Source organism: Chitinophagales bacterium (assembly GCA_019638515.1).
Lineage (GTDB): Bacteria > Bacteroidota > Bacteroidia > Chitinophagales > LD1 > UBA7692.
The window spans coordinates 403,701-519,043 of sequence record JAHBTS010000002.1 but is presented as its reverse complement, the minus strand read 5'-3'; the positions used below and the strand labels follow the sequence as shown (position 1 = coordinate 519,043).

Below are 115,343 nucleotides of genomic sequence, written 5' to 3'. Positions count from 1 at the left end.
AAGCGCTCTAAAGGCAACAAAATCGTACATGCGGCTCATGTCAATCCCATAGCAATCGGGATAGCGGATTTGCGGTGCCGAAGAAACAATGATTATTTTTTTGGGATGAAGCCTATCTAAAATAGAGAGAATACTTTTTTGTAAGGTAGTTCCGCGAACGATGGAATCGTCCACCATCACCAGCGTGTCGGTTTGGGGTACAACACTGCCATAAGTAATATCGTAAACGTGGCTTACCATTTCATCGCGGCTGGCATCATCGGTAATAAAGGTGCGCATTTTTACATCCTTTACTGCTATTTTTTCAACGCGTGGGCGAAGTGCAACTAACTTAGAAAGTTCTGCCAACGGCATGTTAGGGTTGGTGGCAATTTTTTCAGTTTTAAATTGATTGAGGTAAGTTTCCGCACCTTTCAATAAACCGTAAAATGCTACTTCTGCCGTGTTGGGGATAAAGGAGAAAACGGTGTTTTCAAAATCGTAGTTTACGGCTTTTAAAACGGTATCGGTAAGTTTTTCGCCTAATCGTTTTCTTTCGTTATAGATTTCAAAATCGGAACCTCTGCTAAAATATATACGTTCAAAACTACAACTTTTACGTTCGCCTGCTTCTACAATTTGGTGAAGTTTTACTTTTCCATCTTTCTCAATAATAACGGCTCCTCCGGGAGGCACTTCTTTAATGCTTTCGTAGTGAACATTAAAAGTGGTTTGGATAGCAGGGCGTTCGCTGGCCACAACCACTACTTCTTCATCGTGGTAATAATAGGCAGGTCTTATGCCGTTGGGGTCGCGTAGCACAAAGGCATCGCCATGCCCCAGCATTCCTGCCATTGCGTAGCCGCCATCAAAATCTTTAGCACTGCGCTGCAGTATTTTGGCTAGGTTTAGGTCTTGGGTAATAAAGTTGGTAATTTCTCTGTTGGTGTAGCCTTGTTGGTTGTAGCGATCAAAAATTTCTTGTACTTCGGTATCTAAGAAATGACCAATTTTTTCCATTACCGTAATGGTGTCGCTGCGTTCGCGTGGGTGCTGTCCTAGTTCAATTAGGTTATTGAAAAGTGCATCTACATTGGTCATGTTAAAGTTGCCTGCCAATACCAAATTACGGGTTATCCAATTGTTTTCGCGAATAAAAGGATGGCAGAAACTGTCGTTGTTTTTTCCGTATGTGCCGTAGCGTAAATGCCCTAAGAGCAACTCGCCAACGTAAGGTATGTTTTCTTTATTCCAAGCAGCTTCGGCAGTTGGGTTTTCAAGAGGTTTTCTTCCTGTAGGGAATGAAGAAAAAACCCTGTCGAAAATATCTACAATAGGTTGTGTTTTGGTGGAGCGAACACGGTTGAAAAATTGTATTCCGGGTGGAGGGTCAAGTTTAATTACACCAACGCCAGCTCCATCTTGCCCGCGGTTGTGTTGTTTCTCCATAAGCAGGTACAGTTTGTTTAAACCGTAAGCTATGGTGCGGTATTTTTCAATGTAATAATCGAGAGGTTTTAATAACCGAATGAGTGCTATGCCGCACTCGTGCTTAATTGAATCGCTCATACAGCTGCGCAAAGGTACGAAATAACCTATGAATAAAAATGCTTGTTTACAAAATGTGCGAAAGTGCTTACTGTGTTATATTTTAATTAGTGTTGAAAGACTGATGTGAGCGGCACTGTGTCTATACTTTTTTGTACACATCCTTAAAGAACTGGAGTTGGCCTTGTTTGTTTACATCAGCAGTCATGTAAAAAAGGAGTACCGGGTATTTGCGGATAAGTTTAAACTCTCGTGGCTTTTCAGTTTTTAAACATTCGTTTAAGTATGTGGTGTTTACTGTGTCGCCCAGTAGTAAGTTTGCCAGCAAAAAAGGTTTTTCTATCCGCACACAGCCGTGGCTTAAATGGCGTTCGTTTTTGGAGAATAAATCGCGCCTGTTGGTGTCGTGCAGGTATATGCTGAAAGGGCTGTTTAGATCAAATTTCATTACACCTAAGGAGTTGTCGCAGCCGGTACCTTGCCTAAAAGTATAGGGTAGGTTTTTAGGTGAAATGGTTGCCCAGTTTATTTCAGCAGGGTTTACTTCTCTTCCTTTTTTATCTAATACGGTAAAGTTGTTTTTTTCAAGGTAGGAGATGTCTTTTTTTACTTTGGGTAAAATTTCTTTAGAGGCAATATTGTATGTTGGAACCCAGTAAGGGTAAGTAATAATTTTAGAAATATAGGAAGTGAAAACAGGCGTGCGGGTTTGTTCTTTTCCAACAATTACGCGCATGTTGGTTTCGGTAGCAGAATCGCGCTGAATAATGCGCAGTGTAGCTGCCGGAATATTGATGAGTATGAATGATTTTTCTGCTATTCGCCCTGTCCATCGCCAGCAGTTAAGGCTTTGTTTAAGTTGCTGTACACGCACGGTTAATGGCACATTAAGGGCTGCTATTGTTTTTTTATCTAAAATTCCGGTAGTGTCTATACCTATTGCTTTTTGAAATTGTTTTAGTGCTGTGGCAAAGGTATGGTTACTAAGTATAGTGTCTGTAGTTGCAAAGGAGAAAATGGCATGCAATTTTTCTTGAGCAAGGATTGGGTTTTCGCTATGGCACTGCATAGTATCTAAAGTTGGATTTTGCTGCAAGGATGTAAGCAAGTGGTTGTAATGTTTTTTCAAGGTAAGGTATTCGGGAATTTGCGGCTCCAATGTATCTAGTACTTTATGCCATTGCTTGGTTGCCAGCACTTGTTGCAGTGCATTGGTAATTCGGCCGCTGTCTATGTTTTGGGTAATGCCGTTGTACTCCAATCCGGGAATATCTTTACCGTAAGCTGCATCGTGCAAAAAAGATATGGCAGCATCTGCAAATACTATTTCGGATTGCAGCAAGTTTTCTTCGTAGCTGTAATTGGCGTTGTTGAGTTGTGCATCGAAATTTTTTAGATATTTTTCGTGATAATCTTGAGCATTTAGCCCTAAGCTGTCTGCATATCGTAGCATCTCCAACAGCATTCTTTTTTCGGTGTTTGCTTTTTCTGCGGCTTCGGCAATGGTGGCTCGTTGGTATTTTTCGTAGTATAGTTTAAGGAGTTCTGCTTGCTTTACTCGGTGTGTATCGTTGTTGCGTGTAAGCTCTTTTCCGGAAAGTGTATTTAAGAGTTTCAATGCTTTTTCTGCATAGGTTTCATTAAACATGAATTTTGTGGCGCCCCAAATGCCACATGCAAAAACTGTTAGGAGTAGAAAATATTTTAAGTATTTAGGCACGGTAGTTTTTATTTGCAGCAAATTAAAAATAAAAGAACATATAAGCGTGGTGCAGTAGCACAGTGCGTATAGTTTGCAACTAATGTAGCAGTATGAAATTAGATATTCTTGCAATTGGCGTTCACCCCGATGATGTGGAACTGGGATGCGGAGGCACTGTGCTTGCTCAAATTGCACAAGGCAGCAGCGTGGGTATTGTGGATTTAACGCAAGGCGAATTAGGAACGCGCGGTACTGCTGCCACTCGAAAAGCAGAGGCTGCGGCTGCGGCTGAAATTTTGGGCGTTTCTATCCGCGAAAATTTGGGTTTTGAAGATGGTTTTTTCACGCACGATAAGGCACATGTTTTGGAAGTAGTTAGGGTGCTACGTAAGTATAAGCCGGAAGTAGTGCTTATGAATGCTGCATACGATCGCCACCCCGACCACGGAAGAAGTGCTGAGTTGGTGCGCGATGCGGTATTTCTTTCGGGTTTACCTAAAATAGAAACTAACTTGGATGGAAAATTACAGCAGGCGCATAGACCCGCAGCGGTGTATAGTTACATTCAGGCATTGCATGCCGAGCCAGATTTTGTAGTGGATATTTCTTCTGTGTTTGAACAAAAAATGAAAGCGGTTTTAGCATACAAAACTCAGTTTTTTAATCCTTCGGAATCTGGTGATGCTACGTTTATTTCTTCTCCCGAATTTTTAGAATTTGTAAAGGCGCGTGCTTCGCACTTTGGTGTGCCTGCTGGCGTAAAATATGCCGAGGGTTTTACTGTTTATAGAACACCATTGGTAAAAAACATACAGCATTTGCACTAACCCTGTGTGTTAGTTTACCACATACAAGCGTTTGGTAAGCGATTTTGTTTTGTTGCCGTTGGTTACTAAAAGTGACACTTTTGTTTCGCCCGTGTCGCGAAAAGTGTAGCTCACATATTCATCGTAAGCTATGCTATCGTTTGGGAATGTCCAAAAGTATTCTTGCGCTTTATCGGAACAAGTGGCATTAAAGTAAACTGTTTTGTTTACCGGAATGCTGTCTTCATTTTCTGAAACTATAAAGCAAGGAAAGGGCGTTTTACCACAAGATGCGGTAAACAGCAAAAACAGAATAAGGAGTGCAGGGGCTGTTTTCACAGCGTATGTATTTTAAATTATTGAGCTTTTCGAGGAGCAGAAACCTTTTTAGCTGCCGGTGCCGGTTTGGGAGCTACGGCTTTGGTAGTTTTTTCTACTTTAGGTTTAGCTTCTTTTTTAGGCTTGGCAACAGCGTCTTTTGCTGCCGATTTTTTTGTAGGCTTTTCTTCTGCTGTTGCTTCTTCGGTAGTTGCAGCAACTGTTTCGGCTTCTTCTTTAATTAGTTCTTCAACTAAATTTTTTGCATTTAGGATTTCGTACCATTTCAGCAATTTTTTCATATCGCTTACATATACTTTTTCCTTATCGTAATCGGGAATTATTTTTTCGATATAAGCCTTAATGGCTGCATCGTCTTTAGCAGCAGGCGGGTTGCCGGCTTCTTGTTTTTTCATTTCGGTTAATACGGCTTTTAATGTAATACCATCACCGGTGGTGTACATGGTAACATTATCAAGCGTAGTAAAGAGGTGTTTTCTTCCCGAAACAAAAGTGGTTTTATCGTCCACCAATGAAGTTACTACCAATCCGTCATTTCTTTTTCCGGATACTTTATATAATCCCGGAAGGCCTGTAATAGCTACTATTTCTGCTAATGTCATCTTACTTTTAAGTTTTAAAAGGATTGCGAAGGTATGAATTTAAGTGAACCTTAAAAACTTACTGCCACTATCTGTGCTAAAAACTAAGTGTAGCAAGCGCTTTTAGTTTTGTATTCAGGAGATTTTATACTACTGCGAAGCAAATTGTACAATTGCCCAAAGTGCTGTTGCCGATATGGTAATCCACAAAAAAACTCCTTGTATAATTGGTTGTATGCCTACCGATTTTAGCATAGATGTAGATAAGCCGGAGCCAATAAGAAATAAAGTGAGCGTTAATCCTGCTTTTGAAACATGAACAATATATGGCGCAAGGCTGGCAAGCATTGGTATGTATGTATTGGCAATAATGGCAAGGATAAAAAATCCGATAAAGTAGGGGATCGTAATTTTGGCATCGGCACTTTTAAAAAAGAAGGCGCTTAGGAGCGTTAAGGGAATAATCCATAAGGCGCGTGCTAGTTTTACAGTAGTTGCTATTTGCAGTGCTTCGTTCCCATACTTGGCGGCTGCGCCTACTACAGAGCTGGTATCGTGTATGGCAATGGCACACCAAAGCCCAAAATCTGATTGCGATAAATGAAGGTATTTTCCAATTGGGGGAAATAAAAACAAGGCAATAGAGTTTAGAATAAAAACAGTACCGAGTGAAATGCTTACTTGTTTTTCGTTGGCCTTTAATACAGGCGTAAGTGCAGCAATGGCGCTACCTCCACAAATTGCCGTACCTGCCGAAATAAGAAAAGATGTTACTCGATCTAGTTTAAGTGCTTTGCCCACCAGCCAACCCAAAAGGAGGGTTGCTGCAATAGAGATAACTGTAAACACTATACCTTCTTTTCCTGCTTTCAAAGCGCTTTGCACATTTATTCCAAATCCTAAGCCCACAATAGAAAACTGCAACAAAAGGTTTATTGACTTTTTGTTGTACTCTTTGAATGGATGTTCGATGAGTTGTGCTACCACAATGCCCATGATCAATGCAATAGGTGGCGAAATAAGAGGCGTAAGGCAAAGTGCTGCCGGAATAAGGAATATAATGGTTTCTTTAGTTGGTGTTTTCATTGTGTATTTAGTTTCCGTGCGTAGTGTTTAAAGTTAATGCTGCAAATTTACATCCTATTTTTGTAAAGTAATCTAACACAATAGGCAATGCGATTTTTAAGCGAGGGAATGCTTTTACACTATCGTGAAAAACAACAATAGAGCCTGGTTCTGTATGTTTAATCACCAGCTGCGCCACGGCTTCTCCATCTATGTTTTCATTGAAATCGTAACTTAAAACATCCCAAAGAATGAGTTGGTGTGTTTTGCCAACTTCACGTATTTGCGATGGAGTAATTCTGCCGTATGGAGGTCTAAACATTCTCTGCTCATTAAGCAACGGCTGATGGTGGTTGAGCAATGCTTCACAGGCTTCAATCTCTTGTTTATATACTTCGGCAGTTGCTTTCCAACCGTTTAAATGGTGCATGGTGTGGTTAGCAATTACATGCTTTTTTGAAAGTATCTTTTCAATAATTTCCGGGTGCTGCTGCACATTTTTTCCAATACAAAAGAAAGTGCCTTGGGCATTGTATTGTTGCAATTGCTGTAATACAAATTCGGTTACATCGGGCGTGGGTCCATCATCAAATGTAAGGAAAATGGTATCGGGCGTATTGCGCCTCCAAACGCATTCCGGGAATAGTTGCATCACAAAGTCAGGCATTTTAGCGCCTTGTGGAAAAATATCCATGCTTACGGCCTCAAAAAAAATCAATAAAGCTAAAATGGAACATAACATTAAATTCGCAACCCGTTTTTAAAATTATGAGCGATAAAAAAATAAGAGTGCGTTTTGCACCAAGTCCTACAGGACCGTTACACATTGGCGGAGTACGCACAGCGTTGTTTAATTATTTGCTGGCAAAGCAGCAAGGTGGCGATTTTATTCTACGTATAGAAGATACCGACCAAAACCGTTTTGTGCCGGGTGCAGAAGCTTATATTATTGAAGCATTGAAGTGGTGTGGTATTGAACCCAACGAGGGTTTAGGTTTTGGCGATGGCGATTTTGCACCTTATCGCCAAAGCGAGCGTAAAAACTTATATAAGGAATTTGCAGAAAAATTATTGGCATCGGGCGATGCTTATTATGCTTTCGATACGCCCGAGGAGTTGGAGCAAATGCGTGTGAATATGCAGGCTCAGGGCGTTCCCAACCCATCGTATAATGCAGTGTCTAGGCAGTATATGAAAAATTCAACATCGCTGAGCGAAGATGAAGTGAAGGCGCGTTTGGCAGCTGCCGAACCTTATGTGGTTCGCTTTAAAATGCCACGCAACGAAGAGGTGAAGTTTTATGATGAAGTACGTGGCTGGGTTTCTTTTAATACTTCGCAGTTAGACGATAAAGTGCTGTTTAAAAGCGATGGCATGCCCACCTATCACCTTGCCAATGTAGCCGATGATTACATGATGAAAATTACACACGTTATACGTGGCGAAGAATGGTTAAGCTCCGCGCCACTGCACGTGTTGCTGTATCGCGCCCTGGGCATTGAAACATCTATGCCTAAGTTTGCGCATTTATCGTTGATTTTAAAGCCCGATGGCAATGGAAAATTAAGTAAACGCGATGGCGATCGTTTGGGATTCCCTTCGTTTCCATTGAGCTGGACAGATCCCGAAACAGGAAACCTTTCGGTAGGCTACCGCGAGCGTGGATTTTTTCCCGAAGCTGTTATGAATTTCTTGGCATTGTTGGGTTGGAATCCGGGCAATAACCAAGAAATGATGACGCGTGAAGAGTTAATTGCAGCCTTTAGCTTAGAGAAAGTGCATAAAGCCGGAGCACGTTTCGATTTTGAAAAAGCAAAATGGTTCAACCAGCAATATCTGAAGTCTAAAACCAATGCCGAACTTGCTACTGCCATTCGTTACGAAGTAGAAGCAAAGGGCTACAATTTTAACTTGGGATATGTAGAAACCTTTTGTGGCTTAATGAAAGAGCGTGCTACATTTTTATCGGATTTATTAGAAATGGGCTATTATTTCTTTGAAGAAGTAAAAACCTACGATACCGATAATGTAAAGAAACGTTGGAGCAGCGAAAAGAAGGCATTGCTGCAAGAACTGGTTAAGCAATTACAATCGTTAGGCGATTTTTCTGCCGTTGCCATAGAGGCACACTTTAAAAACTTTATTGCCGAAAAGCAAGTGAAAATTGGTGAAGTAATGCCATTGTTGCGCATTGCCTTGGCAGGAACCATGCAAGGTCCTCCGGTATTTGATATCATGCAGCTTTTTGGAAAAGAAAAAGCATTGAGCCGTATTTCAAAGGCTGCCGACTTATTCGACTCTTTTTAGCGCATACTGGCTATTCACTCGTTTAATGAATTGAAACTGTTCTATGAATATCATTTTGTTTGAAACCACTGCACAGCATCAGCGTTTTCTTCCGTTTACATTTACAAGACCTGTTGCCGATTTGCGAGTGGGCATTCTTACTATTAGAGAAAAGTGGGAAAAATACTTTCTACAAAAAGTTTCTGTGCTTACCGAACACTATTTGCAAGCAGTATTTCCTCCTGTGTTTAATAAAGAGAATGTACTAGTGAATGCTGCACTTTTACCATCGCTGTTGCTGCGTGAAATGATAGAAAAACTTCCTATGGAAAGCGTGTTGAAGGCAGGCAACCAAGTATTAGCTTTTAAAACTCAAAGAAGTGATGTTACCACACAAAATGTACTTGATATTGCAATGACATTGCCTTCGGTTGAGTTTACGTTCGAAACTATGTTGCTGCAAAACCGATGGGATATTTTTAAACTGAATGGAGCCGCTATCGAGGCAGATTTCGATTTAATTACATTCGGCAGGAAAAGTGCCAAACTCAGCAAGACCAATACCGTAATTGGCGATGAATCGCGTATCTTTATTGAAGAAGGTGCCACGGTAGAAGCAACTATTTTCAATACTAAAGCTGGCGCTGTTTATATTGGAAGAGATGCTGAAGTAATGGAGGGTTGCATGGTACGTGCTCCCTTTGCCTTGTGCGAGCATGCCGTTCTTAAAATGGGCGCTAAAATATATGGCGCCACAACCTTAGGCCCACACTGCAAAGTTGGAGGCGAAGTAAACAACAGTGTTTTCTTTGCTTACAGCAATAAAGCACACGATGGTTTTGTGGGCAATAGCGTAATAGGTGAGTGGTGCAATTTAGGTGCCGATACCAATAACAGTAATTTGAAAAATAACTATGCGGAAGTAGATGTGTGGAGCTACGAGGAAGAAAAAAATATTAAAACAGGGCTACAGTTTTGTGGCTTGCTAATGGGCGACCACAGCAAAAGCGGTATCAATACCATGTTTAATACAGGTACTACGGTTGGCGTTTGTGCCAATGTGTTTGGTAGCGATTTTCCACCTAAGTTTATTCCATCTTTTACATGGGGAGGCGCACAGTGGTTGCGCACTTTTACCTTCGATAAAAGTTTAGATGCCATACAGCGAATGATGGAAAGAAGAAACATTACATTAAGCGAAGCAGAAGTAGCAGTTCTTAAATATGTTTTTGATTACGATGCTAAATGGAGAAAGTAATATGAAGTATGTACTGATGGCACTTTGTGGAATATTGTTTGCAACTGGTTACGGACAGTACGCTCCAAGTGCGGGCACTGCAGGCTCTTCGGCTATACATAAAGACAGTGTTGTTTTTGTAAGCTGGGCAACACATTGCAACATTGTGCGAGGATGGCAAAATATTGCCGACACTACTTTAGGTCGTACTACAGTAGGCGATTCGCTTGCTCCGGTTGGTAAAGCGGGCGAAAATGGAGTACTGAGCTTAGGCGATGGAGGCTATGCAGTTTGCACATTTGCTTCACCTATTAAAAATGATGCAGGTTTCGATTTTGCAGTATTTGAAAATTCGTTTGATGATAGCTTTTTGGAGTTGGCATTTGTGGAGGTAAGCAGCGATGGTGTAAACTTTTTCCGTTTCCCGGCTCACTCTTTAACCGATACTGCAACGCAAACAGCCTCTTTTGGATTAACCGATGCAAAATTGCTTAATAACTTAGCAGGAAAGTACAGGGCAAACTTTGGTACACCTTTTGATTTGGAAGAAATGACCGGAATACCAGGTTTGGATATAACGCATATTACACATGTGAAAATAATAGACGTAGTAGGCAGCATAGATAATGCGTATGCTACGCGCGATACTGCAGGAAATAAAGTGAACGACCCGTTTCCAACACCATTTCCGAGTGGCGGTTTCGATTTAGATGCTGTGGGCGTTATTCATCAGCAGCCCACTGTTTCAATTCGAGAAGTTGGAGTGGTAGCAGCTGTGTTTCCAAATCCTGTAAAACGTGGAAGTACTTTATTTATACAAGGCGAATTTCCGGCAAAGGTAAGTTTGTTTTCAACCGAAGGAAACATGGTAGCTGTAGGAAATACATCTTATATTGCAATACCTGAAACGCTTGCTGCGGGTTGTTATTTTGTTCATCTATTTTATGAAACCGAGATGCAGGTTAGGCGCATAATGGTAGAGTAATTTTATGCAGATACTAAGTTCAAAACCTTCTAAGCTATTTATTGTTTTAAGTGCATTTTTTATTACCAATGCAATTGTAGCAGAGTTTATTGGGGTAAAAATTTTCTCCTTGCACCAAACGCTTGGAATGAGCGCGCCAGAGTTCAATTTTTTTGGAGAAAAAATAGTTGGGTTAGATCTTACTTGCGGAGTATTGTTATGGCCGTTTGTGTTTGTAATGACCGATATTATCAATGAATACTTTGGGAAAAAGGGCGTTCGTTTTCTTTCATTTTTAGGTGCCGGGATGATTGCCTATTCGTATTTAATGATAAATGGCGCTATGGAAACCACTCCCGCTTCGTGGTGGGTTTTTAATTCTTCTTTTGGCAATAGCTTAAATTACGAAGATGCCTACGATGCGGTATTTGGGCAGGGCAATAGTATTATTGTGGGTTCGCTGTTAGCGTTTATTATTTCGCAAGTGGTGGATGTGGCAATTTTTCATAAAGTGAAGCAACTAACGGGTGAGAAACATATCTGGCTTCGAGCCACAGGTTCCACGCTGGTATCGCAATTGATAGATTCTTTTGTGGTGCTTTTTTATGCATTTTATGTTACGCGAATTGGTACCGAACAGCAATGGAGCATTCAATTGGTTTTGGCTGTGTGCACGGTAAATTACCTATATAAATTTGTAATGGCAATTGTACTTACACCGCTTATTTATTTGGGGCATACACTTATAGAAAAGTACTTGGGGCACGAGGTGGCAGTTCAATTAAAAACCGAAGCAGCTAATGCGTAAAACATGCCAATAGCAAAATAAATCTATACAACTCTTGACAAATCAAGAGCATAGACCTATTTTGCACCCTGTAACGATATGTTACGATAAGAAAAAAGAAAAGTTTCAAAAACATCCATAAAAATTACAAGTCATGAAAAAGCACTACGAATTCACAATGATTTTTTCGTTATTGTTCCTTCTTTCGGTGGGAGCGGTTGCCGAGCCTCTTAATGGAGAATATACCATCGGTGAAGGTGGCAATTTTAAAAATATGAATGAGGCTGTACGCAGTTTGCAAGAAAATGGCGTTTCTGGTCCGGTATGGATTGCAATCGAAAAAGGAAAGTATAAAGAGAAAGTAAATATTGGTGCCATTAAAGGAACCAATCCTATGAATATTGTAACTTTCGAGTCTAAAACGGGAAATAATTCCGATGTGGTGTTTGAAACGCCAACCGAAGGAGCAGAATACATTATAGGATTAAAAGACGCCTCTTTCCTTTCTTTCGAAAATCTTTCTTTTGAAAACAATGCTTCTACTTACGGAAATGTAGTGCGCATTGATGGCAATGCTTCTAACGTTAGTTTTAAGAGTTGTATTTTAAGTGGTGTGGAAGGTGCCAGAACCGGAGCCAACAATGCAATAGTTTATTGCACACCGCAGGGCAAAAAAGATTACCTTACTTTTGACGATACAGAGTTTGATAATGGAAGTTTCGGATTGTATAAAAAGTCGGATGCTACTGCTATTAGAACACTAATCTCCGGTTGTTTGTTTCATAACCAACACGAAGCAGGTATTGTGTTAGAAAATGAAGATGCTCCTATACTTACAGATAATGCAGTAAGTTCTTTTACAAAGTATGAAGATTACAAAGCTGTGGCACTCAATAAGTGTAATAACAATACAGTTATTACAAATAATATTATCAATGCCACCAATGGTAAATACGGAGTTTACTTAAACGATTGTATGGGTTTAGAAAACAATTATGCCAACATCAATGGCAATTCAATTTCTGTAGGAGGTGCAGGCGCTATTTATGGAGTAGCATTAAATGGCAATACCGATAACCAGCTTATAAACTTTAACCGAATAAAATTAACCATAGATAGCAAGCAAGCTGCTAACCAAGCATACTACTTCAATAAATCTGAAGGTAAAAATGTAAACCTTACCAATAATTTATTCTACGATTTAAACACAGGTGGTTACACCATACTCGGCAATACTTACAAAGATTTCTTTAACCAATTACCGGAGCAGAGTGGGTTTTTATCTGTATCGGCAAATGGAATAACCATAGAAAAAGTAGTTCCAATTAAATAACAACTATCTAAACTTTTTTCAGACTTGTTCAGACTAAGGCGGTTCCAAAAGAGCCGTCTTTTTTTTATTATTTAGCTGCCATCAGTTAGCGAAACTGTTGTATTATTGCGCGCAAAATTCAAGATATGAGCATAATTACAGCTATTCACGCACGCCAAATTTTAGATTCCAGAGGAAACCCAACTGTAGAGGCCGATGTAATAACCTCTAATGGTTCGCTCGGTAGAGCAGCCGTGCCAAGTGGTGCATCTACGGGAAAGCACGAAGCCGTGGAATTGCGCGATGGTAAAAAGAATACTTACCTCGGCAAAGGCGTATTGAAGGCAGTTCAAAATATAAATACAGTTATTGCAAAAGAATTAAACGGCTTTAATGTATTTGAGCAAAATGCAATTGATAGAGTATTGCAGTTGTTAGATGGCACGCCCAACAAAAGTAAGTTGGGAGCCAATGCAATTTTGGCAGTTAGTTTAGCAGCTTCCAAAGCTGCTGCCGATGAGTTGGGCATTCCGCTTTACCGCTATGTGGGTGGTGTAAGCGCACACACGCTGCCAATTCCAATGATGAATATCTTAAACGGTGGAGCACATGCCGATAACAAAATAGATTTTCAAGAATTCATGGTAATGCCCGTAGGTGCCGATACTTTTAGCGAAGCACTGCAAATGGGCGTAGAAATTTTTCACCATTTAAAATCGGTTCTTAAAAAGAAAGGATATAGCACTAACGTAGGCGATGAAGGTGGTTTTGCTCCCGATATTGCCAGCAACGAAGCTGCCATTGAAATAGTGCTTATGGCAATTGAGGCGGCAGGTTACAAACCGGGCGAAAATGTATTTATTGCCATGGATGCTGCCAGCACCGAATTTTATGATGAAAAGAGCAAACTATACCACTTTAAGAAAAGTACAGGAAAGAAATTGAAGAGCGAAGAAATGGTAGAGTATTGGGCGCAATGGTGCAAAAAATATCCTATTATTTCTATTGAAGATGGCATGGCCGAAGACGATTGGAAAGGCTGGGCCTTACTAACCGAAAAGTTAGGAAACAAAGTGCAGTTGGTGGGCGATGATTTATTTGTTACCAACTCTATTCGCTTGCAGCAAGGAATAGATAAGCAAACTGCCAATTCTATTTTAGTAAAAGTAAACCAAATAGGCTCACTGAGCGAAACTGTAGAAACTGTAGCTTTGGCAACCCGCCATTCTTATACCTCGGTAATGAGCCATCGCAGTGGCGAAACTGAAGATACTACCATTGCCGACTTAGCAGTGGCCTTAAATTGCGGGCAAATAAAAACCGGTTCGGCATCCAGAACCGATAGAATAGCCAAATATAACCAACTAATTCGTATCGAAGAAGAGTTGGGACCAATGGCGTACTATCCGGGAAAAAAGTTTAAATTCCTTAGAAAGTAGTTTATACAGGCTTGTATTGCCCAACGGCTTTTAAGTAGCCTATAATATGTGTAATTACCGTTTTTATTTTTTCTTCCGGTAAGAAAAGGTAATAGTGCGTGCGTAGTTCGCTAATTACATAGCTCTTAAACTCTTCTTCTTTAATTACTTTTCCTAAGGAATCGTTCCATTTAAAAATAAAAGTGTCGAGTATAAGGTAGGCTTCGTGTTCGGCAATATGAAAGTCTATGTATTTATATACATACTTTACTGTTTCGTAATAATCGGGAGCTTTTCCTTTGTTGGGTTCCCATTTGTCTAACGAACTTGCCATATGGCTAAAGTAGCAGAGTTTAATAAATAACACAAGCGTTATTTAACAGGCGTTGGTACAATTTTTAAAAATGTATTCACTTTAGTGCATACTTGAAACTCGTAGCGTTGTTTATATGGTAGCGCTTTCATTGGGCATAAAAAAAGCAGCTGTTTAGGCTGCTTTAAATACTGTTTGAAATTTATTTACACGGCTTTTCTGTGCCCTACCCACACAAAACGTTTATTTACATATTCAGGATTGGTAAATGAAGCGTTGCCGGCAGGGTTGCCTCCGGTAACGTGAAAATCGCTGAATGTTGCGTGTTGGTTTACAAAGATACCTCCGGTGAGGTTAAAACTTACAGGGGCAAAAACACTTTCCATTTCGTCTTCTATGCGGGCTGCTACACTTGGATCGGTAGTATATGCAGCACAAGTAATTGCTCCGTGTTTGGCTGCCATTTCTTTTGCCAAGTGAAGACTTTCTTCTGTGTTTTGTGTTTTAACTATTAGCACAATTGGACCAAATAGTTCATTTTCAAAAACACCAAAATCTTTGGCATTGGTTTCTAATACTATTGGGCTGCAAGTGCGAGCATTTGGGAATTCTGCATTGGCAACTGCCGATGGTTCAACCAAAACTGTGGCAATATCTTTTACGCTTTCAACACGTTTTAGAGTAACCTCATTTTGTACAGCACCCAAGGTGCCGGCTCCCATTTGCGGATGTGCTGCCAAGCCGCTAATGGATCCGGTAAGTGTTTTCACGGTTTCATCGTAGCTCAATGTTCCTTCGGCTGTTTTTATGCCTGTGGCAGGAATAAAAAAGTTTTGCGGAGCGGTACACATTTGCCCGGAATACAACGAAACTGCAAACGATAAGTTTTGTGCTACAGCTTTTATATCGGCAACAGAGTCTAAAATCACAGAATTAACACCTGCTTTTTCGGTAAAAGTGGTTTTCCCAGGAAGGCTTTCTATATAAGCTCCAAATGCAGAACCTCCGGTGTAGTCAATTACTTTTACGAGCGGGTGCTCGGCTAGTTTTTTGGTAATAAGGTTGCTGCTGCTATCTACAGCCAGTTGGCAGATATTTACGTCTAAATCTTTTGCTTTTAATGCTGCCTGAATTTCTGCAACCACTACAGCAATTGGATACACACTTTTAGGATGTGGTTTCACAATAGCCGTGTTTCCGGTAATAAGCGAGGCAAATAAGCCCGGAACACTATTCCAAGTTGGGAAAGTAGAGCAGCCAATTACCAATGAAATACCTTTTGGTACAGGGCGATATGTTTTTTCTAATGTAATGGTGGTTTTGCCTGCAGGTTTTGCCCATGTTATATTGCTTGGAAAGCGTGTAATTTCTTGGTAGCCCAATGCTAGCGCTTCTAATGCACGATCGTTGGCGTGCGGACCGCTGGCTTGGAAACTCATAATAAAAGATTGTCCTGTGGTGTGTTGGGTAGCAAATGCAATTTCAAAAAAGCGGTTTTTAATTCTCTCTAATGCATCTACCAACACTTCTGCGCGGTCATCGGCACTCAGTTTACGCCATTGCTCAAAGGCCCTGCCGGAGCGAACAACTAAAGTATCGGTATCAAATGCAGGGTATGTAACACCAAGTGCTTCCATTGTAAATGGCGACACTTCTTCTCCAATCCATTCGGTAGCATTGGTTTGCAGTAGTCCTTCAAATTTTTGGTTGCGTTGTGCATCAAAAGCCACCTGTCCTTTTGCAGGAGCTTCTTCGCCATAGGCTTTGGGATGTTCCGGATATTGCGCAAAAAAAGTTCTTGCATGAATTGCCTTAATGGCATTTGAAATAATTTCTGAGTAAGCTGAACTAAGTGCCATGATTATGCTGTTTTTGTTTTGTTGGGCGAAGAAAGTAAAAAATGTGGCTCCATAAATTTTTGTTAGAGGGCAGGGGTGGTGTTTTAACCTTGTTTTAAACCTATTATATTTGTTATTAAACAAAACAAACTATCAAGTAATATGAAAAAAATCTTTACGCTCTTTTTGTCGCTTGGTGCGGCATTGGCAGTATCTGCACAAACACAAATTCCTAATAGCGGATTTGATAATTGGAGTGGAACGCCTAGTGCACCTACCGGTTGGGAAACTTGGGAGACCATTTCAGGGGGCGCTGTTTCAGGCTTTGCTGTAAAAGATACCACACCGGGTAATTTTGTAGATGGAACTGCATCGCTTAAATTAACTACTGATTCGGCTCTGGTGCAGCAGACTAAAGTATTGTTGGCCGGCAGTGCTTCTTACTTTGGCACATTTACCGGATTGCCCGATACACTAAAGTTTGCATATAAATATGCTCCGGGTACTAATGATAGCGCTGTAATTAACATAAATACTTACCGTTACGATGCAGGAACCTCTAAGTATGTTGATTATTTAGATGGAGCAGTATTGCTTGCTTCTACGAATAATAATTGGTACTCAATTTTTGTACCGTTGCAGTATGCCGGCAATTTGAGCGGTACACCCGATAGTATTGATATTGTTTTAAGCAGCAGTAAGGGGCTTCAAAATAATGGTACCAAAGGCTCGGTGGCACATTTTGATAACTTGCGTTTTGTGTATGCTACCACAGTAGGTATTCAAGAAGCAGCATTATCGTATGCAGGTTTAAAGTTTTTTCCCAATCCTGCAACTACTCAAATTACATTCGATGGAAGTGTAAGTTTGGTGGGGCATGAGTTGAAGGTAATTTCATTAGATGGAAGAACGGTACTTTCTTCAGAAATGTATTCTAACTCGGTAGATGTAAGTTCTTTGAACAACGGCTACTATATTTTTGAAGTAAATAAAGCAGGAAACAACATGCTGAAAGGAAAGTTCAACATCAGTAAATAGCATATTGCTTTTATTCAATAAAAAAAAAGAGGCTGTTTCAAAAATGCAGCCTCTTTTTTTATTGAATATTTAAGCATTTTAGTTACTCTTTGCCTCCAGTACCTTTAAACTGGTCTTCGGTATAGCGAAACAATATATTAAAAGTTGTAAGCGAACCATAAATACGGGTAATGTATTGTTGTAGCTCTACCTTTTCTTCATCGGTTAGTTTTTTGTGGGCATTTATCTGTTGCTCCATTACGCGAAGGCGATCGCGTACCATTACAATTTTATGAAAAAACGTTTCTATTGAAATTTCTTTTGCCTGCAAGTCGCTACTGCCTGGTTGCAGAATTACATTGCCTCCCATCCATTTATTTCCCAATATTACTTTTTCTTCGGCACCGTATTTATCTTCCAATACTTCTGCTACTGCATTTTTTAAATCGCTTAGCGTAATAGGAGGTGTATCAGACTCTATCTTTTCTAAAGTAATAATGCCGTCAAAATCGCGGGCAATACCACGTGTGGAGCCTTCTTCTAAAAAGTAAACGGTATAGTATTCGGCATCTAAATTTACTACTACGCCTTTGCCATATTTAGGGTGTTGAATTCTTGAACCAATTCCGAGATTATTATCCATTATTTTGTGATTTATTTTGCGATGTTAGTAAATGAAGCTAAATTATGCGAGCAGTAATTCAACGAGTAAGGCATGCAAGTGTGCGAATTGAAGGACACCTTTCCGGTGAAATTGAAACAGGTTTTTTGGTGCTGGCAGGATTTGAACCAGAGGATTCTTTGAATGATATACAATGGATGAGTAAAAAAATAGCAGCGCTTAGAGTGTTTAATGATGAGGCGGGCTTGATGAATTTAAGCGTAAAAGATATTGGTGGAGGTATATTGGTTGTAAGTCAATTTACACTATTTGCCTCCTATAAAAAAGGCAATCGCCCATCGTTTATTGGAGCTGCCAAGCCCGATATTGCTGTTCCGCTTTACGAAAGTTTTGTAGCACAGCTGGCTGCCGAAATTGGTAAACCAATAGCCACCGGAGTTTTTGGTGCAGCCATGAAAGTTGAATTACTAAACGATGGTCCTGTAACTATTGTAATGGATAGTAAACAACCTGAGTAAAAGGAGTGGAGCTGGCGGGAATCGAACCCGCGTCCGGCTAAGGCAGCGATAGACCCTCTACATGCTTAGTTACTTATTGTTTTTCGTGCTTACGGCAGGTTAAGTAATCCCACCAACCGAAGCCTTACATCCGTTAATACGGTGGCTTTGTAAGTGGATGAAACTTACAAAGGCGGCACCGAGTTTTGATTGCCAGCGCGCTGTGTACGGTGCCTCAAGCGCGGGGCAAATGGTGCTTAATCTCTAAGATTAGGCAGCCATGGCGTAAGATTGTTCGCCATATAAAAAGAATCTGCAAGTGGATTATCGAGCTACTTACATGCTCGGCATGCCGGTGTACCGATACGGCTTCCCGTCAATTCCAATCAGCCCCATTGAAGATGTGTTGAAGCATCTTCTTTCAAAGAACAAGGCAAAGATAGCTAAATACAGCAATGCTTGCTGCAATAAAGTTTAAACAACTTGCCCTAAAAAGGAAAGGTCGCCCCTTGCGGGAACGACCAATCTTGAACCTATGAAAACACGAACTCTTTAATTCGTTTTTTATTTTACTTGAGCAACAATTGCTTTGAATGCTTCTGGATTGTTGAGTGCTAAATCGGCTAATACTTTTCTGTTTAACTCAATTCCTTTCTCTGCAAGTTTAGCAATGAATTTTGAATAAGACAAGCCCTCCTCGCGAACAGCGGCATTTATACGCGCAATCCACAATGAACGGTAGTCTCTTTTCTTACGTTTTCTGCCGATGTATGAGTAAACACCTGCTTTTTCAACGGCATTCTTTGCTACTGTATAAACTTTGCTACGCGATAGGAAGTATCCTTTCGCTTTTTGCATCACTTTTTTCCTGCGTGCACGGCTTGCAACCGAATTAACTGAACGTGGCATTTCTTACTTTTTAAATGTTTTCAATTTGGATTACGACATTACCAGCATGTCTTTTACTCTTGGCATGTCGCTTGGGTGCACCACACCATCTATATTAAGACCGTCTTTTCTACTTTTGCTTTTATGGCCAAGTAAGTGACGCTTAAAGGCTTTTTTGTGCTTTATTTTTCCTGAACCAGTAACTTTAAAGCGCTTTTTTGCTCCTGAATTTGTTTTAACCTTAGGCATTTCTATGAAATTTGGGACGGCAAAAATAACATTATTGCTTAAACACACAATAGTTACTCTTAAAATGTTTTCGATTTATGTAAAATAGCCGAAGAGTGTTGGCTTTAGATTATTTTTTCAGAGGTATAAAGGTAATGGTCATTTGGTTTTTGGGGCTGAGCGATTGGAGTATAAGCTGCGTGCTATCGGCAGATAAAATATTGAAAAATTTATTGGCTATGGCTGTATCGCTGGTACAATTGAGCCAAAGCGTATCGTTGGAAATGGTATAGTTGCCGAGTTCACTTTTTCCGAAAATTTGGCTTTTGTATTGATTTGCAGCTAAAAATTCCATAAAGGAACCTTGCAGCCAGGTATTTTCTACATAAACTCCATTTACTTTCATGCTTGCAGTTGCCCATTTGCCCGATAGTTGCTTTTTGGAGGAATTGCCGGAGCAGGCGGAGAGTAAGAGTGTTGCTGCTAATAGCCAGTATGCTTGCCTCACTTTTTACGGATAAATTGGAGTGTGAGTGTTTGTGCCTGTAATGTAGTTTTTAAAGATAGCGAGTCGCTGGTAAGTTGCACCACTTGGTAGTGCTGTTCTCCATCATTATCGGTGTGGGTAAGTGCTGTTCCTGCTTCATTTAGTTTCCACTTGCCTGTTTCATCTTTAATAGAATGCGAATGATAAGTGTTATCGGCATGGTATTCTAAGCTAAAAGATTGGCGGAGGGAGGCTATGTTGGCCTCTATGAGTGGTTTATTTTCCGGTGAAATTTCTTGTTGGTATAAAATATTGTTGAATTGCCAATTACCAACTAAGAGTTGTTGGGGTGTATGGTTTTTACATGCCATTAGCAGCAAAATGCAGCCTATAATAAACGAGGTGTATTTCATAAGGTTGGCGAAGGTAAAATAAAAAGGGCTGCATTGCTGCAACCCTTTTTTAAAGTTTGTGAAACCACAATTATTTAGCTACAAAGAATTTGGTTTTGCCTACTACGGCACCTTGTTCGTTTTGTAAGTTTACAAAGTAAGTTCCAACGCTAAGAGTAGTAACATCAATAGATGTTTTACCGTTGAATACTGAAGATGTAACTTTTCTTCCGCTGATATCAGAAACGGTTAATGTTCCGTTGTGGATATCGGCAGCAACATTAAGTGCGCTGTTTGTTGGGTTTGGATATGCCAATACATTTACCATGTTGAAATCGGCAATAGCACTTGGATCGTTTACGCGGATTCTTAAAACACCATTAGCTGTTTTTCCGGTAGTAGAAACCAATTCATAAAATACGGTATCGAAACCAACGTAGTTGTTTAGTGGCGTGTAAGTAATGTTGTTGCCTGATTTTGCAGCAGAACCGTGAGCGGTAGTAGTGCTGATGGTACCTAAAGAAAGTGTAGCACCGCTGTTGCAATCTTCATCGTTAGCCAACACATCTACGGTAACAGCTGTGTTTTTGTTGGTAACAGTATCGTCTTGTGCAGCAATTGGGTTTACTACATAGTTGCCGGGAGCAACACTGTAAGAAACACTATCTAACAAAAGTTCGCTTCCTACAGGAATGGTAGAACCTCCGCCTAAAGAGCTAAATAAGCTTTGCAGTTCAAATAAGTTGCTAGAAGAGAAAGCATAAGTTAAGCTATCTGGCACTTCGCAAGAAGAATACACAAACGGTACGCTAAATCTTTGGTAGCCATTAGTAGTATCTTTTACAAATTGTGCTGCTGTAGCTACTACTTCTGTACCTTTTCTCAATACAGCCAATAAAAGAGCTGAATCGCCTAAAGCAGGAGTGTAGTTGGCGTACACAGAGAAGCTGTCTAATCTTCCGGCAACAGGAATACCGCTTCCTGGTAAACTAGTTGGTGAAAATCCACCAGAACCCATAAGATTTGCTACACTAATTTTAAACTCACCGCTAATAATAAATCCAGGAATGGCAGTTTGTATGCCAATTAAAGGAATAGTAATGTTTTGAGTAGTAATTTTAACGGCACTGCTTCCAGCAAAGGCGTTGTTTGATTTTGTAACCATAATTACACCACCTGCTCCGGGTGCAAAAGTATCTGCTCCTGTAATGTAGTTTACAGAAGTCCAATCAATTGGGTCTTCAAAGCTAAAAGTGTCGTTCAATACAATTTGTTGGTTAATGTTTAGAATGGAAGTATCTATTTTCCAATTCTCAAAGCCGCCATTTGGCACAGTTTGTGCTCCGGCAGTTGCTACCAATCCTCCAAGCATGCTGCCGAGTAGAAATTTTTTCATGTCTTTCGTTGCGTTTTTTTATTTGTGAATGAGATGTGCGAAAATAACAATCTCCATTACTTTTTAATTTTTTCTTTGTTAAAAGGTATTTCTAAAGAGATAGATTTTTAGAAAAAAGATATTGCCGATTAAAAAGTGCCTAAGTGGTTTTACATTCGCACCTTAAAATTCAGATATGAGCGGTACTACCACAGGACAAATGTTTACGCATAGCTATTTAAGGAAAACCAAGCCGGTTCATCACTTTTTGCTGGCGCTTGCGTTTGGTGTAGTGGGTATGGCTGCGGCAAAATTGGTATTTGCTTCGCAGTCCGGTATTGGGTTTATGGGCTGCTTTGGATTGTTGTTTTATGCCATGTTTAACCCGTGGCTGGTGCTGTTGATGGCAGATATGAAACGCTATTTTTTAGTATCTCTTTTTTATTACAGTGTACTTGCATTAGTAATGTTTGGAACTGTTTATTTACTCACCGGAGAAAGTATTTTAAACGATTGGGGTTTAAAGATAACCCTTATTTCTTCTACATTTTTCTACTTTGTGGCTTTTGGTATGATGTGGCTTACCAAAACAATATTAGACGATGATGGCATGTTGTAATTTCCACTTCAGTTCAATTTCTAAACGGATTAAAGTCGTCTTTGTACAATAGAATGGTACTTACGCACACTATTGTTTTTTTTAACTTAAAACAAAAGGCTTTCTTTTTCATTTTAGCGGCATGAGAACGGGAATACCAGATACCAACAAACCTCGTGTGGTAATAATTGGCTGCGGCTTTGGCGGTCTGCAATTAGCAAAAGCACTTAATAATAAAGATGTACAAGTTGTAATGATTGATAAGAACAATTATCATTCCTTTCAACCATTGCTATATCAAGTTTCAACCGCGGGATTAGAGGCAGATTCTATTGCATATCCTATTCGTAAGATTTTTAAGGGGCAGAAGAACTTTCATTTTCGTTGGTGCGAGGTAAAAAGAATAATGCCTGAGCAAAACGAAATTGAAACTTCGGTAGGTAATTTGAATTACGATTATTTAGTAATTGGCACAGGAACCACCACTAATTTTTTTGGAATTGAAGGTTTGGCAGAAAAGGCAATGCCCATGAAGACCGTTACCGAAGCACTCAATTTACGCAGCTTAATTCTTCAAAATTTTGAAAAAGCGCTGCTTACTACCAATATAAAAGAACAGGAAGCGCTCATGACTTTTGTAATTGTGGGCGGAGGCCCCACCGGAGTGGAATTGGCGGGTGCATTGTGCGAGTTAAAACACCATGTGTTGCCAGCAGATTATCCGGAACTCGATTTGCGAAAAATGCGCGTAATGCTGGTGGAAAGTGGAAAGGAAATTTTGCAGAGTATGCTGCCTGCAAACCAACAAAAATCGTTAGATTATTTAAAAAAATTGGGAGCAGAAGTTTGGTTAGATACACGGGTTACTAAATACGATGGTAATCTGGTGCAAACCGCCAGCGGAAAAGAAATTTATACTGCCAATTTAATTTGGAGCGCTGGCGTAAAAGGGCAAACCATAGAAGGGCTTCCAAGCGAGGTTGTAGCCAGAGGGCGTTTTATTTGCAATGAGTTTAACCAAGTAAAAGGCACTGAAAATATTTTTGCCATTGGTGATGTTGCGTTGCTGCAACACGAAACTTTGTATCCAAACGGGCATCCGCAAGTAGCTCCCGTTGCCATGCAGCAAGGGCAGTTGCTGGCAAAAAACATTATACATAAAATTGAAGGAAAGCAATTGAAGCCGTTTACTTATTTCGATAAAGGAAGTATGGCCACCATTGGCAGAAATAAAGCAGTGGTGCAAATTCAAAACATGAAGTTTGCAGGTTTCTTTGGTTGGTTGGTATGGATGGGTTTGCACCTGCTTATGCTGGTTGGCTTTCGCAATAAAATAGTGGTACTTATCAACTGGATTTGGAACTATATCAACTACGATAGAAATATACGATTGATTATTCGCCCCTACGAGCGAAAGTAATTATCCCCGCACTTTAAAAGCCGTGGCAGCATTGCAGCCTCCAAAGCCCGAGGCGGTTTTTATGGCAATTGTTTTTTGCGAAACTGTGAGGTTGGTATTAATGTTTACTTCCACGCTTGTTCCCGTTTCGCTAAAGTTTTTAGAAGGAAGAATACAATTATTTAAAAGAGCATGATACGAAAGAATAGATTCTGCAACGCCAGCAGCGCCAAGCGTGTGCCCCAAAATGGCTTTTAAACTGTTGGTAGGAATGTGTTGTATATGGCACAAGCCAAATGCCTTTGCTTCCATTTCATCGTTAAAAAGCGTGCCTGTACCGTGTGCATTTACAAAAGAAATATTGCTCGTGTTAATATTGTTTTCGCTTATAGTATTTTGAATAGCAAAGGCCAACTCTGCTCCGGTTTTTGAAGGCCCTGAAATATGGTTGGCATCATTAGAGCTAAAACCTTTGCCAACGGTTACTTGTTTGCTAAAGCTACTATAAACATGGTCGGTAGAAAGAATAATGGTGGCAGCACATTCGCCTAAATTAATGCCTTTTCTGTTTTTATCGAAAGGTTTGCATGCTTCGTTAGATGCTGCTCCCAAGGCATGGAATCCCGATATAATAAATTTTGAAAGCACATCGGCTCCACACACAATGGCATGTTTGTATTGTCCGCGGCTGAGCATTTGCTGTGCTAAGTTGATGGCTACCACGCCCGAAATGCAGGCATTGGAAACAACAATTGGAGTAGTTGAGATATTGAAGTACGCTGCAATTTTTTTTGCCGAGGCATAAAGCGAAATTTCTGCGCGGTTGTATGGTTTGTTTTCTAAAAGTTCGATGTTGCCTTTAGTAGAAGAAAGAATAAAAACAGTGTCGTTTTTTTGGGATAAACCGTTGGTATTTTGCAAAGCAGTTGTAATAGATTCGATGCAAAGGCTTTCAAACCTTGTGAAACCTTTGCGTGTTTCCAACGCTCCAAAAAGCGATGCAAAAAATGGCTGCGGAAAAATGTTTAATCGCTGGTGTTCACCAATGCTTGATTGCAGGTTTGCCGCAGCTTCAAAATTTTTTTCGGATGAATTGGCAATGGGCGAAAAAATACTGTCGGCTATAGCATAAACGGTTTTCATACCAGCATTCTCCTCTTCCAATCTTGATAAAATTCCGGAACAGTAAGCGATAGCAAACGCGATTCTTGCTCCACAAAAACCTGAGTGGTGCTACCGGTGCAAATGCGCTCTCCGGTGGCCTCGCGGGTAATGGCATAATCGAAAATCAACTTTGCAGAATCGGTGGGGCGATAAGTTGCTCGCACAATGGCTATATCGCGATACATCAGTGGCTTTTTAAAACTAAAATCCAATGCAATAAGTGGAGTGGAATATTTGTACTGATGAAATATGTTTGCAAAGTCGAGATTATATTCTTGGGCAAACGTATCGCGCCCTAATTCAAAGAATTTGGCGTAGTTGCCATGCCACACAATGCCGAGTGGATCGCAATCGTAAAAACGAACTTCAAATTTTGCTTCTGTAAAAAGTTTCAATACGGTATTTTTTGCAATAATACTGAATACTTACTTGCTGCGGATTGTAGATTTTTAAAATCTGCTGCTGTTTTTATCGGAACTAATAGATAAGTACTTCGTTTATTACTTCTTCTCCCAATTCGGTATTGAGGAGTTCTTTAATTTTTTCGCGGCTGTAATACATTTCGTTTTTAAGTGCCGGAGTGCTGAAGTTTAAATAAAGTTTTCCTGCTTTTAAATGAACCGAAGTGGTGTGCTTTACAATGGTTTTTCCCATCAGTTTTTCCCATAGCGATTTTACGCGCATGGCATCTAACTGAGGTTTTAATTTGTTTTCTTTTATGAATGTATCAATTGCTTCGCCTAACGAAACTTTATTGTGCTGTTTCACAATTGCAAACTAAAAGAAAGAAAATGCCATTTTCTAAATAACTTTGCAAAAAAGGCATTACAATTGAACGCTTATGCTTGAATATGCCGAATTAGTACGCAGGCTTACACCGCTGGTTCAATGTGCGGTTTGCTTATTGTTGGGTGTAACTGTAATTGTGTTTAATCACTTTTTTTTACCCGGCAATGCCAATGAATTTTCGGGTGCTTTTATTGGTATAGTATTCTTTACGCTGCTGAATAATTTGATGAGTATTTTTAATGAAGCATATAAAAAATACGCTTTACTATCCTATAGTCTTTATTTTCTGCTAACTGCGGTATTGCTGCTGTTGGCAAAGTATATGGCACAAAAAAGTATATGGCAGTTGCCTACGTTTAGGTCAATGTTTTTGTCTGTTACTATTTTTTATTTTGTTACCAGCGTGTTTGTGCGTTTAATAAGAGCTATCTACCAATTCGCTTTGGCAGAGGAAAATGAAATGGAATAGATTTTACTTTTTTGGATAGGAACTTTTATATTGCATCTATAAAATAAATCAAAAATGAAAAAATTACTCACTTCAATTGTTGCTGTGGTATTGTTACTTACAGTACCTTTTCTTCAATCGTGCTCTAAAGATCCAATTAAGATTGGTTTAAAATTTACGAACTTAAATTTTACCATTCCGGCAGGAGATAAATACCAAACAGCAACCGTTACTATTAAAAAATCTGATTGGCAAAAGTTTGTTACCGATGCCGGGCAAACTTTTGATTTCAATAAGGTAAAGAAGCTAGATTTCAAAAGTTTTAAATTAAGTGTAGATGGGTCTAAGGTATTAGATGAGTTTGATTTTGCAGACTTGAAGTTTGCAAAAACCAACAATACTTCCGAAGAAAAGATTGCATACATAAGCACTATTGCCGATGGCTCTAAAGAAGTTTCCTTTTCTTCTAATTACTTTGATGCAAAAAGCTATTTGGCAGAAGATGAGTTTCTTGCCAAAGTGGTTATTTTTAGAAACTATCCGGGCGTAGCTTATACTTTTACTGGCGATTTAGAGTTAGAAGTAGAGTATTCTCAGAAATAATTTTTAGTTGAATTTCTTAAGTAAATGGAGTGCAATAGCGCTCCATTTGCATTTTTGTGAATAGGTAATGTTTTAAGTTTATATCATTGCAGCGCTTAAAAAAAATGGAAGGAAAAAAGAAAGTTGCCATTATTGGCGCAGGACCCGCAGGCTTAACTGCTGCATACTTATTAGCAAAGGCAGGGCAAGAAGTAGTAGTGTTTGAAAAAGATCCTACTTATGTTGGCGGTATTTCAAGAACCGAATCGTATAAAGGCTACCATTTCGATATTGGAGGACACCGCTTCTTCTCTAAATCAAAAGAAGTAGAAGATTTTTGGACCGAAATTTTAGGCAACGATATGTTGGAGCGCCCGCGCAGTTCCAGAATTTTTTACCAGAAAAAGTTCTATTCATATCCGCTTGCAGCTATGGAGGCACTAACTAATTTAGGTATTATAGAAAGTACACTCTGCGTACTCAGCTACTTAAAGGCAAAAGCTTTTCCGGTTAAAAACCCAACCAATTTCGAAGACTGGGTGAGCAACCAATTTGGTAAACGTTTGTTCAATATATTCTTTAAAACCTATACCGAAAAGGTATGGGGCATTTCTTGCAAAGAAATTAGTGCCGATTGGGCAGCACAGCGTATAAAAGGTCTTTCGCTTAGCAGTGCTATTATAAATGCGGTTTTTAAACCAAAGCAGTCTGGCGATAAAGACAAGGTTATTAAAACCCTGATAGATTCTTTCAGGTATCCTAAAAATGGACCGGGACAAATGTGGGAAGCCTGTGCCGAAAAATGCAAGGCAATGGGTGTAGAAATAAGAATGAACGATGCCGTAAAAGGAATTACATTCAATAAAACATGGCAGGTAGAAAGAACCAATGGCGAACCTGTGGGTAATTTTGATTACGTGCTTTCTTCTGCTCCAATGCGTGAGTTAATTACAGCTATATCTCCCAAAATGCCGGAAAAAGCATTTCAATCTGCTGCCAGTTTAGGCTACCGCGACTTTTTAACCGTGGTGCTTATTTGCCGCGATGAAGATGCCTTTGGCGATAACTGGATATATATACACGACCCAAGCGTAAAAGTGGGAAGAATCCAAAACTTTAAATCATGGAGTCCATACATGGTTCCAGATACGTCTATGGCTTGCTATGGTTTAGAGTATTTTTGTTTTGAAGGTGATGGTTTATGGACAAGCAGCGATGAAGATTTAATTGCACTAGGCAAAAAGGAAATGGCTCAAATTGGATTGGTGAAGCAGCAAGCTGTAGTAGATGGCTATGTAGTGCGCCAACCTAAAGCATATCCGGTGTACGACCATTTCTACAAACAACATGTAGAAAACGTAAAAGAAGAATTAAAAAATTATCCGGGCTTGTATTTAATTGGTCGTAACGGTATGCACAAGTATAATAATCAAGACCACAGCATGATGACTGCTATGCTGGCTGCACGCAATATCATTGCAGGAAAAGAACTTTTTGATCTTTGGAATGTAAACGAAGATGCCGAATATCACGAAGGAGGCAATCGCGGAGCCGAAGATATGGGCAAAATAAGCGAGCGCTTAGTGCCTCAAACGAATGTATAGAAAAGTACCGAGTTTTAAACTGAACTTCAGTTTAAGATAAGAGAAATAAAAAATCGCAACAGGTTTTTGAGATACAAAAATGTGTTGCGATTTTTTTATGTATGGAAAGAATAAATACCTAAGTTGCTACACGCTTTTAGCACTTCTGGTAAGTTGTTCAATCATATCCCATTGATCTTTGGTAACATCGTCAAACAAATTAAACTCTCCGGCACCTTGGAGCCATTCGCCACCATCGATGGTAACCACATCGCCATTTATATAAGACGAAAAATCGGATACTAAATAGGCTGCAAGATTTGCTAATTCTTGATGTTCGCCCACTCTGCGCAGCGGAACTTGTTTGCTTAAATCGAACTTATCGCGGAAAGGTTCCGGTACTAATCTATCCCAAGCACCTTTGGTTGGGAATGGTCCCGGAGCAATGGCATTTGCACGAATACCATACTTTGCCCATTCTACGGCTAAAGAGCGTGTCATGGCAAGCACTCCGGCTTTGGCGCAAGCCGATGGCACCACATAAGCGCTGCCTGTCCATGCGTATGTAGTAACAATGCTTAATATAGCGCGATTGGTTTGGTTGTTCTTTATCCAGTGTTTACCAAGCGCAAGTGTGCAGTTAATACTACCATCGAGCACAATTCCCATTACAGACTTAAATGCGTTGATGCTTAAGCGCTCGGTGGGAGAAATGAAATTTCCCGCTGCATTGTTTACCAACACATGTACTTCGCCAAAAGTATCGTTGGCTTTTTGTATCATGGTTTCTACTTGTGCATAGTCGCGCACATCGCAGGCCACAGCCAGCACTTTTCCTCCGGTTTCAGCTTCGAGTTCGCGGGCTGTATTTTCTAACACATCTAGTTTGCGGCTGCTAACAACCACATTGGCACCTAATTGTAGAAAGTAGCGAGTCATAGATTTTCCTAATCCGGTACCGCCACCGGTAACAATAATTGTTTTTCCTTTTAGCGCATCTTCGCGCAGCATTGGTTGGTTATACATACTTGTATTGTTTCGTGTAGTTAAATTTCTAAATGCCTAAAATACATTAGTTTTTAATACTGCCCGGTGTTGAGCAGCACGAGGGTGCAGGCTTCTTCGGTGGCAATGCCACTTTCTTCTGCTAATCTTTTTAACTCGGGATTTTCAGTTCCGGGATTAAAAATAATTCTGGAGGGATGCAGTTTCAATATACTGCTGTAATAGTTTTTTTGAATAGAGGGGTTAATGTATAGCGTGAGTGTATTTATAGGTTCATTTTCAGGGAAAGTTGTTTGTATGTGTACATCGGCAACGGTTCCTGCATTATTTCCTACGGCAATTACATCGTGCTTAAAACTGCGCAATAACTGTATAGCTTTATTGCTGTAGCGTTCTGTATTAGTAGATGCGCCTAATACTAAAGTTCTTTTACTCATGGTTATTGTTTTACGAATTTGAAGAATTGTACAGCTTGATTTTGGGTAGTAACTCTACCTATATATAATAACGGTGGAAGTGCTGCAATATTGATTCCTTCACCTTTTTTTGCGCTTTGCTTTGCAATGATTTTGCCCGCTGTATTCATGATTTCTACATAAAAGTTTTCGGCTGTAGTTTCTATGAAAAGACGTGTAGATGCGGGATTGGGATATACTGCCACTGTTTGTATGGTTGGTTCATGAATGTTTGTAGTGTTTCCAAATGAAAGTGAGGTGTCTTTTACTATTGTGTTTACGGTGTTTAGTATCCAGTTTTTAGGGTCAATAGAAATTGATGTGGCTTTTCCACGAATTTTTACGGTATAGGACTGTATGTTTTGGTTCATTTCGAGACGTAGTAGTGTATCGCTGAGTCCTATTCGCTTTACTAAATAATCAATAGGTGTAAAAAATAATGGCGTTTGAGCAGCCGAAGTGGTTTGAGTATTTTTTAGTTGAAGCAGGCTATCGTTGCTATTCCATTGCACGCTAAATATGGGATAGCCTTCGCCATAAATCCATTGGTTAAAGAATTGGGTAAAATCAAGTGCGGTAGTTGCTTCTAATACAGTTTTAAAATCTATAATGGATCCGTTGCTAAAACGGTATTGGGTTTGAAAGTTTTTTAGTGCTGCAAAAAACAGCGAATCGTTATTCACCACATAGCGAATAGAATGAATAACTGCAGCGCCTTTATCGTATGTAAGACGGGCATCGAAAATGCGGCTATCGCTGGTGTCGGTAAACCAAATGGCGCCATCGGGTTCGCTCATCACATTGTTGTGAACATCCAACATATTGGCTTGTGCATCGGTTTTTGAAAATAAAAATTCAGTAGCTAAATATTCGGAGTATGCGGCAAACCCTTCGTTGATAAAAATATCGCTCCAGCTACTGCAAGTAACATTATCGCCAAACCACTGATGCCCAAGTTCGTGGGCCACAATGCCGTGTGTAAAGAAACCCATGGTGCTCATGGTTTGGTGTTCCATGCCGCCCGATATGGGCGCCATTGCATGGCCGTATTTTTCTTTAGCAAAAGGATACAAACCATATAACTCAGAAAACAGTTTTATCATAGCAGCCGTAGAGTCTAAAAACTCTTTAAAGTAGGGGAGTGTTTGTGGATTGTTGTAAATGTAGTTTTGTATTAAAATAGAATCGCTATAGCCTTTTGGTTTGGCGTATTGGTGGTATGTAACATATTGCCCAACTGCTATGGATATTAAGTAATAATCAATTGGGAATGCCGATTTCCATTCGTAGCGTTTTTTTCCATTTGGTAAGGCAACTACATTGGAAAGTAAACCGTTGGCAGCAACCTGATTAGAAGAATCGGTGGTAACAAAAATCCATACAGAATCTAACTTGTCTTGCAGCGCCTGTTTGCACGGAAACCATTCGTAAGCGGCATAAGGTTCGCTAAGCGACCAAGTAACTTTGTTTCCCCACGAGGGCGAAGCGGCATTAGAAAACCCATCGCCTAAATTGCCGCCAGAGCTAGGCGGTGTACCGTGGTAGTATATAGTAATATCTACAAGGTCGTTTTCATACATTGTTTGTGGAAGTATTGCACGCCTTTCGTGAGCTATGGATCTTACATAAAGTGGCGTTCCATAACTTACTACACTATCTATAACTAAGTTGCTGTGCAGTTCAAATGCAAAAGTGTCTAGTTGCGGTGCTAAAATTTTGGCAATTGTTCGCACAGAGCCACTTATATTTTTATTGGTTCGTTCTACATGTAAATTCAAATGCTGAAATTGAGCATCGTACGCATTTTGAAGTGTATTTTGCTGCGAAGAAACTATGGTTGCAGCTTTGCTTTTTGCCCCACTTCTGTATTTGCAAAATTCGCCTGCCAATACAAAATTGCCATAAAGCATACATGCTATAAGCAATATTCCGATTCGATTCATTGTAACATAATTCATGAATGATAAAATGGCGGAAATAGTTGGAGAAACGCGAAGTAAAACTTTTTATTAGAACTGTGGCTGGTATAAAATTTACAGGTTCAATAGCCGAGCGAGGCAAAAAAACAAAAGCCGCAAGGCATTTAGAGTAAACACTTTACGGCTTTTTGAGTTGAGGTCGAGAGCGGATTCGAACCGCTGTACAAGCTTTTGCAGAGCTGTGCCTAGCCACTCGGCCACCCGACCTTTAAAAAAACGAATGGCAAATCTAAAAACTAAAATGAAGTTTAAAAGTTGGGGCATACTTTTTCGCCATATTTTTTTGTGGAACTGTTATGGGATGTTAAACAAATTTCAATATGCTTATTTCTTCCAATAAAAAAATGCCACATTCGTCTTGGTGTTTAATGAAGGACACTGCAATAACACTTTCACTCAGCATGGCTGAGATACAAAACGAACTTATTCGCGATACATTTCGCAAGGAGCAGCAGCGCCTTTTTAATTTTATTAAGAAGCGTGTGCCCAGTACCGAAGATGCCGAAGATGTGCTGCAAGATGTATTTTTTGAATTGGTTAATTCTTACCGATTGATGAAGCCTGTGGAGCAAATGGCTTCTTGGATGTTTACCGTAGCACGCAATAAAATTACCGACCGTTTTCGCAAGAAAAAGCCGGAAAGTTTAGAAGGGCTTTTTGCATTGCGCCAAGAAGAAGGTGAGCGGTTAGATATCAGCGATTTTTTACCAGCCAATGGCACATCGGCAGATAGGGAGTTGATGCGCCAAGTAATTAGCGATGCACTCATGGCTGCATTGGCAGAATTGCCCGATGAGCAGCGCGATGTGTTTGTAATGCATGAGTTTGAAGACAAGAGTTTTAATGAAATAGCTGAAATTACAGGTGCTCCACTTAATACATTGCTCAGTAGAAAGCGCTATGCCGTAATGCACTTGCGCAAGCGTTTGCAACATTTGTATAACGATATGTTTACAAGCTAAAACACACATTTATGAAAACACATTCCGTTAAAAAAATTATTGCATTTATAGTGTTAGTTCCTATAGCACTGGCATTGTTTGGTTACATATTCATGCTGCTTTGGAATTGGCTTATGCCCGAAATTTTTGGTTTAACTACCATTACATTTTGGCAGGCATTTGGCTTGTTGGCATTGAGTAAAATTATATTCGGCAGCATTGGTGGTAATTGGCGCAGCAAAGCACGCTGGAGAATGGAAGAAAAATTTGCAGGAATGACTTCCGAAGAGAAAGAATGCTTTAAGCAAGAAATGCGCGAACGCTGTAAAAAGTGGGGAACCGGTTTATGATGCAAAAAACTGACGAACCAAGCCAACTAATACTTTCACCGCCTCGTTATCGCCACGCCAACCCTTGCTAAGGGCATTGGTGTTTACTAAAGATTTTGCTTCTTCTAATGAGGTACAACGTTCTAGTTGTGCCACAAATGCATTGCACAATTCGCTGTTGCCGTTAAACAGTTCACGCGTGAATAAAATGCGGTTGTTAAAGTCTAGTAGAGATGAAAAAGAGGTTTTAGAAGAAATTAAATTATGTAACTCCTTTACGGGCGAAGACGATATTGTTTCGTTTAATGAAATTTCTTCTTTGGCAAAAGCCTCGTTTAGCGAAGGTGCTGTGTTGCCTCCAATGCCCAATGTTTCTTCGTGCTTTTGAGCGGTGGCAGCATCGTTATCTTGCATGTTTAGGTTAAAGTTAAAAGCGTTTTCATGGCGTACTTCATTTACAAGTGCCTCTAGGGCTTCTTTTTCTTTTTGTGCGGCCTCTCTTTTTTGTTGAGCCTCGCGCAATTCGTTTTGAATAGAAGCTACTAATTCTTCTAGCGGTACTTCGTTCAATTCTGCCGATGGCGAAGTGTCTTCTTGCATACCGATTGCAAAATTAAATTGCTCTTTCTCTGCTTCCTTTTCTTTCTCCGCAGTTGTTGTATTGGGAATAATAGTTTCTGTTACTACAGGATTAGAAACTGCTGCAGTTGGTGTTGGTAAAGGTTCTACCGTAACAGATGCTGTTTGCAATTCAATTTGCTGTGCTAAGCGGTATAAGTTTCTAATATCTTCAAGTAAAATATCTTTATCAATAGCTTCGAAATTAGATTCTTGTAATTGCAGAATTCTGTTTTGAATAGCTTTGGCTAAAATTATCAATTGGTTGTTCATACATTTGCAAAGTTGAATAAGTAATTGACTAACGCAAAGAAAAGTAGAAAGTATGTTTACAGAGCCGGTTTCGCAACCGCATAACAAAGGTTGGATAGAAGTAGTTTGCGGTAGTATGTTTTCGGGCAAAACAGAAGAGCTTATACGCAGACTCAGGCGTGCACAAATTGCCGGTAAAAAGGTAGAAATATTTAAGCCCGCAATTGATGTGCGCTATCACGAAACCGATGTGGTAAGTCATAACAACAATGCCATTCGTTCTACTCCGGTAGAAAGTTCGCAAAGCATATTGCTATTAGCAACCGGAAACGATGTGGTGGGTATAGACGAAGCTCAGTTCTTAGATAATGCATTGCCCGATGTTTGCGAGCAATTGGCAAAAGTTGGCATAAGAGTGATTGTGGCAGGTTTAGATATGGATTTTGGAGGCAAACCATTTGGTCCCATTCCTAATTTGTTGGCAATTGCAGACCATATTACCAAGGTGCATGCTATTTGCGTAAAGTGTGGTGATATTGCCCATTTTAGTTATCGCCTGCACGAATCGGAAGCTAAAGTACTACTCGGAGAAAAAGACTTATACGAGCCTCGTTGCCGTAGCTGCTATTACTCAGGTAGCTAAATAAAATTCTGTTGAAGCTCTTATGCTTGGCAGATGTATTGTGTGTAATTGTTTTTGTATGATTCTATTACAAAAAGATACATTCGCTTGAAACAATTTACGGATATGAAAAAGCTTTATACACTCTTGAGTTTAGTGCTTTGTTTTTCGCTTGCGCATGCTTCGCAAAATCGCAAAGTTCTTATTATTGGAATTGATGGAACCCGAAGCGATGCCCTACAAAAAGCTAACACGCCTAATATAGATACTTTACTGCCCAATGCACTTTATAGTTACGATTCATGGCACACTGCCATTACATGGAGTGGCCCATCGTGGGCAAGTATTTTAACCGGGGTATATTGGAATAAGCATGGTGTAAGCAGTAATCTTTTTCTTGGAAGTAAGTTTGCGCAGTATCCGCCACTGCCCACTTTGGCTAAGCAAATAAAGCCTAACTTACATTGTGCTATTGTGGCGGAGTGGTCTCCGCTTATTGATAACATTACCAATGCATCGTGGAATAGTGCTGTAAAAACGCCCGATACCGAAACATGGATTACCGCAGATAGTGCAGTAGCCCAGTTAGAAAAACCAGATATAGATTTGCTGTTTGCATATTTCGATCAAGTAGATGTAACGGGGCATTCTATCGGGTTTTCTCCAGATTCTGCGCAATATATTGGTGCTATTGAAACTGTGGACAGTGCAGTAGGTAAAGTATTGGGAGCACTCTATGCACGCCCCAGCTATGCGCAAGAAAACTGGTTGGTTTTGGTAGTTACCGATCACGGAGGTTCATCAGTTATACATGGTGGAAATTCGTTGGTAGAACGGCATATTTGGTGGATAGCTGCCGGAAGTGTAGTGCCGCATACGCAAATAACTAAAGCCGATCCGGGAACTTACAACTGCAATAATAACTTGGTATTCGATAAACTGTGTGTAAATGAAAGTTTAATGCGCCAATCGCCCGTACATACCGATGTGGCGGTAACAGCATTGCACCACTTATTGTTCGATACATTAAATCCTGAAACCAAAGCGGAATGGGAACTCGATGGCAAATCGTGGCTATTGCCAGTAACAGCAATAAAAGAAACAGCGTCTATTACAGATGTTTCAATACAACCCAATCCTAGTAATGGCATGTTTACTATTGGCAATTTGCAGTTGGCTGTAGAGGAGAAATTACCGATGGAAATTTTTTCTTTAGAGGGCAAGAAAGTTTTCTCTGAAGTGCCTCAAACAGCGGAGTTGTTGGTGGATTTACATGCCTTAAAAAGTGGTGTCTATATTCTAAAAGCTGGAACGGCAGTAAAGAAAATTGTAGTTGAATAATGTGTTGATACCTATTTGACGTAGGCTGAAATCAATGCTCTTAGATTTCATAATGAAGCAAAGTTTGTGTCTAAAAATCGTTGCCGTTTATTGCAAAGAGTATAATAAGGAATAAGATATCTATGAGCGGAATTAGCGCAATTTTTATAGACAGGGAATAGTTGCCGTTGGAGTATTTCATCCATGCAAAAACTTGTGAAGCAAGAATGAGTAAAGGCAGTATTACTACTGCCGCCAAAGCTAGCCAGAGCAGTTTGTTTTCTTCAGAGCCGGGGGCATCCATCATCATTGGCGACATAAATGCAAACGATGCGGTAGGAAAAAAAATGAAGCACCAAACAATGTTGGTGATGAGTGCTATGGTTTTCATTTATGTAAATTGTAGCTGAAAAGATAGAGCTACTTTGTTTCGTCATCTATTCTCGTAACCTCAAGTACACCGTCTAATGCCTTTAGGCGGGCAATTAAATCTTCGAGTTCTATGGTGTCGTGCACATACACCATAATGTTTCCTTCAAAAATGCCATCGGTACTATCGAAGGAAAGGCTGCGCATATTTAAGTTTAGCTGAGCCGTAATAATATTGGTAATCTTGTTTACCAAGCCCACATCGTCAATACCATTTATTTTAATACCGGTAAGGAATGCAATTTGGTGTTGTTTTGTCCAGCGGGTTTTTACAACGCGATAGCTGTATTTAGCCATTAATTGTACGGCATTGGGGCAGCTGGTGCGGTGTATTTTTATACCTTCGCTTACGGTAATAAAGCCAAACACATCATCGCCCGGCACAGGGTTGCAGCAGGTAGCGAATTTGTAGTCGATTTTATCGCTGCTTTCGCCCATAATAAGCAACTCTGCATTTTTCTGTAAGGTTTGTTTTATAGCATCATCAAAGTCGTTTGCAGTTTTTTCTACCGGGCGCGGTAGTTTCAATTTTCCTGCAATAACTTCTAATGAGTTGAGTTCTTCGAGGTTTATTTTTTTAGTGGCAATATTGAAATACAGTTCTAAAGAGGAGAGGGCTTTGAAGTAGCTCATGAGCAGTATTAATGTAGCTTCGCTATCTTCAATTTTTAGGTGCTTGAGTTTCTTTTCTAGTAGCTCTTTTCCGTGAACTGCAATTTTGCGCTGTTCATCTTTAAGCGATTGCTTAATTACGGAGCGGGCTTTTGCGGTTGCTACATAGTTTAGCCAGTCTTCGTTGGGTTGTTGTTTGTTTGAAGTTAGGATTTCTACTTGGTCGCCATTTTTAAGTATGTGGCTGAGTGGCACTAGCTTGTGGTTTACTTTTGCGCCAATACATTTCTTGCCTATTTCGCTATGTATTTCAAAAGCAAAGTCGAGTGAGGTAGCACCTTTGCGCAAACGTTTTAAATCGCCTTTTGGGGTAAATACAAAAATTTCATCGCTTACCAATTCGGTTTTAAATTCGCTTACCAAGTCTATTGCATTAGAATCTGGATTGCTCAGTACGTTCGATATCTTGGCGAGCCATTCATCTAGCGCATTATCGGTAGAAATTTCTTTATCGTTTCCAGCTACTGCTTCTTTGTATTTCCAGTGTGCTGCAAATCCTTTTTCGGCAATCTCGTGCATGCGGTCGGTGCGGATTTGAATTTCTACCCATTTGCCTTGCGAACTCATTACGGTGGTGTGCAAGGCTTCATAACCATTGGCTTTTGGATTGCTGAGCCAATCGCGCAGGCGGTCTGGGTTGGGGCGGTAAATATCGGTAATGGCGGAATATACGCCCCAGCATTCGCTTTTTTCTTTTTCGGGACTGGCGTGTACTAGTATTCTAATGGCAAAGAGGTCGTAAATTTCTTCAAACGGAACACTTTTGTATTTTATTTTATTGTAAATGCTGAATATAGATTTCGGGCGACCATAAATGGTAAAGTTGAAACCGCGTTTTTCTAGTTCGCCTTTTAGCGGACGAATAAAATCGTTGATAAACTTGGTGCGCTCGCGTTTGGTTTCTGCCAATTTTTTGGCAATGTCGCGATACATATCCGGGTCGGTATATTTAAGCGACAAATCTTCCATTTCCGTTTTAATGGCATACAAACCCATGCGGTGAGCCAACGGAGCGTAGAGGTAGGTAGTTTCCGATACTATCTTTAGTTGCTTTTCGCGCTTGAGCGAATCGAGGGTGCGCATATTGTGTAAGCGGTCTGCAAGCTTTACTAAGATTACGCGAATATCATCGTTGAGGGTAAGCAGCAGTTTTCTGAAATTTTCGGCTTGTATGGAACTATTTAAATCCGAAATGCCTGAAATTTTTGTAAGCCCATCAACTATTTTGGCAATTTCTTTATTAAAGGTACGCTCTATTTCATCTAAGGTAATTTCTGTATCTTCTACCACATCGTGCAGTAAAGCACAAATAACAGAAGTAGCATCTAATCCCATTTCTTCGGTGGCAATTTGCGCTACGGCAATGGGATGAAGAATATATGGCTCTCCACTTTTTCTGCGCATTTCTTTGTGCGCTTCTAGTGCCAATTCAAAGGCCTGCCTAATATGTTTTCTATCGGCAATGGTGTAATTTTTTTTTAGGGAACGCAGGAGTGCGCGGTAGTGTTTCAGTATAATTTTCTTATCTGCTTCAATCTGTTCTAATGCTAGTGCTTCTGCTTCGTTCATGCTGTCTTCCGCGTTTGGTTTCAATTTTTTCAAACTTAAAAAAAACGGGCAAATAAAGAATGCTTATTCATTGTTTTTCAACACAGTTTTCTTTTTTGCTTTACGATTATTAGTATTGAACCAAATTAGTGGGTAACGAGTTTTTAGATTTCTATGGCGAAACATACAATTACATTCATTTTATTTTTATCGTGTATTTCAATTTTTGCACAAGATATTTCAGGTATTTTGTTTGATAAACGTACAGGCGAGGCGCTTATTGGTGCTTCGGTATTTGTGAAAGGAACTACCAATGGTGCACAAACCGACATTGATGGACGGTTCAAGTTTAAACCAACTAAAGAGCCGCCTTACACTTTGATATTTTCGTATATTGGTTACGATCCTTATGAGTTAGTGGTGAAAGATGCTGCGCAGGTAAAGAACCAATTGCAAGTGCGCCTTACGGAGAGCGAAAATGTGTTGAAAGACGTAGAAATTGTGGACTCACGCATTACCGAAAAGCAAAAAGAGAATCCACTTACTATCGAAAGTATGGGTTTGCAGCAGATAAAGCAAACGGCATCTGCTACTTTTTACGAGGGCTTAAGTTCTTTAAAGAATGTGGATATGACTACTGCTTCTTTAGGCTTTGTGGTAATAAATACACGTGGTTTCAACTCTACTTCTCCGGTGCGCTCATTACAGTTGTTAGACGGTGCCGATAACCAAGCTCCGGGTTTGAACTTTAGTATAGGTAACTTTGCAGGCGCTTCAGAAATTGATATTCAAAAAGTAGATTTGGTGGTGGGTGCAAGCTCTCCGCTTTATGGTCCAAATGCGTTTAACGGTGTGCTTGCCATGCAAACCAAAAATCCATTTTATTACCAAGGATTAACTGTGTTTTTGAAAGGAGCAGAGCGCAATATGTTTGAAGGAGCAGTGCGTTGGGCAAAGGCATTTAAGAATAAAAAAGGGGAAGATAAATTTGCCTTTAAAATTACCGCTTCGTATTTGCGTGCTTACGATTGGGTGGCCGATAATTACTCTAAAAGTGCCAACGTAAATGCTATACAGAACGAAAGCAATCCGGGCGGCTACGATGCGGTTAATCGCTATGGCGATGAATTGCAATCGCAATATGCCAACAGCTTTTCCGGCTCTCCCAAGATTATTAGAGAAAATCTAGGCTTGGGGCAATTGCACCGTACAGGTTATGTAGAAAAAGATTTGGTAGATTACAATATTTCTAATGTGAAAACATCTGCCTATCTGCACTATAAAATTACCGATAAAATTGAATTTAAAACGGGCTACAATTTTGGTTATGGTACCACGGTGTACCAGGGCGATAACCGTTATAGCTTGAGAGGTTTACAGTTTCACCAACTTAGAATGGAGGTGAGCCAACCCGATAAATTTTATGTGCGTGCTTATATGACAGCCGAAGATGCGGGGCGTTCCTACGATGCCGTTTTTACTGCTTTTAAATTGCAGGAAATGAGTAAGAGCGATACCAGATGGCTGCAGGATTACAAATCGTACTGGAGTAATAGAATCATAAACTTGGGCAGCGGGCCATTGTTTGATTTGGATGGTATGCCTGCCAGCGTTTACGATAATCCTTCGGCATGGCTAGGTACCGCATTCGATACCACTTACGCAAAGGCGCAAGGTGTTATGGATACGTATCGCGATTCATTAGTAAAATGGCATGCAGAAGCACGCACTTTTGCCGATACGTTTACAAATGGAGGTGTGTACAATCAACGCTTTGTTCCCGGTACTGCACTCTACGATTCTGTAAAAAATGTAATTACCAGCCGCACAGCCTTTGATGAAGGCGGAACCCGATTCTTCGATAAAAGTAAACTGTTTCATGTACAGGCAGAGTATAAATGGGATGTAAAGAAAAAGGGGCAAGAAAAAAATTGGTTCGATTTAATTACAGGAGCTAGCTTTAGAATGTATTTCCCTTTTTCTTTAGGTACAATTTTTCAAGATACATTTTCTAGAACATACCTCTTAGATTCTCTTGGTAAACGTGTGCAGGATGCCAACGGCAGGGATATTGTAACCGACAGTACATACAATAAAATACGCAACTGGGAATTTGGCGCTTATTTTAGCATTACACGTAAGTTCGATTTTGGCGAAGGGCATTCAATTACGCCAACACTTACCGTTAGGTTCGATAGAAACCAAAACTTTGCATGGAAAAAGCCCGATGGGTCGTGGGATCCAATTATTACGCCAGCCGCATCATTGGTGTATTCTTATAAAGGAAATCATTCGGTGCGTATATCCTTTTCATCGGGGGTGCGTAACCCAACATTGCAAGATCAATACCTTTACTACAATGTGGGTAGAGCAATTTTAATTGGTAACTTATACGGTGTAGATTCTGTGGCATCGTTGGCATCATTGTCGAATTATGTAGCGAAATCGGGAAACTTTGCCCGCACCGATTCTTTGCGCGAGCTTAATTTGTTTAGAGTAGATGGGGTGCGCCCGGAGCGCGTACAAACATTGGAGTTGGGCTACCGTGGTTTAATAGCTAAGAAGGTGTATATAGATGCCGGAGCTTATGTGAGTTTCTATAAAAACTTCTTGGGCTATAAAATTGGTGCTACCTTTAAAGGAAATAAGTTTGTAGATAACGAAGTACGTCCATTTCAAGTTTGGCGTATAGCAACCAATGCAAAAGATATGGTAATGACCTATGGTGCATCTATAGGCGTAAACTACTACTTCATTAAAAATTATTCTTTAAATGGAAACTATTCTTGGAATGTATTGAATCGCATGGGTTCTAAAGATTCCATTATTCCTGCCTTTAATACGCCCGAGCATAAATTTAATATTGGTATAAGCGGCTACGATATTAAGATTGGTAAGCAACGCGGGTTTGGGTTTAATGTAAATTACAAATGGATTCAAGGCTTTTTGTTTGAAGGCTCACCGCAATTTACAGGGCCAATTCCAACCTATTCTCTCTTAGATGCTCAAATAAGTTGGGAGGTGCAAAAAATTTACACCACCTTTAAATTTGGAGGAAGTAACTTAATTTCTAAACGCAATTATCAGGCTTACGGTGGGCCGGGAATTGGAAGAATGATTTATGGTTCCATCTTGGTAAATATTGATTGCGACACATTTAAAAGCTGGACTAAGAAGAAGGAAAAATCGAAAAACTAAAATTGCTACGGTTTCCTATTGCTTGTAGTTTATGTGGTTTCTTTTATGATGTTGGTATTGGCTTCGCTTGTTTTAGAGCGTAGTTTCCTCTAAAGTTGTTATTTTTTTTTATAGAAGAAAGTACGGCATTGGTTTGAAGTTTTCTATTCTGTTTTTACTTTAGTAGCTCACATTAAAACGGAAAATGAAAAAGCAACTTACACTATTTGCCTTATTGGCTTGTTTTTTAGGGAGCGCAACAGCTCAGCGTTATTTAACGCCTCAGTTTACCAACGTAAAAGTAACGAAAGATGTAGTTTATGGTTCTAATTTAACGTACTCATCTATTTTTACTTTGGCAGAAGATTTAACCATGGATGTATATGAACCCGATGGCGATACAGTTGCCGATCGTCCGGTAATTATATTGGGTCATGCAGGTTCTTATTTAACGCTTTATCAATGGGGCGTAAAAGAGCAATATAGTGTGGTTGAAATGTGTAATCGCTTTGCTAAGTTAGGCTATGTGGCGGTTTCAATAAAATACCGTGTTGGTTGGGAGGCAGGTTCTTCTGATGCAGAAACCAGAGAAAAAACTATCATCAATGCGGTTTACAGATCCATGCAGGATTTCAAAACCTGTGTTCGCTATTTTAAAAAGAATGCCAATGAAGGTGGAAACCAATGGAAAATTAACCCATGCAAAATCTTTATTGGCGGAACCAATTCCGGTGGATATTCGGCATTGGCTGTTGCTAACTTAAATAAGCAAAGCGAGCTAATGGGCGTTAAATTTTTAGACTCACAAGGAAATCCTTATATCAACCAGTCTAAAACCGGAGATTTTGATGGTTTTGGTGGTACCGAGAACTTAAATAACCATGCAGGATACAACTCTTTGCCGGCAGCAGTATTGGCATTAGGTGCCGCAACAGGCGATACTACATGGGTGGAGCAAGGAGAGTTGCCTACAGTAGCGCTACATGGCATGAACGAAACCACTACACCATACAATACAGCAATTGTAATTACCGGTAGCGGTAGTGCCATAATTGTTGTTAGCGGCCCCGGAGATTTTATGCCACGCGTTGAAAGATTAGGCAACAACGATGTGTTTAAAAATGCATCGCTTCAACAAGGACCTGCCAATAAAAATGGCGCAGGACAGTTTACTCAACCTGTAGAAGGATTGTATCCGTTTTATGGCGAAAAATTTGAACCATGGAGCTGGTACGATAGCAATCAACCGGTAGGAGATCCTGCACTAAACCCTAATGCATCTGAGACGAAAGCAAAAAAATATATTGATACAATTATGGCTTACACAGCTCCGCGCTTTAAAGCTATTATTGATAATAATACTCCTTGCCAAATTTTATCGTCTGTAAAAGCAGTAGATACCAAAGCAGTATCATTTACATTGCTTCCTAATCCGGCAGCAGCAACACTAACCGTAATTGCATCAGAAACCAATGCTAATATCGCTACCGTAACACTGTTTGATTTTAGTGGAAAAGTAGTGTTGAAGCACCATAACGAGAGCGGTTATTACGCAGCTATAAATACAGAGAACCTTGCCAACGGCATGTATATGGTAGAAACCATTACTGCAAGCGGTGCAAAGGATGTTCGCAAACTGGTAATACAGCATTAAAAGTAATGCTTAAATAGTAAAAAAGGCTGCCTTTAAAGGGCAGCCTTTTTTTATGTAAGAAAAATGTTTCTGTTTTTACTCGAGTTGGAGTAAAGTTTATGAAGGCGCTTTAGAAACTTCGTTTTTCGGTTTGTAGGCTTGGCAAAGGTGGCGATTTTTGGCTCTGCACTTCACTCAAAGCATGAATGTTCAGATTTACAAAAAAAAGTTGGATACAAAGCACTTAACCGCCACTTTTGCCCAACCGATATTAGCGCCAGTTGTTCTTTTCTCGTTATTGTTTTAAAAATTCGTATTCGTAAACTTTTGGGGCTATTTTGCTGGCAAGTATGCTTAGTGTTTGCCTTAAGTTGCTGATTAACTCCGTATATTTTTCGTCTGTGCTTTTTGCGTTCATTCGTCCTTTGTCGTTGCGACCTTGAAAGTATTCTCTAATGTCGTACAAACTTGCATTTACGTTAATGTCTTTTTGTGAATGATAATACTTCCAAAGTTCACGACCGGCATTAAAAACATCTGTTGCTTCTTGTGAAAACTGTAACGCTTTATTAACAGTTGTTTCGTTGCCAAACAAGTTTGTGTCGGTATTGGGTTTTATTTTCCCTTTAATGAAATTGGTCATAAAGTTGCTTTCAAACTTTTCTTTGGCGTTTACTTCTTGCTCGGTAAAAGGTATCCAATGATTGGTACCTTCTGAACTTGATATACGGTTTTGACTATGGAATAATGTAAATGCCAAACAATCGTTTTGAAATTCAGTATCGGTTTGCCAGTCATCGTTTGGAAATAAAAATTGGTCACGGTCGTTAAGCCAAGTAGCCTCTATGCAGTGTCGAACGGAGAGATAAATAGCAATTCCTATAAGATTGTTTTTATATATTGAAATGCCTCTGTCACTTTTTACTAAATATCTATTATTGATAATTTGAATGAAATTATTGTTTTGAAAGTCATTTCCTCTAGTCGTTAGATAGCCAATACTTTCTGAATTATTTCTATATTTTACAATCCATTTGTTTATTATTTCTGGCAATTCTCCGTAAAAATTTTTCGTTCCATTGAAGTTTCCATTTTTGTCGTAAATGTCAGTAGAAATTATATTTATTCTTGACCTATTAGAAGTATCCCAAATGGTAAATCCAATAGGGAATTTGCCGTTTACATTATCAAAAGTATCCGCAGGAACAATAAATCCATTTATATATTCTGCTAAAAAATAGTCTTTAAACTTTTTGAAATTACTTCCATTTACAAATTTTAATGTTGAAAATTGACCTAAAATACAGCCATTAATTTCTTGGTAAATTCTCGCCATAAAAAGGGCGAAAATTTCGTTGGTAGCATTGCCTATTTTGGGGGTAAGCAGATTTTTGAGATTAATATCGGTAACTACACCCGCTTTGTTTTCGCCTGTTCCAGTTACTGTTTTGGCAGTAGTAGCCTCTGCATAAGGCGGATTGATGTAAATAATTAGTTTCTTCCGTTTCTGTTCGTCATTGATAATGTCTTGCAAACCTTGCGGAAGTTTTGAAAAATCGTCATTCAAAAAATCAAACTGAAAAACGTGGCTTTCCAAAAGGTTTGCACCGTGATTGATGCGTTCGTGCATTACGTTTACATCGGCTTGGTCTAAGGTGCTTGCCCAAATGTTGTATTTGTTGGTTAAACCCGCCAATAGATTACCTGTGCCTGCGGCACAGTCCCAAACATAATAATCGTCTTGCCAGTTTTCGCCCAAATAATCGGTTAAGTATTTCTGTGAAAGTTCAACCCATTGTCTTGGTGTAAAAAATGCTCCTTTGCGTTCTCTAATATCTTGCGGCACCAATAAATCTCTACGCTCTATAATGTATTCTTGAAACTCTTTTATTGGTGGCCGTTTGTAGCGTTTCCAAAACTGTTGGTAGGTTTCTTTGTTGCGAATGTTGATAGTTGCATCAAACATTTGCTTGATGTTCTCTTTTGCAATTTTGTAACCTTGATTTTGGAAAATTACAAATAGGTTATCTCTGATTGATGTGTCATCCGAAATTTGCTGCGTATCTCTGTCGTCCACAAACAAATCAGCCAAATAAAAGTCGCTGTCTAAAATGTTGGCTTTTTTGAGGTCGTCCCAATTTACGTCAATAATTGGTTTTACAATGTCGAGCCAACGTAAGTAAATTGGAATGAAATTGTTTTTGTCAATTTTTATTTTGCTTGTTTCTGTCGCCTTGGCAATGTTGTTTGAAATGAAGTGTTTAAGCTCTTTTTCGTCTTTTATGTAGTTGTAAACGTAACTGTTCTTTTTAAGATTGGCTTCAATTCTATCTTTTATTAGTTTAAACTCTTTTGAGTCGTGGTTACTTGGTGTTACGTTCCAATTAAAGTCGTTTAAATAGAAGATGTCTTGAATGCTGATGTAAGGAACAAATGCAATTTTTTGAAAGTCAAACGCACCTAAAAACGCTGGTGGCAAAGTTTTGTCAAAAGTTCGTGCTTTACCGATTGTCAATATAAGTTGAACGAACATTGTAGGCACGTCATAATTGCCTGTTTTTGCTTCTGCCCAAAGTAGTGGCGTTCGTCCAAAAATGTTGGCTTGTTTAGGGAAAACCGTAAAGTCGATATTACCTATTATTTCGGTGGTGTCGAATGTTTTAAACCAGTCTGCACCGACCTTGTTTTTTAGTTCTTCTTCTCTAATGTTTTTATACTTCATTCTTGTCAATAATAGTCTATTTCGGTATTGTTTTGCAATTGGTGCTAACTGTTTGTTGTTTTCATTTTTTTTCTGCACTATTGTGCTAATGAATTCACACAACACTTATTCTTTTTCTTGCTTACATGCGTGTTGTTGCTGTTGTATGTGTTAGTACGCAGCCGAATTCTATTTCAATAAATTTTATCGGCTAAAAAAATGCGAAAGTGTGCTTGTGGCATATTTCCGTTTTTATTTCTTAATCTAAAAAAAAGTAAAGTTTTATGGCGCATGTTTGCCCAATTGATGGAAACAAAGTAAACAAACCCGCAGTACGTATTGTAGCAGCTTGGGTAGTACTTATTTCGGTAGCGGGAATTGCTACTCAATCGTTTATTCCGTTTGTATTTTTGATGTACGATTTTTTTGTGCGAGGTTTCTTAAATAGGAATGGCAGTTTATTGCGGTGGCTTGCCATTAATATTGTAAATGTATTGGATATTCAACCTCAATTGATAGATAATGCTCCCAAACGTTTTGCTGCTAAAATTGGCTTTATCTTTAGTGCCATACTGGTAGTTTTGGCATTGTTGAATGTATGGATTCCGTTTTTTATAGTTGGCGGAATTTTGGTGAGCTGTGCCATCTTGGAGTCGGTATTTTCGTACTGTGTGGGATGCGAAGTGTTTGCACTTTTAGTACGTTTTAATCTTATTCCGGTTGCTTCAAAATAGTTGCAGTTATTTGGTTATATTTATTGCGAGAACTAAATAAATGTAAGCAACAGGATGTATATATTCATTCCAATTGGTTTAACCTTGATATTGCTTGTTTATGTGCTGTATCTTCTCCTTATTAAAAGAGATATGGAGCGGATTAAAGTGGCATTGTTTCCAAGTATGTTTTTTATACCTATTTGGGTTGCTATTTATTTCTTTTATTGCAGTAGTATATTGGTTTAACTTTAGTAAAGTCCATTATCTGTATTTATGATGGTAGTGGATTATGGTGTAATGGTGAATGGATAGAATTAAAAGTCAAATTAGAAAATTTTACGGGTGGACAACTTCCATTCCAGTATTAGCTTCCATACTCTATTTCTCAGGGTATCTTGATAATAATATTATGTTTCAGGCTATTGCCGGGGTGTTGCTTATATTTTGTGTAATGTCTGCCGTACATCATTCCGAAATTATTGCTCATAGGGTAGGAGAGCCATACGGAACCATTATTTTGGCTGTATCTATTACGGTTATAGAGGTGGCGATTATTGTTTCTATAATGATATTGGGGGGGAAGCAATATGCATCATTTGCACGCGATACGGTGTATTCGGCCGTGATGTTATTGCTCAATGGTATTGTTGGGTTGAGTTTGTTTATTGGAGGGTGGAAATTTCACACCCAAACATTTTCTCCGCATTCGGTAAAAATTGCATTGGTGTCTCTAACTTCTATTGTGGTATTTACAATGATATTGCCCACTTTTACCAAAGGGGAACCGGGACCTTATTATACCGAGGCGCAGATTTTATTTGAATTTTTTGCCTGTATTGCTATTTACACGGCATTTATTGCCGCTCAAACAACAGGGCATCGGGAATATTTTATTACAGATGGCGAAGACCAGCCCGAAAGCAATGTGCATTCTATCTCTAATGTTTCATTAGGCATTAGCGTAGTTTTTTTGTTAATAAGCCTTGCAATAGTGGTGTTGTTGGCCAAGCAGCTATCGCATCCTTTAGAAACAGTTGTAGTTAATTATGGGCTTCCAAAAAGTATAGTGGGCATAATCGTGGCAGCAGTAATATTATTGCCGGAGGGTATTGCGGCAGTAAATGCAGCTCGTAAAAATAAGCTCCAAACCAGCCTTAATTTAGCTTTGGGGTCGGCCATTGCCAGTATAGGGCTTACTATTCCAACAGTATCGCTTGCCAGTTATATTTATGATTTTCCACTCATTTTGGGACTCGATATTTTATCTATAATTCTACTGGTGATTTCAATTTTTACCGTAATGCTATCGCTCATTGGAGGCCGCAGCAATGCTGTGTATGGGGTGGTGCTTTTGGTAAATCTTATTGCCTACATATTTTTAACCATCAACCCATAGCAGCCATAATTTTTTATAGAGGGAAGTGGTGCGCAGACTTAGTTGTTTGCAGGATAGTTGCTATAGGCTCTTTTAGAGTTTTATTGCCTATATAGCGAAATTACTCTGTAGCATTGTACTATTTATGGCTTCGAGGTTGAGAATGGCAATAAAACAAAAAGGCTGCCTCGTATAAAAGACAGCCTTTTTTGCTTCAATATGGTGTAATATATTATTCGGCAGATTCTGCTCCATCAGCTTTTTTCTTAGCTGCAGTGCTTCTTCTAGTACGTTTTTTAGGCTCTGCTGCTTTAGAAGTATTTTTATTTTGAGTGTACAATTCATTAAAATCTACCAACTCAATCATAGCCATTTCTGCGGCATCGCCTGCACGGAAGCCGGTTTTAATGATTCTGGTATAGCCTCCCGGACGGTCGCCAACTTTTACTACTACATTGCCAAATAGTTCCTTAACGGCTTCTTTGCTTTGCAAGTAGCTGAATACTGTTCTACGGCTGTGGGTATCGTCTGCTTTAGCTTTAGTAATAAGTGGTTCTACATAGCCACGTAATGCTTTAGCTTTTGCAAGTGTTGTGAATATACGCTTGTGTTCAATTAACGAAATGGCAAGGTTCATCATCAAAGCATGGCGATGAGCCGTTTTTCTGCCTAGGTTGTTTACTTTATCCCCGTGTCTCATTTAATAATGATTTTTTATGTTGTTTTTATTCTTCGTCTAATCTTAATTTGCTTAAATCCATACCAAAGCTCAAACCCTTTTCATGTAGTAAGGCTTCGATTTCCACTAAGCTCTTTTTACCAAAGTTGCGGAATTTCAAAAGGTCGTTTGTGTTGAAAGATACCAACTCTTCTAAGCTGTTTATTTTTGCAGCTTTTAAGCAGTTGAAGGCACGTACACTCAAATCTAAATCTTCTAAAGGAGTTTTTAATAATTTGCGCAGGTGCAATACTTGTTCATCTACTACATCGTGCTCGATTGCAACCGGAGTGTCAAAGGTGATGTGCTCATCGGTAATTAGCATTAAGTGCTGAATTAAAATGCGAGAAGCTTCTTTTACGGCATCTTCCGGATGAATAGTTCCATCGGTAGTAAGGTCTAATACTAATTTTTCGAAATCTACACGTTGTTCTACACGGTAAGGCTCTACGCTGTATTTTACATTGCGTATTGGAGTGTAAATAGCATCAATGGCAATATAGCCGATTGGCAATTCTTTTCCGGCATTTTCATCGGCAGGAACGTATCCTCTTCCTTTAGTAACGGTTAATTCCATTTCTAAAGTTACAGAAGGCTCTAAATTGCAGATTACTAATTCAGGGTTCATTACTTGATACACACTGGTGAATTTTTCAATGGCACCGGCTTTGAATGCTTCTGAACCTTTTACAGAAATATAAATTTTTTCGTTTTGGCTTTCTTCGTCTAATACTTTCTTTAAACGAACTTGCTTTAAGTTTAAAACTATTTCGGTAACGTCTTCAATTACACCTTTTATGGTAGAAAATTCGTGATCTACTCCCGAAATTTTCACACCGGAAACAGCGTAGCCTTCTAAAGAAGAAAGTAATACTCTGCGTAAGGCATTACCAATGGTTACACCGAAACCCGGCTCCAATGGTTTAAATTCAAAGGTTCCTTCAAAATCTGTTGATTTTTGAAGAGATATTTTATCCGGCTTTTGAAACGTTAAAAGACCCATATTTTTGGTTAGATTTTACAATAAGGGCTGCAAAAGTAGCAGAATCATTTAAAATCACAAATAAATAATTGAAAAGTGCCAAAAGTGTTTATGCGGCTACTTAGCAGCAATGTTTTTTTCTAATTTTTCAATTAAAAGTAAAGTGGCGGGGCAGCGGTGTAGGTTTTCGGTGTACACGGATGTTTGATCGGTAAAATCTTTTCTAATAAAATGTGGAAAGTGCTTGCAGTCGTGCGGACGCACTTCATAAACGCTACACATATTGGTTTTTAAGTTCAGGTGCTGGCAAGGTGTGGTTTGGTTCACCAGGTCGCCATTATCTTCATCTACTTTTATGTATTCTCGATAATACGTTTCGTAATCCATTCCCACAAAAGTGGCTACTTTTCTTATTTCACTTTTTTTCCAAGTTGGGGTCATGGTTTTGCAGCAATTGGCACAAGCTATGCAACTCATTTCCTGCCATACTTCTTTATCGGCCGCTTTTACTTTTTTGAGTAAATCTACAGGTGGCTTTTTGGTTAGTTTTTTCAAAAATGCGGCAAGCGACTTTTTCTTTTGGTAAGCGCGGTTTCTATAATAGCTAACGTTTATTGGCTGCATATTTTTTGGAGGCGGCAAATAAAGTATAGAAATGCTGCTTTGGCAATTATTTCTTCAGTAATATTTATAGTGCGTGGGTGCTGCTGCAAATAATATGGTGAAGAAAAAATTATGTACGTTTGAACTTCGATGCCTAAAAAAATTAAGATTGGTTTATTTGGGGTGGGGCACTTAGGTAAAATTCATGCCAAACTACTGAATGAAATTACAGGATTTGAGTTGGTAGGTTTTTTTGATCCGGATGCTGCCAAGGCGGTGGAGGTTGAAAAAATGGGACTAAAGCGTTTTGAATCGGCAAGCGATTTAATCGCTGCTTGCGATGCGGCAGATGTGGTTTGCAATACTGCAGCTCATTTTGAAGTAGCATTGGCGGTGGCAAAAGCAGGAAAACACTTATTTATTGAAAAGCCCGTTACCGAAACAATTGCACAAGCCAAAGCATTGCTTAAAATTGTGGAAGAGGCCGGCATAAAGGCAATGGTGGGGCATGTGGAAAGGTTTAATCCTGCCATGCTGTCGTTGGATAGGAGCAAAATTAAGCCGGTTTTTATAGAGGTGCACCGCTTAGCACAGTTTAATCCAAGAGGTACCGATGTAAGTGTAGTACACGATTTAATGATTCACGACCTCGATATTATTATTGATTTGGTGAAAAGTCCGGTACACAAGGTATATGCCAGCGGAGTGGCTATTGTAAGCACATCACCGGATATTGCCAATGCAAGAATTGAATTTGCCAATGGCTGTGTTGCCAACTTAACTGCCAGCCGTATTTCCATGAAGAACATGCGTAAAATGCGTATTTTTCAACCCGGAGCTTATTTAAGTATTGATTTTTTGAAAGGTAAAAGCGATGTGCTGAAAATGCACCACCGCCAGCCTTCTACTGATATTCCTTCTTTTGAAATGGAACTTGGGGGGAGCAAGAAATATATTTCTATGCAAACTTTTTCTAAGCAGGATGTAAACGCTATTAAGTTGGAGTTAGAGCTATTTTACCAAAGCATAGCTAAAAATAAGCCTGTGCCGGTAAGTGTGGAAGCCGGCTACCATGCCATGCTTTTGGCGCAGCAAATCATGGATGCCATAGAGAAACATGCTGGCACAGTAAAAATATAACAGGAGATTTCAATTTGTTATTTTTTTGTTAAATCAAATGCTTTTTTGTGTATCAACTTGCATAAACGGAAATGCTTCTTACATTTGCAATGCACGTCTATGGGGTAAGACGTGCCATAGTGGTTTTAGGGTTAGCCGTCTTGTTGGGAAACCAGCAAGGCGGTTTTTCTTTTAAAAACTTTTGTTGCAAGTATTTTGTTGTTTTGAATTTTAAATCATAAAACTATATTTGCGCTCCATTTTTGAAAAAAGTATAGCAATGGCGAATCATAAATCAGCCCAAAAAAGAATAAGACAGACTGCAAAACGCAGACTTAAAAACCGTTACTTCGCTAAAACAATGCGTAATGCACTGCGCGATTTAAGAGCATCTGCCAAAAAAGATGAAGTGCAAACAGCATTGCCTAAAGTATCTGCATTGATAGATAAATTAGCAAAGAGAGGTTATATTCATAAGAATAAGGCTTCTAACTTAAAATCGAGCATTGCTAAAAGAGCAAACGGCTTGAAATAATTTTATTTTTTTCGGTTTCAAAGTTTAGCATTTTGGAAACCGTTCTATTTAGAAATTGTGTAAGGAAAGCAGCACTGCTGCTTTTTCTTTTTTGTTCATGTACCTCTTATGCGCAAGTGAGGTTGGCGCAAAGCAATACTCAACTTAGCTTTATTCGAGCTAATTATCCACTAATTGTTTTTAATAAGTATTCTTTTTTATCGGCTGAGAGCCAGTTGCAACAATTATTTTCTTCGGTTGAAATAGATAGCATTTACCAATTTGCAGATTCCTATTTTTTTACAGGAAAATTGGCACAACAATTTCCCATAGAAGTTGGACTTTTTTTTGATGCACAAAGCACCCGCAAATTTTGGTTGAGTGTAAAGGTGGAAGATGCCGCTGGCGTTATTACCACTTTGCAGTTGAACTTTAATACGGCCGCCAAACACTTTTGGGGCGGAGGAATGCAATATTCAGTTTCAGATTTTTCGGGAAAAAAGTTTAGTGCAATTGCAAGCAGTAGCGTTTTAGGAAATGCAATGGGGCAAAGCGTTGATATCAAAAATTGCGATGTGGCATTACCACGTTTTTGTACCGAAGAAAAATTTTGCTTTGAGGTAAAGCCTCCCGAATGTGAAGCTGCATTCGATTCAATAGGCAATGTTGCAGTAACTGTTTACCCGTATCGGAAGAATGATTATTGGCTATTCAATATAGAATTTGATGATGAAATTGCGATGACAAAGCCAATGGAGATAACATTGCCGCATTGGGCACATGGCACAATTTTGAGTGTGGCAGGCAATGTGAAGCGTAAAAATAAAACAGTATTAAAGGCAATGGCTGCCGGTAATCCTATCACAGCAGTGTACAGTAGAGATTGTATAAGCAAGAGTCTTAAAGGCACTCATAAAGCAAGAAGTCAAGATTTTAAAAATTGGATATATGCCATGAATAAGAAGGGCATAAAAGTTCTGGGATATATACAACCATTTGTAGCGCAAGAAAGCAAGTATTTTACACAAGCAATTGAGCAGCATTTTTTAGTAAGCACATATAATGGAGAGCCGTATAAAACAGTTGTGAATGAACAAACGGTATATCCAATAAATTTGCTAAATCCGGCAGCAGCACAATGGTATAAGCAAGTAATAAAGGAAACACTTATTGAAAATGGGTATAGTGGTTGGGTGGCTGATGTTGCCAATGGGTTTCCTTTAGATGCTCAAATTCCAGATGGTTTCAATGCGTATTCTGCACACAATTTTTACCCGGTGGTTTGGGCACGCATCAATAGAGAAGTATTACAGGAAACAGGCTTAACTGATTCCTGCCTGGTATTTCATACAAGTGGCGGTGCCGGCTCTGAGCGCTATATGCCAATTTTTGAAACGGTGTATCCAACTTTAGATTTTAATACTCAGCATGGTTTGCCTGCTGCCGTTAGAGGTGTACTGTCTGCTTCGGTTTCGGGGCTACAGTATGCTTATAGCAATATTGGTGGTTGTTTAAACACAAAGGCACGTTACAATATACAAGAACTGCTTTGCCGATGGATAGAATTTGAAGCGTTTACCCCCTTTTTGAAAACGAGTGAAATTACGGTAACTGATAAAGGTGTGGCATCTGTATTTAGCAATAAGTTTATGGTTAAATTTTTGGCGCGTTTTGGAAAAATACATGCATTGCTTAGTAATTATTTTATTGCCGAAGCTGCAGAAGGACGCTTAATTAAACCACTTTATACAAAATTTTTTCAACCGGAGGATACGGTATCTAGATTTCATTTTTTAGTAGGGCAAGATATGTTGGTGGCTCCGGCTGTAGCACCTTCTCAATCTACTGTGGCTGTAAAATTTCCACAAGGGGAGTGGCGTAATATTTTTGATGCTTCCACAGTTATTTACTCGGGATTGGAGCTAAAAAATATTGCATGCCCAATTGGATTTCCGGCAGTGTTTGTGCGCACCAATAGTGCCATAGATACGCTATTGCTAAGTAAAAAAGACTTGCTGCTTACACCTTAGCGGTGCAGCGCCTCACGCAATGTTTCTAAAAATTCACGAACTGCTGCTACGCTTACTACTTTATCGTGAAAGTGCAATTTGGCTGCTGCCTCTTCTTTTTCGGAGGCATTAAATTGTGCCAGAATATTGGTAAGGTGCATTTTCATGTGTCCGGCTTGTATGCCGGTGGTTACCAGTGAGCGCACTGCGGCAAAGTTTTGGGCTAAGCCAACTGTTGCAATAATTTCCATTAGTTGCTTGGCATTGGGGTTGCCGAGCAGCTCTAAAGAGCGCTTTGCCAATGGGTGCAAGGAGGTTAAACCACCAACTGTGCCTATGGCAATTGGAATTTCTAACCAAAACTTAAAGAGGTTGTTTTCAATAGAAGCATTGGAAAGGCTGGCGTAGCTTCCATTTCGGCAAGCATAAGTATGGGCGCAACTTTCTACGGCTCTAAAATCGTTTCCGGTGGCAATTACAACGGAGTCTATTCCGTTCATAATTCCTTTATTGTGTGTAGTTGCGCGATATGGATCTATGCGGGCAATACGCACTGCTCGCTCAAACTTCCATGCAAAATCTTCGGCAGAAATTTCTCCATTAGAGAAGGTTCCCAATGCCGATATGGGGCAACTTACTTCGCTGCGTACCACACAGTCGGGTGTATAATTTGAGAGAATACACATAATAATTTCAACGTTTTTTTCGGAATCGTTGAATACTATGCTTTCATTTATTTTTTCGCGCAGGAGCTTGCCAAATTCCTCTAAACAGGAATTGATGAAATTGGCTCCCATAGAATCTACAGTTTCAAAATAAGCACGAATTTGGTAGAAGTTTGGTTCTTGGGGAAACTCAATAAGTTCCATATCGAGCACTCCGCCTCCTCGCTTTTCCATATTGTGTGTAATGTGCTTTACACCTGTTTTTAGTTCATCTTTTCTACTTTCAAAAAATCGAAAGAGTTTGTCTTTACTTCCGGTGTAGTGAAAGTGTACTTGCCCAACTTTGGTGGTGGAAATTACATGGCTTTTAAAGCCGCCTCTATCCATCCAAAATTTAGCGGCATTAGCTGCTGCTGCCACCACGCTGCTTTCTTCCGTAACCATTGGAATGGCATATACTTTGCCATTTATTAAGAAGTTAGGCGCTACGCCAAATGGAATGGGAAAATTGGTAAGTGTGTTTTCCGAAAAGCCGTCTAGCAACTTTTGTGCTTCGATATTATCATGCCAATACTCGGCAAACTCCTTGAATATATCTACAGGATTGGCATATAAGAAGTTCTTAGCAAGCCAATAGATTTTATCGCGCTTGGTAAGTTTAGAAAAACCTGCTACCTGTTTATCTTCATTAGGTTGCTCACTCATTGCTGTGCAAATTTAGGAATATAAAAGATAGAAAAGGACTTTGTTTTTTTTCATAGTTGCAGCTGTGTGAAATGCCTTATTATTGCGCCAAAGCCATTGTGTGAAAAGGAAAATTGCTGTAAACACCAGATTGCTGCTTAAAGATAAATTAGAAGGCATAGGTTATTTTACACACGAAACATTAAGGCATATTGTTGCTGCCAATCCGGATATTGATTTTTACTTTTTATTCGACAGAAAGCATAGCACTGAATTTATTTATGCTTCCAATGTGTATGCTGTGGAGTTGTTTCCGCAGGCACGTCATCCTTTTTTGTATGTGTGGTGGTTTGAATGGAGTGTTGCCAACTGGCTAAACCAGCATAAGCCGGATTTATTTTTATCGCCCGATGGCTATTGTGCTTTGCGTGCAGCAGTGCCGCAACTTGCAGTAATGCACGATATTGCCTATGAGCATTTTCCGCAGCACAATAAGTTTTTGCAGCAGAAGTATTACGAGTTTTTTATGCCTCGGTTTGCACATAAGGCAGCAAGAATTGCTACTGTTTCGGAATATTCTAAAAGTGATATTGCTAAGTACTACGGTATTGAGCCGCAAAAAATTGATGTGGTGTATAGTGCTGTGAAAGAGAATTTTTTGCCATTAACAACGGTTCAAAAGCAGCAGGCAAGTGATACTTTTGCAGCGGGAAAGGAGTATTTTGTGTATGCAGGCTCTGTGAATCCACGCAAGAATGTTGCCAATATGCTGCGGGCATTTAACTTGTTTAAAGAAGAAACGGGCAGCGATATGAAACTGGTAATTGCCGGAGCAAAGGGTTGGCAAACCGGTGAGATATTCAGCACATGGGAAACATTGCAACATAAAGAGGATATAAATTTTACCGGACGGCTTTCTTTAGAAGATATGCAACTTGCAATTGGCGGAGCTTTTGGCTCTTTGTATGTAAGTTTGTTTGAAGGTTTTGGGGTGCCGCCATTAGAGGCAATGGCTTGCGGTGTTCCTGTAATTACATCTGCCGTATCTTCTATGCCCGAAATTTGTGGCAATGCGGCATTGTTGGCACAGCCCGAAAATGTTGGAGATATTGCTGCTAAAATGAAGATGCTTTTTAATGATGCAACTTTGCGAAGTAACTTAATAGCTCAGGGATTAGTGCAACATAAGAAATACTCTTGGAAAGAAACTGCCGAATTGCTTTGGAAGAGTTGTGAGCGAGCAATGGCGCAATAGCTATACCGATTCTTTAGGAATAGAAATGCAGAAGGTGCAACCACCAAATTCATTGCTTTCTACCCAAATTTTACCTTTTAGGTTATCTATAATTTTCTTGCAAATGGCAAGTCCAATGCCTGTTCCCGAAAATTGGTTGCGGGCATTGAGTCTTTGGAAAATAACAAATACTTTTTCGGCATATTCTTTAGCAATTCCTATGCCGTTGTCTATTACTTTAAACTCGTGTGTTTTTTCGGTGTTGTTGTATTCTACTTTTACAATTTTCTTGGTACTTAGATTGAACTTAACGGCATTATTGATGAGGTTTTCAAACAAGCTGTACATGTGTGTGTAATCGGCATTTACCGTTGGCAAGTTATCGGCCGAAAAGGCAACATGCTGCAATACTTCTGCATATCGGTTGCGGATATCGGTAATGGTGGTATTTAAGTCTATGGTTTCAACTTGTACTTCGTTGTTTAGTTTAGAAAATTCCAAGAGGCTGTTTATGAGTGCATACATCCTTTTGGCGCCTTCGTTTACAAAACCCATGTAGGTTTGTACTTGCTCATTTTGTTGCGGCTCTAATTGTTTTTCGAGCAGGTTAATGTAGTTGCTTATCATGCGCAACGGCTCTTTTAAATCGTGCGATGCTACGTGTGCAAACTGCTTTAACTCGTTGTTTGAAATTTCGAGTTGGTGTGCGTAGTTTTCTATTTCGTTGTTTTTTTGGCGAAGCATTTCTGCTTCTTTCTTTTTCTTTTCGAGTTCAAATCTTGATTTGGCATCCATAATGGCGGCTGCTTTATCGAAGTTGAACATTTCGTCTTTAGTACGATCGTAACGAATGTGGTACTCGTATGCCTGCTTAAAATCGCCTGCTGCGGCATATACTTCGGAAAGGTATTGGTAAACGGTGTTGAGGTCGCTTTTACTGTCTAAATCTTTCAGAATTTTTTCGCCTTCGTGAAAGTAGTGCAGCGATTCTTGCCAATTGCCTTTTAGTTTATGTGCCATTCCTAAATGGATATAGGAATTGGCAATAGAATTTTGGTTGCCAAATGTTAGTTTGGTTTGTAAGGAGCGGTTGAGGAGTTCGAAACCTTTTTCGAAATCGCCTAGTTCGCAATAGCTGTAGCCTGCATTATTTTGAACTACGGATGCAAAGTAGGTTTCGTTACCTTCTTCAAAAAGTACGAGTGCTTTTAAATGATATTCTAGTGCTTCGCGGTGGTTTTTTACCTCGTTTAGGTGGTTGGCAAGCATGTTGTAGCAGCGTGCCAAACCTTCTTTGTTGCCTATGCGCTCAAAAATGGAAATAGATTTTTGGAGGCATTCGAGCGGATATTCTTTGGTTTCGGAACTTTTGTGGAGTACCGAAATATAGTAATACAAATAGCCAAGCTCTTCTTCTAGTGCGTGGTTTAGTGCGGGTTGGGCTTCGAGGAGTTGAACGGCATCTTGGTAGCGTTGCTGTGCATTTTCCCAAATGCCAAGGTAGTGCTCATTCATACCCATGAGGCGCAGAAGGCGGGTTTGCAGCAATACATTTTTTTTGCTGTTGGCTAAAACCAGCGCTTGCTCGCAGAGTTGATTGCTTACTTTAAATTGCGATGCAACTTTTGAGTTAAAGGAGGCTAACTGATAGAGTGCTTCTGCTTGCCACTCGGCATTACCCGCTTGTTCGGCAATGGCTAAGGCTTCTTTTGCCAATTGCTCTGCCTGAACACTCTGTGATTTCACAAGCTGTTCTGCTTTTTCAATTAAGTGGAAGAATTGCGTTTGCATGGAAGATGACACACTCATTGCTTTACTCTTGTACGTTTGTTTTTGATTAAAGTTTAATTAAGCGTTGGGTAAATAAAATTTTATGCTTGTGCCTCCTAAATGGCTTGTTTCAATCCAAATTTTCCCATGTAGTTTTTCTACTGCTTTTTTGCATACGGCTAAGCCAATTCCGCTGCCGCTTACTTCGCTTTCTTTATGTAATCTGGCAAATATGTAAAACACTTTTTCGCGTTGCGATTCGGGTATGCCTATGCCATTATCGTGTACTTCGAATTGATGCTTGTTGTTTGAAAATTGGTAGTGTATTTCTATAATAGGTTGTTGGCTACGGTTATATTTTATGGCATTGGCAATAAGGTTTTGGAATATTTGAAAGAGTAAGGTTTTATCGCTGTTTATGATGGGCAGCGGGCTGCATGTAAGTACTGCATTTCGATGTTTGATGATGATGGATAGTACAGATTGTACTTCGCTTACAATTTCGGTTACATCTACTTGTTGTAAAGATATATTGGCATTTGCTTGGCTCAGTGCCATCATGTCTTGAATCATTTCGTACATGCGTTTGGCGCTGGAATGGATTACTGCCGTATATTCTTTTGCTTCGGGAGTGCCGCTTGCAGCTATGGATTTATCTAATAATTTGGTGTAGCTGTTTATCATACGGAGTGGCTCGCGCAAATCGTGCGAAGCTACATAGGCAATTTGTTTCAACTCTTCGTTGGAGAGTTGTAGTTGGCGTATGTAATCTTGAACTTGTTCGTTTTTTTGTTGTTGTAATTGTGCTTCGCGTTCTTGTTTTTCTATAGCAAAGCGCATGGTGGCATTGTGTAGCGTGGTAGCTTTGTCGAAGTTCATCCATTCGCCTTTTACTTTGCCGAATTTAAGGCGGTAATCGTATGCCGATTTGTAATCGCCAGATTCTGCTAATGTGAGAGCCATTTCTTCGTAAAGGTCGTGCAGTTCAACTTCGCGCTTATTTTTAAGTAGAAGTTCTTCTACCATAATGTAGTGCTCTATAGATTTTTCGTATTGCTTTAAATGGCGGTAGGCACGTGCAAAATAGTTGTGTGCCGCGGCAATGTAATCGGGAATTTGCGTGGCTTCCATTTCTTGCAAACCGGAGTGGAGCAATTGGAATCCTTTTTCGGTTTCGCCTATTTCGCAATAAACTAAACCAAGGGGGCAAATGCAGGATAGTTCGCCTACTTTATTGTTTGTTTCTTTAAAAATGGCTAGTGCTTTTTCAAAGAGTTCTTTTCTTTTTTGTGGGTGGTGCTTTACATCTTTATGATAATCGGCATAGAGGCTGTAGCATTTTGCAATGCCATCTTTGTAATTGGCTTTTTCGTAAAATTCTATTGCTTTGGTTAGGTGTACAAACTTTTCTTCATCGAATGCAAGATGCTGGTATATTAGAATGATATTGTAGTGCAAACTACCAGCCAAGAGGAGTTCTTCTCTTGTTTTTGGTATTTCTATTTCTAAAATTTTAGCTGCTTGCAGGTAGTTAGAAACGGCATTGGTAAAGTTCCCTGTCCAGTGGTAGCAAACTCCTACGAGTTTAAAGATGTTGGCGCTTAAAAATGGTTGGTATTCGTTGCCTAAAAGTACATGTGCTTCTAGTGCGTGGTGTAGTGCTGCATTGTAGTCGCGCAGTACGTTGGTGTAGTAATTGGCAATTTCTACTTTGGCTTCGGCTGCTTGGAAAGTAAGCTGGTTGGCAAGCGCCAGCGAAACTGCTTTTTCTGCATATTCAATGCATTTATAGCTGCGCTGAAGCCTTTCGGCTCTTGCAGTTGCTATAAGCGAAAGCACTTCGGAAAATATATCCAAAGCAGGCTTATTAGGTACTAAGTTATCCTTTTGGGATTCTTGAAGAGACATTCCAATGAGGGTTTGCAGGTAAAATTATGCAATAGATTTGGTGTTTTTACTAAAAACTATTACGGATAAAACGCAACAAGGTTTTAATAATTGTAAAAAAAGCCATCGGGTTGCGATGGCTTTTTTTTTTAAGGGAGTTGTTATTTCCCGAAATTAGGATCTAACTTAAATTCTTTTGCAAGATAGCCGGGGCGGCAAACTCTTGCTCTTCCATTGGTAAAGCGTTTATGTATGGCCACTTTGTTTAATGGTGAAGACATAAAAATATAAGGTTGTGCTTCGTACACTAAGCGTTGAAATTCTTTGTATAGTTCGTTGCGTTTAGTTTCGTCTAATTCGTAGCGAAGTTTATCTATTACTTCATCGCTTTTTTGGTCGCCAAAGCCAACGTAGTTGCTGCCGCCATCGTAAGAAGATGTGTGCCAGATTTGTTTTGGATCATCGCTGAGCGGGTGCGAAACCCAACTGCCCATATACATTTCGAAGTTATGCACTTTTATTTCTTCTAAGAATACGGTCCATTCTTTTGGTGCAATAGAAATTTCTACTCCGGCTTTTTTACAGTTTTCTTGGTAAAGGAGTATTATTCTTTCTGAAACTTCGTTGCCACTTGGCATTTTAACGGTGAGCGAAAGTTTCACTTTTTTGCCGTTTATCATTTTATCGCGCACGCCATCGCCATCGCTGTCTTTCCATCCGGCTTCGTCTAATAACTGATTACCTGCTGCAATATCAAAAGGAATAAGTTTTAAATTGTTGTTGTAGTATGGGCGTTGTGGGCTGGTGGGGCCAACTACGCGGGTTGCCATACCGTATGAAATTTTTTCGATAATTTGATCGATGTCAATTAGGTGTGCTAAGGCTCTGCGTACTTTTACATCGCTAGTTTTTGGGTCGCGCATGTTTAAGCCTAAATAGGAGTACACTAATTGTGTTGGTTTTTCGAGTTTGTATTTGGCAGTTAATTTTTCATCTTTTTCTAAATCAAGAAAATCTTTGGATTTGAAAGATGAAGCTACATCAATGTTTTCGCCTTTTACTGCAGCCAAGGTGGCGCTTTGGTCGTTGATAATTTCAAAGATTAGCTTATCGGGCAGGTTGCTGAATTCAGGATTTTCACTGGCAAATTTTTCGCCCCAGTAATTTTGTTTTTTCTTAAGAATAACGCGTTGCCCTGTTATCCATTTTTCTAGAGCGTAAGGTCCGGCTCCTGAAACGCCTTCCGGTTCGCGTGCAAATTTTTCGGAGTTAAACTGTTCTGCGAATTTTATGATGTCGGCATTGCCTTTCAGCTTTTCAACTTCCTTAGGGTTATTGAAGGTTTTGTATTCGAACTTGCGCATCAATTTTTCCGGGTCGTACACATATTCAGGGAAAGGTGTAATGGCACTCCAAGTTTCGCTTTGGAAGTATTTTCCTTTACACAAGAAGGTGAATTTTCTGTTATTGTCAGGATAGGTAACTACATCAACAATAAAATCGTAGTAGGAGCGTAGGTGTTCGCAATCTACTTTTGGGTTTTTAATTGTTTTGAGGGTGAATAGTATATCGTCTACAGTAATGGGTGAACCATTGTCCCATTTTGCTTCTTCGCGTAGTTCGTAGGTTATTTTTAATCCGCCTTTTAGTTCTCCCTCTGTAATTTCTTCAATAAGCGGACGTGCTTTTGCCAAGCCCGGAATAATGGTAAATGGAGAGTCTAATTGATTGTCTAACATGCCTGCAAAAATGTTTCGCTCTATTTCGCTGGCGTTAGAAGATGTTGAAGTTAAACCGTTTAATTTGTCTGGATCGGCAGAAATGTGGATGACTACTTCGTTTATGCCGGCTCGTTTGCTTTTTACGCCTTCACTTTTGTTTCCTCCTCCGCCACAAGCAGCTAATAATGCAGCAAAGGCAACACTTGCTGCAACAATTTTGGTTGATTTAAAATTCATTGTTTTTGAAATTTTTAGATGCCAAACGTACATAAATTTTTTATCACGAAATTCATATTGTGTAAATGAATTATTGGTGATGTTTATTGTAAATAATCTTTTTCGAGTGTTTCAAAAGTAGGTAGGTGGTTGTGGTGCCACATGGCTTTTACTACGCCATTTTTTAGCAATACCAATCCAGGATTGGAACGGATGATTGTTTTTAATGGTGTTTCATCGGCTGTGTAAAATGGATAGGCGGTTTGGTTTTTGGTTCTGAAATCTTCGATATTGATATCGCCACTAGTTACACAATATACATTCAGTTTTTTGGCTTGTGTTTTTTCTGCAAGGGCATTTAATTGTTTAAATGCGGCTTCGTTGGTTTTACCCAATTTGTATGCAACAATCATGAGCGAATAATTGGGGTCGTTTAGCAATTGGTCGGTAATATCGTTTTTGTGTTCATCGCTAATAAACAAGTTGGTAATTACGGCAGGAACTCCCGGATCGAGTACTTTATCCTTACGGTCTTTAAATTCCCATTCTTCGGAATTTATGGCGGTAAGTTCATTCATGCCAAATTCTTTTTCTGCTCCTGTTTTAGTGTTTTTATAGATGAATGTCATTTCGGTTTTTGGCGGTACTTTTTCTTTGCGTAGTTCGCGGATGTTGTTGCCCGGTTTGTAAGGTCTAAAATCTACAATTGGCAAATTCCATACGTAGTTTGAAAGACAAAACAACCATGTGCCAACCGTGCTTACAACAATAATGGTGTGGCGCACAATGTTTGAAAATAGAGGTTCAATTTTTGATGAGCCTGCAATAAGTATCACAATAAGTATATCTAAGAAAATATCTTTGTAGAACGATACCCAAGGTTTTAATTTTACAAAATCGCCAAAGCAGCCGCAATCGGTTACTTTCATGTTTTTTTCTTCGAATACTAAATTTCCTTTACTAAAAAATAGTTGCCAATCGTAGCCATTCAGGTAGGTAAAACCTGTGAGAATGGTAAAGAATATAAGCATGGCAAAGCTAAGCCACAAGGTGAGTTTGGTTTGCCAACCGATTAAAATGGCAATACCTAAAACTATTTCAAATACAATCATGAATACTGCCAAAGGCGTGCTCCAATCGCTTAGTAAAGCCCAAAAATCTTTTAATCCAAACTGGCTGAAGGCAGAAAAGTAGTCGTGCATTTTATAGGAGGTTCCCAGCGGATCTATAGCTTTTACCGCGCCTGAAAAGATAAACAGTGTGCCTACAAAAAATTGGATATAGGTAAATACAAGATGCTTGGGTTTTTGCAAAATATAGCGGATGGCATATAGCCCCAATGCAATAGTTCCAATAAGCGCAAATAGAGAATAAACGTTCATAGTTTTGAATTATGAATGGTGAAAAAAATTAGTTGTGTTTTCTTTCAGACAGCTGTATGAGTGCAAAAATGGCATAGTTGACAATGTCGGTGTAGCCTGCATCGACACCTTCGCTAATAATTGTTTGCCCGAGATTGTCTTCTATTTGTTTAATGCGGAGCAGTTTCATTAGAATTAAATCTGTAAAAGATTCGGTGCGCATATTGCGCCAAGCTTCGCCATAGTCGTGGTTTTTTGCCATCATAAGCGTTTTAATGTTGGCAACTTCCAGGTCGTAATGTTGTAAAATTTCGTTGGCGGAAATAATAATGCGTTTATCGTTTTGCATTTTAATTTGAAGCAGCCCAATAATGGCATAGTTAACTAAGCCTATAAACTCAGACTCTACGCCTTCGTTTATCATTTTTTGTTGTGCTTCTTCAATGGTTTGAATACGCTGAGCTTTTATAAATAATTGGTCGGTAATGCTTTTGGGGCGCATTACGCGCCACGATGTGCCGTAGTCTTTTGCCTTTTTTAAAAAGATATCGCGGCAAATAGAAATTTGTTCGTCAAATTGTTGCGATGTATTCATGCTGTGCGCTCAAAGTTAAACGATACAATGATGCAAAAAACTGTTTTGTTTTTTTTAGGGAAAGCGGTGTGCTATGTTTTTGCTACAGGCAAGCGGTTCTGCCGCCATCTACCGGCAAGTTTATTCCTGTGATATAAGCTGCAGCAGGTGAGCAGAGAAATACCGCAGCAGCTGCAATTTCTTCGGGTTTGGCGAAGCGCTTCATGGGAATTTCGTTTTTCATTTTTTGCTCATAGTCTTGTATGGCAACGTCTGCTTTGCTGCTGTTGTTGGCAATAATTTGTTTGAGTCGCCCTGTTTCGGTTGCGCCAGGCAGCACATTGTTTACGGTAATACCCAAAGGTGCAAGTTCGTTGGCTAAGGTTTTTGCCCAGTTGGCAACTGCAGCACGCACGGTATTGCTTACGCCAAGGTTGGGAAGCGGCTGTTTTACAGAGGTGGAGATTACATTTACTATTCTGCCAAAGTGGGCTTGTTTCATATCTTCAACCAGCAATTGTGCTAAAATGTGGTTGCAAATCAAGTGTGCTTCGAATGCTTTTACAAATTCAATTTCGGTAGCTAAAGCAATGTTACCGGAGGGTGGACCTCCGGTATTATTTATGAGTATGTGGTATTGCTTGGCGGTTTTCTTTTTATGGCGTTCTACAGCAGCTTTTAGTTTATCGGGCTGGCTGTTATCTACTACTACGTAATCGTGTTTTTGCTCGTTTTTACTAATAAAGCTAAGGTCTATTAGGTTTTGCATTAGCTCGGTTTCGGTTCTGCCTGCAAAGGTGATATTGGCACCTGCTTTTGCCAATTCAAAAGCAATGGCTTTTCCTATTCCTTTGCTGCTGCCGCCAACGTATGCGTTTTTGCCGTTTAAATCAAGAACCATGTGTGTTATTCGATTTTTAGAATACGTTCAAAGGAGGCATTTTTTCCTTCGTTTATTCTAACAATGTATTCGCCTTTAGAAAGGTGCAATTGGTCTGAATTTATTTCGATGCTGTGTTGGCCGTCTGCAAAATGGTTGTTGCTTAAAGTACGGTTGGTTTTACCATCAATACTAAACAATTGAATATTTAGGTTTAGTGGTTTAGACAGAGTGAAAGTAAGTGTAGTAGATTTTGAAAATGGATTAGGCATTACTTTTACTTCTATAATATTGTTTGCAAGGCTGTTTACTTCTTTGGTTGAAGAAACCGATTGCTTAACTATGGTAAATTTATCTTTTACTGCGCCTGTAGAAGAAAGGTATTTGCCATTAAGTTTATTGCCATCTATATCCAACACCAATGAGCCGCACACATTGGTGCCGCCATCGAAGTAAAACATGGCAGGATGTGCTTTTCCGTTGTAAAACCCGGCTTTAGAGGCATCTACATCGCTTCCACCATTTCCGGTTACAACATATACGGTTCCTACATTAGGCGTTGGGCCATCGGTGTATTTTATATAGGCTTCGCCAATATCTTCGTTGCCGCTGGTGCCATTTACTAAATGCTGTTGGGGATTAAATGTGCTGGATAAACCTGTGTGTCCTTTCAATAAGAAAGAGCGTTCGTAGGCATGGCTGTGTCCGTTTACAACCAAGTCCACTCCGTATTGCTCTAAAATTGGGCCTATATTTTGGCGCATAGCTTTCATATACAATTCATAAAACAAATCGGAATCGTGTGAGCCTTTAGTGTAGGGTGGTTGATGCCAGTATGCAATTACCCATGGCTGCGTATTTTGAGCCAAATCGTCTTTTAGCCATTGCAGCATGGGCGAAGTGGTAGCACCGTTGGTGTAAGCGCCAATCCAATCGAAGGCGGCTGTGGGTGAGCCAAGTTCTGAGTTAAGCGAAATAAAATGCACATTGCCATAATCGTAAGAGTAGTAATTTTCGAGCGAAGATGGTTTTCCTCCGGCTTCGCCATTGGAAGGAACTGTAATTATATCGTAGTATGGCCCTTTGTGTGTATTGGGATCTTGCTGGCATGGGATGCCGCAAACGGAATTGTAATCGTGGTTGCCCGGGCAAGGGTAAAAGTGCATGAACTTAAAGATTTCGCCAAAGGCATAATTGTGTTCAAACACATGGTCTTGATAATTTTGGTCTGTACCATCGGTATAGGCATTGTCGCCTAACCATAACCAAACATCGGTTTCTTTATCTTTAGAATAGTTTAAATAGGCGTCTCTTGTATCTTTCTGCCCTTGATTGCCTTTGCCAAAATCGCCTACTGCCCACACTCTAATGGGTTGTACTGTGCCCGGAACCGGAGCCGTTCTAAACCAGTGTGCGGTATCGGGGCCACTGAGTGTGTTGCCTCCGCTTTCAATTTTGTAATAGTACTTTGTAAATGGTTGAAGATTTTTAAGCTCTAGATCATGATCGCTTAAAGAAGTGGTATCTGTTACCGATAAATTTAGATTGTTAAGGCTGGTGCCGTAATATACAGTAGCATTGGTAGAATCTGCTGTGCGCCAGCGGATGTTGATACTGTTTTTGGTTTTCTTTTGTTGGTAAGGTCCTCTAAGTAGTTGTTGTGCGTTTGCAGCAGTTGCAAATGCAAAGAATGTAAAGATAGAACTGTAAAAAAATTTCATGCCCGAATTGTTTTGCGGTAAAATTAAAAATCTACTTTAATAAATCTGTTAAACGAATGTTGCGCAATTGTTTTTTTTCGCTATGGAGTTGTTTTGTTTTTTGGCGTTCTTTTTTTGCCTGAACCGAAGGTTGTGTTTTTTTACGTGGTTTCGGTTTTCTAAAAGCTCTTTCTATCATTTCAATAAGTGCATTGGTAGCAATTTCTTTATTGGTGTGTTGAGAGCGCGAAGTATCGCAGTGTGTGCTAATGCTGCCATCGGCAGTTATTTTACGCGATAACTTTTCTTCTAAAATTAGTTTTTCTTCAGGGGTTAAAAGCGTTGAATGTTGGATGTTAAATGTGGCTACAACTTTTGAACTTACTTTGTTTACATGCTGCCCTCCCGCACCACTGCTGCGCATGGCTTTAAACTCAAATTCGCGTTTTAATGAAGTAATTGAAATGCTGCCAAAAGGTGTTTTTGAAATCAGGTTCATTTTATGCTAATACTTGCCCTGCTTGTGTGGCTTTATATTTTTCAATTTGCTTATGCATTACTTTAAACCAAAGCGGAGGAATGGTTGCCAGTACCATCATGCCAGGGTATCCTGTTGGCATTTGCGGGCTTTGGTCGAAGTGGCGAAGGATTTGATACTTTCTGGATGCCATGTAGTGGTGGTCGCTATGGCGGGTGAGTTCAAAAAGCATTAACCTGCCAATTGGATGATTGGAATTCCAGGAATGGGCAGGCATTACCTTTTCGTAATAAGCATTGTCTATTTTTTTTCGTTGTAGCCCGTAGTGTTCTATGTAGTTTACAGTTTCTAAAAGAAGAGCACCAATAAGTGCCGATGCCATGTAGAGCAAAAGTGTTTTAATGCCCAATAGTGCAAGAATAATCAATAAGGTTGCTACCTGAATTATTTGATATACAAGCATCTCGTTTTTTAAACTCCAAACAGTTGCTCCGTTTTTTGCCAAGCGGTCTTTTTCTAACTGCCATGCAGAGCGCCAACTGCCACTGATGGTTCTAAAGTAGAAAGTATAGAGTGTTTCGCCATAGCGCGAAGATGCAGGGTCTTCGGTGGTGCTTACGTTTTTGTGGTGCCCGCGGTTGTGTTCAATAAAGAAGTGTAAATACTGTGTTGTCCAAAGCAATATCTTAGCCATGAATTGCTCGTGTTTGGTGTTGCGGTGGCCGAGTTCGTGTGCCACATTTATGCCGAATACACCACACGAAATTCCAAAAGAAACTACTAAGCCTGCCATTTCGAACCATGCTAAATTGGGCTGCGATACTCTGTAAAGAAAGTATGCCATCATGCCTAATTGAACCGGAACTATTGCCCAAACAATAAGATCGTAATGCCAGTCTCTTTTTACTATTTCTTCTTCTTGTTTACTCATGTTTTCTTCGGTGCCGGGAAGAAACAATTCTAAAAACGGAATAAGAAAAAATGCATAAAAGAGTGAAAAGAAAGTCCACCAACCTCCAGCCATTAGTGAAACAAAAATGGCAACTACGCTTAGAAATGCCGATAAGTACTTTAGATAGCGCAAGTTCATAGCTGTGTGCTGTTTTCAAACTTACGCATTTTTGAAACTATTTTTATAGGATTTGAAAAAATACTAATTGCAATCGTTTTTAGTGGATAGCGTTTATGTCTATCTTTTTTTCGTACCTAAAGGGAAGTTCCTTTTTAATGATGGCGTAAGCCTTGAATTTTACATTTCCTAAAATAAGCAGATTAGCACCTTGGCTTTTAAATAAATTGCCAAGGTTGGAGAATACGTTCTTAAGCATATCGTTGCCGGTGAGCGTAATAGAAAGCGGAACCGAAAATTCGCTTTTGCCTTTTACTTTTAAATCCATTTCCTTACCAAGCATGGTTACTTTTTGGTTGTTTAAAAAAACATTGGCAGCCAGGTTTTGAATTGTAAATCGAACTCTGTTGGGATTGTAGCAAACAACATCAGCTCCGAGCGTAAAGTTGGCTCCCTCGCGATTCAGTTTGTAGTTTTCTACTCTTCTAAATTCCGGTTGCGAAATTTTACAGGAACTAATGCCAATGGTGCTTACAAAGAGGAGCGTGAAAATGCTTGCAGTATTTATGTTCATAGCTGCAATTTTCAAGATTTTAGATTAAACCTAATAATTGTATTGCAGTAAAGTATGTTGCGTATGCAGATACAAAAACTAACAAACAGCACTAAAGCATATTGTGGAACCCTCATTACCACAACAGCTATGTGCTGTTCATCAGAAACTTTGAAAAACTATCAAGCCGTTTTGCTGCGACTTACAAGGTTCAATATAATATGGCGTAAAAGTTTTGTCAAGTGTAATTGGTGAAAAAAAATCCTTTTGTTTGGCATGTGGTTGAACAATTTGTAATTGGCTTAATGAGTGGCAGTTCTTTGGATGGAATTGACTTAGCATATTGCCACATAAAGGAGAAGAGCGGGCAATTTGCTTGCGATATTTTAGCAGCCGATTGTATAGCATATAGCGAGGAATGGCAAAGCAAATTGCGTTTATTGCCTGCCGTTTCGGCTCGCGAATTATGGCAAGCGCATGCTGCTATTGGTAAACTTTTAGGTGAAACTGTAGTACATTTCTTACAAACACACAGTATTGGGAAAGTAGATTTTGTGGCAAGCCACGGGCACACGGTATTTCATTTTCCCAACGAAGGTTTTACTACACAAATTGGCGATGGTGCAGCTTTGGCTACTGCATGTAAATTACCGGTAGTGTGCGATTTTAGAACAACAGATGTGGCACATGGCGGCACAGGGGCGCCCATTGTACCCATTGCCGATTTATTATTGTATAAGGAATATACTTTTTGTTTGAACCTTGGTGGAATAGCCAATATCTCGGCAAAGAGCGGCAGCAATATAGTGGCATACGATATAGCTCCTTGTAACCAATTGCTGAACTTTTTTGCACAGCAAGCAGGCAAAGAATTTGATAATGAAGGCTACATGGCACGTAAGGGCAACATAAGCAATGTGTTGCTGCAACAATTGCAAGAACTGGAATATCATAAAATGGGAGCGCCAAAATCGCTTGATAATGGTTTTAGTAAAACACAAGTATTGCCGCTGTTTACCAATATGAAAGTTGAAGATAAATTACGCACCGCAGTTGAATATATAGCCAACGTATTGGCAATGGAGTTACAGTTGGCAGCAGAAAAAGTGGGCGCAAACCTGCATACAGCCCAAATGCTTGCCACCGGAGGCGGAGCTTTCAATACCTTTTTAATGGAGCGAATTGCGGCACTCACGCCTGTAAAGGTTATAGTGCCTCCAACTCAGGTAGTGAAATTTAAGGAAGCACAAGCAATGGCTTTAATGGGTTTCTTGCGCTGGCACGGGCGAGCAAATGTGCTCTGTGCTGTAACCGGAGCCAACAAAAACACTATCAACGGTGCAATTTATTTGGGCTGATTTTTACAATGCCATTCAGCTTTTATTTGCATAACATAATTGCTACCTTCGCCACCTTCAAAAAAAGTTAGAAATGAATAAGTTTTCTGCCATCGAGTACAAACGCCCCGATTTTGAACGAGTTTCGGAGTCGTTTAATCAGCTTCTTGTAGATTTCGATAATGCTAAGAGTGCCCAAGAACAAAGTCTAGTTTTTAATAAGATAAATACACTTAGAAACGAGTTTCAAACGTATGCTTCTATAGCATCGGTGCGTAATTCCATAGATACCACCAATGCCTATTATGAATTAGAAAAGCAATTTTATGATGATCACGAGCCGCTTTTCCGCGATTTGAATATTCGTTTATACAGGGCATTGGGCAATACTCCGTTTAAGGCCGATTTACAACAGAAATTTGGTAATCAGATTTTTAACATAGCGGAGGTTTCTCTAAAGAGTTTTGATACTTCAGTAATTGAAGATTTAAAGGAAGAAAACCGTTTAGGTACTGAATACACAAAGATAATTGCAACTGCCACCGTTGAGTTTAATGGTGAAAGGATGAACTTCTCACAATTAGAACCTTTTGAGCAAGGGCAAGACAGAGCTGTGCGCGAAAAGGCAGTAAGAGCTAAATATGCAGTATTGGAAAAGAGCCTCGATGATTTCGATAGAATTTTTGACAGGCTTGTGAAAGTGCGCACCAACATCGCAAAAAAATTAGGCTATAAAAATTTTGTAGAGTTGGCGTATCACCGTATGCAACGTACCGATTACAATGCGGCAGATGTTGCGGTTTTTAGAGACCAAATCTTTAAATATGTAGTACCAGTAAGTACGGCTTTGCGTGAGCGCCAAGCAAAGCGTTTGGGTTTAGATAAATTTACCGTTTATGATATGGGATTGATGTTTAACACAGGCAATCCAAATCCAAAAGGTTCTCCGGAATGGATTATTGAAAATGGCAAGCGCATGTACACAGAGTTGTCGCCAGAAACAAAAGAGTTTTTTGATTTTATGGTGAACAACGAGTTGATGGATTTGGTAACCAAGCAAGGCAAAGCTGCCGGAGGATATTGCACCCATTTCCCAATGTTTAAAGCACCATTTATATTCTCTAACTTTAATGGAACATCGCATGATATTGATGTGCTTACGCATGAGGCCGGGCACGCTTTTCAGTTTTTCCAAAGTCGCCATTTTGAGTTAGATGAGTATTGCTTTCCAACTTACGAGGCTTGCGAAATTCACTCTATGAGTATGGAATATTTCAGTTGGCCTTGGATGGAGCTTTTCTTTAAGGAAGATGCTGAAAAATACAAGTTTGCGCACCTATCGGCAGCAGTATTGTTTTTACCTTATGGTGCAGCGGTAGATGAGTTCCAACATATTATATACGAAAATCCTGATTTAACCCCGGCAGAGCGCAGAAAGGTGTGGTTAGATATGGAGCAGAAATATCGCCCGTATATTGATTACTCAGGTATTCCGTTTTTAGAAGCCGGAGGTTTGTGGATGCGCCAATTACATATATACCGTAGTCCGTTTTACTATATAGATTATTGCTTGGCACAAATTTGTGCTTTCCAGTTTTGGCAAAAATCAAACAACGATTTTAAAGCTGCATGGGCAGATTATCTTGCACTTTGCAAAGCCGGAGGTAGTAAAACCTTTTTGGAGTTAGTGAAACTTGCTAATCTTAATTCACCTTTTGATGTAAATTCCATTCAATCTGTAATGACAGACGTAAGCGCTTGGCTCAATAAAGTAGATGACTCTAAGATGTAATTGCTGTTTTTAAAAGTTGTAATATTTTCAGCCTTTTCGAGTGCATCGGAGAGGCTGAATTTTTTTTGGGAATAGGTAATGCCGCACTTTTCGTTAGCAAGTTTTTGCGCTAGGTACTCTTGCTCTGTTTGCCCCGGAGTGGGAATGAATATAACTTTAGTGTTTGGCTGCATTGCCATTAAATCCATGATGGTGCTGTAACCGCTTCGGCATATAAGTACTTCGCTCTCGCTAATAGCTTTTGTTATTTCTGCTTGGTTCATAAAGTCCACCTCGGTTATTTGGTGGGAGCGGGTAGTGGTGTTGGACACTAAAGTTCCTTTAACTAAAAGCGATGGATGGGGGAGTTTTTTTAGTTCTTTCAATAAAATAGTTTGCAAGATGCTCCGTTGTGGCTCCGGACCGGAAAGCAACGCCATTACTTTGTATTTTTTTGGTTGCACGCTTGCAGTACTAAGGCGCGAAAGTATGCCGATGAATTTGGTGTTAGGCAATGGCGGATGCGAGAGTGCGCCAGCTGCATTGGGAGTGGTAGCGGCATCGGGCACCCAGCATTCACTAAAATTAGAGATAAGCATGTGGTTGAACTTATTGGCGGCATTCGCCAGTAATGTAAGGTGAAACGGTGCTTGCAGGTGTAGCTGGTGTGTTATGAAAATGCTTTTGATGTGTTTGTGGTAGCAACCGTATCGGTTGTCGGAAATGATAAAGTTTGGCTGGTATCTTTTTACAAGCTTATTGGTTGCCATGCGCTCTTTGGCAATGGTGAGCAATAAGGCAGGGAGCTGTTTTGCCATAGCCCATGCCATGTTTTCATTTTCGGGATATTGTATGTTATAGGCAGGTAGTTTTTCAAAACATAAATCGGGAAACTCTTGTTGAAGAAATGCAAGTGCAGCCCCATCGGAAGCAATAACAATTTTTACATGCCTTTGCTGTAATGCTTGAATTAAAGGTACACAGCGGGTGGCGTGTCCCATGCCCCAGTTCAAAACACATAGTAGTGCTGTTTTGTGCGGTATATCCATGTTTTAGAGGGGTGAAGGTATTTATTTTAGCAATGGCTGATTGACATAAAAAAAGGCTGCCCGGTTAGAGCAGCCTTTATAGATTAGAGAATGGATTTATTATTCAGCTTTTTTATCAGCATCATTTTCCATTTGTTCTTTAATTTGGCTTAGTACGCCTAAATCGCCCAGTGTTGCTTTTTCAACTTTTTGTTGTAAGTTTTTCACGGCTTTTTTAGTACGCTCTACTTCAGCTTTACGATCGCTCTTTTCGGTTTCTTTATCTTCTTTGAGTTTTTCTTCCCAAATACGAGCATGAGAAACTAAAATACGTTTATCGTTTCTGTTGAACTCTATTACTTTAAATTCAGCTTTTTCATCGGCTGCTAATACTCCACCTTGTTCTTTAGAAAGGTGTTTTTTAGGAGCAAATGCTTCTAAGCCGTAAGGCAACAATACAATTGCACCTTTGTCATCTACGTTCATTACGGTAGCTTCGTGTATAGAGCCAACAGGGAATACGTCTTCAAAAGTATTCCATGGATCTTCTTCAATTTGGCGGTGTCCAAGGTTTAGTTTTCTATTTTCCTTGTCCATTTCTAATACCACTACTTCTAATGAATTGCCAACTTTGGTAAACTCGCTTGGGTGGTTGAAACGTTTTGTCCAGCTAAGGTCGCTAATGTGAACCATGCCTCCGATAAACTCATCTAATTCAACGAAAATACCGTAAGGAGTAAGGTTGCGAACAATACCGGTATGCTTGCTGCCTACAGGATATTTTTCTTCAACTTTTTGCCAAGGGTCATCGCTTAAGCGTTTAATAGAAAGACTCATTTTGCGCTCTTCGCGGTCTAAAGTCATTACTACTGCTTCGTGCTCATCGTTTAATTTAAAGAAGTCGCGGCTGTTTGCAGGCGATGCACTCCAGCTAATTTCACTCACGTGTACTAAACCTTCTACGCCCGGAGTAATTTCCAAGAATGCTCCGTAGTCTTCGATGTTTACTACTTTACCTTTTACTTTGCTTCCTATTTCAACTTCTTTATCTAAAGTATCCCAAGGGTGAGGCAATAATTGTTTCAAGCCTAAAGAGATTCTCTTCTTGTTATCATCAAAATCTAATACAACTACATTCAATTTTTGGTTGAGTTGAAGTACTTCGTTTGGATGTGTAATTCTGCCCCAAGAAATATCGGTGATGTATAGCAATCCGTCTAATCCACCCAAGTCTATGAATGCACCAAAATCTGTAATGTTTTTGATAACGCCTTCTAGTACTTGACCTTTTTCGAGTTTGCTGATAATTTCTTCGCGTTGCGATTCGAGATCGCTTTCGATTAGAGCTTTGTGACTCACTACGGCATTTTTAATGGCTTCGTTAATTTTCACCACTTTTAATTCCATAGTTTTACCAACATACACATCGTAATCTGTAATTGGTTTTACATCAATTTGCGATCCAGGAAGGAAGGTTTCTAATCCATTTACGTTTACGATTAAGCCGCCTTTGGTTTTAGATGTAATTTTGCCGGTTACAATAATGCCGGTTTTAAATGCATCTACGATGAAATCCCAAGCTTTCAACATCTTAGCATTTTTGCGGCTAAGAATTAAATGACCTTTGCGATCTTCTTTGCTTACTACATAAACTTCAAAAGTGTCGCCTAATTTAAGGTCTTCCACATCGCGAAATTCGCTTAGTGGCACCATTCCATCGCTTTTAAAGCCGATGTTTAAAATTACTTCGTTTAAAGTAACGGCTACAACGGTACCATTTACGATTTCGTTGTCTTCTACAGTGCGCAATGTTTTGCTGTAAAACTCATCGTACTTAGCACGTTGTTGTTCATCGTATTGAACTACGTTGCGTTTGTCCACACTCCAATCAAAATCATCGTGTGCTGTGGTGGTTACTACCGGTGCAGCGGTTGTAGATTCTACGGTAGGTTCTGTTGTTTCTAAATTCTCAGACATGCGTCTAACGTCCGTTATTGTTTATTCCCGCCCGGAACTCGCGGGTTTTTTTGTTATTAAAGGAGCGCGAAGATAGGTTATTCATCGGCAAAAACAAAATGTTTCTTTTTTTAATATGCTATGATTGGTGAATGCTTGAAAAGGAATGTAGGAATGGTTTGTTGGGTCTCAATTTTATTGTATTTATAGTTTGCTAAAGTACAATGGTTAAGGAATATAGAGGCTTTAGAGTTTAGTTCGGCATATTATTTACCTATATAGGCAGGGTGTTTAGTAGGTGAAAACTTTAGCATTTTATATCATTTTCAAGTAAGGGACTTGTTACTTTTGCTACTCGATGGCAAGTCATTCCGATGCTTTTGCATCGCTGCAAATAGGTGGATTTAGGATGTTTTTGAGTGCAAGGGTGCTAACAACGGTTGGTATTTTGATGCAGCAAACCGTAATTGGTTGGCAGGTGTATGAATTGACGGGCGATAAATTGGCATTGGGTTTAATTGGATTAAGCGAGGCTATTCCTTTTATTCTTACTACATTTTATTCGGGTTATGCCAGCGATCGTTTTAACCGAAAAAAGTTACTACTTATTTTTACGCTACTATTGGCTGTGGGCATGGGTTTAATGAGTTGGGTAAGCCAAGGAAAAGCACCGCTTTTAAAGGAATATGGGGCTACACCGCTGTATATTATCTTGGGTTTTAATGGTGTGGCGAGAGCATTTTTAGCACCATTGAATTTAGCTATTCAGGCGCGGTTGGTGCCTAAACATTTATATGCAAATGCTGCAACATGGAGTAGTAATATATTTTATGCAGGTGCAATTGTGGGGCCAATTCTAGCCGGTTCATTGTTGGAGGTATATCAGCCGGATGTGGTGTATGCGCTTATTTCAATGGTTGTTTTTAGTGCATTTATATTAGGTTGGTTGGTGCCGGATCAACCTGTGGAAAAGGAACATATTCAGAAAGAGTCGTTTTTTTCGGCTGTGGGGCAAGGTATGCGTTTTGTATTTAAAACTCAGGCAATAGTATCGTCTATTTCACTCGATTTGTTTGCCGTGTTGTTTGGTGGTGTGGCTGCTTTATTGCCTGCGTTTTGTAAGGATATTTTACAAACAGGACCATCTTCGTTGGGAGTATTGAAAACAGCGCTGTTTATGGGTTCTGCGGTTATGGGTATTTTTATGGCGTACTTTCCGCCTACTAGAAATGCGGGTAAGAATTTGCTGGTAAGTGTGGCGTTATTTGGTGTTAGTATTATTGGATTTGCCTTGAGCAGTAATTTTTACTTATCGTATTTCTTTCTGTTCATGGCTGGAGTGTTTGATAATGTGAGTGTAATTATTCGCTCTACCATTTTGCAAATGCTTACACCAGACAATATGCGGGGTAGGGTAGGAGCCGTAAATTCAATTTTTATTAAGTCGAGCAACGAAATTGGCGATTTTGAAAGCGGAGCCGTTGCACGCTTTTTAGGGTTGGTACCCGCGGTAATTTTTGGTGGTTCTATGACTATATTGGTTTCAATAAGTACAGCGTGGATGGCACCATCGCTGCGCAAGTTGAAGCTTTAGCATAGCAACATTTATATCATAAAATCGAGTACGTTTTTCATTTCGCTTTTATCGCGAATGCGCACTTCGCTTTTGTGGTATGCAAAAGAAAATGGTGGAATACTTTCGGTTAAAAACACATTGCCTCCAATTATAGAGTCGTGTCCTACAACGGTATTGCCTCCAAGTATGCAGCTGCCTGCATAAATAATTACATTGTCTTCTATGGTGGGGTGGCGCTTGGTGCCTGCTTGTGTTTTTTGTACAGCCAAAGCGCCTAATGTTACACCTTGGTATATCTTTACATTTTTGCCAATTACGGTAGTTTGCCCAATTACAATACCTGTGCCGTGGTCTATAAAAAATGGAGAAGCAATGGTTGCGCCCGGGTGAATATCTATACCTGTTTTACTGTGTGCATATTCTGTAATTAAACGCGGTAAGATGGGTACTTGCAATTGGTACAAAATATGTGCAACGCGGTAGGCTACAATGGCGAAAAAGCCGGGATAGGTAACAATTACCTCTTCTAACGATTCGGCTGCGGGGTCGCTTTTCTCAAAGAATGAGGCATCGGCCTGCAGTTGCTGATGCACATGATGTAGTTCGCTGAAGAATGTATTAGCAACGGCTTCTAGCGGATAATTTATTTTGTCTTGCAGTGGTGCAAGCAAATCTTCTAATTGGCGTTTTAGAACTATGGTTCGCTCTTCGTTCCATGCTTCGTTGGCGTGCACTTCATTTTCAATAGGGAAAAGAAAGTCATGAATGATTTCGGTAAAGCGCTGTGTTTTTACACGCGATGGCATTGTTTGGAATGAGATTGTTTCTTTCATATTTCTTTAATTTCCATAAAATAAAAAACCCTGTGTAAAAAACACAGGGTGCAAAAAGTTTATTCATAATAACTGCTACACGCTGCGCTTTTGGGGCGAAATAATACAACAGTAAGCGGTAATTATGAAATGCATGGTGCGAAAGTATAAAGTTGCTCGAAACCTGCAAGAGTATAGATGAAAGTTAGTGGTGTTAAGTGTTTAAAACATTCTCTACCATTGCAGTTGCAATATGAGTATTAAGAATAGAATTGAGGTTTTACAGCGCGTTGGGCAGCAGTTGCTGCAAGTGCCAACCAAAGAAGTAATAGCGCGCGCAAATAGTGCCAATAGTTGGATGACTCCTGCTTTTGCGTGGCAAGGCATACAGGCGGTATGCAGTGAATTTTTGAATGCAGATAAACTTGAACAGTGGTTGAAGCCTTATTGTATTGAAGATGACTTTAAGCTCAATAAAACAGTGGGTATTATTTGTGCCGGAAATGTTCCATTGGTTGGATTGCACGATTTTTTGTGCTGCTATGTTTTAGGTGTACCTACACAAGTAAAGTTGAGTTCAAAGGATACTGTATTGATGCGTTATGTAATTCAGCAGATTTTAGAGGAAGATAAAGCGTATGCTACTACCTTTTGTTTTGTGGAAAAACTACAAAACTTTGATGCGGTAATTGCTACCGGAAGTGCTTCTACTAATAGATATTTTGAATACTATTTTAGTAAATATCCGAACATATTGAGAAGCAACAGGGTATCGGTTGCTGTACTGTTAGGTACCGAAACTGCTGCCGATTTAGAGGCGCTTGCCAACGATGTATTTTTATATTTTGGATTGGGTTGCCGCAATGTGGCTAAGGTATTTTTGCCGGAAGGTTTTGATGCAACTTTGCTGCTCCAAAACTTTACTGCTTATAGCTGGCTGCATGGGCATTCGCAGTATATGAATAATTACGATTACAACCGCACCGTACTACTCATGAATAAAGCACCACATTGGGCAAATGAGTTTGTGATGCTGCAAGAAAATACAGCATTGCACTCGCCTATTGCAACACTTTATTTTGAGCGCTATAAAGATTTAAGCTCAGTACAAGCGCATCTTAAATTGCTTGAAAATCAAATACAATGTGTGGTGGGTAAAGAAAAAGGAATGATACCTTTTGGGAAAGCGCAGCAGCCCACACTTTCAGATTATGCCGATGGTAAAGATACCATTGGTTTTTTGCTTGGCTTATAGGCCATTTTAGGCTATACTTTCTTCGTTTACTTTGGTATTTGCCGTAGTTTTTTCGAGGCGAGAAAGCAGGCGTTTGTGTGTGTTTTTTATGTAACTTTTATCGTTGAAAATACGCGACATCATAATACTGCCTTCTACCTCTGCTACGCTTCTTTCTGCTAATTCATTTGCAATATCTTCAGCATATTTTTCGGCATAAATATGTTTGATGGCATTAAAGAAATCTTGAAAAAATTCGCGAATAATTGGATTGAATTCGGGAATAACCAATGCGCTTTCTACACCCATGTTGCCATACATTTTTCCGGTAGATTCATCAAAGAAAATTTTTTCGGAGGCCTTCAACATATTTTTGAATCGCACATTTGCCGGTAGGTTTTCTTCGTATGCTTTTGCAAAAACTTCTTGTTTAAAATAGTGATGCACATACCGAATTACCTTTTCCATAAGTTCTTCTTTACTTTTAAAATAGTGGTAAAGACTGCCTTTGAGTATGCCGCAAACCTTTGCAATATCGCTCATGCTGGTGCTATGGAAACTACGTTGGCGAAAGAGAATCAACGATTGGATAATAATGTGTTGTTCGTCAACTTTTTGTTTTGGCATGGTATTGTTCGATAAACAAAAATAGGAAAATGGAGCATTTATCAAACGTTCGTTTGGTAAATATGAATAAACACAATGCTATTTTTTTATTTTCGTGGCATGAGTGAAAATCCAGTTGTACTTGAAAAAAAGAACGTGAATGTATTTAATAGCGATGTTGCAGAAAACAAAGGGTATCGCTATACCAACAATGCGCCATTTTCTTCGGTAGTTGCCAATTTACGGCAAACCCAAGAAACCTTAAAGTTAATTGATAGCGATGCTAAAACATTGGTAGATATTGGTTGTGGTGATGGTACTTATACGGAAGAAATTGCAAAGGCACGCCCTGATTTAAAAATTGCAGGATTCGATCCTGCGGCAGTAGCCGTGCAACTTGCAAAGGAAAAAAATCCTGCTATTGATTTTAAGGTAGCCAATTTGTTGGATGCAGCTTCTATGCCGCAGCAACAGTTTGATATTGCCGTAATAAGAGGCGTATTGCACCACTTAACCGATCCTGCATTGGCAATAGAAAACGCTGCCAAGATTGCCAAGAAGATAATAATTATTGAGCCAAACGGCAATAATCCTATTTTAAAGGTAATTGAAAAAACTTCGAAGTATCATATTGAACACGAGGAGCGTTCTTTTTCGCAAGCATTGCTTACGCAGTGGTGCAAAGAGAAAAATTTAGAAGTGAAATCGCTTACAGTAATTGGTTTTGTACCGTTTTTCTTTCCAACAATTCCAGCAAAAGTAATCTACTTTTTTCAACCATTTTTAGAACTATTTTGGCCTTTAAAGAAGTTCTTTGGTGCGCAAATAGTAATTGTGGCAACTCGAAAGTAATATGAGTCATCCATTAGTTGCCATTGTAATTTTAAATTACAATGGCGAAAAATTTCTGCACGATTTTTTGCCCGGAGTGGTGGCCAATTCAAGCGAATCGTGGGCAAAAGTTATTGTAGCCGACAATGGTTCTACCGATAATTCGGTTGCATACATGAAAAGAAATTTTCCGCAGGTGCAGCTAATAGAATTAAAAGAAAATACTGGATATGCAGGTGGCTACAACCGTGCACTTTCGATGATTGAAGCAGAGTATTTTGTATTGCTGAATTCAGATATTGAGGTAACGAAAGATTGGCTGCTTCCGGTAATTTCGCTTTTGCAAAGTGATGAAAAAATAGCGGCTGCTCAGCCTAAAATATTAAGTTTTCAGAAGCGCGATTATTTTGAATATGCAGGTGCCGCGGGAGGCTTTATGGACGTGTTGGGTTATCCGTTTGCGGCAGGCAGGGTTTTTGATACGGTAGAGAAGGATGAAGGGCAATACGGACAGCAAACGCCTATTTTTTGGGCAAGCGGTGCTTGCTTGTTTGTAAGTGCAAGGGCGTTTTGGGAGGTAGGCGGCTTAGACAGCGATTTTTTTGCACATCAAGAGGAAATAGACTTGTGTTGGCGCCTACAGCGTGCAGGATACGAAGTGTGGAGTTGCCCGCAATCGGAGGTGTATCATGTAGGAGGTGGCACACTCAGTTATGCCAATCCGCGCAAGACTTTTTTAAATTTTAGAAACAACTTGGTAATGCTCTGCAAGAACCTTCCGTTGATAGCATTGTTGGTAGTGCTGCCGCAGCGTTTGATATTAGATGGTGTGGCTGCTTTGCAGAGTATAATTAAGTATAAATCGCTGCAAGATGTTTGGGCAATATTCAAAGCGCATATTGCGTTTTATGGTTCTATTCCATCTATTGTAAAGAAGCGCCAATTGCTGAAATTGCCCTATAAACTTCCGGTTACTATGTATAAACAGAGTGTGCTTTGGAAGTATTTTGTAGAAAGGAAAAAAACGGCACAGGCAATTTTTAAATTGCAGTAGGGCAAAACTTAGAAGCATGGTATGCTGCTATACTATCACCATTTCACTAAAGCCTTTACAAAAATATCATCTACCAATTGTTTGTTTATCTCTTCAATCAAGCGGTTTTCGATAGAAAATAAATCTTCGGTGGAAGGTACTTCGGCAAAGCGCGTAAAACTCTGTTGCCATTTGTCTTTTTCGTCTTTATTGTTTTGAAAATCTACCTGCACGGTTATAGTGAGCCTGTTTAGGCTGCTGCTAACTCCGGCTGTGGGAGCTTGGTTGGCATATACAAAGCCGGAGATGTAACCTTTAAAGTGTAAATCGCCATTGGTTGTAACTTGTTTTAAATTGGCTTCAACAATAAACTTGTTTTTAAGTTTATCTGTAAAAGTTTGGCTTAGCAATGCCGGTCCATTTCCGGAGCGATTTTGAAACAAATCTATCTGTACTGTTTTTATATCGGCAGGCACATTGGCTCCGCTAAAGGAATATATTTTACATCCTTGCAATACTATAACTGCCCATAAGAACAACAGCCAACGCATTATTCCTGATTATTGGGGTTTTCGGTTTCAACTGCCGGAGTATTTTCGGCAGCGGTTGCTTCGCTGGTAGTTTCTATGTTTTCGGTTGATGTTTCGCTTTCTGCTGTTTCATTGGGTGCTGTTTCGCCTTCTACCGGTTTGGCTACGGCTGCTGCTTTGCGTTTAGGGGTCTTTAGTTTTTCTAAGGTTTTATGAATATCGGCAATTTTTTCGCCTTTAGATGCAATGGCTTCTTCAATCATTTTAAGTTTCAACTTAGCTAATTGAATTTCGAGTGCATTGGCTTTGGGGTGGTTTACTTTTTTGGTATAGTAATCGAAATCGCTTTTATCGCGGTGGAGTGATTTTTCGAGGTTGGTTACAATTTTTGTAAGGTTCTCTATGCGCGAAGCATTTTTATTGTTGGTAAAACTGTTGCGAGCTTCGTGTAGTTGTTGGAAGGCAGCATCGAATGCTTTTTTAATGGCAGACTCATCGAATTTGGTAAGGCGCTTATTGCGATGTAAGCCTTGCAGTTGCTTAAGTTCTTCAAATAAATCTTTAAACATGGCACCTTCTACCATGCGGCTTTTTATTTCATCTATTTTAGCTGTAAGTTCGGTTTTTACAGTTGTAGAGGCTTCTTCAAATTGTGCGCTTTCTTGTTTGCGCAGTTCTTTGAGTGCTTCAAAAATTTTGTTTACCTCTTCTTTTATTTCATCGAGTTTAGTTTGCGAGATGTCGCGCTCTTTTTTGTGTTCGAGTACGCGCTCCCAAAAACTCTTGGCGTCATCAAAAAGTTCACGGCTATATGAAGTGAGTGCAGCGGCTTTTTTCTTTAGCTCGGTTAGTTCAATTAAATATACTTCCCAAAGTTTATTGGTAAGCAGGCGGTAGGCCCATTCGTTTTGCTTGCCTCTTATTTTTCCGGTTTCTTCGCTTTTAACATCATCGGGCAAAATAGAGTCGCTGTTCAAATCGGGATTGGTGAAAACGGTTTCTTCTGGAAACGAGTACTCGCTTCCTTCAATCCATTCTTTTTCTAGTTGCTGTACTTGGGCAGGCGTAAGCGCTTGCTTGGGTACAATGTGTAAGTTTACCTGAACGGCTTCTTCTAGCAATTCAAATGCTAAAATCACTTCTTTGTTTTCACTGTTTAGCCCGCGAGCTGTAAATCTTGATTGCATGAATTTCTTCTAAATGATTTTTTTTGAAAAGGTTGCAAAAGTAAATTCTTTCGCGCAAGAATGGAACTCGAAAATTTTTCTCCGTTTATTAGGCAATTATATGAGCGTTTGCAGCAGGCTTTACCGGGCGAAGATGCTCAGTATCGCATGGCTCCAAGTTATCGCCCACGCTTGAATAGCGATGCCATTGCAGCGCTGCATCCCAAGCGCAGCGGGGTTTTAATGCTGTTGTATGAAAAGAACGAAGAGTGGTTTACCGTGTTTACGCAGCGCAGAAGTTACAAAGGTGTGCATAGTGGGCAAATGAGTTTTCCGGGAGGGAAGTTTGAAGAGCAGGATGGCAGCATTGTAAAAACTGCTTTGCGTGAGGCCGAAGAGGAAGTGGGCGTGCGGCAAGAGAATGTAGATGTGCTTGGGTTGCTATCGGATTTATATATTCCTCCAAGTAATTTTTGGGTGCAGCCGGTGGTGGGCTATTTACGGCAACCTACCGTATTTATTCCGGAGGAGCGGGAGGTAGCAGAGGTAGTAGAGATTCCAATTTCTTTTTTTGCAAACGATGGTAGCATACAATTGGTGCAAGTGCCCGTGGGTAATGGCTTGGAGGCAAAGGTGCCGGCTTTTGTTTTTGGCAAGCATATTATTTGGGGAGCCACAGCCATTATGCTCAGCGAATTTCGTGAAGTGTATTTAGAAATAAGGCGCTAGACTATTGGGCTTTGTAAAGGTTCGTTAATAATTTTTTAAAAGTTGAATACTATTTAATTTGCGGCAGGCATGAAGGGTAAAGTATTAGATTGGTTGAAGTTTTCTCCGCTTATTTTTTTAGCAGGGGCTTTTGCGTATAGTTTTTTCAACTATGGCGTATTAGATAATCCCGGAAAGCTGTTGTATAAAAAACATTGTGCCGATTGCCACGGCATTGCCGGAGAAGGAATAAAACAGTTGATACCGCCTTTAAAAAATGCCGATATGGCGATGGAACATTTTGATTCCATAGCCTGCTGGATTAGGAATGGTATGAACGGAGCTATTGTGGTAAATGGTAAAGAATACGACCAAATGATGTACCCCATTAAACTGAATGAAGTAGAAACGGCAAATATCCTCAACTACATGGCAAAGGAGTTTTTTAATAGCACCAGGCATGTTTCGGCTGCCGAAATGGCAACACAACTCAAGCAGTGTGCTGCCGATGAAGTGGCGCAGCAGTAAGTTGTTTTTTATTCTTCGCTGGCTGTTTTTTCAGGACGCATTTGCGGAAAAAACAATACTTCCTGTATGCTTGGCTGATTGGTCATGAGCATACACAAGCGATCTATACCAATGCCAATGCCCGATGTTGGCGGCATGCCATATTCCAATGCGCGAAGAAAATCGTGATCTATAAACATGGCTTCGTCATCACCGCGTTCCATTAGTTTTACTTGCTCTTCGAAGCGGGCGCGTTGGTCTATAGGATCGTTTAGCTCGCTATATGCATTAGCAATTTCTTTTCCGTTTATCATAAGTTCAAAGCGCTCTACCAACCCCGGTTTGCTGCGGTGTTTTTTGGTGAGCGGACTCATTTCTACCGGATAGTCTATAATAAATGTGGGCTGCACAAATTTCTTTTCGCAAAGTTCGCTGAAGAGTTCGTCTATCAATTTTCCTTTGCCCATAGAGGCATCAATTTCTAATTTGTGCTGTTTACAAAGTTCGCGCAATTGCGCTTCGTCCATTTGGCTTACATCTGCTCCGGTGGCTTCGGTAATGGCTTCTAATATGCCAATGCGTTTAAAAGGGGCTTTAAAACTAATGGTGTTTTCGCCTACGGTTACATCGGTGGTGCCGTGGAGTGCCAGCGCAATTTTTTCAAATAATTGCTCTGTAAAGTTCATCATCCAAAAATAGTCTTTGTATGCCACATAAAATTCAAGCACGGTAAATTCGGGATTGTGGGTTCTGTCCATTCCTTCGTTGCGAAAGTTGCGGCTGAATTCATATACAAAGTCGAAGCCGCCAACAATAAGGCGTTTTAAGTACAGTTCGTTTGCTATGCGTAAATAAAGCGGTATATCGAGTGCATTGTGGTGTGTGGTGAATGGCCGTGCGGCAGCACCTCCGGGAATATTTTGCAATACGGGTGTATCTACTTCTATACCTCCGTATTGGTTTAGGTAATCGCGGATGGTTTGTATGAGTTTGGTTCGTTTTAAAAAGGTTTCGCGCACTCCAGGGTTTACTACTAAATCTACGTAGCGCTGGCGGTAGCGCAGTTCGGGGTCGCTGAATGCATCGTAAACCTCTCCGTCTTTTTCTTTTACGATTGGCAATGGACGAAGCGATTTTGCAAGAAACTTAAATTCGTGCACATGAATGGAGGTTTCTCCGGTTTTGGTTTTAAAAACTTGACCTTTTACACCAACAAAATCGCCAATGTCTAGTAACTTCTTAAATACTTCATCCCAGAGTGTAGTGTCTTCGCCTCGTTGCAAATCGTTTTTAGAAACATAGAGTTGTATTTTGCCGTGTTGGTCTTCGAGTACAGCAAAGGCGGCTTTGCCCATAAGGCGGATGGCCATTATTCTTCCGGCAATAGATACCTGCCAAGGTGCTGCGCCTTCTTCGCCTTTAAATGTTTGGTGAATTTGCTGGGAGTTTACATTTACTTCAAACAATTCTGCCGGATATGGCTCTATTCCTAAACGTTCAAATTCTTTTAGTTTTTCTCTTCTTACAATTTCTTGTTCACTTAGTTGATTCATTTTAAGATGCTGTATTTTTAAATATCAGATTTTAATTGAGGGAGGCGAAAATAAGTGTTCGCCCCACTTTATTCTAATTCTATTTTATTTGCTTTCCATTTTCTTTTCAACGTTTGAAAAAAGTACTGTTTGCATTTCCTGCATTTATATTTTGGTGTGTAACTGAAATTCGGAATTATTTTTTTGATAAAAAGGTAATTAATCGAGCCTCGTTTCAATTGCCGCTTATTGGAATTGGTAATTTAAGTATGGGGGGCACGGGTAAATCGCCATTGGTTGAATGGCTGCTGGGTGCGTTTTCTTCGGAGTTTAAAATGGCTGTGTTGAGTAGAGGTTACGGAAGGCGTACACAGGGTTTTGCAGTGGTGGAAACCGAATCGGATTTTTTGCACTCGGGCGATGAACCTTTGTTGTTTAAGTGGAAATTTCCGCAGGTGCCTGTATGCTTGAGCGAAGATAGGGTGATTGGTGTGCCCATGTTGCTACACGAATTTCCGGAAACGGAGGTTATTGTGTTGGATGATGTTTTTCAACACCGAGCCATAAAGCCTGGTTTAATGTTGCTAACCACAGAGTACGGAAATTTGTTTACTCGCGATGCTATTTTTCCTATGGGTTGGTTGCGCGAGAGCAAAAAGAATTATCACCGTGCCGATATTGTGATTGTAACCAAGTGTCCGGCAGATTTAACACCGCAGGCGGCAGAAACAATACGTGCAGAAATAAATCCGTTTTCATATCAAAGAGTGTATTTTACCATGTTGGAATACGGCTGGTTGAATGAAATAAACAGCAATGGAAGAGAGGAGCAATTTGAAAACATATTGTTGCTTACAGGAATAGCCAATGCAGAGCCGCTAAAGGCGCATTATGAAAAAGGCGGAAAGAAAGTTTTTGAAATGAATTTTGCAGACCATCATAAGTACACCAACCACGATTTGGAACAACTGCACGAGATGAAAAGAAATTTACCGGATAAAACTATTATAGTTACAACCGAAAAAGATGCAGTGAGGTTAATGCCGTTTCGCCAATGGTTTTTGCAAAATGAATTTCGCTTGTATATTCAACCCGTGCGCCACCGCTTTCTTTTTGATGGTACAGAAAAATTTTCAAACGATATTCGCACCTTTATTACAACAACATTAGAACACAATAATTGATGGAAAACATTCTAGAAAAAATTGAAGCCACCACTTCATTCATAAAAAAGCGAATTTCAAAAGATTACCATTACGGTATTATTTTGGGTTCGGGATTGGGCAATCTTTCGAAAGAAATAGATGTGCATTTGCAATTGCCGTATAGCGATATTCCTAACTTTCCGGTTTCTACGGTGCAAGGGCACAGCGGAGCTTTAATTTTTGGCGAGCTGGGCGGTAAAAACGTAATTGCCATGAGTGGAAGATTACATTATTACGAAGGTTACTCTATGCAAGAAGTAGTGTTTCCTATTCGAGTAATGAAGTTTTTGGGCGTTACGCATTTGTTTATTTCAAACGCATCGGGCGGTATGAATGCCGATTTTGAAGTGGGCGATTTAATGATTTTGCGCGACCATATTTATTTGCAGCCGGAGCATCCGCTGCGAGGTAAGAACGAACCTACATTGGGGCCGCGTTTCCCAAACATGAGCGTGCCATACAACAGAGAGTTGATAAACAAGGGATTGGAAATTGCGTTGGAAAACAATATTACTTGCCACACCGGAGTGTATGTGGGTGTGCAAGGGCCTACCTTTGAAACTCCTGCCGAATATAAAATGTATCATTTAATTGGTGGCGATGCCGTGGGCATGAGCACCACACCGGAAGTGGTAGTGGCAAGGCACATGGATATGGAAGTGTTTGCCATTTCTGTAATTAGCGATATGGGTTATCCACCGGAAAAGGCCGATATGGTAAGCCACGATTTTGTATTGGAGAAGGCAAAAGCTGCCGAGCCCAACATGCGTAAAATTATTGTTGAATTGCTGCGTAGGATTTGAGCGGTTACAAACATTTGGCTGTTGTAGGAAGTATGTGGAAGGCACAGAGGCAGTTTGCTTTTATATGGTTGAATACCTGCTTTTTGCTATTGCTTTTCCATACTGCGGTTGGGCAGAAAGATACTACTGCCAAGCGTAAATCGCTCAACGATACATGGTACCATTATGCTGCTCCCGATGTGCGTTATAGAATAGATTCCAGTATTGTAAATTTAGAGGAGTTTAATGCCATGCAGCGCCCGGGAAGTGAATACTTAAATATAGGTAATACCGGAAGTGCCGCATATCCATTGGTGTTTTCGCCATTTAAAATTACAGGCTTTAATGTTGGGTTTAACCAATTTGAGGCTTACCGATATACTTTCGATAGTACGCGTATTTACAGAGTAATGCGCCCGTATTCGCAAATTCAATATATAGTAGGGCAGAAGGTGGAGCAGATGTTTAACGGTAAGTTTGGCGGGCAAATAAAGGAGCAATTCCAGTTTGGGGTAGATTTTACGCGCTACAACAGCCGTGGTGCCTACCTTAATCAACATACCAATGTAAATGGATTTACGCTATATGGTTTTTATGAACCTAAAAAGCGCAACTATTCTGTGCAAACCATTTTATTGTTGAACATGGCACAGGCAAAAGAAAATGGTGGCGTAGAGGCCGATGTGTTTGCCAAGGGTAGTTCTTTTTTTAGTAAAGAATTAGTGCCCGTAAGATCAGAAACTGCTAAAAACGATTACAACGAAGTGCGCTGGATGGCGCGTGGAGCTTATCATTTTGGGAAGTATCAGCATGTAAAAAAGGATACCTCTGTTACCAAAATAAAAGTGCCAACTTTTAAGATTGGTTACGAAATTGGAACCGGAAGAGAGAAGTTTAAATACTTAGATACGGCTCCGGATTCTGCTTACTACAACTCGTTTTGGACTGGGAAAGATTCTTTAAGGTACGATTTGAGTGTAATTCATTTTACCAATGCCGCCTTCATGGAGTTTACAGGACAGCTGGCAAAGAGCGATTCTGAGGTAACACAAACAAATTTTAAAGCATCGGCATCGCTGCATTACGATTATTATGCCATTAAAGAAACTTCGGGGAAAAATTGGTTTGGAAATTTTTATGTAAAAGGTGTTATTCAAAATAATCCGTTGGCGAAATCTAAAATTTTGTACAAAGCCGCAGTGGCATATTACATGGCGGGTTACAACCAAAACGATTTGCGTATAGATGGTAGTGCCGGCTATGATTTTGGGAAGTTTGGAAAGGTAGAAGCTGCCGTAAATTATCACTTAACCGAAGCGCCATTTATTTGGCAGCATTACAGCAGCAAAGGAGAATCGTGGTTTAATAATTTGCCCAAGCAAAATGTGCTTGCATTTGGAGGCGATTACACTTTTAGCCACCGAGTAATTTCTGTTTTTGCAGGTGCCAAGTATCATTATGTAAAGAATTACTTCTATTTCAGTTCGCCAACTGTGCCTACGTTTGATGCTGCCAATGCGAATATATTAGTGTTGCATGCAGGCAATAGGTTTGGTATTAAAGGATTTCATTTAGATAACGATGTGTGGTTTCAATCTGTAACGGGTAGTAACGCTATTAGGCTGCCGCTTTTGGTTACGCGCCATAGTATTTATTATGAGAATCGTATTTTTAAAAAGTTATTGTGGTTTAGTATTGGTTTCGATTTGCGCTACAATACTTCTTTTTATGGGAATGAGTATTTTCCGCTTACCGGACAGTGGATATTGCAAAATAATACGCGTTTAAATTTTTACCCAGTATTGGACTGGTTTTTAAACCTAAAGGTGCGCTGGTTTCGCATTACAGCTAAGGTAGATAATATAAGTTCTGTTTTTGGACCGCGTGGCTATTACACTGCTCCCAATTATCCGGCAGCAGATGTAGCATTTAAAATGGGCGTTATTTGGCGCTTTTTCGAATAATGCAGGTGGGTTATTCGTCTAAATTATATTCCTTAATTTTTCGATAAAGTGTGCGTTCCGAAATTCCTAAATCGGCTGCTGCATCTCTGCGTTTATTGCGGTGTTTTTTTAGAGCTTTCACAATAAGTTCTCGTTCCTTATCTACTAGCGAAAGGCTTTCTTCTACTGTTTCGTGTTCTTGGAAGGTTGGCGTTTTTTCGTTGATGAATACAGGATGTTTTTCGGCAGAAATAATTACGGGTTGCGGATTTATACTTTGCTGAAAGGAAACTTGCTGTGGCATTTCTCTTTCTTCGAAAGAATGCGTGGCGGTGCCACCTTTGGCAATATCGAATACAAAGTGTTTTAAATCGTTTAAATCCTTTTTTAAGTCGAATATAAGTTTGTATAAAATTTCTCTTTCGGTAAATCCTCCGGCAGATGCAGTATCGTATCCACCGCTGTTTTGCACCAATGCAGGTAATTTATTATCGGCTATATCCGGCACAATAGAAATGAGTTGGGCAGCAGAAACTTCGCGGTCGGTAGCTAAGATACTTACTTGCTCTGCCACGTTTTTAAGCTGGCGCACGTTGCCGGGCCAAGTGTATTTTAAGATAAGTAGGCGTGCCTCATCGGTAAGGCGAATGGGAGTAATGCGGTGTTTTTCTGCAAAATCTATGCTGAACTTTCTAAAGAGTAAATACACATCATCGCCTCTTTCGCGCAATGGCGGAATGGTAATTGGAACGGTGCTTAAACGGTAATATAAATCTTCTCTAAAGCGCCCTGCGCTTACAGCATGTTGCAGGTTTACGTTGGTAGCTGCAATAATGCGCACATCTGTTTTAAGCACCTTAGAAGAGCCTACGCGAATAAATTCTCCAGTTTCTAATACGCGCAGCAGGCGGGCTTGAGTGCCGTGTGGAAGTTCTCCTACTTCGTCTAAAAAAATAGTGCCACCGGCCACGGTTTCAAAGTAACCTTTGCGCTGTTCGCTGGCTCCGGTAAAAGCTCCTTTTTCGTGTCCAAAAAGTTCCGAATCAATGGTGCCACCCGGAATTGCTCCGCAGTTTACAGCTATAAACGGATTGTGTTTGCGGCTTCCCAGTTGGTGAATGATGTGCGAAAATACTTCTTTTCCCACACCGCTTTCTCCCGTAATTAAAACTGTAAGATTGGTAGATGCTACGCGCTCTGCAATGCTAATGGCATGGTTTAAGCCGGGTGCATTTCCAATAATGCCAAAACGATTTTTTATAGATTGAATATCCATGACTTTCTGCTACAAACCAATTGAAACTTTTTAATTGCACAAAATATGAATGGCGTATATTCTTCTAAATTATTGTATAGTTCAAAATGATGTTAAGGTATTTGTTGCATTGCTGTGGTGGTTTATCTTCGCTAAAAATTTTGGTTCAATGAATAAAATACTACTTGCTTGTACATTGTTTTTTGCTACTGCGGCTATTGCACAAGAAGCAAAGCCGAATCCCAATGCGCCAGTTTTTAAATTTCAAGAAGAGTTATTCGACTTTGGCGATATACCGGAAGGGCCGCAAGTAACACATGAATTCAAGTTTAAGAATGTAGGAAAGGAACCTTTGGTATTATCAAATGTAAAAGCAAGTTGCGGGTGTACCACTCCAAGTTGGCCAAAAGAACCGGTATTGCCGGGAAAAGAAGCTGCCGTTACTGCCACTTACAACACTCAAGGAAGGGTAGGTCCTTTTACAAAAGCTATTTCTATAACGTCTAATGCCAGCGAAGCAACTAAAGTAATTACCATTAAAGGTAATGTACTGAGCGTGGAGCAAGAAAAGTCTGTTCCGGTAAAAGCGCCTTCTTTAATGGCTCCCAAGCAGTAATTAGCGAATGAGCGTAATGCTGCCTTTGCCATCGTCTTCCGGCTTTAAGCCATCTACAAAAATTACTTTCATATAGTAAACAAAAACTCCGGGTTCTTGTAATACGCCCAAGTAAGTTCCGTTCCATTGGAAATGCGGATCGCTGCTTTCGTACACTTTTTCGCCCCAACGATTGAATATTTTTAAATCAAACTCTTTTATACCATCTAAATTTCCAAATACGCCCCAGGTATCGTTAGATCCATCGTTGTTAGGCGAGAATGTGTTGGGTACAAACAATGTGTGGTCTGCAATAATTGAAATAGTTACAGTGTCGTTGGCTATACATCCATTTTCATCTATTGCCGTAACCAAGTAAGTGGTAGTTTTTTTAGGTTGCACATTGGGCGATTGGCAACTGTTGCAGTCTATTCCGGAGTTGAAATCGTCTGGTGTCCAATTCCAATGTTGAATATTATCGCTAGAAGAAACTGTAGTAAGTTCTATGCTTTCGCCCAGAGTAATAGTTTGTGCTGCAATGGTATTGATTGTAAATCCATCGGCTTTTGAAATAGCAATGGAAGCGGAAGCGGTACATCCATTTTTATCGGTAACGGTTACATGATATACACCTGCTTGCGAAGGATGAATTTCTGCATTTCGTCCGCCATTGCTCCAGGCAAAGCGGTATGGCGCAGCTCCACCTTGTACATTTACACCTGCCCATCCTGTAGCATTTGGTTGGCAGCCTATCTGTTTTAAATCTACAGTGGCTTCCAATGGTAATGCAATGCGAACACTATCTGCTGCCTGTGCAATACATCCATTTTTATCTTTTACAATAACTTGTATGGTAGAATTAGGTGCAATATTGCTGAGTGTGGCATTGGTGAATCCGTTGTGCCATAAATAACTAAATGGGGTTGTTCCTCCGCTGGCTAAAGCGGTTGCACTAATATTTTGATTACTTTGGCAAGAGTTGCTTCCTGAAATTGTTAGTACAACTTCAACTGGCGATGGAGATGTAATAGTAGCACTCTTAGTGGCAGTACATCCATTTTTATCGGTAACTGTAAGTGTGTAATTTCCATTAGCAAGGTTTGAGATGACTGGTGTGCTATGCTGATTGCTCCATGTGTAATTATATGGTTGAACACCTCCAGAAGTAAGCGTATTGATGCTTCCTTTGTTTTCGTTTGCACATATATTGTTGGTTAGATTCCAGTCAAGTATCAAGGTGTTGGGCGCTTGTATAGCAGCAGTTGCAGCGCGTGTGCAGCCTTTGGCATCGGTAACTGTAACAATGTAATTTCCGGCTGCAATATGGTGTATGGCAGAGGTGGTTTGGTTGTTGTTCCATTGATAAAAATATGGTGCTACACCACCCGATACAGTAAGTGTGGCGGCACCTGTTTTACTGCCTGAGCAAAGTGGATGTTGAATAGTAATATGAGTTGAAATTGAATCCGGTTGTTGAATTTGTATAGTGTTGTGTGCGGTACAACCGTTTGCATCAAATACTGAAACATAGTAGTTGCCAACAGCGAGTTGATTGGAATTATCGGTGTTATTACCATTACTCCAACGGTAAAAGTAAGGAGGTGTTCCACCGGTTACGTTTATTTGTGCACTTCCGGATTGAACTCCATAACAATCAGCATCTGTTTTAAAAGATACACTCTTAAGTTCTTGTTTTGGTTGCGCAACTGTAAATGCTTGTACGGCAGTACAGTTATTGGCATCTGTAACAGTAAGAGAGTAATTACCCGCAGCAACATTTGCCAAATCCTTCAAAGAACTACCATTGCTCCAAGCAAAGGCATAAGGCGCAGTTCCACCTGCAACTGAAATGTTGATACCCCCCGAAGCATTGCCGAAGCAAGCCACATTGGCAACTGTTCCATTCGAGCTGAGTGCAGCCGCAGGTTGCGCAACTGTAAAAGCCTGTACGGCAGTACAGTTATTGGCATCTGTAACAGTAAGCGAATAATTTCCCGCAGCAACATTTGCCAAATCCTTCAAAGAACTGCCATTGCTCCAAGCAAAGGCATAAGGCGCAGTTCCACCTGCAACTGAAATGTTGATACCGCCCGAAGCATTGCCGAAGCAAGCCACATTGGCAACTGTTCCATTCGAGCTGAGTGCAGGAGTTGTGGTGATTACGGAAGTATCTTTCTTTTCACATCCATATTTGTTAGTAATGGTAAGGTAGTATGAGCCTGCTGAAAGATTGCTTCTGTTAGGTGTTATTTCACCCGTGTGCCATAAGTATTGGAAGGGTAAGCCTGCACCGGAGGGGGTAATAGTGATAGTATTGTTGTTTGGAAGACATATATTTTTATTGATGCTTTTTAAATATGAAATTTCGGGAGCAACAGCAATGTTTATAGTATCGTTTGCTTTGCAACCCAGTGAATCAATAACATTAACTCGGTATTGAAGTGCGCTGTTAAGTGTAATAGATAATTGAGGAGCAGCATGCGTATTGTTATTGGCAGTATTTGTCCATAAAATCTGAAAAGGACTATTGCCACCGGTAATAGTGGGTGTGTAATTCTTAGAGGTACCTATACAGAGTGTATCGTTTGGCGGAAGCGAAACCACAGGCGGTGTTTTTACTTGTATGGTTGTAGCATTTCCAATAATAATGCAACTTGGGTTGGCTTCTGCTAAAGAAGCAGAGTCTAAGGAAACCACTACTCTGTACATGGAATTATGAAGTGCAGTGGTGGCAACAAATGGAGGAATGGTTGCAGCATAATAAGCACTTCCTCCTGAAGATTGTATGTTGCCAAAATTTGCCCAAGTATTGCCTCCATCTAAACTGCGTTGCCATCTGAACCAAGAATAAGGCTGTCCGTTTGTGCAGGCAACAGAATCTTGCACATGTACTGTGTCGCCCACACAGTAAACGGTTTTAGATGTTCTTGAAATAATTACCGGACCACACACTTTAAAGTGAATATCGTCTAGTGCTAAGTCATTGCCGAAAGCTACAAAGGTATAATTGTCAATCCTAATAGAAGCATACGCTGAGCTGCCGCTATGCCATGTTCCGCCCGCTTTTTGCCAGTTATTTTCCCATTGGCCACTGGTAGGGGGAATTTGCCCACTATACGCCACAATTACATTGTTGATAAAGAAGGCTACATTAGGAAAAGAACCTGCGGCATGTGTTTGCATACCTGTTTTAAGATTGGCAAGCCATGCGCTAAATTCATAGTCTGTGTTGGGGCAAACAGGAATAGAATCTAATCTAAAGAAGGTGCCGCCAAATTGAGCTTGGTCAGGCGATCCATTTATGGCCATAAAGTAGCCGCCATCGCCTGTGTGGTCAGAACCTCTAAAGTCGTTGTGTAAGCAATTGGCAGTACTGCCATCGCCTAATTTTTTCACAAAGGTATATCTTCCTTCGGGGCCTAGTCCTCCACTGCTTTGCGAATATACGTATGTAGTTTGAGTAGGTTTGGCATTACCAATATTGTTGAGTGGAGCAGCAGAAGACCCGTTTCTAATACAGTTTGCCGATGTACTGTTGTTGGGCGAAATATACGGTTCGCTAAAAGTACCCATTGCGCCCAATAGGTTTGGTCCCGATGCACCGGTACAAACAACATTACAAGTACCGGCTGTAATAGTCACAGTGTCGCTTGCTGTGCAGCCATTGGCATCGGTTACTTTTATGATGTAAGTGGCGTTTCGGTAAGGGCTGGCTGTAGGATTGGCTACCGATGTAGATGAGAGCGTATCGTAGAGGGCAGTCCATTGGTAGGAGTAGGGAGCAAGTCCTCCGGTGGCAGTAGGGGAGCCACCCACTCTAAAGCTGGTTCCGGCACATACCGAAGTGTCGCGCCCGGCAGCAACCTTTAAACTGGTGCACGGTTGCGCATACGAACTTTTTGAAAATAGTACAAAGGAGAGGATAAGAAGGGCGATTATTCTGCTCCAGTCATTACATAAACATCTACAGGCTTTCATATAGGTACATTGGTTCAGCTATGGTGGTTTACTGATTTTTAACTTTGAATGTTGCAGTGTTTATCCACAATTGAGTGTTGCCATTAGTATCAGTAAGCTGTGAGGTTTTTATTTATTGAAATCTATCTTTACAGAAGTGCCGCTGTTCCGTACTTATGCAGAAAGGTTTGCATGGGTTTGGGATGAAAGTATAACTGTAAGAAAGTAGAAGTATTACCTTTGTTTTAAACAATGCAGCAATCTTTGAAAGTATTTTTGCAACCCTATTTTGCCGGATGTATGTTTTTAGGCATTTGGCTAAGTTCATGTGCCACTCTTAAAGACAGAGAATTACAATCGCAACTCAATAAAAGCAATTGTAATCAGCAAAATTCTTATAGCTATTCAAAGGCAGATATTCCTAGACCTATACATGAATTACCGCTCGATACTTTGCTTACTTCCAAGTTCAGTTTTAATAGTTTAAATGCTGCCAATGCTATTGGTATTTTAGATTTACTCACGGCATATATTAAGAAGAAAGAAGAACTTAAAGCAAATTATACTATTGAAAATCGCCTCGATTTACTCGAAACTTATCAGGAAATAAATCAACAAGTAGATTTTGCATCGTTAGAAATTTCGGCAGCTTCATCAGAAATAGATTGTGAAGAAGAGCGGGCCGACCAAATATCTTCCTACCTTAAAAATATTGAAAGCACTACCGAAACCAGATTAACCGTAGGCTCCATTGTGGTTGGGGCGGCAGGTGGTGTAACTTCAGGTATTTTGGCCATAAAAGGCAACGAAGGCAATGTGGCAGAATATATTGGTTTGGGAACCGGATTGGCAGAAACGGCACTTGGTTTGGGAATTCTTTTAAACGAGCGAAAAGTTATATTTCACCACAAACGAAATGTTTTAAAAGGAATATGGAACAATGCCGAAACATCGGATGTGTTGCCGGCTTCTATTTGGTATTATCTTAATTATTTTAATCCACAAAAGCCCGATAAACCTTCGCTCCGCGACCAAATTATGGAGAGCTGGATGAGCTTTAAGCAAATAAAAACCAGTAAAGAAGAAAAACGGAAAGTATTGATTGATATCTATTTTGGGAACGGAGGGAAATATACCGCAGCTCAACTCAAAAACCGTGCGCGTATGTACGATCAACTAGAATCTGTAATAAAGCTAATGAAGCAAGATTTAAAGGAATTGATGTTGGAAATAGGAAAAATAAGGCAAGCAAAGTAAGCAGGCAGCAATGCTCATCTGTAAATATTGCTACCTGCCGTTTAATGATAGCAGTTGAATTACTTTTTAAAGAAGCCACCCAACATATCGCCAATGCCACCGGCATTACTGCCTAAAAATTGAGAAGCAATATTGCCCAAATCTACGCCACCGCCTTGTTGCAATTGCGAAACAATATTCCCGCAATCTACGCCCGAAGCACCTTTGCCTCCCGATAGTTGATTCATTATGTCATTGATTTGAAATGAAGAATCGTTAGGGTCGTTTGTTTTGTTTACCACGCTGCCCAATACCTGCGGAATAAGTTGCGAAGCTATATCTTGTGCACTGGCACCGTTTACGCCAAATTTACTTCCTAAACTGTTGGCTAATTGTGCAACAATAGCACCTACAATTGGGTTGTTTTGCAAGTTTTGTGTGTTGCCAAACATGCCCAGCACATCTTGCAAATTACCTTGGCTAACAGCTTGTGTTAATTGACTTGTAATGGCATTTGTAGCTTCGCCCATAGCCGCTTCATTAAATTGGTTAGGCACCGCCTGATTGTTTACAATAGCTTCTTGTGCATTTTCTTTTACGATATTTAATAGTTGTTCTAGCATAATACTTTAGATTTTGTTGAATGAATAAGTATCAAAAGTGTATTTTTTTTGTTAGGGGAGTTGATTTTTTGTCTTCTTGGGACTTCTTGGGTGCTTTTTATAGTGTAACATTTTTGTAAAAACTCTATTTAGAATTTGTCTAAATAAAGTTTTTAAAGAGTTTTGCCACCGTAAGCATCACCATTAAAACATACTACAATTTAGGGATGAGAATAAAAGTAATAGCGCATATAGTACTGTATATTTTTTCAATAAGTATTACATGGAGTGTGAGTTCATGCAGCAACACTTCAAATAACAAAGCCCATATTTCTTCCGATAAAAAAATTGGGGTCTTGTTGGTAAACCATGGTTCAAGATCCGAAACTTGGAGAAATGCATTGCTCGATTTAGAAAAAGCCGTGCGCGACTCCATATTAAGTTTTCATGGTGTTCAGGATGTAAAAACAGCCTTTATGGAATACACCGAACCGAGTATTGCTACTCGAATGAAAGAGTTCGATAAAGCAGGCTTTACGGACGTGGTAATTGTGCCGGTTTTTTTAACGGTGAGTTCACATTCTTTTGATGATATACCTACCATTATTGGACAAAAGGAAAACCCGGAATCGCTAGAATCGCTCAAGCTGGAGAGTATAGAGCGCTATACGCCCAAAGCTAAAACATATATTACACCATTATTAGACTTCACAGATATTTTGGAAAAGAACATTCTTCGCAGATATACGGCACTTTCAAAGAATACAGAAAAAGAAGGTTTAGTAATGATTGCATATGGCGATGCCACCTATAATAGCGAGTGGAGCGCTTTGTTAGACAAGATTGGCATGTTTGTTTCCGCCACTACCGGAGTTGCCAGTTATGCTTATGGTTGGTGTGGTCATCTAGTGCATTACAACCCCGATTCTACCACGGTGGCAATAAATACCGTATTAGAAAAGAAAGAAAACGCAGTGGTAATACCCGTTTTGGTAGCACACGATGAAATGTTTCAAATAAAAATTATTGGCGATGGAATAGCCAAAGTGAAAGACTCAAAAAATAAAGTAATCTATAAGCCCGATGCAATTCTGCCAGACGAGAATGTAAACCAATGGATATTGGAAGCGGTAGCTAAAAAATTAAAAGAGGTAAATACCTGATAAATGCTACCAAGAAGTATTGCAAAAAAAATTAAGCAAGCCAATATCGCTACCCATCGCGATTTGGGTTATTTCTTTTCTTCCATGATAATTATGTATTGTATTTCAGGATTGGCATTGAATCATATCAATGAATGGAATCCCGATTTCATAATTGAAAAGAAAATGATTCGTGTAAAAGACAGTTACAATGCACACACACTTTCAAAAGAAAAGATAGAAGAGTATGCTGCACTAGTGGGCGAAACCAAGTTTAAGTTGTTTGATTTCCCAACCACCAACCAAGTGAAAATTTATTTTGAAAATGCATCGCTGCACATAAATTTTTCAACCCGCGAAGGGGTGTACGAAAAAATAACACGCAGACCCATTTTTTACCATGTAAATTTTTTGCATCGCAACAGTAATAAGAGTTGGCGTTGGGTAGCAGATGTATTTGCAGTTATGTTGATTGTGGTAAACGTAACAGGGCTGTTTTTACTAAAAGGCAAAAATGGAGTGCTCGGTAGAGGAAAATGGTTGATTGCAGCAGGCTTCTCATTGCCATTTGGTATGTTGTTATTACAAATTCTATAAGCAATAAAAATATGAGTAATCAAATTAGAGTTACAATTCTTTGGCTGGTATTAGTAGTGTGCATGATGTTGCATTTCGATTACCATGTAAGCGAAATCTTTTACGGCATAGATGTAAAGCGCTCCGATGCCAATGGTACTGTGCCAAATACTATTGTAGTAATTAGAACATTGTTTCATTTTTTGCCCCTGCTTTATGTTGCCGTATTGTTATGGCTAGAAAGTAAATTGGCGCGTTTGCTCAATGTAGTTTTGTCGGGTCTGTATCTACTTTCTCATACATTTCATTTGGTAGGAGAGGTACAAAAATTTAATAACCCCAGCCAAATTGTACTCTTGAGCGTTACGTTGGTACTGGCTTCATTATTAGTGTTGGCATCCTATAAATGGTTGAAGGAAATAAATAGCTAACTGTATTACAGAGATAAAAAGCAACAGCATGTGTAATAGTAAAATTTTGTACCAGAACGAGAATGGTTGCGTGGCGCAATGCCGCACATGTAATCATATGAAAGTACTTTTTAGTACCACAAGTTTCACATTAACCGAGCAGCAGTTTTATGAGTTTACAGATGTAATGAAAGAACACTATGATGGCAATAAGCATCAGATAGAAAATTGCAGATGTATTCCAATTCCTACAATTGCTCCTTCTATACAATTGCTTTATAGTTTGCTGGAGTTAAAGGCATTGATAAAAATCTTAGATGAAGCATACTTAAGTTTACAAGTAGAAAAACTATTACAGTCCTAACAGAATAAATAGAAAGAAATGAAAGCATCAGCCATTGCAAGCATACATGCCGTTGTCTCCATCATTATTGCACTAATTTTTCTTAACGCAGGAGTTAAAAAATTTATTCCCAAAGCACCACGTGCTATTGATAACACCATATTACTAAAAGCGGTTACAGAAGATACGTATGTGAGCCCTGCTAGTTTTCAAATAACAATGAAGGCCATGAAACAATCGGGATTTATGTATTTTATTGGAGTATTTCAAATTGCAGCAGCAGTGCTCATTGTATATCCCAGAACAAGGCTGCTTGGTTTGCTTGTGTTGTTACCCATTGTTGCCAACATCTTTTTGCTACACGTATTTATGGATAATCGTACTCACGAAAATATAGAAACAGGCTTGCTGTTTGGCTTAACGCTCTTGCTTACTACATTTTATTACAAGAAGTTTTCTATGCTACTAACCGAAAGTAATTGGTTTAAAAGTTAGTGAAACCTCTAAGCAAACTTTAGAATATGATAAACAAAATCTCACTTGGACTATTGGGTGCACTTTGTGCTTTTTTATTAGTATTTGTTGTTGCCGGATTATCATCCGCGCCTGAATGGAGAGGCAGTAAAACAGAGGTGTACAATGCACCGATAGATAGCGTATGGTTTTTATTGAAGGATACACACAGGTATAATTCGCAGCGGCACGAAGTAGCCAAAACACAGATGCTTGTTGAAGAAAATACCTATCGAAAGTGGAAAGAACATACAAATATATTTGGCGATATACTCTTAGAAACTGCACACGAAACACCAATGAAAGAATTGGAAATTCGTATGATTGAAAGTGGTTTCGGAATGAAAGGAACATGGACATTTCTGCTTACTCCCGAACATGGAAAAACTAAAGTTACCATAACCGAAAACTCTGTAACCGATGGATTGGTTATGCGCAGCATCCTTACATTGGTGGGGCGTAATGGCAATTTAAAATTGCAAACCAATGTATTAAAAAGACATGTCCAAAAAATGAATATCAATAGCTAAACTATCCTTTATGAAGTCTCTCTTTTTTAAACTGTTTTTACTCATAGCAATAGTAGTAGCAAATAGTGCCATAGCACAGCAGCCTAAAACAAAAGTTACGTTAGGAATAAAACCCGGATACTTTTTTTCTTCAAAAGGGAAAGGCGTATTGGTAGATGGGGTCATAGAAGGCAAATCGGCAGCGAAAGCCGGAATTAAAGAAGGAGATATTATAGTGGCATTTGATGGGAAACCCATTACTACCATCTTTGAATACAAGGATGCTCTGAGCCTGTATCGTAGTAACGACAAGGTAAAAGTAACAATAATAAGAGGCAAAGATGAATTAGTTGTCGATGCCGTTTTTTAAAATTCGTAAGCAATTTTGTAGAGCTAGGAAGTGGAATCTTATTGCTTTTCTAGCAAATAGCAGCCTTACTTAATCTTACTAAATGTAGTTTTACAAGTATATATTTGAACATTATCTTGTAAAAAAATAGAAGGCTTAAAATGAAGAAAACGTTATTGCTACACCTATTACTTGTTGTTAGCTTTATAGCCACCGCGCAAATTACCATTACAGATTCTATTGTTTCAAACGGCATACAACGGCAATACAGATTGTATATTCCTGCTGTGTACAATAATACCTCATCGCCTCGGCCATTGGTAATAATCATGCACGGATATACCGGAAGTGCAGCGAATATTCAGTCTCATACTAATTTTATGCCCATTGCCGACACAGCCAATTTCTTAATGGTTTATCCGCAAGGTACTTATATCCCCACTACTACCAACACTTATTGGAATGCAAATTTTTACGCCAATGGTGTAAACGATATTGCGTTTGTCGAAGACCTTATTGATACACTCAGCAAACAGTATAGAATTGATTCTACAAGTATTTTTGCCACAGGATTCAGCAATGGTGGTTTTATGAGCCACACTTTAGCTTGTGCTTTAAGCAATAAAATAGCCGCTATTGCTTCGGTATCGGGCACCATGGCAGATACGCAGTTTGGAAGCCATTGCCAACCAGCGCGTGCGGTTCCTGTGATGCAAATACATGGCACTTCCGATGCTACCGTTTACTATAATGGAGGCACCAATTTAGGCATCAATATGATGGCAGTAGATTCTGTATTGCAATTTTGGATTAGCAATAATAAATGCGATACAGCTCCGCTTGTTTCCAATGTGCCCGATATAGATACGTTCGATAATTGTACAGCCATACATTATGTGTATGGCGGAGGCACTTCGGGTGCCACGGTAGAATTGTATAAAATTGTGCTGGGCGGCCATACCTGGCCGGGTTCGTTTCCTATAAACTTTTGGGAAGCCACCAGCCAAGATGTAAAAGCATCAAAAGAAATATGGCGGTTTTTCAGCGCCAATAAAATGGTGCTTCCAACAGCAGTAAATGATGTGGCAGCACGTACCATAGCTGTATATCCCAACCCTGCGGAGCGCGTTTTAAATTTCAATATCGGAGATGAAAACAATATGGAATTGAAAACAATTAAAGTTTCCAACTTACTGGGCAAAAGTGTAAAAGAGTTTCAAACTAATGCTAATTTCTTTTCTGTTGAAGAATTAAAACCGGGCTGGTACTCTTTTTCAGTATCTATTTCTAACAATCAGTTATTGGAGGGGCGCTTTATTCGCAAGTAATTGGTGCAAGTATTTTAAAAAAGAAAGAGGCTGCTCTTTGGGAACAGCCTCTTTTCTTTTTGGAGATGGTATGTATTAGTACATTCCTTCCATTCCGCCACCCGGCATTGCAGGCATGGCTGGTTTATCTTCTTTTTTATCTACGATTACAGCTTCGGTAGTAAGTAACATAGATGCAATTGAAGCGGCATTTTCTAAAGCTACGCGGCTAACTTTTGTTGGGTCAATTACGCCAGCTTTTTTCAGGTCTTCATATTCATCGGTACGGGCGTTGTAGCCATAATCGCCTTTGCCTTCTTTAACTTTTTGCACTACAATGCTTCCTTCTAAACCTGCATTGGCAACGATGGTGCGCAATGGTTCTTCGATAGCACGTTTCACGATTTGGATACCGGTGTTTTCGTCATCGTTATCGCCTTTAAGTTTTTCTAAAGCTCCGGTAGCGCGGATGTAAGCTACACCACCACCAGGTACAATACCTTCTTCTACGGCAGCACGCGTTGCATGTAAAGCATCATCTACACGGTCTTTTTTCTCTTTCATTTCTACTTCGGTAGGAGCGCCAACATAGATTACAGCTACACCTCCGCTTAATTTTGCTAAGCGTTCTTGAAGTTTTTCGCGATCGTAATCAGAAGTTGTTTTTTCTACTTGTGCTTTAATTTCGTTTACGCGGGCAACAATTTGGTCTTTATCGCCTTTTCCGTTTACGATAGTTGTATTGTCTTTATCTACGGTTACTTTTTCTGCTTGACCAAGGTATGAAAGGTCTGCATTTTCTAATTTGTAGCCTTGTTCTTCGCTAATGGCAATACCTCCTGTAAGGATGGCAATGTCTTTTAGCATTTCTTTTCTGCGGTCGCCAAAACCCGGAGCTTTTACAGCTGCTACGCGCAATGTACCACGCAATTTATTTACCACTAAGGTTGCTAATGCTTCGCCTTCTACTTCTTCAGAAATGATTAAAAGCGGGCGACCTGCTTGTGCAGTTTTTTCAAGAATAGGCAACAGTTCGCGCATGTTGCTTATTTTTTTGTCGTAAATTAGAATGTAAGGATGTTCTAATTCAGCTTCCATTGCTTCGGCATTGGTAACGAAGTATGGTGAAAGGTAGCCGCGGTCGAATTGCATACCTTCTACTACATCTACGTAGGTTTCGGTTCCTTTGGCTTCTTCTACGGTAATTACACCTTCGGTTGTAACTTTTACCATGGCATCGGCTATCATTTTTCCGATTTCATTATCGTTGTTAGCAGAAATGGTAGCTACTTGTTCAATTTTTTTGTTGTCTTTTCCTACGTTTTCGCTAATAGATTTTAGGTTTTCTACTACTACTTTTACGGCTTTGTCTATGCCTCTTTTTAAATCCATTGGGTTGGCTCCGCTGGCTAATGTTTTTAAGCCTGGGCCTACAATTGCTTGTGCCAATACGGTTGCGGTAGTGGTTCCGTCTCCGGCTTGGTCGGCAGTTTTAGAAGCTACTTCTTTGGTCATTTGAGCGCCCATGTTTTCGATAGCATCTTCTAGTTCAATTTCTTTAGCTACGGTAACACCGTCTTTAGTAATTTGGGGTGCGCCAAATTTTTTGTCAATTACCACATTGCGACCTTTAGGCCCTAAGGTAACTTTTACGGCATTTGCCAATTTGTCCACACCGGATTTCAGTTTGTCGCGTGCGTCTTTTTCGAATAAAATGTTTTTAGCCATTGTTCTTAATTTAAGATTTGTAATTTTTATTTAGGAGGGGAGGAGGTTTTAAAGAATAGCAAAAATATCGCTCTCGCGCATAATGAGGTAGTCTTGCCCGTCAATTTGAATTTCGGTACCGCTGTATTTTCCATAAAGAATGGTATCGCCTGTTTTTACCGAAGTTGGTTCATCTTTTTTGCCGGGTCCTGCAGCTACTACAGTTCCGCGTTGTGGTTTTTCTTTTGCTGAATCGGGAATAATAATGCCGCCAGCTGTTTTAGTTTCTGCATCTGCGGGTTTTACCAGCACTCGATCTTGTAAGGGCTTTACTTTTACGTCTGCCATAACTATGTTGTTTTTTTAGTTAAATAATAAATGGTGAAAGCATGATATCTAAATGTGTGCCAAAGGTGTAAACTGTATTTTTTGTCAGTTACGGGCGCATGAGTGTCAGTATGCTTAGTTGGTTACAGCATGGTTATGCGCCAAATTGACAATAACTTTAGTCGAGTTTTACTTCTTCATCGTTTTCATCAAAGAACTGGTAGTCCATAAATGCCAGCGATTCGTTGCTGTAAATTTTTATGTACATGCGGTATTTCCACCACCATTTCATTCTAATAGACGGGAATCCTTTTTTTAGATATGCTTGCACAATTGGGTGTACATAAAGTTTGAGCGATTGGTGGGTTTGGGTAAGTACTTGCAGGTCGGCTTCAATTTCATCGTGTAGTAGAAGCGAAGATTGGATGGCTCCGGAACCGGCACAAGTTGGGCATACTTCGGTAGTGGTTATGCTTATTTCTGGGCGCACTCTTTCGCGAGTTATTTGCATAATATTGAAACGCGACAGGGGTAATAGTGTGTGTGTGGCGCGGTCGCCTTCCATAAAGGTTTTCATGGCTTGGTAGAGCTCTTGCTTATGGTCGGCTACTTTCATATCTATGAAGTCTATTACAATAATGCCTCCAATATCGCGCAGGCGGAGTTGGCGTGCAATCTCTTTTGCGGCTTCTATATTGGTGTTGAGGGCATTTTTTTCTTGTGTGCCTTCGCCAATGCTGCGGTTGCCGCTGTTTACGTCTATTACATGCAGTGCCTCTGTTTTTTCAATAATAAGGTAGCTGCCGTTTGGCATGTTTACGGTTCTGCCAAAGGAGGTTTTAATTTGTTTGGTAATAGCGAAATGGTCGAAAATGGGCTGTTTGCCGTTGTAGGTATTAACTATATTTTTCCTTTCGGGGGCAATGCGGGCAATGTATTCTTCTAACTCAGAGGAGAGGGAAGCGCTGTTTGTAACCACGCGGTTAAAATCGGGGTTTAGTAAATCGCGTAAAATTCCGGTGGTTTTATCTACTTCGCTCAGTACTTTTTTTACGGGTTGTGCACCGCGTAGGTTTTGCGACATTTCGCGCCACTTTTCTATGAGCATTCTAAGATCTTCTTGTATGGCGGCAGTTTGTTTTCCTTCGGCTTGGGTGCGTATAATTACACCAAAGTTTTTGGGTTTCATGGCTTCTACAATTCCTTTTAAGCGCTTGCGCTCATCGGCACTGTCTATCTTTTTTGAAACGCCAATTACATCGTTAAACGGTGTAAGTACAAGGTAGCGCCCGGCAATAGATATTTCGCAGGTAAGGCGCGGCCCTTTGGTGGAAATAGGCTCTTTAAGAATTTGAACCAATAGGTAGTTTTTGCCCGATAGTACTTCTTTCACATTACCTGTTTTAAGAATTTCGGGATCGAGCGAAAAGTTGTTGAGGGTGCCATCGTTAGCACCGCCAATGGCATGTGCCGTAAACTTCATAAGGGAGCGAATATCCGGGCTTAAGTCGGTATAGTGTATAAAGGCATCTTTTTCGTGCCCCACATCTATAAAAGCGGCATTTAAGCCGGGCATTACTTTTTTTATTCTACCCAAATAAATATCGCCTACATTAAAGCGGTTAGTGATGCGCTCTTGATGTAGTTCTATGAGTTGCTTATCTTCTAATATGGCAACGTCAGTACCTTCTGCCGAAGTACTAACAATGAGTTCTTTGTTCAAAATTCCACACGTTTTGGGAACGGGCTATTGTTACTTTTACAACAATGAAACTCATGAAACAGCAATGTGTTTTACATTACTATTACGAGTAACTGAAGTACCGAAACAACAATACCATTCCAATTATCAATAATCGCATTGAGCGAAATCAATCACAGGAAATAACAATAAAGGCAGGAGGAAGAAATAAGCAGCCGTTGAGCTATTATAGGCTGAAACTTAACGGCTGCTATGTATTACTTCTTCTTATGACGGTTTTTGCGAAGGCGCTTTTTACGTTTGTGGGTTGAAATTTTGTGACGTTTACGTTTTTTTCCGCAAGGCATAATTTGCTTTGTTTAAGTTTAAAGAATTTATTTTTTAATGTTTTTTGTTTCCTCTATGTAGCGGTCTATTTCTCTTTTCAATGCTTCGTTATCAATATATTGCTTACACTTTTCTAAATACTCCACTGCTTTGGCAACATTTCCCGTATTCTTATGTGCTTCTGCTAAAAGGAAAAGCACTTCGGAATTTTGGGGCTGCGAATGTAATACTTTTTCCAATCTGTAGATAGCTTTTTCAAATTGCCCGCTCACCATGCTGAATTTTCCGAGCGAAAATTGGGCTTCTACATTGGTTGAATCTTGTTTTACGGCATCTAAAAGCAAGGTAATTCCTTGCATGGCATTGCTGCCTTGCTCTACATAGGCGGTTCCTAATTTTATTTGATGGCTTAAATTTTTAGGTTCTAAATCGGCTGCATTTTTAAAGGCATTGATGGCTGCATCGAATAAATAGCTTTGGGTGGTAGGTGCCGAAACGGAACCTGCAAGCACCAAAAAGTTTTCGCCAGAGTTGTGCCATAAGGTTGCCGTATTGCCTATTTCTGCTGCTTGGTTGTAGTAGTAGGCGCTGCCAAGCGGGTCGCCTGCTGCTGCGGTAAGTGCTGCCAATTTTTCGGCTGCTGCTTGTTTGGCAGGGCGCTCGGCTTGGGCAGATAAGCCTTTGAATGTTTTTTCGGCTGCTTCGATAAGCGCCAGAGTGTCTTTAGATTTTAGGTTTTCTTTTGCCAGTTTCAGGTATTGGTGAATATCAAACACTTGCTCATGGTCGGCATGTTGTTGGGGTGTGGCGGTAATTTTTTGTGTGTTTTTAGTTTTGCCAAACAGAAAAAAGCCCAATAAGGCTAGGGTTGCTGCTCCAACAAGAATTACCTGCTTAATATTCATGCTTTGTTTTTAGCCGTGCGAAGATAGATTTTATGCTTGTATCGGGGCAGATAGTTTTGTTTTTTTAGGGAAGATTATTGGGTGCAGCGCATGGCTTTACTTATTACTGCTTTGCCGTATTTCTTTTATCAGCAGTTGTAAGCTGCGGTTGCCGTTCCAAACATTTTCTTCTATTTGAAATGCTATATCAAAAGCGTGCTCTTTTATTATTGGAAGATACGATGCCATGCCAAAGGCAATGCCGTTTATGAATTGGTTGTTGTGTTGCAGCACCAATTTAATGTGTTCGTCTTTTAAACATTTACTGTAACCTGAATCGCGCAGGTTCTTTATGGCAAAAATGGGTTTCATGTTGCCGGGGCCAAATGGAGCCATGCGCTGTATAATGGCAAAGAATTTATCGTTTATATCGCTGAGGGAAATTTCGGCATCTATTTCTATTTCTGGTACGAGTTGCTCCGGCAAAATGGTAGCTGCCACATATTTCTCAAAGGCTTGAATGAAAGGTTCAATGTTTTCTTTGTGCATGGTTAGCCCTGCTGCAAATTGATGCCCTCCAAACTGAATAAGATGTTCGCGGCAGGCATAAATGGCTTCGTATAGGTTGAAGTTTTTTACACTGCGTGCACTGCCTGTAATGTTTCCATCGCTTTCGGTTAATACAATGGTGGGGCGGTAGTAGCTTTCGGTTAGGCGGGAGGCTACAATGCCAATTACGCCTTTGTGCCAGTTGGCATTGAAAAGTACTGTGGTTTTGCGTTGCTGCAATGTTTCGCTGGCTGCAATGATGGCTAAGGCTTCTTGTGTAATTTGTTGGTCTAAATCTTTGCGCGCTGCATTTAGTTTGTGCAGTGTTTCGGCATGTGCCGAAGCGGTATTTTCGGCTTCGCCTATCAGTAGTTTTACGGCATGCTTTGCATCATCTATTCGTCCAGCAGCATTGATGCGTGGAGCTAGTATAAAAACCACATCGGTAATATCCATTACTTCTTTTTGTGCCGATAGCGCTTTAAGCGATTTTATGCCGGGCAGTGCTTCGTTGCTGTTTATTTTTTTTAATCCATGAAAGGCTAGTATGCGGTTTTCGCCCGTTATGGGAACGATGTCGGCAGCAATGCTTACACAAACTAAATCGAGCAGGGCAAAGCATTTATCTAAGGAATAACCATGTTCTATGCTGTATGCTTGCGCGAGTTTAAAGGCTAAACCGCAGCCTGAGAGTTCTTTGTATGGGTAAGGGCAATCGTGCTGTTTGGGGTCTATTACTGCAACGGCATTGGGAATTTCGTTGCCGGGCAGGTGGTGGTCGCAGATAATAAAATCTATGCCGTGGGTGTTGGCATATTCTATTTTATCGGTAGATTTTATGCCACAGTCTAGCGCTATTACGAGCGAAAAATTATTTGCAATGGCGTAATCTATGCCTTGTGTTGAAATGCCGTATCCTTCGCGGTAGCGGTGCGGAATGTAGTATTCAATAGAAGAATAAAACTGTGTTAGGAAAAGATAGGTGAGTGCAACTGCGGTAGTGCCATCTACATCGTAATCGCCATAGATTAGGATTTTCTCGTTTGTGCGAATTGCTTTGTTGATACGGGCTATGGCGCGGTGCATGCCTTTTAATAAAAAGGGATCGTGCAGGTTGGCCAGGCTGGGGCAAAAATATTGTTCTGCTTCGGTGTAGGTTGCTATACCGCGTTGTGCCAATATGCCAATAAGTTTAGGGTGAATGCGGAGTTCTTGCTGTAGTTGCTCTGCTTTCTGGGGATTGGGTTGTAAAAAATGCCATCGTTTTTGCATAGAAAATAGCTGGGTGGGTTAAAACATAAAGGTTAGTGGAAAGAGGGAATACGCGCTTACTTTTTTCCTTCAAATTTCTTTTCTAGTTCATCTAAGCTAAAGGTAACAATAGCGTTTCTACCATTGGGTGCGGTGTATGGATTGTCGCAGGCAAAAAGCTCATCAATCATTGTTTTCATTTCTTCTACCGAAAGTATTTTTCCCGATTTTATGGAAGAGCTAACGGCAAGTGCCTGTGCCATTTTTTCGCGTTTGGAGAATTTGGTAATGTGCAGTTGGTTTTTGTATTGCTCCAGTAGTTCTTCTAATACTTGCTGTTCGTTGCCGCTGTTTACATCTGCGGGGAATGAATGGATTACAAAGGCGTTTTCGCCAAATTCTTGCACTTCAAAACCGAGGTTATTTATTTCTTCTAAAATTTCTTTTAGCAAAATGGCATCTGCTGGTGCAAACTGTACTGTTTGCGGAAAGAGCTGCCGCTGGCTGGTGCTTCGGTTGTTTTTTAAGAGGCGCATGTAGCGTTCGTATAAAATACGTTCGTGTGCTGCTTGTTGGTCTATAAGAATAATGCCGCTTTTAATTTGCGACACAATATAGCGCCTATGCAATTGGTGCGGCTGTACTACACCTTTGTCTGCTGCTTGCGAGGATCGGAATGTAAGTTCCGATGGAGATTCGGTTTTGGCTGCCGTATTTGGCGTGGGGGCGGCATGTGTAAAGGGCGGTATTTCGGTATGGTTATGTGCAACATGGGTTTGGTTTAAAATTTGCCAGTTGCGCGGGGTGTTATCTAATGGTTTAAAATTGCTGGGAGGGGCAAATTTTTTTGCCTCACGGTTAAGTTCGGGAGTTTGGCTAATAACACTGCTACCTGTAAAATTATTGTTGGTGAAAGCACCAATGGCATCTAAATGTTGCTCTTGGTTAAAATCTATAGATGGAGCAATACTATAAGCCCCCAAGGCGTGTTTAGCTCCCAAATTCACAAAGGTGTAGAGTAGTTTTTCATCCTCAAATTTTACTTCGTATTTCTGCGGATGTACGTTTATATCTATACGCGCAGGATCTATTTCTAAAAATATAACGTAAAACGGGAAATGTTCTTTGCTTAGCATTTCTTCGTATGCCTGCATAACGGCATGGTGCAGGTAGGGCGATTTTATGAATCGGTTGTTTACAAAGAAGTATTGCTCTCCTCTGCTTTTTTTTGCAGCGCTTGGTTTGCCAATAAAGCCATATACATTGAGTGAATACGATTTTTCTTCGAGGGGTACAACTTTTTGTGCATAGCTATCGCCAAAGATTTGAATAATTCGTTGTTTTAAATTACTGCTTTTGAGGTTGTAAAGTTCATGATCGTTGTGGTAAAGTTTAAATGCAATATTGGGATGAGCTAGGGCTGTGCGTGTAAGTTCTTCTATAATATTTTTAAGCTCTACATTTTCGCTTTTTAGAAAATTTCTGCGGGCAGGAACGTTGAAGAATAAATTTTTAACGAGAATAGAAGTACCCGATGTGGTTTGGCATGGTTCGTGGCGAATTATTTTGGAGCCTTCAATTTCTATGTGTGTGCCGGTGTCTTCATCGTGAAGTTTTGTTTTCATTTCTACTTGCGCAATGGCGGCAACCGAAGCTAAGGCTTCGCCCCTAAAACCCATAGTGCGTATATTGAACAAATCTTCGGCTTTTGAAATTTTAGAGGTAGCGTGTTTTTCAAAACTCATGCGGGCATCGGTACTGCTCATGCCGCAACCATTATCTATAATTTGAATAAGGGTTTTTCCCGCATTTTTAATGATAATTTGAATAGCGGTTGCTCCCGAATCTATGGAGTTTTCTACCAGTTCTTTTACAACGGAAGCGGGGCGCTGAATTACTTCACCGGCTGCTATTTGGTTGGCAATGGAATCGGGTAATAATCGAATAATATCTGACACGCTTCAAAGAAAGCGAAAAAGCAGAAACATTGTAAGGCTTACTTGCTTTCTGCAACAAAATTCAACACTAATTTTTCTTTTACAAAGAGTTGCAGTGTGTTGCCCGAAAGTTTATAGGAGGTAACGGTTGGTAAAATTTGGTTGAAAGCTGTTTCTGTTTGCATGTTTTCGCATGCCATCATGGTGCTTAATCCTTGTGAGAATGCAATGGTGTTGTTGCCTTTAATCTCAAACGATCCGGCAATGTTGTTGCAACCCATGAATGCGCTAAAGCGATTATCGGCTGCTTGCAAAAGCAAAAACAGTTCTTTTTTACTCGATGATGTAATGGTTTTGTTTTCTATTGCTTTTAATAGCCATTTGGTATTGGTAATGGGTACTGCCATATTGCCTGCTGAAGTTACCTTTTTTAGAATATAGTTGGATGCAAGTGGGCCTGTTATTTTATTGCCTTCTCTATCTAACTGTATTAGTTGGTTTTCGCCTACTTGATATTGTATGGTATCATTTGGCAGTAAGCAATAGATGTGGCTGCCGCTTGTATTCCATTCAAACTTTCCTTTTTCGGTAAAAGATGTTGCTTTTTTTTCTTTATAGAGTTGGTGTAAGGTAAAGGTGTTGCTGTCTGTAAGTTCAATGCTGGTTTCTATGCCGCTGCAATCGGCACAGGGTAATGTGCCTTTGTAAATACCTTTCCAGTCCAATGTGTTGCGGCTGTTGTCGGCCGTAGGCGCAGGAGTGTTGTTTACTGTGGTAGAATCGGTGGTGGTACCCGTTGCTTCGGTAGATGGTGCGTTTTGGTTTTGGCAGGCAACAAGCGCAAGGCTGGCAAGCAATGGCAAGTATTTTTTCATATTGTTGAATGTAATTAAGATGAAGTATGAAGGTGTGCTGTATCGCAATGTAATTGAATTTCGAATGTATGGTTGGCTAAGTAATGCACTTTATAAAGGCATAGGTTTACATGATGAAAGCTATCCATTTTAGATAGATGGGTGTTGGTAAGGGTACACATAAATGCACGCGTAAAACGCCCGTGTGTGGCAATAAGTATTTTTTTTTCGGGAGCGGCAAGAAGGTTTTTTAGAAATCGCTGTTGTCTTTGTTGAAGTTCAAATGGGCTTTCGCCTCCGGGGAATTTATCGTGTATATTTCCATAGCTCCAGTTGAGCAACATTTGTTGGAAATTGGCATCGCTTTCAACTGTATTTTGTTGTCCTTCCATGTTTCCCCAGCTAATTTCGTCTAAGTCGGAACTTATTTCTAATGGTACATTTTGCTGTTTAAAGCGTTCAATAGATTGCTGAGCACGAAGGAGCGATGAGGCATACATTTTATCGAAAGGAATATGCTTATAGGCATCGAAAAACTGCTGTGCTTGTTTTTGCCCCAATTCGTTTAGCGGCAGGTTTACGCCTTTTCCTTGTATGATGCCTTGGGCGTTGTGGTTGGTTTGCCCATGTCTTATGATGTATAGTTCCTTTAGTACTTCCATTTACGGAGGCAAAAGAAAGTAATTCAAACCGTATTCAAATAGTATTCTTTTTCTTTGTGTATAGATGCAAATAAGAATGGTTTAAACAGTATGCTGTAAACAGCTAAAACTATTGGCGCAATTAAGAAGATGGCAATAATTAAATACCATTTAAACACCCTGCTCCACCATATTTTGTTGGGTTGCTTATGTATAAAGTTTGCCCATAGGCTAAAGAGTTTTCCTGCTCTTTTTTCAACAAACATTAAATTGGTATCTACTTCAACTGCTCGAATTTCAATAAACTTTTGTTGAAGTGCAGGCAGCTTGTTTTCTTGTAAGTATTGCTGTGTGAATGTGCCTGCTGTTGCTATTTCGCGAATATCTTTTTCTGAAACTCCAGAAGCGGGAAGCCAACGCGATGCTTCTTGTTTCCCTTCAAACATCCAACGCATTACGGTTAATACGCTTATTAAGTTATGTGCCTTATCTACTAAAGCGGCATTGGCAACCAAGTGTGCGTTGTTTGCTTTTAGTAATGTTTTTACTTTTTCTTGGGCATTGAGCCACATGTTTCTTGCGCCAATAATGGTTACAATAGGTGTGTTGTATATTCGTGCTTTTACTTCGGGGAGTTGCAAAATTGCAGTAGCAGGAATGCTGGGTGAAAGAAACCACGGCTGGTAAGCAAAAACTACCAAGTCGTAATTGCTATGTCGAAAGGTAGGCGTTTCGAGTGCGGTTCCGTGCTGCAATACGCTATCGGGCATGGCTCCAAAAAAGGTATCGGAAGTCCACGGAAAGGGATATTTTTCTTTAGGTTGAAGTTCTACTATTTCTACCTCAGTTTGTGCCGATTGCAAACCGGAAACAAAGGAGTGGACTATTTTTTTTAGTTGTCCGGTTTGGGAGTAGAACAGTACTAAAACTTTTTTCATTCTAAGCTAAATGGTGCTTATTTTTTTGGTGCGGGGGTGCCGGTAGTTTTAGGAGTTGTGTTTGTTTTGGCTGCTGCTGCTTTGCGTTGCTCCACCAGTGTTAAGTTATTTTTAGCCAATATAAAATCCGGGAATAGTTTCAGTGCTTCGTTAAAGTTTTCTTTAGCAGCATCGTCTTGGTTTACTTCTAAGGCACAAATTCCTTTTACGTTAAAGGCGGCTGCTTTCATGGGTACATTTTGCCCTCCGCCATCTTGGTTTTTAATGGCAATTTGTTTCTTTTCAGATTCAGGGTTGGCAATAATTTGCTCTAAAGATGCAATGCACTCTCCAAAACGTTTCAATTGGTATTGTAAGGTGGCAACTTGGTATAAGTACTGCAACTCTTTGGTGGCGTTGAATATTTTTTCGTAATCGGCTAATGCTTCTTTGGGCATATTGAGTGCTTGCTTGGCTACTGCCAGCATTTCGCGAATATCATTGCGGTTTTCATCGCGTTTTAAGATATCTTCTCCCATTAAATATACTTGCCCGTAGCGTTCGCCTGCAAAGTATAAGTAGGTGAGGGAGTCGTATAAATCTTTTCTTTCGGGTTTAAGTGCTATGGCATTGTATAGTGCTACCGAGGCGGCTTGCAAATCGTAGTACTTCACTGCATTTTTATAGATGCTCATTTGCAAGGAAAATAAGTCGGGGGAAGTGCTTTTTTGTTCTGCAGGTGCAGTTTCCTGGTTCTTGTTTTTTTGTGCAGTTATTGAAAGGCTAGAAAGTAATAGAAGTGCAATAGCAAATTGTTTCATTGGTGTTGTTGATTTTTGCGTAATATAGAAGAATGTTTCTGAGCTACACAAGCGCAGTTAAGAATTTTTGCATGGGTTTTACGGTTTGCAATGCCATGTTATAGGCTGTTTCGGCAAAGTCTTCGTTGGGAGAGGCATAAATAATTTGCCGTGCAGAATTGATAAGTAGCCCACCGGAACTATTTATGGCATTTTCGCACACAGCGTCTATACTGCCGCCTTGTGCGCCAATTCCCGGAACTAAAAAGAAGTATTCTTCTGCCAATTTTCTTATGCCTGCCAGTTGGGTAGGGTGGGTGGCACCGGTTACAAACATGAGTTGCTCAGAACTGCCCCATTGCTGTGCGGTACGGATTACTTTTTCGTAAAGGTGTTCGTTTTCTATTGGTTGAAATTGAAAATCGTTGCTGCCTTTATTGGAAGTTAGCCCCAATAGAATTACCCATTTGTTTTTATAGCTTAAAAATGGAGTTACAGAATCGTTGCCCATGTACGGTGCTACGGTAACTGAGTGGAAGTTTAACCATTCAAAAAATGCTTTGGCATACATGGAGGAGGTGTTGCCAATATCGCCCCGTTTGGCATCGGCAATGGTAAAGCATTCGGGATAGTTTTTGTTTAGGTATTGAATGGTTTTTTCGAGGCTTTTCCATCCTTCTATTCCCATTGCTTCATAAAAGGCTATATTGGGTTTATAGGCTACGGTAACTTGGTGTGTGGCGTCAATTATTTGTTTGTTGAATTCAAAAATAGGATCGGCATACTGGAGAAGGTGCTTAGGTATTAAGTTTATATCGCTATCTAAGCCTACACAGAGCATACTATTTTTCTTGAAAATTTCTGCCGTTAGTTCTTGCTTGGTCATTCTTCGCTACTTTGGAACTGAGGTTTTGTATTGAGGGCAACTACGCTTTTTACTTCCGGCACGGCTTGTTTTACAGCGGTTTCAATACCGGCTTTCATGGTCATAAAGCTTTGAGGGCAAGTGCTGCAAGAGCCGGTTAATTTTACAATAACCTGCATATCGCTTGTAACTTCTACCACTTCCACATTTCCACCATCGGCAATTAAATATGGGCGCATGGTGTTTAAACTGGCTTCAATTTTTTCGAGTAGTTTTTTTGAAGTATTCATTGAGGCAAAGGTAACTGATTTAAGTTGAAAAAAGTTTTATCAATTTTAATTAGAGTTTCTGAATGTAAATGCTATGTTTGCAGCCGCATCGCGGGGTGGAGCAGTTGGTAGCTCGTTGGGCTCATAACCCAAAGGCCGCAAGTTCGAGTCTTGCCCCCGCAACTAAAGGAATGGCTGCTATTTTGGCA

107 protein-coding genes, 2 tRNA genes and 1 other RNA gene (1 of these 110 only partly in view) are annotated in these 115,343 nt (G+C 39.9%); 48 read left to right on the top strand and 62 right to left on the bottom strand.

Annotation, left to right across the window (positions count from 1 at the left end):
* Both KF872_05475 and KF872_05470 read right to left on the bottom strand, forming a co-directional pair.
* A protein-coding gene (locus KF872_05475) for an amidophosphoribosyltransferase (protein MBX2902989.1) crosses the window boundary here: on the bottom strand, positions 1-1,548 show its 5' portion. Its footprint begins 351 nt before the window's first position; only the first 1,548 of its 1,899 coding nucleotides appear in the window; the start codon lies at positions 1,546-1,548; its stop codon lies off the left edge, out of view.
* A 121-nt stretch (positions 1,549-1,669) separates the two neighbouring features.
* Positions 1,670-3,175: a L,D-transpeptidase family protein gene (locus KF872_05470; protein MBX2902988.1), complete on the bottom strand. Its 1,506-nt coding sequence runs from the start codon at positions 3,173-3,175 to the stop codon at positions 1,670-1,672.
* Between the two features lie 164 nt (positions 3,176-3,339).
* On the opposite strand from KF872_05470, the gene bshB1 reads away from it, so the two are divergent.
* Positions 3,340-4,056: a bacillithiol biosynthesis deacetylase BshB1 gene (gene bshB1 / locus KF872_05465; GenBank protein MBX2902987.1), complete on the top strand. Its 717-nt coding sequence runs from the start codon at positions 3,340-3,342 to the stop codon at positions 4,054-4,056.
* A gap of 9 nt (positions 4,057-4,065) precedes the next feature.
* Here bshB1 and KF872_05460 read toward each other — a convergent pair whose 3' ends face one another.
* The 4 genes from KF872_05460 to KF872_05445 all read right to left on the bottom strand — a co-directional run bounded on the left by KF872_05460 (position 4,066) and on the right by KF872_05445 (position 6,714).
* The gene (locus KF872_05460; GenBank protein ID MBX2902986.1) at positions 4,066-4,374 is read right to left on the bottom strand and encodes a PKD domain-containing protein; all 309 of its coding nucleotides are present in this window, start codon (positions 4,372-4,374) and stop codon (positions 4,066-4,068) included.
* Between the two features lie 17 nt (positions 4,375-4,391).
* Complete coding sequence (locus tag KF872_05455) at positions 4,392-4,976, bottom strand: DUF5606 domain-containing protein (GenBank protein ID MBX2902985.1); 585 nt, start codon at positions 4,974-4,976, stop codon at positions 4,392-4,394.
* Positions 4,977-5,105: 129 nt separating this feature from the next.
* On the bottom strand, positions 5,106-6,041 hold the full coding sequence (locus KF872_05450) for a putative sulfate exporter family transporter (GenBank protein MBX2902984.1): 936 nt from the start codon (positions 6,039-6,041) through the stop codon (positions 5,106-5,108).
* Positions 6,042-6,048: 7 nt separating this feature from the next.
* The gene (locus tag KF872_05445; GenBank protein ID MBX2902983.1) at positions 6,049-6,714 is read right to left on the bottom strand and encodes a polysaccharide deacetylase family protein; all 666 of its coding nucleotides are present in this window, start codon (positions 6,712-6,714) and stop codon (positions 6,049-6,051) included.
* Positions 6,715-6,788: 74 nt separating this feature from the next.
* Here KF872_05445 and KF872_05440 point away from each other — a divergent pair, with 74 nt between their 5' ends.
* The 6 genes from KF872_05440 to eno all read left to right on the top strand — a co-directional run bounded on the left by KF872_05440 (position 6,789) and on the right by eno (position 14,045).
* Complete coding sequence (locus KF872_05440; protein ID MBX2902982.1) at positions 6,789-8,327, top strand: glutamate--tRNA ligase; 1,539 nt, start codon at positions 6,789-6,791, stop codon at positions 8,325-8,327.
* 43 nt (positions 8,328-8,370) lie between these two features.
* Entirely contained in the window at positions 8,371-9,564 is a 1,194-nt protein-coding gene (locus KF872_05435) for a GlmU family protein (protein ID MBX2902981.1), read from the top strand.
* 1 nt (position 9,565) lies between these two features.
* Positions 9,566-10,528: a T9SS type A sorting domain-containing protein gene (locus KF872_05430; protein ID MBX2902980.1), complete on the top strand. Its 963-nt coding sequence runs from the start codon at positions 9,566-9,568 to the stop codon at positions 10,526-10,528.
* A 4-nt stretch (positions 10,529-10,532) separates the two neighbouring features.
* On the top strand, positions 10,533-11,315 hold the full coding sequence (locus KF872_05425) for a queuosine precursor transporter (GenBank protein ID MBX2902979.1): 783 nt from the start codon (positions 10,533-10,535) through the stop codon (positions 11,313-11,315).
* 133 nt (positions 11,316-11,448) lie between these two features.
* On the top strand, positions 11,449-12,627 hold the full coding sequence (locus KF872_05420) for a hypothetical protein (protein ID MBX2902978.1): 1,179 nt from the start codon (positions 11,449-11,451) through the stop codon (positions 12,625-12,627).
* A gap of 125 nt (positions 12,628-12,752) precedes the next feature.
* On the top strand, positions 12,753-14,045 hold the full coding sequence (gene eno / locus KF872_05415) for a phosphopyruvate hydratase (GenBank protein ID MBX2902977.1): 1,293 nt from the start codon (positions 12,753-12,755) through the stop codon (positions 14,043-14,045).
* A gap of 1 nt (position 14,046) precedes the next feature.
* On the opposite strand, the gene KF872_05410 is transcribed toward eno, so the two are convergent.
* Complete coding sequence (locus tag KF872_05410) at positions 14,047-14,358, bottom strand: hypothetical protein (GenBank protein ID MBX2902976.1); 312 nt, start codon at positions 14,356-14,358, stop codon at positions 14,047-14,049.
* Between the two features lie 185 nt (positions 14,359-14,543).
* Entirely contained in the window at positions 14,544-16,196 is a 1,653-nt protein-coding gene (gene paaN / locus KF872_05405; protein ID MBX2902975.1) for a phenylacetic acid degradation protein PaaN, read from the bottom strand.
* A gap of 141 nt (positions 16,197-16,337) precedes the next feature.
* On the opposite strand from paaN, the gene KF872_05400 reads away from it, so the two are divergent.
* On the top strand, positions 16,338-17,213 hold the full coding sequence (locus KF872_05400) for a T9SS type A sorting domain-containing protein (protein ID MBX2902974.1): 876 nt from the start codon (positions 16,338-16,340) through the stop codon (positions 17,211-17,213).
* An 82-nt stretch (positions 17,214-17,295) separates the two neighbouring features.
* Here the strand turns inward: KF872_05400 and KF872_05395 are convergent, their stop codons facing one another.
* Positions 17,296-17,835 (bottom strand): hypothetical protein, encoded by a 540-nt coding sequence (locus KF872_05395; GenBank protein MBX2902973.1) that lies wholly within the window; start codon positions 17,833-17,835, stop codon positions 17,296-17,298.
* 44 nt (positions 17,836-17,879) lie between these two features.
* Between KF872_05395 and dtd the strand changes: the two genes are divergently transcribed.
* Positions 17,880-18,332 carry a D-tyrosyl-tRNA(Tyr) deacylase gene (gene dtd / locus KF872_05390; GenBank protein ID MBX2902972.1) on the top strand — a complete coding sequence of 151 codons (453 nt, stop codon included), beginning with the start codon at positions 17,880-17,882 and terminating at the stop codon, positions 18,330-18,332.
* 3 nt (positions 18,333-18,335) lie between these two features.
* Here dtd and ssrA read toward each other — a convergent pair.
* From ssrA to KF872_05360, 6 genes are all read right to left on the bottom strand, one after another.
* Positions 18,336-18,705: a transfer-messenger RNA gene (gene ssrA, locus KF872_05385) on the bottom strand.
* Between the two features lie 170 nt (positions 18,706-18,875).
* Positions 18,876-19,220, bottom strand: a complete 345-nt coding sequence (gene rplT, locus KF872_05380) for a 50S ribosomal protein L20 (GenBank protein ID MBX2902971.1) — start codon at positions 19,218-19,220, stop codon at positions 18,876-18,878.
* A gap of 30 nt (positions 19,221-19,250) precedes the next feature.
* A complete protein-coding gene (gene rpmI / locus KF872_05375; GenBank protein MBX2902970.1) occupies positions 19,251-19,448 on the bottom strand; it encodes a 50S ribosomal protein L35 in 198 nt (65 codons plus the stop codon).
* 109 nt (positions 19,449-19,557) lie between these two features.
* Positions 19,558-19,935 carry a hypothetical protein gene (locus tag KF872_05370; GenBank protein ID MBX2902969.1) on the bottom strand — a complete coding sequence of 126 codons (378 nt, stop codon included), beginning with the start codon at positions 19,933-19,935 and terminating at the stop codon, positions 19,558-19,560.
* Positions 19,932-20,327 (bottom strand): lipocalin family protein, encoded by a 396-nt coding sequence (locus KF872_05365; GenBank protein MBX2902968.1) that lies wholly within the window; start codon positions 20,325-20,327, stop codon positions 19,932-19,934. Before KF872_05365 ends, KF872_05370 begins: the two co-directional genes overlap by 4 nt.
* Positions 20,328-20,397: 70 nt before the next feature.
* Positions 20,398-21,702, bottom strand: coding sequence for a T9SS type A sorting domain-containing protein (locus KF872_05360; protein MBX2902967.1), 1,305 nt, complete (start codon positions 21,700-21,702; stop codon positions 20,398-20,400).
* Positions 21,703-21,877: 175 nt separating this feature from the next.
* Between KF872_05360 and KF872_05355 the strand changes: the two genes are divergently transcribed.
* Together KF872_05355 and KF872_05350 are read left to right on the top strand one after the other, a co-directional pair.
* Positions 21,878-22,300, top strand: coding sequence for a hypothetical protein (locus KF872_05355; protein MBX2902966.1), 423 nt, complete (start codon positions 21,878-21,880; stop codon positions 22,298-22,300).
* 121 nt (positions 22,301-22,421) lie between these two features.
* Positions 22,422-23,699: an NAD(P)/FAD-dependent oxidoreductase gene (locus KF872_05350; GenBank protein MBX2902965.1), complete on the top strand. Its 1,278-nt coding sequence runs from the start codon at positions 22,422-22,424 to the stop codon at positions 23,697-23,699.
* On the opposite strand, the gene KF872_05345 is transcribed toward KF872_05350, so the two are convergent.
* The 3 genes from KF872_05345 to KF872_05335 form a co-directional block, all read right to left on the bottom strand.
* Positions 23,700-24,821 carry a beta-ketoacyl synthase gene (locus KF872_05345; protein ID MBX2902964.1) on the bottom strand — a complete coding sequence of 374 codons (1,122 nt, stop codon included), beginning with the start codon at positions 24,819-24,821 and terminating at the stop codon, positions 23,700-23,702.
* Positions 24,818-25,237 carry an acyl-CoA thioesterase gene (locus tag KF872_05340; GenBank protein MBX2902963.1) on the bottom strand — a complete coding sequence of 140 codons (420 nt, stop codon included), beginning with the start codon at positions 25,235-25,237 and terminating at the stop codon, positions 24,818-24,820. Before KF872_05340 ends, KF872_05345 begins: the two co-directional genes overlap by 4 nt.
* Before the next feature lie 82 nt (positions 25,238-25,319).
* Complete coding sequence (locus KF872_05335; protein MBX2902962.1) at positions 25,320-25,610, bottom strand: DUF721 domain-containing protein; 291 nt, start codon at positions 25,608-25,610, stop codon at positions 25,320-25,322.
* Positions 25,611-25,683: 73 nt separating this feature from the next.
* On the opposite strand from KF872_05335, the gene KF872_05330 reads away from it, so the two are divergent.
* From KF872_05330 to KF872_05320, 3 genes are all read left to right on the top strand, one after another.
* On the top strand, positions 25,684-26,100 hold the full coding sequence (locus KF872_05330) for a hypothetical protein (GenBank protein MBX2902961.1): 417 nt from the start codon (positions 25,684-25,686) through the stop codon (positions 26,098-26,100).
* A 54-nt stretch (positions 26,101-26,154) separates the two neighbouring features.
* Positions 26,155-26,682 carry a hypothetical protein gene (locus KF872_05325; protein MBX2902960.1) on the top strand — a complete coding sequence of 176 codons (528 nt, stop codon included), beginning with the start codon at positions 26,155-26,157 and terminating at the stop codon, positions 26,680-26,682.
* Between the two features lie 104 nt (positions 26,683-26,786).
* Positions 26,787-28,265 carry an NAD(P)/FAD-dependent oxidoreductase gene (locus KF872_05320; GenBank protein MBX2902959.1) on the top strand — a complete coding sequence of 493 codons (1,479 nt, stop codon included), beginning with the start codon at positions 26,787-26,789 and terminating at the stop codon, positions 28,263-28,265.
* Positions 28,266-28,391: 126 nt separating this feature from the next.
* On the opposite strand, the gene KF872_05315 is transcribed toward KF872_05320, so the two are convergent.
* From KF872_05315 to KF872_05300, 4 genes are all read right to left on the bottom strand, one after another.
* Positions 28,392-29,270, bottom strand: coding sequence for an SDR family oxidoreductase (locus KF872_05315; GenBank protein ID MBX2902958.1), 879 nt, complete (start codon positions 29,268-29,270; stop codon positions 28,392-28,394).
* A 53-nt stretch (positions 29,271-29,323) separates the two neighbouring features.
* On the bottom strand, positions 29,324-29,686 hold the full coding sequence (locus KF872_05310) for a CoA-binding protein (GenBank protein ID MBX2902957.1): 363 nt from the start codon (positions 29,684-29,686) through the stop codon (positions 29,324-29,326).
* Positions 29,687-29,688: 2 nt separating this feature from the next.
* Complete coding sequence (locus KF872_05305) at positions 29,689-31,647, bottom strand: T9SS type A sorting domain-containing protein (GenBank protein ID MBX2902956.1); 1,959 nt, start codon at positions 31,645-31,647, stop codon at positions 29,689-29,691.
* Positions 31,648-31,819: 172 nt separating this feature from the next.
* Positions 31,820-31,890 (bottom strand) — tRNA-Cys (locus tag KF872_05300).
* 194 nt (positions 31,891-32,084) lie between these two features.
* Between KF872_05300 and KF872_05295 the strand changes: the two genes are divergently transcribed.
* Positions 32,085-32,645: a sigma-70 family RNA polymerase sigma factor gene (locus KF872_05295; protein MBX2902955.1), complete on the top strand. Its 561-nt coding sequence runs from the start codon at positions 32,085-32,087 to the stop codon at positions 32,643-32,645.
* Between the two features lie 11 nt (positions 32,646-32,656).
* Positions 32,657-32,974, top strand: a complete 318-nt coding sequence (locus KF872_05290; protein MBX2902954.1) for a hypothetical protein — start codon at positions 32,657-32,659, stop codon at positions 32,972-32,974.
* Here the strand turns inward: KF872_05290 and KF872_05285 are convergent.
* Positions 32,969-33,844, bottom strand: coding sequence for a hypothetical protein (locus KF872_05285; protein MBX2902953.1), 876 nt, complete (start codon positions 33,842-33,844; stop codon positions 32,969-32,971). The genes KF872_05290 and KF872_05285 overlap by 6 nt on opposite strands.
* A gap of 52 nt (positions 33,845-33,896) precedes the next feature.
* Between KF872_05285 and KF872_05280 the strand changes: the two genes are divergently transcribed.
* Together KF872_05280 and KF872_05275 are read left to right on the top strand one after the other, a co-directional pair.
* Positions 33,897-34,466 (top strand): thymidine kinase, encoded by a 570-nt coding sequence (locus KF872_05280; protein MBX2902952.1) that lies wholly within the window; start codon positions 33,897-33,899, stop codon positions 34,464-34,466.
* 105 nt (positions 34,467-34,571) lie between these two features.
* Positions 34,572-35,786 (top strand): alkaline phosphatase family protein, encoded by a 1,215-nt coding sequence (locus KF872_05275; protein ID MBX2902951.1) that lies wholly within the window; start codon positions 34,572-34,574, stop codon positions 35,784-35,786.
* A 70-nt stretch (positions 35,787-35,856) separates the two neighbouring features.
* Here the strand turns inward: KF872_05275 and KF872_05270 are convergent, their stop codons facing one another.
* Together KF872_05270 and KF872_05265 are read right to left on the bottom strand one after the other, a co-directional pair.
* Entirely contained in the window at positions 35,857-36,156 is a 300-nt protein-coding gene (locus KF872_05270) for a hypothetical protein (GenBank protein MBX2902950.1), read from the bottom strand.
* A 29-nt stretch (positions 36,157-36,185) separates the two neighbouring features.
* Positions 36,186-38,435: a bifunctional (p)ppGpp synthetase/guanosine-3',5'-bis(diphosphate) 3'-pyrophosphohydrolase gene (locus tag KF872_05265; GenBank protein MBX2902949.1), complete on the bottom strand. Its 2,250-nt coding sequence runs from the start codon at positions 38,433-38,435 to the stop codon at positions 36,186-36,188.
* 153 nt (positions 38,436-38,588) lie between these two features.
* Here KF872_05265 and KF872_05260 point away from each other — a divergent pair, with 153 nt between their 5' ends.
* Together KF872_05260 and KF872_05255 are read left to right on the top strand one after the other, a co-directional pair.
* Positions 38,589-41,612: a TonB-dependent receptor gene (locus KF872_05260; GenBank protein ID MBX2902948.1), complete on the top strand. Its 3,024-nt coding sequence runs from the start codon at positions 38,589-38,591 to the stop codon at positions 41,610-41,612.
* Positions 41,613-41,796: 184 nt separating this feature from the next.
* Positions 41,797-43,245 (top strand): T9SS type A sorting domain-containing protein, encoded by a 1,449-nt coding sequence (locus KF872_05255; GenBank protein ID MBX2902947.1) that lies wholly within the window; start codon positions 41,797-41,799, stop codon positions 43,243-43,245.
* Positions 43,246-43,519: 274 nt separating this feature from the next.
* Here KF872_05255 and KF872_05250 read toward each other — a convergent pair whose 3' ends face one another.
* Entirely contained in the window at positions 43,520-45,946 is a 2,427-nt protein-coding gene (locus KF872_05250; protein ID MBX2902946.1) for a hypothetical protein, read from the bottom strand.
* A gap of 263 nt (positions 45,947-46,209) precedes the next feature.
* Between KF872_05250 and KF872_05245 the strand changes: the two genes are divergently transcribed.
* Together KF872_05245 and KF872_05240 are read left to right on the top strand one after the other, a co-directional pair.
* On the top strand, positions 46,210-46,659 hold the full coding sequence (locus tag KF872_05245; protein ID MBX2902945.1) for a DUF4395 domain-containing protein: 450 nt from the start codon (positions 46,210-46,212) through the stop codon (positions 46,657-46,659).
* Between the two features lie 391 nt (positions 46,660-47,050).
* Positions 47,051-48,037, top strand: a complete 987-nt coding sequence (locus tag KF872_05240) for an ionic transporter y4hA (protein MBX2902944.1) — start codon at positions 47,051-47,053, stop codon at positions 48,035-48,037.
* Positions 48,038-48,248: 211 nt separating this feature from the next.
* Here KF872_05240 and rplQ read toward each other — a convergent pair whose 3' ends face one another.
* The 3 genes from rplQ to KF872_05225 all read right to left on the bottom strand — a co-directional run bounded on the left by rplQ (position 48,249) and on the right by KF872_05225 (position 50,340).
* Positions 48,249-48,716: a 50S ribosomal protein L17 gene (rplQ, locus tag KF872_05235; protein ID MBX2902943.1), complete on the bottom strand. Its 468-nt coding sequence runs from the start codon at positions 48,714-48,716 to the stop codon at positions 48,249-48,251.
* A 25-nt stretch (positions 48,717-48,741) separates the two neighbouring features.
* The gene (locus tag KF872_05230) at positions 48,742-49,737 is read right to left on the bottom strand and encodes a DNA-directed RNA polymerase subunit alpha (GenBank protein ID MBX2902942.1); all 996 of its coding nucleotides are present in this window, start codon (positions 49,735-49,737) and stop codon (positions 48,742-48,744) included.
* A 96-nt stretch (positions 49,738-49,833) separates the two neighbouring features.
* The gene (locus KF872_05225) at positions 49,834-50,340 is read right to left on the bottom strand and encodes a YkgJ family cysteine cluster protein (protein ID MBX2902941.1); all 507 of its coding nucleotides are present in this window, start codon (positions 50,338-50,340) and stop codon (positions 49,834-49,836) included.
* 129 nt (positions 50,341-50,469) lie between these two features.
* Here KF872_05225 and KF872_05220 point away from each other — a divergent pair, with 129 nt between their 5' ends.
* The 3 genes from KF872_05220 to KF872_05210 all read left to right on the top strand — a co-directional run bounded on the left by KF872_05220 (position 50,470) and on the right by KF872_05210 (position 53,982).
* Positions 50,470-51,459 (top strand): Gfo/Idh/MocA family oxidoreductase, encoded by a 990-nt coding sequence (locus KF872_05220; protein ID MBX2902940.1) that lies wholly within the window; start codon positions 50,470-50,472, stop codon positions 51,457-51,459.
* Positions 51,460-51,718: 259 nt separating this feature from the next.
* Positions 51,719-51,973: a 30S ribosomal protein S20 gene (gene rpsT / locus KF872_05215; GenBank protein MBX2902939.1), complete on the top strand. Its 255-nt coding sequence runs from the start codon at positions 51,719-51,721 to the stop codon at positions 51,971-51,973.
* A gap of 32 nt (positions 51,974-52,005) precedes the next feature.
* Positions 52,006-53,982, top strand: coding sequence for a hypothetical protein (locus KF872_05210; GenBank protein MBX2902938.1), 1,977 nt, complete (start codon positions 52,006-52,008; stop codon positions 53,980-53,982).
* Here the strand turns inward: KF872_05210 and KF872_05205 are convergent.
* Positions 53,979-55,331 (bottom strand): hydroxymethylglutaryl-CoA reductase, degradative, encoded by a 1,353-nt coding sequence (locus KF872_05205; protein MBX2902937.1) that lies wholly within the window; start codon positions 55,329-55,331, stop codon positions 53,979-53,981. The genes KF872_05210 and KF872_05205 overlap by 4 nt on opposite strands.
* Positions 55,332-55,431: 100 nt before the next feature.
* Here KF872_05205 and KF872_05200 point away from each other — a divergent pair, with 100 nt between their 5' ends.
* Entirely contained in the window at positions 55,432-56,565 is a 1,134-nt protein-coding gene (locus tag KF872_05200; protein ID MBX2902936.1) for a glycosyltransferase family 4 protein, read from the top strand.
* Here KF872_05200 and KF872_05195 read toward each other — a convergent pair whose 3' ends face one another.
* The 10 genes from KF872_05195 to KF872_05150 form a co-directional block, all read right to left on the bottom strand.
* A complete protein-coding gene (locus KF872_05195) occupies positions 56,566-58,290 on the bottom strand; it encodes a tetratricopeptide repeat protein (GenBank protein ID MBX2902935.1) in 1,725 nt (574 codons plus the stop codon). It lies immediately after the preceding gene.
* A 102-nt stretch (positions 58,291-58,392) separates the two neighbouring features.
* Entirely contained in the window at positions 58,393-60,222 is a 1,830-nt protein-coding gene (locus KF872_05190; protein MBX2902934.1) for a hypothetical protein, read from the bottom strand.
* 140 nt (positions 60,223-60,362) lie between these two features.
* On the bottom strand, positions 60,363-62,159 hold the full coding sequence (locus KF872_05185) for a hypothetical protein (GenBank protein MBX2902933.1): 1,797 nt from the start codon (positions 62,157-62,159) through the stop codon (positions 60,363-60,365).
* Positions 62,160-62,242: 83 nt separating this feature from the next.
* On the bottom strand, positions 62,243-63,520 hold the full coding sequence (locus KF872_05180) for a DoxX family protein (protein ID MBX2902932.1): 1,278 nt from the start codon (positions 63,518-63,520) through the stop codon (positions 62,243-62,245).
* A gap of 28 nt (positions 63,521-63,548) precedes the next feature.
* Positions 63,549-64,094, bottom strand: a complete 546-nt coding sequence (locus KF872_05175) for a DUF1599 domain-containing protein (GenBank protein ID MBX2902931.1) — start codon at positions 64,092-64,094, stop codon at positions 63,549-63,551.
* Positions 64,095-64,176: 82 nt separating this feature from the next.
* Positions 64,177-64,974, bottom strand: a complete 798-nt coding sequence (locus KF872_05170) for an SDR family oxidoreductase (GenBank protein ID MBX2902930.1) — start codon at positions 64,972-64,974, stop codon at positions 64,177-64,179.
* Positions 64,975-64,979: 5 nt separating this feature from the next.
* A complete protein-coding gene (locus KF872_05165) occupies positions 64,980-66,674 on the bottom strand; it encodes a metallophosphoesterase (protein MBX2902929.1) in 1,695 nt (564 codons plus the stop codon).
* A 31-nt stretch (positions 66,675-66,705) separates the two neighbouring features.
* The gene (gene arfB, locus KF872_05160) at positions 66,706-67,152 is read right to left on the bottom strand and encodes an aminoacyl-tRNA hydrolase (GenBank protein MBX2902928.1); all 447 of its coding nucleotides are present in this window, start codon (positions 67,150-67,152) and stop codon (positions 66,706-66,708) included.
* Between the two features lies 1 nt (position 67,153).
* On the bottom strand, positions 67,154-68,221 hold the full coding sequence (locus tag KF872_05155; GenBank protein ID MBX2902927.1) for an alkane 1-monooxygenase: 1,068 nt from the start codon (positions 68,219-68,221) through the stop codon (positions 67,154-67,156).
* Between the two features lie 79 nt (positions 68,222-68,300).
* The gene (locus KF872_05150) at positions 68,301-68,774 is read right to left on the bottom strand and encodes an LEA type 2 family protein (protein MBX2902926.1); all 474 of its coding nucleotides are present in this window, start codon (positions 68,772-68,774) and stop codon (positions 68,301-68,303) included.
* Positions 68,775-69,058: 284 nt separating this feature from the next.
* Here KF872_05150 and KF872_05145 point away from each other — a divergent pair, with 284 nt between their 5' ends.
* Both KF872_05145 and KF872_05140 read left to right on the top strand, forming a co-directional pair.
* Positions 69,059-70,111: an anhydro-N-acetylmuramic acid kinase gene (locus KF872_05145; protein MBX2902925.1), complete on the top strand. Its 1,053-nt coding sequence runs from the start codon at positions 69,059-69,061 to the stop codon at positions 70,109-70,111.
* Positions 70,112-70,184: 73 nt separating this feature from the next.
* The gene (locus tag KF872_05140; GenBank protein ID MBX2902924.1) at positions 70,185-71,882 is read left to right on the top strand and encodes a M3 family oligoendopeptidase; all 1,698 of its coding nucleotides are present in this window, start codon (positions 70,185-70,187) and stop codon (positions 71,880-71,882) included.
* On the opposite strand, the gene KF872_05135 is transcribed toward KF872_05140, so the two are convergent.
* Positions 71,822-72,910, bottom strand: coding sequence for a hypothetical protein (locus KF872_05135; GenBank protein ID MBX2902923.1), 1,089 nt, complete (start codon positions 72,908-72,910; stop codon positions 71,822-71,824). The genes KF872_05140 and KF872_05135 overlap by 61 nt on opposite strands.
* A gap of 99 nt (positions 72,911-73,009) precedes the next feature.
* Positions 73,010-74,866 (bottom strand): 30S ribosomal protein S1, encoded by a 1,857-nt coding sequence (rpsA, locus tag KF872_05130; GenBank protein MBX2902922.1) that lies wholly within the window; start codon positions 74,864-74,866, stop codon positions 73,010-73,012.
* Between the two features lie 337 nt (positions 74,867-75,203).
* On the opposite strand from rpsA, the gene KF872_05125 reads away from it, so the two are divergent.
* Complete coding sequence (locus KF872_05125) at positions 75,204-76,439, top strand: MFS transporter (protein ID MBX2902921.1); 1,236 nt, start codon at positions 75,204-75,206, stop codon at positions 76,437-76,439.
* 11 nt (positions 76,440-76,450) lie between these two features.
* Here KF872_05125 and KF872_05120 read toward each other — a convergent pair whose 3' ends face one another.
* On the bottom strand, positions 76,451-77,254 hold the full coding sequence (locus KF872_05120; GenBank protein ID MBX2902920.1) for a serine acetyltransferase: 804 nt from the start codon (positions 77,252-77,254) through the stop codon (positions 76,451-76,453).
* 232 nt (positions 77,255-77,486) lie between these two features.
* Between KF872_05120 and KF872_05115 the strand changes: the two genes are divergently transcribed.
* Positions 77,487-78,488 (top strand): acyl-CoA reductase, encoded by a 1,002-nt coding sequence (locus KF872_05115; GenBank protein MBX2902919.1) that lies wholly within the window; start codon positions 77,487-77,489, stop codon positions 78,486-78,488.
* A gap of 6 nt (positions 78,489-78,494) precedes the next feature.
* Here the strand turns inward: KF872_05115 and KF872_05110 are convergent, their stop codons facing one another.
* The gene (locus KF872_05110; protein MBX2902918.1) at positions 78,495-79,094 is read right to left on the bottom strand and encodes a TetR/AcrR family transcriptional regulator; all 600 of its coding nucleotides are present in this window, start codon (positions 79,092-79,094) and stop codon (positions 78,495-78,497) included.
* A 99-nt stretch (positions 79,095-79,193) separates the two neighbouring features.
* Here KF872_05110 and KF872_05105 point away from each other — a divergent pair, with 99 nt between their 5' ends.
* Positions 79,194-79,925, top strand: a complete 732-nt coding sequence (locus KF872_05105; GenBank protein ID MBX2902917.1) for a class I SAM-dependent methyltransferase — start codon at positions 79,194-79,196, stop codon at positions 79,923-79,925.
* Between the two features lies 1 nt (position 79,926).
* Positions 79,927-80,958, top strand: coding sequence for a glycosyltransferase family 2 protein (locus tag KF872_05100; protein ID MBX2902916.1), 1,032 nt, complete (start codon positions 79,927-79,929; stop codon positions 80,956-80,958).
* Between the two features lie 35 nt (positions 80,959-80,993).
* Here the strand turns inward: KF872_05100 and KF872_05095 are convergent, their stop codons facing one another.
* Together KF872_05095 and KF872_05090 are read right to left on the bottom strand one after the other, a co-directional pair.
* Complete coding sequence (locus KF872_05095) at positions 80,994-81,488, bottom strand: LptE family protein (GenBank protein MBX2902915.1); 495 nt, start codon at positions 81,486-81,488, stop codon at positions 80,994-80,996.
* Positions 81,488-82,654 (bottom strand): hypothetical protein, encoded by a 1,167-nt coding sequence (locus KF872_05090; GenBank protein MBX2902914.1) that lies wholly within the window; start codon positions 82,652-82,654, stop codon positions 81,488-81,490. The genes KF872_05095 and KF872_05090 overlap by 1 nt, the downstream gene beginning before the upstream one ends.
* 60 nt (positions 82,655-82,714) lie before the next feature.
* On the opposite strand from KF872_05090, the gene KF872_05085 reads away from it, so the two are divergent.
* Together KF872_05085 and KF872_05080 are read left to right on the top strand one after the other, a co-directional pair.
* The gene (locus tag KF872_05085) at positions 82,715-83,362 is read left to right on the top strand and encodes a CoA pyrophosphatase (GenBank protein ID MBX2902913.1); all 648 of its coding nucleotides are present in this window, start codon (positions 82,715-82,717) and stop codon (positions 83,360-83,362) included.
* A 69-nt stretch (positions 83,363-83,431) separates the two neighbouring features.
* A complete protein-coding gene (locus KF872_05080; GenBank protein ID MBX2902912.1) occupies positions 83,432-83,869 on the top strand; it encodes a cytochrome c in 438 nt (145 codons plus the stop codon).
* An 8-nt stretch (positions 83,870-83,877) separates the two neighbouring features.
* On the opposite strand, the gene lysS is transcribed toward KF872_05080, so the two are convergent.
* Complete coding sequence (lysS, locus tag KF872_05075) at positions 83,878-85,401, bottom strand: lysine--tRNA ligase (protein MBX2902911.1); 1,524 nt, start codon at positions 85,399-85,401, stop codon at positions 83,878-83,880.
* Between the two features lie 113 nt (positions 85,402-85,514).
* Between lysS and lpxK the strand changes: the two genes are divergently transcribed.
* From lpxK to KF872_05060, 3 genes are read left to right on the top strand one after another with little or no spacing between them, the layout of a single operon-like run.
* Complete coding sequence (lpxK, locus tag KF872_05070) at positions 85,515-86,564, top strand: tetraacyldisaccharide 4'-kinase (protein MBX2902910.1); 1,050 nt, start codon at positions 85,515-85,517, stop codon at positions 86,562-86,564.
* Positions 86,564-87,388, top strand: a complete 825-nt coding sequence (locus KF872_05065) for a purine-nucleoside phosphorylase (GenBank protein MBX2902909.1) — start codon at positions 86,564-86,566, stop codon at positions 87,386-87,388. Before lpxK ends, KF872_05065 begins: the two co-directional genes overlap by 1 nt.
* Before the next feature lie 32 nt (positions 87,389-87,420).
* Positions 87,421-89,331 (top strand): hypothetical protein, encoded by a 1,911-nt coding sequence (locus KF872_05060; GenBank protein ID MBX2902908.1) that lies wholly within the window; start codon positions 87,421-87,423, stop codon positions 89,329-89,331.
* Between the two features lie 10 nt (positions 89,332-89,341).
* Here KF872_05060 and KF872_05055 read toward each other — a convergent pair whose 3' ends face one another.
* Positions 89,342-90,586 carry a sigma-54-dependent Fis family transcriptional regulator gene (locus tag KF872_05055; GenBank protein MBX2902907.1) on the bottom strand — a complete coding sequence of 415 codons (1,245 nt, stop codon included), beginning with the start codon at positions 90,584-90,586 and terminating at the stop codon, positions 89,342-89,344.
* 49 nt (positions 90,587-90,635) lie between these two features.
* Here KF872_05055 and KF872_05050 point away from each other — a divergent pair, with 49 nt between their 5' ends.
* Positions 90,636-91,181 (top strand): DUF1573 domain-containing protein, encoded by a 546-nt coding sequence (locus tag KF872_05050; protein MBX2902906.1) that lies wholly within the window; start codon positions 90,636-90,638, stop codon positions 91,179-91,181.
* On the opposite strand, the gene KF872_05045 is transcribed toward KF872_05050, so the two are convergent.
* A complete protein-coding gene (locus KF872_05045) occupies positions 91,182-95,138 on the bottom strand; it encodes a gliding motility-associated C-terminal domain-containing protein (protein MBX2902905.1) in 3,957 nt (1,318 codons plus the stop codon). It lies immediately after the preceding gene.
* A gap of 231 nt (positions 95,139-95,369) precedes the next feature.
* Here KF872_05045 and KF872_05040 point away from each other — a divergent pair, with 231 nt between their 5' ends.
* Positions 95,370-96,374: a hypothetical protein gene (locus tag KF872_05040; GenBank protein MBX2902904.1), complete on the top strand. Its 1,005-nt coding sequence runs from the start codon at positions 95,370-95,372 to the stop codon at positions 96,372-96,374.
* Between the two features lie 59 nt (positions 96,375-96,433).
* Here the strand turns inward: KF872_05040 and KF872_05035 are convergent, their stop codons facing one another.
* Positions 96,434-96,976 carry a hypothetical protein gene (locus KF872_05035; protein ID MBX2902903.1) on the bottom strand — a complete coding sequence of 181 codons (543 nt, stop codon included), beginning with the start codon at positions 96,974-96,976 and terminating at the stop codon, positions 96,434-96,436.
* A gap of 206 nt (positions 96,977-97,182) precedes the next feature.
* Between KF872_05035 and KF872_05030 the strand changes: the two genes are divergently transcribed.
* The 8 genes from KF872_05030 to KF872_04995 all read left to right on the top strand — a co-directional run bounded on the left by KF872_05030 (position 97,183) and on the right by KF872_04995 (position 102,125).
* The gene (locus KF872_05030; protein MBX2902902.1) at positions 97,183-98,118 is read left to right on the top strand and encodes a hypothetical protein; all 936 of its coding nucleotides are present in this window, start codon (positions 97,183-97,185) and stop codon (positions 98,116-98,118) included.
* A gap of 3 nt (positions 98,119-98,121) precedes the next feature.
* Positions 98,122-98,694 carry a PepSY-associated TM helix domain-containing protein gene (locus KF872_05025; GenBank protein MBX2902901.1) on the top strand — a complete coding sequence of 191 codons (573 nt, stop codon included), beginning with the start codon at positions 98,122-98,124 and terminating at the stop codon, positions 98,692-98,694.
* 11 nt (positions 98,695-98,705) lie between these two features.
* Positions 98,706-99,104 carry a hypothetical protein gene (locus KF872_05020; GenBank protein MBX2902900.1) on the top strand — a complete coding sequence of 133 codons (399 nt, stop codon included), beginning with the start codon at positions 98,706-98,708 and terminating at the stop codon, positions 99,102-99,104.
* Between the two features lie 97 nt (positions 99,105-99,201).
* Positions 99,202-99,447, top strand: a complete 246-nt coding sequence (locus tag KF872_05015) for a hypothetical protein (protein MBX2902899.1) — start codon at positions 99,202-99,204, stop codon at positions 99,445-99,447.
* 18 nt (positions 99,448-99,465) lie between these two features.
* Positions 99,466-99,921 (top strand): hypothetical protein, encoded by a 456-nt coding sequence (locus KF872_05010; protein MBX2902898.1) that lies wholly within the window; start codon positions 99,466-99,468, stop codon positions 99,919-99,921.
* A 26-nt stretch (positions 99,922-99,947) separates the two neighbouring features.
* On the top strand, positions 99,948-100,469 hold the full coding sequence (locus KF872_05005; GenBank protein MBX2902897.1) for a hypothetical protein: 522 nt from the start codon (positions 99,948-99,950) through the stop codon (positions 100,467-100,469).
* Between the two features lie 10 nt (positions 100,470-100,479).
* Positions 100,480-100,818 (top strand): PDZ domain-containing protein, encoded by a 339-nt coding sequence (locus tag KF872_05000; protein ID MBX2902896.1) that lies wholly within the window; start codon positions 100,480-100,482, stop codon positions 100,816-100,818.
* A 140-nt stretch (positions 100,819-100,958) separates the two neighbouring features.
* Positions 100,959-102,125 (top strand): T9SS type A sorting domain-containing protein, encoded by a 1,167-nt coding sequence (locus tag KF872_04995; protein MBX2902895.1) that lies wholly within the window; start codon positions 100,959-100,961, stop codon positions 102,123-102,125.
* A gap of 75 nt (positions 102,126-102,200) precedes the next feature.
* On the opposite strand, the gene groL is transcribed toward KF872_04995, so the two are convergent.
* The 12 genes from groL to KF872_04935 form a co-directional block, all read right to left on the bottom strand.
* Complete coding sequence (gene groL, locus KF872_04990) at positions 102,201-103,832, bottom strand: chaperonin GroEL (GenBank protein MBX2902894.1); 1,632 nt, start codon at positions 103,830-103,832, stop codon at positions 102,201-102,203.
* Positions 103,833-103,880: 48 nt separating this feature from the next.
* Positions 103,881-104,159: a co-chaperone GroES gene (locus KF872_04985; GenBank protein ID MBX2902893.1), complete on the bottom strand. Its 279-nt coding sequence runs from the start codon at positions 104,157-104,159 to the stop codon at positions 103,881-103,883.
* Between the two features lie 157 nt (positions 104,160-104,316).
* Positions 104,317-105,861, bottom strand: a complete 1,545-nt coding sequence (locus KF872_04980; protein MBX2902892.1) for an Rne/Rng family ribonuclease — start codon at positions 105,859-105,861, stop codon at positions 104,317-104,319.
* Positions 105,862-106,214: 353 nt separating this feature from the next.
* The gene (locus tag KF872_04975; protein MBX2902891.1) at positions 106,215-107,072 is read right to left on the bottom strand and encodes a tetratricopeptide repeat protein; all 858 of its coding nucleotides are present in this window, start codon (positions 107,070-107,072) and stop codon (positions 106,215-106,217) included.
* Positions 107,073-107,168: 96 nt separating this feature from the next.
* Entirely contained in the window at positions 107,169-108,872 is a 1,704-nt protein-coding gene (gene recJ, locus KF872_04970) for a single-stranded-DNA-specific exonuclease RecJ (protein ID MBX2902890.1), read from the bottom strand.
* 56 nt (positions 108,873-108,928) lie between these two features.
* Positions 108,929-110,809: a DNA mismatch repair endonuclease MutL gene (gene mutL / locus KF872_04965; GenBank protein ID MBX2902889.1), complete on the bottom strand. Its 1,881-nt coding sequence runs from the start codon at positions 110,807-110,809 to the stop codon at positions 108,929-108,931.
* Between the two features lie 38 nt (positions 110,810-110,847).
* Positions 110,848-111,663, bottom strand: coding sequence for a copper resistance protein NlpE N-terminal domain-containing protein (locus tag KF872_04960; GenBank protein ID MBX2902888.1), 816 nt, complete (start codon positions 111,661-111,663; stop codon positions 110,848-110,850).
* Between the two features lie 14 nt (positions 111,664-111,677).
* Entirely contained in the window at positions 111,678-112,304 is a 627-nt protein-coding gene (locus KF872_04955) for a histidine phosphatase family protein (protein ID MBX2902887.1), read from the bottom strand.
* Positions 112,305-112,327: 23 nt separating this feature from the next.
* Complete coding sequence (locus KF872_04950; protein MBX2902886.1) at positions 112,328-113,221, bottom strand: hypothetical protein; 894 nt, start codon at positions 113,219-113,221, stop codon at positions 112,328-112,330.
* A gap of 17 nt (positions 113,222-113,238) precedes the next feature.
* Complete coding sequence (locus KF872_04945) at positions 113,239-113,895, bottom strand: hypothetical protein (protein ID MBX2902885.1); 657 nt, start codon at positions 113,893-113,895, stop codon at positions 113,239-113,241.
* 169 nt (positions 113,896-114,064) lie between these two features.
* A complete protein-coding gene (gene pyrF / locus KF872_04940) occupies positions 114,065-114,886 on the bottom strand; it encodes an orotidine-5'-phosphate decarboxylase (GenBank protein ID MBX2902884.1) in 822 nt (273 codons plus the stop codon).
* Entirely contained in the window at positions 114,883-115,155 is a 273-nt protein-coding gene (locus tag KF872_04935; GenBank protein MBX2902883.1) for a NifU family protein, read from the bottom strand. The genes pyrF and KF872_04935 overlap by 4 nt, the downstream gene beginning before the upstream one ends.
* 89 nt (positions 115,156-115,244) lie before the next feature.
* Here KF872_04935 and KF872_04930 point away from each other — a divergent pair.
* Positions 115,245-115,317, top strand: a tRNA-Met gene (locus tag KF872_04930).
* Positions 115,318-115,343 lie beyond the last annotated feature (26 nt).

Bases quoted from the DNA above. Each gene is read 5' to 3' on its own strand.
- KF872_05470 (MBX2902988.1), bottom strand. From the start codon at position 3,175: ATGTTTAATGAAACCTATGCAGAAAAAGCATTGAAACTCTTAAATACA.
- bshB1 (MBX2902987.1), top strand. From the start codon at position 3,340: ATGAAATTAGATATTCTTGCAATTGGCGTTCACCCCGATGATGTGGAA.
- KF872_05455 (MBX2902985.1), bottom strand. From the start codon at position 4,976: ATGACATTAGCAGAAATAGTAGCTATTACAGGCCTTCCGGGATTATAT.
- KF872_05450 (MBX2902984.1), bottom strand. From the start codon at position 6,041: ATGAAAACACCAACTAAAGAAACCATTATATTCCTTATTCCGGCAGCA.
- KF872_05445 (MBX2902983.1), bottom strand. From the start codon at position 6,714: ATGGATATTTTTCCACAAGGCGCTAAAATGCCTGACTTTGTGATGCAA.
- KF872_05440 (MBX2902982.1), top strand. From the start codon at position 6,789: ATGAGCGATAAAAAAATAAGAGTGCGTTTTGCACCAAGTCCTACAGGA.
- KF872_05435 (MBX2902981.1), top strand. From the start codon at position 8,371: ATGAATATCATTTTGTTTGAAACCACTGCACAGCATCAGCGTTTTCTT.
- KF872_05430 (MBX2902980.1), top strand. From the start codon at position 9,566: ATGAAGTATGTACTGATGGCACTTTGTGGAATATTGTTTGCAACTGGT.
- KF872_05425 (MBX2902979.1), top strand. From the start codon at position 10,533: ATGCAGATACTAAGTTCAAAACCTTCTAAGCTATTTATTGTTTTAAGT.
- KF872_05420 (MBX2902978.1), top strand. From the start codon at position 11,449: ATGAAAAAGCACTACGAATTCACAATGATTTTTTCGTTATTGTTCCTT.
- eno (MBX2902977.1), top strand. From the start codon at position 12,753: ATGAGCATAATTACAGCTATTCACGCACGCCAAATTTTAGATTCCAGA.
- KF872_05410 (MBX2902976.1), bottom strand. From the start codon at position 14,358: ATGGCAAGTTCGTTAGACAAATGGGAACCCAACAAAGGAAAAGCTCCC.
- paaN (MBX2902975.1), bottom strand. From the start codon at position 16,196: ATGGCACTTAGTTCAGCTTACTCAGAAATTATTTCAAATGCCATTAAG.
- KF872_05400 (MBX2902974.1), top strand. From the start codon at position 16,338: ATGAAAAAAATCTTTACGCTCTTTTTGTCGCTTGGTGCGGCATTGGCA.
- KF872_05395 (MBX2902973.1), bottom strand. From the start codon at position 17,835: ATGGATAATAATCTCGGAATTGGTTCAAGAATTCAACACCCTAAATAT.
- dtd (MBX2902972.1), top strand. From the start codon at position 17,880: ATGCGAGCAGTAATTCAACGAGTAAGGCATGCAAGTGTGCGAATTGAA.
- rplT (MBX2902971.1), bottom strand. From the start codon at position 19,220: ATGCCACGTTCAGTTAATTCGGTTGCAAGCCGTGCACGCAGGAAAAAA.
- rpmI (MBX2902970.1), bottom strand. From the start codon at position 19,448: ATGCCTAAGGTTAAAACAAATTCAGGAGCAAAAAAGCGCTTTAAAGTT.
- KF872_05365 (MBX2902968.1), bottom strand. From the start codon at position 20,327: ATGAAATACACCTCGTTTATTATAGGCTGCATTTTGCTGCTAATGGCA.
- KF872_05360 (MBX2902967.1), bottom strand. From the start codon at position 21,702: ATGAAAAAATTTCTACTCGGCAGCATGCTTGGAGGATTGGTAGCAACT.
- KF872_05355 (MBX2902966.1), top strand. From the start codon at position 21,878: ATGAGCGGTACTACCACAGGACAAATGTTTACGCATAGCTATTTAAGG.
- KF872_05350 (MBX2902965.1), top strand. From the start codon at position 22,422: ATGAGAACGGGAATACCAGATACCAACAAACCTCGTGTGGTAATAATT.
- KF872_05345 (MBX2902964.1), bottom strand. From the start codon at position 24,821: ATGAAAACCGTTTATGCTATAGCCGACAGTATTTTTTCGCCCATTGCC.
- KF872_05330 (MBX2902961.1), top strand. From the start codon at position 25,684: ATGCTTGAATATGCCGAATTAGTACGCAGGCTTACACCGCTGGTTCAA.
- KF872_05325 (MBX2902960.1), top strand. From the start codon at position 26,155: ATGAAAAAATTACTCACTTCAATTGTTGCTGTGGTATTGTTACTTACA.
- KF872_05320 (MBX2902959.1), top strand. From the start codon at position 26,787: ATGGAAGGAAAAAAGAAAGTTGCCATTATTGGCGCAGGACCCGCAGGC.
- KF872_05315 (MBX2902958.1), bottom strand. From the start codon at position 29,270: ATGTATAACCAACCAATGCTGCGCGAAGATGCGCTAAAAGGAAAAACA.
- KF872_05310 (MBX2902957.1), bottom strand. From the start codon at position 29,686: ATGAGTAAAAGAACTTTAGTATTAGGCGCATCTACTAATACAGAACGC.
- KF872_05305 (MBX2902956.1), bottom strand. From the start codon at position 31,647: ATGAATCGAATCGGAATATTGCTTATAGCATGTATGCTTTATGGCAAT.
- KF872_05295 (MBX2902955.1), top strand. From the start codon at position 32,085: ATGGCTGAGATACAAAACGAACTTATTCGCGATACATTTCGCAAGGAG.
- KF872_05290 (MBX2902954.1), top strand. From the start codon at position 32,657: ATGAAAACACATTCCGTTAAAAAAATTATTGCATTTATAGTGTTAGTT.
- KF872_05285 (MBX2902953.1), bottom strand. From the start codon at position 33,844: ATGAACAACCAATTGATAATTTTAGCCAAAGCTATTCAAAACAGAATT.
- KF872_05280 (MBX2902952.1), top strand. From the start codon at position 33,897: ATGTTTACAGAGCCGGTTTCGCAACCGCATAACAAAGGTTGGATAGAA.
- KF872_05275 (MBX2902951.1), top strand. From the start codon at position 34,572: ATGAAAAAGCTTTATACACTCTTGAGTTTAGTGCTTTGTTTTTCGCTT.
- KF872_05270 (MBX2902950.1), bottom strand. From the start codon at position 36,156: ATGAAAACCATAGCACTCATCACCAACATTGTTTGGTGCTTCATTTTT.
- KF872_05265 (MBX2902949.1), bottom strand. From the start codon at position 38,435: ATGAACGAAGCAGAAGCACTAGCATTAGAACAGATTGAAGCAGATAAG.
- KF872_05260 (MBX2902948.1), top strand. From the start codon at position 38,589: ATGGCGAAACATACAATTACATTCATTTTATTTTTATCGTGTATTTCA.
- KF872_05255 (MBX2902947.1), top strand. From the start codon at position 41,797: ATGAAAAAGCAACTTACACTATTTGCCTTATTGGCTTGTTTTTTAGGG.
- KF872_05250 (MBX2902946.1), bottom strand. From the start codon at position 45,946: ATGAAGTATAAAAACATTAGAGAAGAAGAACTAAAAAACAAGGTCGGT.
- KF872_05245 (MBX2902945.1), top strand. From the start codon at position 46,210: ATGGCGCATGTTTGCCCAATTGATGGAAACAAAGTAAACAAACCCGCA.
- KF872_05240 (MBX2902944.1), top strand. From the start codon at position 47,051: ATGTTTCAGGCTATTGCCGGGGTGTTGCTTATATTTTGTGTAATGTCT.
- rplQ (MBX2902943.1), bottom strand. From the start codon at position 48,716: ATGAGACACGGGGATAAAGTAAACAACCTAGGCAGAAAAACGGCTCAT.
- KF872_05230 (MBX2902942.1), bottom strand. From the start codon at position 49,737: ATGGGTCTTTTAACGTTTCAAAAGCCGGATAAAATATCTCTTCAAAAA.
- KF872_05225 (MBX2902941.1), bottom strand. From the start codon at position 50,340: ATGCAGCCAATAAACGTTAGCTATTATAGAAACCGCGCTTACCAAAAG.
- KF872_05220 (MBX2902940.1), top strand. From the start codon at position 50,470: ATGCCTAAAAAAATTAAGATTGGTTTATTTGGGGTGGGGCACTTAGGT.
- rpsT (MBX2902939.1), top strand. From the start codon at position 51,719: ATGGCGAATCATAAATCAGCCCAAAAAAGAATAAGACAGACTGCAAAA.
- KF872_05205 (MBX2902937.1), bottom strand. From the start codon at position 55,331: ATGAGTGAGCAACCTAATGAAGATAAACAGGTAGCAGGTTTTTCTAAA.
- KF872_05190 (MBX2902934.1), bottom strand. From the start codon at position 60,222: ATGTCTCTTCAAGAATCCCAAAAGGATAACTTAGTACCTAATAAGCCT.
- KF872_05185 (MBX2902933.1), bottom strand. From the start codon at position 62,159: ATGAATTTTAAATCAACCAAAATTGTTGCAGCAAGTGTTGCCTTTGCT.
- KF872_05180 (MBX2902932.1), bottom strand. From the start codon at position 63,520: ATGAACGTTTATTCTCTATTTGCGCTTATTGGAACTATTGCATTGGGG.
- KF872_05175 (MBX2902931.1), bottom strand. From the start codon at position 64,094: ATGAATACATCGCAACAATTTGACGAACAAATTTCTATTTGCCGCGAT.
- KF872_05170 (MBX2902930.1), bottom strand. From the start codon at position 64,974: ATGGTTCTTGATTTAAACGGCAAAAACGCATACGTTGGCGGCAGCAGC.
- KF872_05165 (MBX2902929.1), bottom strand. From the start codon at position 66,674: ATGAAATTTTTTTACAGTTCTATCTTTACATTCTTTGCATTTGCAACT.
- arfB (MBX2902928.1), bottom strand. From the start codon at position 67,152: ATGAACCTGATTTCAAAAACACCTTTTGGCAGCATTTCAATTACTTCA.
- KF872_05155 (MBX2902927.1), bottom strand. From the start codon at position 68,221: ATGAACTTGCGCTATCTAAAGTACTTATCGGCATTTCTAAGCGTAGTT.
- KF872_05150 (MBX2902926.1), bottom strand. From the start codon at position 68,774: ATGAACATAAATACTGCAAGCATTTTCACGCTCCTCTTTGTAAGCACC.
- KF872_05145 (MBX2902925.1), top strand. From the start codon at position 69,059: ATGAGTGGCAGTTCTTTGGATGGAATTGACTTAGCATATTGCCACATA.
- KF872_05140 (MBX2902924.1), top strand. From the start codon at position 70,185: ATGAATAAGTTTTCTGCCATCGAGTACAAACGCCCCGATTTTGAACGA.
- KF872_05135 (MBX2902923.1), bottom strand. From the start codon at position 72,910: ATGGATATACCGCACAAAACAGCACTACTATGTGTTTTGAACTGGGGC.
- rpsA (MBX2902922.1), bottom strand. From the start codon at position 74,866: ATGTCTGAGAATTTAGAAACAACAGAACCTACCGTAGAATCTACAACC.
- KF872_05125 (MBX2902921.1), top strand. From the start codon at position 75,204: ATGGCAAGTCATTCCGATGCTTTTGCATCGCTGCAAATAGGTGGATTT.
- KF872_05120 (MBX2902920.1), bottom strand. From the start codon at position 77,254: ATGAAAGAAACAATCTCATTCCAAACAATGCCATCGCGTGTAAAAACA.
- KF872_05115 (MBX2902919.1), top strand. From the start codon at position 77,487: ATGAGTATTAAGAATAGAATTGAGGTTTTACAGCGCGTTGGGCAGCAG.
- KF872_05110 (MBX2902918.1), bottom strand. From the start codon at position 79,094: ATGCCAAAACAAAAAGTTGACGAACAACACATTATTATCCAATCGTTG.
- KF872_05105 (MBX2902917.1), top strand. From the start codon at position 79,194: ATGAGTGAAAATCCAGTTGTACTTGAAAAAAAGAACGTGAATGTATTT.
- KF872_05100 (MBX2902916.1), top strand. From the start codon at position 79,927: ATGAGTCATCCATTAGTTGCCATTGTAATTTTAAATTACAATGGCGAA.
- KF872_05095 (MBX2902915.1), bottom strand. From the start codon at position 81,488: ATGCGTTGGCTGTTGTTCTTATGGGCAGTTATAGTATTGCAAGGATGT.
- KF872_05090 (MBX2902914.1), bottom strand. From the start codon at position 82,654: ATGCAATCAAGATTTACAGCTCGCGGGCTAAACAGTGAAAACAAAGAA.
- KF872_05085 (MBX2902913.1), top strand. From the start codon at position 82,715: ATGGAACTCGAAAATTTTTCTCCGTTTATTAGGCAATTATATGAGCGT.
- KF872_05080 (MBX2902912.1), top strand. From the start codon at position 83,432: ATGAAGGGTAAAGTATTAGATTGGTTGAAGTTTTCTCCGCTTATTTTT.
- lysS (MBX2902911.1), bottom strand. From the start codon at position 85,401: ATGAATCAACTAAGTGAACAAGAAATTGTAAGAAGAGAAAAACTAAAA.
- KF872_05065 (MBX2902909.1), top strand. From the start codon at position 86,564: ATGGAAAACATTCTAGAAAAAATTGAAGCCACCACTTCATTCATAAAA.
- KF872_05060 (MBX2902908.1), top strand. From the start codon at position 87,421: ATGTGGAAGGCACAGAGGCAGTTTGCTTTTATATGGTTGAATACCTGC.
- KF872_05055 (MBX2902907.1), bottom strand. From the start codon at position 90,586: ATGGATATTCAATCTATAAAAAATCGTTTTGGCATTATTGGAAATGCA.
- KF872_05050 (MBX2902906.1), top strand. From the start codon at position 90,636: ATGGCGTATATTCTTCTAAATTATTGTATAGTTCAAAATGATGTTAAG.
- KF872_05045 (MBX2902905.1), bottom strand. From the start codon at position 95,138: ATGAAAGCCTGTAGATGTTTATGTAATGACTGGAGCAGAATAATCGCC.
- KF872_05040 (MBX2902904.1), top strand. From the start codon at position 95,370: ATGCAGCAATCTTTGAAAGTATTTTTGCAACCCTATTTTGCCGGATGT.
- KF872_05035 (MBX2902903.1), bottom strand. From the start codon at position 96,976: ATGCTAGAACAACTATTAAATATCGTAAAAGAAAATGCACAAGAAGCT.
- KF872_05030 (MBX2902902.1), top strand. From the start codon at position 97,183: ATGAGAATAAAAGTAATAGCGCATATAGTACTGTATATTTTTTCAATA.
- KF872_05025 (MBX2902901.1), top strand. From the start codon at position 98,122: ATGCTACCAAGAAGTATTGCAAAAAAAATTAAGCAAGCCAATATCGCT.
- KF872_05020 (MBX2902900.1), top strand. From the start codon at position 98,706: ATGAGTAATCAAATTAGAGTTACAATTCTTTGGCTGGTATTAGTAGTG.
- KF872_05015 (MBX2902899.1), top strand. From the start codon at position 99,202: ATGAAAGTACTTTTTAGTACCACAAGTTTCACATTAACCGAGCAGCAG.
- KF872_05010 (MBX2902898.1), top strand. From the start codon at position 99,466: ATGAAAGCATCAGCCATTGCAAGCATACATGCCGTTGTCTCCATCATT.
- KF872_05005 (MBX2902897.1), top strand. From the start codon at position 99,948: ATGATAAACAAAATCTCACTTGGACTATTGGGTGCACTTTGTGCTTTT.
- KF872_05000 (MBX2902896.1), top strand. From the start codon at position 100,480: ATGAAGTCTCTCTTTTTTAAACTGTTTTTACTCATAGCAATAGTAGTA.
- KF872_04995 (MBX2902895.1), top strand. From the start codon at position 100,959: ATGAAGAAAACGTTATTGCTACACCTATTACTTGTTGTTAGCTTTATA.
- groL (MBX2902894.1), bottom strand. From the start codon at position 103,832: ATGGCTAAAAACATTTTATTCGAAAAAGACGCACGCGACAAACTGAAA.
- KF872_04985 (MBX2902893.1), bottom strand. From the start codon at position 104,159: ATGGCAGACGTAAAAGTAAAGCCCTTACAAGATCGAGTGCTGGTAAAA.
- KF872_04975 (MBX2902891.1), bottom strand. From the start codon at position 107,072: ATGAATATTAAGCAGGTAATTCTTGTTGGAGCAGCAACCCTAGCCTTA.
- recJ (MBX2902890.1), bottom strand. From the start codon at position 108,872: ATGCAAAAACGATGGCATTTTTTACAACCCAATCCCCAGAAAGCAGAG.
- KF872_04960 (MBX2902888.1), bottom strand. From the start codon at position 111,663: ATGAAAAAATACTTGCCATTGCTTGCCAGCCTTGCGCTTGTTGCCTGC.
- KF872_04955 (MBX2902887.1), bottom strand. From the start codon at position 112,304: ATGGAAGTACTAAAGGAACTATACATCATAAGACATGGGCAAACCAAC.
- KF872_04950 (MBX2902886.1), bottom strand. From the start codon at position 113,221: ATGAAAAAAGTTTTAGTACTGTTCTACTCCCAAACCGGACAACTAAAA.
- KF872_04945 (MBX2902885.1), bottom strand. From the start codon at position 113,895: ATGAGCATCTATAAAAATGCAGTGAAGTACTACGATTTGCAAGCCGCC.
- pyrF (MBX2902884.1), bottom strand. From the start codon at position 114,886: ATGACCAAGCAAGAACTAACGGCAGAAATTTTCAAGAAAAATAGTATG.
- KF872_04935 (MBX2902883.1), bottom strand. From the start codon at position 115,155: ATGAATACTTCAAAAAAACTACTCGAAAAAATTGAAGCCAGTTTAAAC.